We start from the raw sequence: 83881 nt of genomic DNA on the forward strand, positions 1-83881 counted from the left end.
AAAAGAGTCGGAAGGTGTTATTGAAGCCCGCGCACACGAATAATGACCGCGCTTTTAAAAAAGCTTGAGCTAGCGACAAACGAGCAAGATTTAACTACTTTGTTGTGATTCGGTATGACCCGCGCCAGCACACGTTGTCTTCAATGATAAGCTAGTGCATGGATGCACAGTTTTTGTAGCCTAAACCCCCTCTAAATACTGGAAGAAAGTGCAATCTAGAGCTAGAGTCACTTTGTGAGTTATAGCTTTGGGTTAGAGGTAAGGTATGAAACTTGAAGATCGCATGAACCGCTCAATCAAACAGCGCACAAGCGTGGTCATCTTGCGCTCAGACTTTGCTCACATGGCGAGCGACTCTCAAATAGGCCGAGTCTTGGCTCGCTTCGTAGCGGAAGGAAAGCTCATCCGTGTCAGTAAAGGTGCATTTGCCAAAACACGTATCAATAAGTTTACCGGCAAGCCTACCCCTGCCGGCACTCTGGAGACGATTGCAGCAGAGCTTTTTCGCAAACTCAATATCTCCGTAAAACCAAGCTCGCTTGTGACGGAGTACAACAGCGGAAAATCAACTCAAATTCCGATGGCAACAACTGTGAATACAGGACGTCGGCGTATTTCACGAAAGGTTACGGTAGGAAACAGCACGTTGACCTATGAAAAAAATTCCAGACGAGCTTAGGTCTGATATCGAAGATGCTGCTACAGCAGGACTCCTAGGCAACCTGCCCGCTGTCGTCGCTGAAAAAGATCAGCACATTACCGACGCACTTCGCTCTTTAGCTCAAATCCAAGTAGCGCATACTGCACGACAAAGGAATCGCCGTAAGGAAGATCAGGCCCCAGAATCGATCGACGTTGCTACGCGATTAGTTTTTGCTGGTGGAACCTGCCTATCAAAAGCTCATAGTCTAATCGAGCGCATGTCTGAGGATATTGACATCAAGGTCATATTGGATGATGTACCGGAAGGCTATGTCTTGCCCAATGGAATAGGAAGTCGGGGCCGTCTAAAGGATTTGCAGCAAGAGGTTGAGCGGCGCTTGACAGAAATGGGCTTTGAGTACGTAGTCCATGATGATGAGGATAACCCAGTCTCGCGTGACAGAAGACGCTACTACTGTCTGCTGGTTTCGTATAATGCACATTTTCAGGATGTGTCTGGCGTACTCCGCCCTCAACTCAAGCTTGAACTGATTCACCGCCCTCCGATATTAGCCGCAGAGATGCGCGAGATGGGATATATGCTTGACCAATTTATCCCTCGGCAAGCGGCCCTCCGTTTCTCCATGCCGTGCATCACGGTAGCGGAGACATTAGCTGAGAAAGTGCTGTCGCTATTGCGGCGCTGTGCCTGGAACTGGGATGGGTATCAACGCGGTGAGTTTGATACAGCATTAGTGCGTCACGTCTATGATGTCTGGCGTATTACTATTAGTCAGCCTGATGCCATCGATCCCGCCTGCCAGATCTTTGCGCAATTGGTCGATAAGGATGTAATGGAGTTCAAGGGACAGCATCCGGAATTTGACAAAGATCCCTATACGGTACTTCGGCGTAGCTTGGCCGCAGCAGCCACCCATGAGGAGCTGAAAGCGAATTTCGAGCAGCGCCTGAAGCCGTTACTTTATACAAACGATAAGCCGGATTTTCAAACTTGTTATTCCGCCTTCGCTGCTGTTGCAGAACGAATGCTGAATATAGGACAAGTCAATGGAAACTGAGGTAGAACAATCGGGATAGTAAGTAGACTCTAAATCTGATATAGCCATGCTATTAAAATATGCTCAGCTTACCTGCCAGAATTTGAAACAGACTTGCCTGAGTAACCCCGGTATGGCTATCGATACACTTCGCATAACAATAATTATGTTAAATCGATATCACTTCTGCCTGCCCTTCAGCTCTTTGTTTTATAGCTAAAAACATCGCCACCTTTCCTAATGCACTGTCTTCAACCGTACAGCCGTGCTTCAGCATGGCCCATGTACTCAAACATTGCTCTGGCCGCTCATTAACATTGAACCTTGTCTGAACTCGCATACAACTATGCCATGACCTACGGTTTGAGCTTTTATTTGATTTCTTCAGAAGAAGTGCACACAGGGTGAATACCTGATACGACCCCATAGTCGCATGTTTCGTCCACGCGTACGCGGTAGGCATCAACCAAGCATGCCTTATCCTTACATTTATTACGCTTACTCAGCCATATGCGTTGTTCATTTCTCAACTCAGCTTTAGAGCCTCCAAAATCAGATAAGAGCATGCTTTTATAATTCTCAGCAAGGGCATCATCGAGCCTGCTAAGCATGGGGTCAGTACAGATCATTTTTTCTACAGAGGTTGAGGCTTTAGTACAGTCAAACGAGACTGCATATGAAGTAGTTGTTATGAAGGCACATAAAAAGGACAGGAAACGAGAGTGCATGTTGCGCCTACTCCTAAGATGAAAACACTAGCTTATTCAGATCGATAAAGCGCCATGTACATGTGATGTACAATCTTTTGAGGAAATTCCCCTCCATTAAAGAAAACATGCTTCTGCTGAGATTTGGAGCCGAGCTCGAATGGCCTTTCAGGCTTTGTCTAACGGCCCCTAGATAGATTCAACCTCTGTAAGTTTTCTTGTAAAATAGCTAATGTGCGTTCATTTACGCAGGCTTATTCGGGCATACTCTAAATGATGGATACTAAGCAAAAGTGCAGCGGCCTCAGCATCACTGACCTGCCCCCCCCGCTTTAGTACCGTAGTAGGCCCTGGGTTTGATATTGGTTTTTCTTGCTTCAGCTGCTGCCGGCTGGCTCGCCAACTCGCAGCAAATTCTGCCGGGGTGAGATTGCCGATTGCACTGTGCGGACGGTGCTCGGCGTAATCCCTTCGCCAGGCCGCGATACGAATTCTGGCTTCGGCTAGCGAACAGAACCAGTGCTCATTGAGGCATTTATCCCGGAACTTGCCGTTGAATGACTCGATGAAGGCATTCTGCGTGGGGCTTGCCAGGCTGGATCAGCTTCAGCTTGATGTTGCGCTGGTAGGCCCACTGATTGAGCGCCTTGCCGGTGAATTCAGGACCCTGGTCGGTGCGGATCGCTTCTGGATAGCCGCGAAACCGCGCCATCTCATCCAATGCCCGGGTGACACGAACCCCGCTGATCCCGTGTTCCACCAGGATGCCAACCGCCTCCTTGGTGAAGTCATCAACCACTGTCAGGCATTTGATCCGCCGTCCTGTGCTGAGCGCATCGAAGACGAAATCCATTGACCAGACCTGATTCGGCGCATTCGGCAAACTCAGGCGCTCGCGCTCTAACGCGACACCGTGGCGGCGCCTGCGGCGCTTCACCATCAAGCAGGAGGCGCGATACAGGCGATAAATCCGCTTGTGGTTGACCTGCACGCCGGCACGCCGCAGCAGGATGTGTAGGCGGCGATAGCCAAAGCGCCGACGCTCTTGGGCCAGCTCCACCAGTTGGGCTTGCAGCCCGGTGTTTTGCTCGCTAGTACGAGGCTGGTAGCGCAGCACCGAGCGGGACAGCCCGATCAGCTGACAGGCGCGGCGCTCGGAGATGCCGGTTCGCGCCTGCATCTCTTGCACCGCCTCCCGCCGTGCTGTCGGGCTTACCCTTTTCCCCGGGCGACTACCTTGAGCGCCTCGATGTCGAGGTGTGCTTCGGCGAGCAGCTTCTTCAGCTGGCTGTTCTCCAGCTCTAAATCCTTCAGCCGTCTGGCGTCCGGCACGGTCATGCCGCCGAACTTGGCGCGCCAGGTGTAGAACGAGGCATCACTGAAGCCGTGCCGCCGGCACAGCTCCTTCACCGGCATACCGGCTTCTGCCTGCTTAAGAAAGTCGAGGATCTGCTCTTCGGTAAAACGCTTTTTCACTGCCGTCTCCTGCTCGGAAAACGGGCTCTACTAAGTTCGGCGTGGTATTGAAATCGGGGAGCAGGTCACGCTTTTTCCGCCCAAAAAAAGGTCTTTTCGGTTTCCCCTAAGCGGGCTTAGAAATCAGCTAAATCAAGAGCATCTTGTCTATCTCCCTTGTGCCAGCCGACTATCTTCTGCGCAATGTAATCTTCGTTGGGCTTTCCAAGCGTAGCTTCGTCATACAGTGGCATAAAATTTCATACAGGAAAAAAATGGATATTATCAATTGATGCTCAATTGCGAAATCGTGCCAGACAGAGTGTCCGCTATTGGCCTATTCCGTTGAAAAACTCGCCTCGTAACTGATCGGCGTCCGGCCCGGCGCCAAGTTGCTCCAGGCGAGTAGTGATTTTTCAGGCTATCGAGCAAGGTTTCTGAAGGCGAAAGCCCCTGTTCCGATCAGATCGCCAGGCCATTTACCCCTTTTTGCACTTTCGGCATCAGCCACAGGGCCATTCGCCTCAAATTCTGGGCAGTGGCAGCCAGCAAAAACTCGTCCTGCGCACCACTTAGGCCACGAAGTCGAAGCCTATCTAGGCGCAAGATGCGCTTGAGGTGGGCGAACAGCATTTCCACCTTCTTTCGTTCACAGCGAGAAACGAGGTATTCCGGTGTCTTGGCGATGCGTCGCGCTACGTCGCGGGCAGCTTCATGGATGCTCCGAGCGATCTTACGGAATACGGTATTGGAGCAGCACTTCGCTTTCAGCGGACAGGTGGCGCAGTCGGTTTGGCTGGAGCGGTAGATGATGGTGTTGGCCTTGGTCACCCGCGATCTTTTCTGGGTGAAGGTGCGCCATTCACTGCGTAGAGGTTTGCCGGCTAGGCAGCGGTATTCATTGGCCTCCGGATTCCAGTGGAAGTCCTTACTGGAGAGGCTGTCGTTCTTGCGCTCGGTCTCGTCCCAGATTGGGACAAGCGGATCGATGTTCTTTTCTTCGACCATCCAGGACAGCATCGGAGCCGTGCAATAGGCGGTATCAGCGATGAGGCGCTCTGGCGTGAGGTCAAACTGCGCTTCGACGCGCGCCACCATCGTTTTGGTCGAATCAACTTCGGCGGCACGGTGCGCCGGGGTCGCTTCTACATCCAGGATAACGCCGTGCTCAGTGTCGATCAGGTAGTTGGTGGAGTAGGCAAAGTAGGCCGGGCCACCTGGTGCTGCAGTCCAGCGAGCCAGCGAGCCAGCGGGTCGGTGAGGGAAATCTTCCTGGGGAGAGCTTCAGCCAACGCCTCTTCATCAAGCGCTTCGAGGTACTCGCGTACGGTGCGGCTGCTGAGTGCTGGATCGCGCCAATCGATTTCATCTCCCGCTACCCCACGTTGCCGGCTGGCATCCGCCTTGATGATGCTGGCGTCGACAGCGAAACCTTCGCCCTTGACTAGGCCCGCTGCCATGCAGCGCCGCAGGACCTCATTGAACAACCAGCGGAACAGATCGCTGTCACGGAAACTGCCATGGCGATTCTTCAAAAAGGTCGAGTGATCATAACTTCGTCTTCCAGGCCCAGCCGGCAGAACCAGCGATAGGCCAAATTCAGATGCACCTCTTCGTACAATCGCCGCTCGGAACGGATGCCATAGCAGTAACCGACGACCAACATGCGCACCACCAATTTCGGGTCAATCGAGGGCGCCCGATAGGACTATAGAAATCCGCCAGGTAGGCGCGCAGACCACTAAGATCCAAGCACTGATCGATGCTGCGCAGGAGGTGTTGGGGCGGGACGTGATCTTCCAAATTGAACGAGTAGAACAGGCGCTGCTGCCCACTCGTTAACAGTCCCATCATGCTATTCGCCCCCACGCTCGCTGACAGAGCAATTCTGACGACGGCATGGGGAAGTAGCTACTTTTTCAACAAAATCAGCCGAAACGGGCTGTCCGAAAAACCAGAGGCGAGCTTGCTCGCCTCACCTTCAGAAGCTGTCGCGCAGCGTTGTCATCAGATGCGCAGTTCGCCATAACTCACCGTGTTGGTATGAACGTCGTGATTCAACGCCATGAAGTCCAAGGTGGGCGTCTTCAAATCGTTTCTAAGTGGGGTCGGTTGAGAGCAACACCTCTCCTAAGCCTAGAAACGCAACTTTCACATTTGCGCCTCAGGCCTGTCCAGCTTCCTGTGGCGACCAAATCACCAGCTTTCAATGGCTGGTTCTGAGACGCTGCACGCCTCGCCAACCATCGTATCGAAGCCAAGGGATCCGTGAAGGGATGGCTTCCAATATCGGAGATCTGCAGTCTCTCATCTACCCACACCTAGACAGCCTGCTCCGACCAGTCTGCGGGAGGGTGGATCATTTCCCCTAAAACCAACGCACGGTTGAGTTGTTGGTCGGCCAGACGAAGCAATGGATAAGTTCGCTCACCATTTTGAAAACGCGTATCGCACAACTCAATCCCGACCTGCCATGCTTCGATCGCTTCATATGCTACCGCGCGATCGGCATCGCTATCGACATCCCGTCCAAGTTGCACGATCAGTTCACCCTCGATTCCGAACCGGTTTCAATAGCCATCAGGAACCTCCCAGCCTGATAGATGAATTGCGCGGCTCGAGACACGCGCGGCGCTGACCAACTCCCCTGGGCTTCCACCAAGCTTCCAGGCTGTCACCGAAGACTCATTGAACCAACCAAGCTCCGAGGCGACGATTTTCTGAACCCGATAAGCGTCGGTTTCGGCCATCAAACCGAGCCCATCATGCAGCAAATTTCGCCGCTCTCGCCAAGCATGAAGCAATGCCGCTGCTACCTCGGTCGTGCCATTCATAGCGGCAGTTCATTTTGACGACGACGGGATTGGGCCGGAACAGGCCTTTTGCATGGTAAAAACTTCCCATGCCCCGGCTTAGCCCTTGGTTTGCCGTCCCAGACGACCTCGCCTCGTGCCAGCGTTACTGCAGGCCATGCACTCAGCTGCATGCCTTCATAGGGGGTGTAATCAACGTTGTGATGCAACATTTCGTTGGTAACCCGTACCGGGTCGCCTTCATTCCAGATGACCAGGTCAGCATCCGCCCCGATTGCGATGCTGCCTTTGCGTGGGTACAAACCATACATCTTGGCGGCATTGGTAGATGTGAGTGCGACGAAACTCTGAGGGGTAATCCGGCCTCTGCGAACACCTTCAGACCAGAGAAGCGCCATTCGCGTTTCGACCCCAGGAATACCATTGGCTACTTGTTCAAACGTCGGGCTTTCACCGTGCGCTTTTTTGCCGTCGCGCCCCTCGTACCGAAACGGCGCATGGTCCGATGAAAACAGCTCGAATGAACCGTTTTCCAGGCCGTCCCAGATAACCTGCTGGTTGGCCGGATCGCGAGGCGGAGGACTGCAGATGCATTTCGCTCCCTCAAAGCTGTCATCGCATCCGAGCGAAGCGGCCGTCAGGAACAGATATTGAGGACAGGTCTCGGCGTAGACCTTGAGGCCTTTGCTCTGCGCCCAGCGAATTTGTTCGACCGCGTCACGACCGGAAACATGGACGATCAGAATTGGCACATCCACCAACTCGGCCAATGCAATCGCTCGGTGAGTGGCCTCGCGCTCAACCAGCATGGGCCGCGAGCTGGCGTGATAACGCGGTGCATCAAGGCCAGCAACCAGTAAGCGCTCAGTTAGCCAGGCAATGCAATCGCTGTTCTCGGCATGCAGCATCACCATGGCCCCTTCCCGACGCGCAACCGACAGCGTCTCCAGAACTTCTCGGTCACCCAGCTTCAGCGCATCGTAGGTCATGTAGATCTTGAACGAGGTGTAGCCTTCGGCAATCAGGGCAGGTAGCTCCCTGTGCAACACATCGGGCGTTGGGTCAGTCACGATGAGGTGGAATGCATAATCGATCACGGGCTTGTCGCCAGCGCGTCGATGGTAGTCGTCGACGGCGGCACGCAAGCTCTCGCCTTTCTGCTGGCAAGCAAAAGGGATGACAGTGGTAGTGCCACCGCAGGCAGCAGATATGGTGCCACTGTAGAAGTCGTCTGCCATGACAGAACCGTCGCCGGTCGGCTGATCGAGATGCACATGGCTATCGACGCCACCCGGCGTGACGTGCCGTCCCGCCGCGTCAATCTCTTTCATTCCAGGGGGCAAGTCAGTCGCCAGCGAAACAATACGTCCATCACGAATACCGATGTCGCAGGTAAAAATGTCAGCGGCCGTGACCACACGGGCATTACGGATAACGGTGTCCAGAATTTGCATATCAACCTCTTTCAAACAGGAGTCAACCACCATTATTCAGGGCGCCGAAAGCTGCGCCCGGGTGCTCGAAGCCGTTCGAACCTACGGGTGGTATCTAGAATTACGGGTACATAATGCATCGCTCGAAGTCATGCCTCGTCGACGCGCACTACGTAGTTAAAGCATTACGTCGCCGCCGTTGGGAGACAGTGTTTGCCCGGCATAAAATGCTCCAGCGCCCGAAGCCAGGAGCAAAGCGGTAGGTGCGATTTCACCTACCTGGCCGAAGCGCCCCACCGGTAACTGTGCTTTTTTCGCCTCAAGCCATTCAGCGCTGTGATTGCGCAACAACTCGGTATCGACCGGCCCCGGCGCGATCGCGTTGACCATTACATTATGTGACGCACCTTCATAGGCCAGTGCTCTGGTGAACCCCACTACCCCGGCTTTCGCCGCACAGTAATGCGCCAGCCCTGGCGCCCCCTTGTAAGCCAGTTGTGAAGCGACGTTGATGATACGACCATACTGTCGCTCAAGCATCGCGGCGAAAAAGGAGCGAGTGACCAGCATCGTCCCGCGAAGATTTATCCCGACGACACGATCCCAGTCGTGGTCGTCCGTCATGGCGAATGGGCGGTCACCTCCACCTACGCCGGCCGAATTGACGACAATGTCTACGTGCCTTAACTGTTCTTGCGCCCAACCAGCAAAGCGCTGTACCGCAGCCGGATCAGAGACATCACATTCGCTGGCATGCAGCTCTAGGCCTTGCGAACGCAGGCGCTGTTGGAAAGCCTCTGCATTCTGATGATCTCCAACATGACAAATGGCGACTTCTGCTCCGTGCTCCAAAAACAGTTGTGCGATCGCCGCACCGATGCCCCTGCTTGCGCCGGTGATAACTGCCTTGCGGCCCGAAAGATCAAACACGTTACTCATGACCAACTCCTAGTATTTCGGTGCGGGATGGACGCTATGCCAGTGGTTGGCAATATCGATGCGTCGAGTGATCCATACATCCGGAAAACTCGAAACGTAATCGAGGAACCGCTCCAATGCAGCTGCGCGGGCCGGATGTCCCACCAAGCGCAGATGCAGACCGACCGACATCATTTTGGGTTGGGTTTCCCCCTCCTTGTAGAGCATGTCGAAAGCATCTTTCAGAAAGCTGAACCACTGACTGCCGGTACTTACGCCTGCGGCAAACTGCCCGTCGTTATTGGTCAATGAATACGGGATGATCAGATGAGGCTTACCGCTTACTTGAGTCCAGAACGGTAACTCATCGCCGTAGTAATCCGAGTCGTAGGTGAATCCCCCTTCCTCGACCAACAGCCTACGAGTGTTAACGCTAGGGGAGTATCGGCAGTACCAACCCTGAGGCCGAACACCGGTTGTACGCTCAAGGGATTCGACCGCTTTACGGATGTGCTCCCGTTCTTGTTCCTCGCTAAGCTGGTAGTGTTTGATCCACCGCCAGCCGTGGGAGCACACATCGAACCCAGATTCGCGAATAGCCCCACAGGCATCTGGATTACGCTCAAGAGCGAGTGCGCAGCCATAAATGGTCGCCGGCAGTGAGCGCTCCTGGAACAGGCGCATCACCCGCCAGAAACCCACTCGACTGCCATATTCGAACAGCCCTTCGGCAGCCAGATCCCTACCTTGTACACCGGTGTCGAGCCCACTGCTTTCGGTGAACCACGTTTCCGTGCTTTTCTCGCCATCCTGAATTGACGGCTCCGAACCTTCCTCATAGTTCATGACGAAATTCAGCGCGAGCCGGGCGCCTCCTGGCCATTTGGGATCGGGAGGATTACGGCCATAGCCGACGAAATCTCTTTCAAGGTCACTCATGTTTTCTGCACCTTGGAAATATGAGGAAGGTGAGCCGACTCCAGCCAGCGCGCGTACGCTTTAATGCCGTCATCAAGGGATAGCCTTGGCTCGTAACCAAGATCACGACGCGCCGCTTCGATACTGAATTTCTGCTGGAGCTCATCGACAGGATCGGGACCCGGTTGAAGCGCGATATCAGCATCCGGAAAGATCTTGCGTACCACCTGCGCGACCTCTTCGAGCGTTACGCGGGTATCGCCAGTGACGTTGTAGGTCGTTCGCGGCAGCACAGGAGCATCCAGCGCGCACAGAAGCCCCTGAACCGCGTCTTCAACGTGAACGAACTGTCTGGGGAAGTCCGATCCAAAAGGCATTCGGGTGGCGCGCTTGGCGAGGGCGTCCTCAAGCATCGTCCGAATCACACAGTCCGTGGTTCTACCAGGGCCGTAGACCCAAGACAGGCGAACACTCGCAGCGGACAATCCGTACTGCTCTGCGTAAGCCGTTATGATGTACTCGGATGAGACCTTGCTCGCGCCGTATAGGCTCGCTGGCTTCAGCATAACGTCTTCGCAAACAGGGCCTGACCCGACCGCCCCGTAAGCACTCGTCGAGGAGCAATATACAAATCGACGAACACCGTGAACGCGCGCCACCTCAAGTACGTTGGCGGTACCGACAATGTTCACTTGCACCATCGAATACGGCACATCACGCGCTACCATTGGCCCGGAAAACGCACCGCAGTGGACGATGGAATCGATGCCGCCTACAGCGATCGCATGCAGACGATGGACGTCTCCAAGGTCGCAGGCTGTGATCTGGATTCCTTCCTGAGTAATCGAGGAGAGGCGATCCAGTGCCAACACCGGTCGGCCTTGCTTAGCCAATCGCCGTACCACCTGTCGACCTACCAGCCCTGCCGCTCCGGTGACAAGTACCGGTTTGGTTATGTAACGATCGAAATTCATGCGCGCAGCTCCGCCTGAGGAACCCGAGTTTCGACCTCTTCTCGAACCTCGATAGGGAGTTCGGCCTCAAGCAGCTTGCGGGTATAGGCCTCCTTCGGGTTGGCAAAAATTTCCTCCGTCGGGCCTTGCTCGATGATCTTACCGTTACGCATGACGGCAACGTAATGCGCTAAAGACCGGACCGAATTTAAATCATGAGTAATGAACAGCGCTGACAGCCCCATGCGTTTTTGCAAATCCCGTACAAGATCGATAATTTGTGCACGAACCCGTATATCGAGCGCGGTCGTCGGCTCATCGAAAATCACGAAATCAGGACTGACCGCCAAGGCTCTGGCCACACCTACGCGCTTCTGCTCACCGGCCGTCAGCTCGTGGGGGTAAACGTCTGCCTTAGCCCTGGAAAGGCTAACCAGATCGAGCAACTCCATGACCCGCGCTTCTTTTGCGGTGCGGGTCAACGGTTCGCCCAACTTGAGGGGCTCGGCCACGAGATCGCGCACCCGCCATCTGGGGTTCAGCGCAACATAAGGCTCCTGGAACACCATCTGCATCCGGCGGCGTACGCTTCTGAACTGCTTGTCAGAGAGCGTCAGCGTTTCTTGGCCATCGAACCGGATCGAACCCGAGTCCGATTGAAGTAATCGAACAAGGCATTGGCCGGTGGTGGTTTTTCCCGACCCGCTTTCTCCAACGAGGGCCAGTGTCTCGCCTTTGCGGATCGTCAACGAGACATGGTCGACCGCACGAACCGGCTCGGCGGAGCCCTCGACATGGAACACTTTCACCAGGTCGGTCACTTCCAGCAGCGGTCTAGCCTCGGTGCCGTGTTGTGCTGGCTCAGAATCCATTGGCAACGGGCGCACTCTGGCAGCATCCAGCAAATCCTGGCTGTATGGATGCTTAGGACCATCGTTGAGAAAAGAGCGGATGGTGGCAAGTTCGATCAAACGTCCGGATTTCATGATGCCGACCCGGTCGCAGTAGCTGGCCACCATTCCTAGGTCATGGGTAATCAGAACTACCGCCAGTCCTAGCTCGCGCCCTTTCTCTACTAGCAAATCCAGAACTTGCAGCTGGATTGTCGCGTCAAGGCCCAAGGTTGCATCGTCGGCGAGCAGGATTTTCGGTTGAGCGATCAATGCCATGGCGATTACGACGCGTTGCGCCATGCCACCGGAAAGCTCGTGCGGATAGGCGTGCGCCCTTTTCTCGGGATTCACGATTCCGACTTGTTTAAAAAGGCGAATTGACTCCTGCCATGCATCCTTTTTGTTGATCCCTCGATGAGCACGAAGAATCCTGGCAATTTGCTCACCTACCTTCACAACCGGATCCAGCAAAGCTTTCGCATTGGTTCCGATCAGCGCAACTTCGCCCCCTCGATAACCGCGTTTTTGCTGCGGTGTCATCGTGGAAATAGGCTGCCCGTTGACCAATATTTGGCCTTCAACAACCCGCCCGTCACTTGGGAGCATGTCGATAATGGCTCGCGCGAGAAGCGACTTTCCTGCCCCCGTCTCGCCTACGATTCCGAGAATCTCACCCTTTTGCAGAGAGAAACTTACGTCTCGTAGTGCAGGCGGCATTGATCCGTCAGAAAATCCAACAGAGACGTTGCGTACCTCGAGCAAGGGTTCGTGGATTTTTTTCATGAAGTGCTCCTTGTCTGCGGGTCGAACATTTGCTTCGCCGCGTCTCCGAGAAGCGCAAACGTCAGTACTGAAAAAACAATCGCGAGCCCTGGAAACAGCGCTACCCACCAGATACCGAGGATCATTTGCTGCGCGCCGTTGCTTACCATCAGGCCCCACTCAGGGGTAGGCATGCGCACGCCGGCACCCACGAAGGACAGGCCCGCCGTCAGCAGAATGGCCATGCCGATACTGATGGATATCTGCACTATTGCAGGCGTCAGCGCATTTGGCAGAATGTGCTGGAACATGATCGAGCTGTTGGTAGCACCGCTGCATCTGGCGGCTGCGATGAACGGGCGATCACGCAGCGACAAGACCTCCGCACGGATCAGCCGGGCAAAGACAGGAGTAAAAAGAACCGCCAGCACAATGGCGACGTTCCAGATTTCCTGCCCCATGACAGACACCAGCACCATGCCCAGCACAAACACGGGGAAGGACTGGATAAAGTCAAAAAACCGCATGGCCAAGGAACTACCCCAGCCTTTGTAGTAGCCAATGGCGAGCCCGATTGGAACCCCGATGACAAAGGCGATGGCCACAGCGGTGACGCTGATCAGCAGGTTGATTCGGGTCGCGAAAATGACACGGGAGTAGATATCCATACCCGACACGTCGGTGCCGAAAAAATGCATTAGTGATGGCGCTTGCAGGGCATTGATCGGATCGGCATTTTCCGGTGAGTACGGGGCGATCCATGGCGCAAAGATGATCGCCACAAACTGAATTGCCAGTAGCACCAGACCTATGATCAAGGTTGCTTTGCCAGCCACTCTGCGCTTTGCAGACACCTGTTTCATACTTCGATCCTCGGGTCAGCGATGCCGTAGAGCACATCCACGACGGTGTAAACGATGAGAATGAAAGCAGCGGCTACCAGCACAAATCCCTGCAATGCGGGATAGTCGCTGTTCATTACTGCGGACACCGCGTACTGTCCGAGGCCGCCCCAGGCGAAGATCGTTTCAACCAGCACCGCCGCGCCCAACAGAAACCCGAAGAGAAAACCGACCATAGTGATGATCGGTGGCAAGCTATTGCGCAACGTGATTCGAACCAACTGCCATTCGGAAAGACCGCTCGCCCGTGCATGGCGAATGAACTCACTGCGATAGTTATCGGCGAAAACGATCTGGGTCATTTTCATCAGCGCACCAGCGTTGACGATGGTCAGCGTGAGGACCGGCAACCACAGGCGGCCTACAGCCGAGGCGAACGCGGCTGTATCGCCCGCGAGTAACGTGTCTACAGTTAGAAACCCAGTCACAGCAGGTGGCGCAGTGATGATCGGATCAAGCCTGCCGAACGGTGCGGGAGCAATGCCCGCGACATTGAATAGAAAGTAGATGAGCAGCAGACCGACCCAGAAGTCAGGGACGGCGCCCGCCGCCAGGCCATATACCTTGCTGAACTGGTTGATCATTCCTTCGGGCTTGGTTACTGCAACAACCGCCAGCACCACGCTCACGATGATCGTCAGGATCATCGTGTAGGTAATCAGCTCAAGCGTTGCTGGAACACGGTCGAGCAAATCAACGGCCACGGGGTTGGATGTGAACATTGACGTTCCCAGATCACCGTGAACGACAGTTGAAAGGTAGCTCGTGAACTGCGACCAGATACTGCTGTTGAGCCCCAGTCGCTCGCGCAGGCTTAGGATTTGCTCGGGCGTCGCCATATTGCCAAGCATCAGCAGCGCCGGATCGCCAGGCAGTAAACGAATCAGCAGAAACGTGGCAAGCAGAACGCCAAACATCTGCGGAACAAGAATAGTCAACCTGGCCAGAACGATACGTAGTGGGCGAGGTAGCGACCGCAATGAATTGCTAAGTCTCATACTGTTTTCCTTGCAAGTAGCCTTGCGCAACTAGAGGGGCGAAGCATCCCCCCTCTACTGGCTCTACTTATTTCTTGTAGAAGTCGTACCAACTGTTGCTGTTGGGCGTATACCAGCTGAAACCAGCGACATTGGCGCGAGTAGCAAGCTGGTAGCCTGGGTTCATCAGGAAAACCCAGGGGGCCTCGTCCACAACGATTTGCTGGACGCGCTTCATGCCCGCATCCCTCGCAGCCTCATCCGTGCTCGACAACGCTTCGTTAATTAGCTTGTCGACTTCGGCATTCTTGAATTTTGGGTAGTTGATAAGTGAGGCGCTGTTGAGCCAGAGATTCGCTACGTAAGCTGCATCAGGGACAATCGCCATGTCGCGGAAGAAATACATGGGGATCGTGCCCTTGGAGTACTTCTCCACCAGAGTCGACGCTGGCAACTTCACGAGCTCGACATCTACGTCTGCGCGGGCGAACGCGGTTTTGAGGATGACGGCAATCTCTTCCTCGATCTGATCACCGGTACGGTAGCCAAGCTGGGTTTTGAAGCCAGATTCCTGGCCCGCCTCTTTCAATAGTGTCTTGGCCTTCTCGACATCCTGGGTGTAGCTGAAATATTCATCGGTGTAGGACGGGTAGATTTCAGAAATAGGGCTCTTGGTTGCCCGCGCCTTCCCGTAATACACCGCCTTCAGGATGTCTTCACGGGGAACCAGGTAATTCAACGCCTGGCGAACCTTGGGGTTATCAAACGGAGGCGTCGTATTGTTCATTTCAACGCGATGAATGTAGTTGCCAAACACCTGCCAGATCTTCAGCTGAGGATTCTTCTCCAGCATCGCCAGCTCGCGAGGCGAAAGCCATTCAGCTACATCGACGGCCCCGGCTTGCAACGCTGCCAGGCGATTGGCCGACGTCGGCATCTCGCGGAATATGATTTTCGAAAGACGCGGCGCCCCCCGGTAATAATTCGGGTTGGCTTCGTAAACGACTTCCTGACCTGACTGAAATTTCGTCACCTGATAGGGAGCAAACGAGGCAGAGTGAGTCGCCAACCAACTGGATGCATAAGGGTCGTCACTGGTGACGTGCTTGCGGGCGGCAGTGGCGTCCAGAATACCCAAGTCATTATTGACCCAGATCCGCTCGATCAGAGGAGACGTCTTGGGCAAAGTGACCATGACGGTCATTTCATCCTGTTTCTTGAACGCATCTTCGAAGGATTCGATACCGAGAATCTGACTCATGTACCAGCGAAAGTTCGCGTTCTTGTTCCAACCCCGTTTGAACGACCACATCACATCGTCGGCGGACAGGGTGTTCCCCGCAGCGCTCTTGACGCCACTGCGTAAATGAAAGGTGATGGAGGTTTTGTCATCTGACACTGTCCAGCTTTGTGCCAGTGCTCCCACTAACTTGTCGAAATTTTCAACCGGCACACCGTCAACGTTCTTCATGTCGTAGGCCAGAAGGCGTTCGTAGATGTTGCGCTTGGCTTCGTGGGTGGCTTCGGTTGGCGGATATTCCTGATCGAGCGATTCAGGAGTCCGAGGCCCTGCCACAACCAAAATAGAGTTCGCATCCTGAGCGAATGCGATTGGAGCGACTGCCCCGCTGAGCAAAGTAACGACTGCCAACGCGTGCGCAGCCGGCTTCAGAAGGAACCGCATTACTTTCGTATTCATGGTATGGGTTTCTCGATTAGAGATGATTGAGTAAGCCCTTCTCAAATACGAAGACGTAACGCCAATGAACCTCTGGCCCACCTCCACCGCTCTAGAATGGCGCCCCAAGGCTTTGGTAGTGAGAAATCCAGTTACTGGCATTCAGCCTCCGATAATTGTCGCTAAATAATTAGAATTTGTGACAATCATAAGCAAGCCCTATGCCAGCCAATGTGACAGAACTGCTTTTTGGGCCTTAACGGAGTTGCCGGATGCTTTGTAGGCCTAAGAATCAGAGCACTAATGGCCCAAGTATCAGCCATCCGGAACTCATCAAGCATCAAGGGTAAATGGCCGATTTATGCTCGTAGTCGGTGCACACCCAAGAATTGTGGTCGCTCATGGTTCACTTTTGAACAATTCTCAGTAGTTATGTCACAATCATGCACTCTTTCGTAACAAACTATGCAGACGCCCATGCTCATCAATAACTCATCTTCACCCCGTCCTTGCAAAGCTCGCACTACTGGCCAAATTCTTGGTACAGCTGAGAAGCGCGACACCATTTATGAACGTATCCTGAATGCTGTGATGGAGCACCGGCTGATCCCTGGCACCAAACTTGTAGAGGAGAAGCTCGCCGGCGTGTTTGGGGTCAACCGCACCCGCATCCGCGAGGTGCTCGTCCGTCTCGCTCATGAAGGTGTTGTCACCACGATTCCCAATCGTGGCGCCTTCGTGGCCAGCCCGTCCGTAGAGGAAGCTCGGCATATCTTCAATGCGCGCCGGATTCTAGAGCCGGCCCTCATTCGCACGCTCGTAGCGCAAGCGGGTGAAAAACAGATCGCTCAACTCTATGACCATGTCGCCCTGGAGCGAACGGCGCGGGAAGAAGGTGATAAGCGAGCAGTCATTCGCTTATCTGGCGAGTTCCACCTACGGATTGCAGAGATGGTTGGCAGTCCGCCATTGTTGAAACTCATGCGGGAGCTGTCTTCGTTGACCTGTCTGATCATCCTGCTGTACGACTCACCTAATGTGCCGGCATGCCCAAATCACGAGCATCTTGAAATCGTGAAGGCCATTGAGTCAGGCGAAACTGAAGAAACGATCAGACTCGTGATAGAGCACCTGACTCACATCGAGAACACACTGGATCTCTCGGTGGGAGAAGAACAGGAAGTGGATCTGGACGAGATCTTCGGTCGAACGATGTGAGGCAGGGAAGGATATCCTGGTTCACTCCTGCCTAAGCAGTGACGTCCTTCCCGCTCGCAGCTGCGATAAGCGTAGCCGAGGTATATGTCTCGACAAGTCAAAAGGTAAAGTTATCAAGGGCCATGCACTCGCCCAAGGGCCTCATCGATATCTTAATTTTTGAGAGCGTCTTTCTAAGAGACGTTACGCTAACGCGGCCCTAGTCGATGCCGACAAGGCTGACTTACACGACATGCTCATCGACATACCAGGACAGTTCGAAGGTCGTTTTGTACATCCCGCCAGATGGTGTCAAGGCATCCGATCCAGTCCCGGATAAATGCACGGCCCCTAGTGATCGCCAGCGCTAATGGGGGCTGATTGGATAAAAGAAGGATCGGTTTCCCCGGATGTTGTCTGTTTCTGGCCGATCCGGTTGAGAAAATCCCGCCGCAATTTTTGCTCACGAAAGAACATGGTCGACGTTGAAGTCTGGTTCGCTCAGAAGACTGAGCTGTCTTGGTTTTTACGTAGCAACACCAAAATCGAGCAATTTTTGAGCTACCGAAAAGCAGCTCTCTCAGAAACCGACTTTTTCAACGGAATCGGCCGAAAGCAGTCTTCTACATCTACCCTTATGCCACTCTATTTGCATCTCTCTCCGTTCGCTTTTGCCGAGGCTTCTTTGGCGGCTAGTTTGGCAGCGAACGTCAACCAGCGCCGCTGAACAATTCCAGCGAAGGCAGAACGGTGAGCGACTCGTCCGGGCGGGTGTTGCAGTTGAGTCGATACTGAATGGTAGAGGTCAGGGCTGCATCAATGTGTTGGACCGTCAACTTGTCTGCCCGACCACACCATATACAGGTAACCTGCGGCGCAGTCATTACAAACCAGCAGTGGCCACAAAGCACACCCTGGCCTTGGTGCCGGTGAAATACTTCGGTGTAGCTGTCAGCAATCTGCCGTACACGAAGCTGTACAGCGGTTCTCCTTGCGGCTTGCTGCGCCGCCTGAGTATAGCGAGGGGGCTGGGCGGCGGTATGCCTAATCAGACTCGGTCCGTCGAGCGTTGGAGGAGACTGCTGACGCTGGCCCGCTTGGCCACATGTCGCTGCAGCATGCAGCGCGGCTCCCTTCTTAAACTCATCGATCTTTTCATCGATCCGCTGCTGCGCATGGATTTTCTCCCGCTGGATGACGCGGGAGAAAATCCAACTGCGGATAACAAGGTCATCTTGGACCCGTTTTGAGAAATTCTGAGTGTCTAGGATATCCGCAGTGTTCAAACCGGTTAGATCAATGAGCAGTGCAGAACACTCGTTTTGATGAAGGCGCCTCACCATCCTTTCAATTCGACGGCCGCGAATGTCAAATAGGACATTGAGCTCATGGCCTTTGCAGAACAGCGTGAGGTCGGCTTCGTCGTCACCGAACTCCATGACCTCATCGATCGTAACCATTCTAGAGGCTATGCTTACCTCTTCCTTGAATGGCACGCCATGGTAACGGGCGGTCACAGTCTCGCAATGCGTGGGTAGCTCAAAGCACCTGACGCCTTCTAGAGCTTGCCGGGCTGCGAGCAGCACCCCTTTTACATAACCACGCACGCAATCACTGTCGGCGGCGTGGCGAAAGTATGGCTCAACTTTAACGCCCTGGTTTGCTGCGATCAGAGGATGGCGGCACGCTAGGCAAATACAGCCACACAACAGCCCGTTCTCGACTTCGTGTGGTCGAAATGCCAAGCCGTCTTTCATACCAATGGGAATGCTCGTGCTGCTCATGGCCTTATCTCCAGTTCCTTCTGACCCTAGTACCGGTGGGGCTTGACGCTAAACTACTAAAGTAAGATTTTTCCAACCTCAGTAGCCTCCCCGGGGTTCTACCCCGTTTCCACGGACGGTTTGAAAAGGGCTGAAAACTTCAGGTCTTGCCGGGCGACTCTACGACGCATTCGTGGGTTATGAAAGCGTTCGATGTAGTCGAATAAATCCGCCCGCGCTTCATCACGAGTTCGATACGACTGATGGACAACGCGCTCCCGTTTGAGCTGACCGAAGAAGCCTTCACAGGCAGCGTTGTCACCGCAATGCCCGACGGCACTCATGCTGCAGATCAATGTGTTGCGATTCAGATCGCGGTAGTCAGCACTAGTGAACTGACTACCGCGATCTGAATGTAGGATCACGGACCAGTCACCCTGGCGCTGCCAGATTGGCATCTCCACCGCTCGAATCACCATCTGCCAATCCTGACGGTGATGCATCGACCAACCGATCACCAGCTTGCTGTACAGGTCGAGCACCTCGCATAGACAGAGCTTGCCTTCCAGCGTAGCTATCTCCGTGATGTCTGTGACCCACTTGCGCTCCGGTTCCTGCGCGGTGAAATTACGCTCCAGCAGGTTTTTCACGCCTGCTGGACGGCCGCCGGTGACTCTCCCAAAGCCACGCCTCTTCCGGCGTGGCCAGCCTTGAATTCGCTCAGCGGCCATCAGGCGAGCAACGCGGTTCAGGCTGACGGTTTCGCCCTCGTCGAGCAGATCCTCGTGCATCCGTGGCGCTCCGATCACACCACGACTGTCCTCGTGGATCTCCCGAATACGCCTCACCAGGCGCGCATTCTCCAGAGCGCGTGGGCTTGGCTCGCGATCCTGCCAGGCGTAATAGCCACTGGCAGAAACCTTCAGGCAACGGCACATCAGTCGTACCGGGTACTCGTTGCGGCAGCGCTGGATCACCGTGTACCGCTCGATGACTCCTTGGCAAAGTACGCTGCCGCGTCTCTTAAAAAATCACGCTCCTTGGTTACTCGGGCCAGCTCGCGCTTGAGGCGGGCAAGCTCCTCATCCCGCGGACTTCCCGCTCCAGGAAAGGCCTTCTCTGTACCCGGTTGCGCTTCCCGAAGCCAGCGGGTGAGCAGGTTAGGAGCCACACCAATCTCAAGGGCCACCTGTCGGCAACTTGCTCCTGAACGACGAACCAGCTCGATGGCTTCCCGCTTGAATTCGGGGCTGTATTTCTTAGAACACTCCTTCAGCTCGGTGTGAGCTTACTCGAAAGTGTCCGTGCTAACGGGGTAGAACCCGCCTGGATAACAGTGCGCCTATGGCCCTGTGTTAGCAGATCCACTTCGCGCCGGAAGTCACCAAGACCCGCGGCCTGATCAGGCGAGACAACCGCTATACGCCAGAAGCCCGCTGGCGCTGCGAGCGTCTTTTGCCGGTCGTGGATGCCCTCTTCCTTTAACCGCGCCAGTATCTGCTCGACCTTGGCGTGCATCTCACCCAGCGTGTAGTTCGGGTCAATGCCATAGACCTGGAGCTGGAAGCCATACTGGGGATGGAGCGTGGCGCAGACCTTGAGCATCACTTTCATACCGGGCTGCGGTTTTGAGCCGGTTACCTGCTCAAAGGCTCTTAGCTGCACATTCGAGACACTGCCAAACATCACAGCCGAACACTTGGCGATTTCCTTGCCATCAGCGCTCTCGATCAGAGTAAACCAGCACGTACCACCATTACGGACGTTGAACTCGCTTAGCTCAGCCACTACCCAGATATGCTCGGCAAAGGAGCGCTTGATAACTCCCTCGATCTGCTATTGGTTTCGCTATCCCCTGTTAAAACAAAGGGGCCGGGTCGTTGGGATATCCGACAGTCATTGACAATGCCTTTCAAAGTGAAACCTGTCAAACCACTCCCCGTTTAGCTCAAAGCTCTTCCTGGAACGCCCATATTGAACGAACCCATTACGCCGCAATACAGCCAGTGATGCTGCATTGTCAGATCGAGCATCCGCCTCGATACGCTTTAGATTAAGTCTGCCAAATGCAAGGTCAAGTACAAGCCTGACAGCTTCGGTTGCGTAACCTTTGCCCGTCTCATGCTGCGCAATCCGGTAGCCGAGAACGGCTGAATGATAATGCGCGCGCTGAACAGCTCTAAGATTCACTCGGCCGACAAGATGGCCTGAAGGACTCCTAAGTAGATATTGGTATCCCTTGTCGTCAAAGGCATCATCAATAGCTGCTTCGATGGCTTCTGCTACTCCCTGGAGAGAGTAGTAATCTGGGCCGCGTGCATTAATGTGCGATTCAAAATAAGCCCTGTTCTGAACCTCGAAGCGCAAGAGGTCTTCAGCGTCATTCCTGGCGACTGCAGCGATGGCAAGGCGATGCATAAAAATCCTATCGTTGGGCCTTTAAGCGAAGACTAGCATACTGATCTGCCTGGTCCTGGCCTCACTACGTTTTGTTCAAAAACGATTTGCTGGGCTGCCCTGTCTATTCCGTGTGGAGATTAGAGATGACGGGCCGTTATGACAGCTAGGCTTTACGCCAGTACTACCATGGTTTCAGGGGCAAGCCCATTTTCCCCTACATTAGATGAATCGCTGCCTCAGGCCCAGACTGTTTGACCGACCCGCCTCTCATAAGCACACTGTTATCGAGCCCCTCTTTAACCGGCTCAAGAAACATCGCCAGAGAATCACCCGTTTCGAGAGGCTCACTAGCAGCTTTGAAGACATGATTTCCTTGGATTGCTTATGGATTTACTTGAGAAATCCTTTTCAGACTGATCCTAAGCAAAAGTGGAGCAGCTTCATCACGTGCCAGTTTCCGACGTCAGGCTAAAAGCAATTACTGTTAAATTTGAGTAGGTGCTCAAACCTTGAAAGAGCTTGATTCCAGACATAAAGACAGCGTAGCTAATAAGACCTTCCAAGAAAAAACAGACTCTCTGGATATATCAATGATTGACTTGGGTGCGCATGAAGCTAAGGAATCGAATAAGCAGTACATCAACTATCTTGACATACCGATGATCAGCTATCGGTTACCTGAGCCTGAAGAACCGAGCAAAGAGCCGTCTTTGTGGGCAAGGCTAAAGCGCTTGCTGGGTTACCGGACCTAGTAACTCCTCTCTGGTATGTCGAGGATCAAAACGTTAATGAACGGTCTTCAACCCTGACCGTTGGCTGTACAGCCGCGCCTCAGCCTGGCCCATGCTTTCGCCTGTCCTTTGCATGTGCTCGGACAGTTCCTCAGCATCAAATCCCACCTGATCACGCATAGCATTGTTGACGTCTGCCATGACACGTTCTCATTACACGACTGTTTGGTCCCAGGGAGAAAGGGTTTATGGTATAGACCTCTATCGGAGGAGGAACCATGGCTCAGGTTCTACACAAACGCGCCACGACCACGCACGCCATCCGAGCGGAATTACAGCGATCGCAGGATTCGATCGCGACGCTGAGTAAGCGTTACAACTTAAACCCCAAGACCGTGATCAAGTGGCGTAAGCGCGACTCGGTTGAAGATCAGCCCATGGGACCTCGGGAGCCGCATTCGACCTCCCTGACCCTGGCTGAAGAGGCCGCTGCCGGCAGAAGACGTTGCTGCCTCTGGACGATTGCCTGCAGCCTTGCAGCGCTTCATACCCAGGCTTTCGCGCTCAGGCCTGCATCGGCTCTACCAGCGACACGGCATCAGCAACCTCCCGCGCTCAGCTGAGCCGGTACGTGAGAAGAAAGCCTTCAAACGCTATCCGCTGGGCTATCTGCATATCGATATCACCGAGGTGACTGCAGAGGGCCGGGCCTATCCTTTTGTAGCGATCGATCGCACGTCGAAGTTTGTCTATGCCGAGTTACATGAGCAGATGATGCGCAAAGATGCGGTCGACTTTTTGGAGGCCACGCTTAAGACGTTACCCTATAAGGTGCATAGGGTACTCACCGACAACGGCATCCAGTTTGCCAGGAAGGTCGGTACTGAACGCTACCGGGCCCATCCTTTCGATGTGATCTGTTATCGGCACGGCATTGAACATCGGCTAACCAAGCCCTTCCATCCCTGGACTAATGGCCAGGTTGAGCGCATGAACCGGACGATCAAGCAGGCCACCACCAAGACCTTTAACTATGCCTCGCTTAAGCCTCTGCAGGTTCATGTAAATGATTATCTGTAGGCCTATAACAGCGCTCGTCCGTTACGTGCCTTGAAAGGCCAAACACCGATTGGCTTTATCCTCCAGCAATGGCATAAACAGTCACAGCTCTTTCTAACCGGTATAGACTTCTTCTTTCTGGGACCTAACACTTAGAATATTAACTTCTCAACCCGTCTATTAATAGCTAGGAAGCTTAATAATTAGCAAAAATCCTGATTGTTTTTCAAGACTTACATGACATTCGAGTCAGAGGCTAACTAAGCTTGGTATTAATTCTTTGCTTTTAAAAAAGAGGATGAAATCAATCCTTGGGGTGATGGCTAAAGTCCATTATACAGTTAAAGATTTATAGCCTGCTAACAAGAAGTTAGCTATAAATTTGCCTAGGTGTTTCTTGGAGGTAATTCTTGGTTAGGCTGCATGTTCCCTTATGGAACGTATCCCTAGCTATCTCCTTGCGGCAGGAGCTTATAAAAACCTTCCGTGGTAATGCTTTACCACCTCGACATGCTCATAGATCAAGGTTGATAGAACATGCTGAATATGAAACCGCTCGCCGTAGCCATTTTGATAGCGGTCAGTTCACACGCCCTGGCTGAAATGAATTCTGCCCAGCTGCTGCAAAGTGGAAATGACAACATCGGTGCCATTGATCAACAGGGTAGCGGTAACTATGCTTACCTGCAGCAGGAGGCTCAAGACAATAGCCAAGCAACAATTACTCAAAGCGGTGTCTCCAACAGCGCCTCTGTCTATCAGATGCAGGGCTTTGAAAACACTACTCACGTGACTCAATTCGGTGATAGCAATACGTTAGATATTAGCATGACAGGCTCCGCAGACGGAGCTATAGCTTCTTCAATCGGTAATAATAATTCGATTCGTAGTGAGCAATATGGCGGCGTATCAAGCGCTATGTTAACTCAGGTAGGCGACAATAATGCTATCGACTCAAGCTTACAATCATCTACCAGCGCTCTGGTGAGCCAGACGGGTAATAACAATACAGCTTATGTGACCGCTTCCTCGTACAGATTGGGATCAAACCAGACTGAAGTTACACAGAACGGTGATGATAACCAGGCCACTACCAGGATAACGAGTCAGTTTGGAAATATTGCGCTTACCCAGGACGGCATAGGTAACCTGGCAAACATCTCCTCCAGCGGTCGATCTACTAGGGTTTCAGGTGTCTCTACTGGTCAAACCAATACTGTCGATATCAGCCAAGATATCGAAACGGGCAGCGTACGGTTTGAGCAGGCAGGGGATGGCAACATACTTGCCGTGAACCAGGAAGGCTACTCCGGTTATTATCAGGCAGACGTGACACAAGTGGGTATTGCTAACCAGGCAACGCTTGTTCAGAGCGCTGGCGAGCAGCTGGGTACCTCATCAGCAGCATTGAGCCAAACCGGTACTGGTAATATCGCGACTGTCATTCAACGCTAAGTTAGTGGGGAAGATGCCCGATCAGCTGAGGACGGAAATTCACAGTGAATCAGGGCATCTGCCATATGAGCCTCTTGCTGCGCGAACCATGGTTTACCTTGGCTTAACAGATATCGTTTCTACCAGAGCCATGGATGTTAGATCAGTTGATCCAAGTTTGTCGCCGACCATCAGCATAATGATAGTAAAGGCTAGGGTTGTAAGATCCTTATCCTTAGAGCTTTTCAAGATGCCAGAGTCTTTACTAGGTTGCTACTGATAAACGGTCGAAACCTTTCCAGTGATAAGCCACTCTTTTTTATGGGAGCAATGGACATTGCTTTTCTTGTGTTAGCTGCCGAAGGTCCCCCAGCCTGAGGCAGCTTCCTTTATCCAACCCAAGGCGTAGGCGAATACAACCATGGCGATAACAGGCTGTTGCCCTGAGTGTGGCAATTCTGAACTGGTACGCATGCCAACCCTTGGTATTCTTCACTGTGCCGACTGCAACCTTTCCTTCATGTGGTCAAGGTTTGACCACCCTAAAATCCAGGCAACTCTCTTTTCTGTTACCTAATAAGGTATCTATCTTTTGTTTTACAGTGTGGCTGAACAGTAAATTTATATTGTCTCAGAGTGGCCGCTGTAGCGAGGGCTTAAGTTTTGTTTCATATATACATTCCGGCTGAAGGCTTCCAGGCACGCTATAGTGCATAGAGTTCTTGTCTGTTAGATAACACTCAGACCGGAAGAGCCCTGCATCAATGCTTTGAACTGCTCTATCTTCATAGGCTTGCCTAAATAATATCCCTGCGCCTGATCGCATCCCAGTTGAGCAAGCGTTTGGAGCTGCTCTTGGGTTTCAACGCCCTCAGCGGTAATCACAAGCGCTAAGGCCTGCCCTAAACCAATAATGGCTTCAATGATGGGACGCCCCTCCTCCGATTCGCATAATGCCTTGATAAAACTACGATCTATCTTAAGACCATCAAAGGGATAACGGTGAAGATAGCTTAAGGAGGAATACCCCGTCCCAAAGTCATCCATAGATAGCCGAACACCGAGCTCCTTAAGTCCTTTCATCTGTGTCAAAGCTTCCTCAGCATTATCTAACATGACGCCTTCGGTAACCTCAAGCTCTAGCCGGTTGGGAGAGAGGCCAGTTTCATCTAATACAGTTCTAACCCGTGCGATTAGGTCACTCCGCTTGAATTCGACTGCCGATAAATTAACTGAAACAAAAACACTATCGTCCCAGTTAGCCGCCTCAAAACAGGCGCGGCGCATGACCCAGTCACTCAAAGGAACAATAAGTCCGGTTTGCTCCGCAATCGATATAAATTCTATAGGACTCATGTGGCCGCGTAAGGGATGCTGCCAGCGGACCAGGGCTTCAGCGCCCACCAGAGACATTCCATCAATGGCATAGCGGGGCTGAAATTCCAGGCGAAGCTCATCACGTTGCAAGGCCAGCTTGAGATCACTTTCAATCTGCCGGCGAACAAGCAGTCGTGCATTCATCTCCTGGGTATAAAATTGCCAGGTATTGCGTCCGGCCGCTTTAGCCTCATAGAGGGCAATATCAGCAAAGCGAAGAAGCTCGTCAGCAGAACTACCGTCACGGGGCGCAGAGGCAATCCCGATACTACAGCCAATAAAGACCTCATGCTCTGCGACTTGAATACCCTGTCCTATGATTTCAATCAGCCGCTCGCACAGTTTTTCAACCGAAGGCCTGCTGGCAGAGCCGCTGGTTATAACTACAAACTCGTCGCCTCCTGGACGGGCCACCAGATCGGAGCCTTGCATAAAGGTGCTTAGCCGAGCTGCAATCTCCATCAGGACGCGATCACCAAGGCTATCATTGACCGGCTTGAATCCGTCCAGATCCAGACAAAGGATCTGCACGGGATGTTCTTTCGACGGCTGGATATCCAGCCTGGCCTGGAGATACCGATACACCGCACGGCGGTTAGGCAATCCGGTAAGCGAATCCTCCATCGCTTCACGCTCTTGCCTTTTCATCATCGACGTGAGCGCTGCGTTAGCGCTATTGAGCTCTCTTGTACGCTCATCGATCCGTCTCTCAAGACTTTGATGTAGGAATATGAGCGACTCTTCAGCCTCCTTGCGTGCCTGAATGTTCTGCATCACGCAAATAAAGCCTTGCCCCTCATTTGAATCAATCTGCCTGGTAACCGTAACCTTTACCCAGACTGCCTTCCCCTGCTTGTGCCGGTAGCGCTTCTCCAATTGATAGTGATTGATCTCACCTGCCTTAAGCTGACTGAAAAGTTGCAGATTTAGCCGTAAATCTTCAGGATAAGTCATATCCCAGAGAGTAAGTTCCGTCAGCTCTTGATGGCTGTAACCCACAGTACTGCAAAAGGCGTCATTAACATCCACCCATAATCCCAGGGGAGAGATGAACGCAATGCCTGCACCGGCATGCTCAAAAATGGAGCGAAAACGAGCCTCGCTCGATTTCAATTTTAAGTCCGAATTAACGATTTGTTTATTTGAAAGCAGCGAGACTTCCCGAAGCTGAATCTCTCGCATAATGATGTCCGCAAGATCCTGAAGTATTTGCAGTTCAGCTTGCGTCAGATAACGAGGCCGGGTATCAATCGCGCACAGGGTGCCTAGCGCATATCCGTCTCGGGTACGCAGTGGCACACCTGCATAAAAACGAATGTCAGGTGATGCTGTAACAAGAGGGTTTAATCTGAATCGCTCATCATCCAGTGCATTAGTCACCACCATTATTTCGCTGTGCTCAATGGCATGGGCGCAGAAGGAGTACTCTCGAGGCGTTTCCTGAATCGCAAGGCCTACGCAGGACTTGAACCATTGCCGATGCGTGTCTACCAGCGAAACCAGCGCGATAGGCACATGCAGGGCCTTGGCCAATAGCCGAGTGATACGGTCAAAGACCTGCTCAGGGGCAGTATCCAGGAGATTAAGCGCACGCAATAGCGCTATGCGCTCCGACTCCCTATCAGATGAGCGGGTTTCGTTTCGGTATTTAGACATGGCAACTCAAGTAAGCAAGGCAATAGAAGGCCAGCCGCTGTGCGTCAAGCGTGTCACTGTGCGTAACTTAAAAAGACAACGTGATGGCTAATCCAAGAGAAATGATGTTGAGCTAAGCATCGGCCGGTCTTGAACTACTTTAGAGTCAAAATTCTCATGTCTCGCTGGACGCTATACTCATCATTTAAGTTCAAGCAGCAGACTGTACGAACAGACTTAGAGCCGCTAACAAAACCCCCTTGAATCTAAGTTTGGCTATGTCCACGATAGAGGCATGAGACATCGCAAAGAGATTACGGCTGCGCTGTGGAAGCGCATCAAGCCGCTATTACCAGAGCATAAACGCTCACCCAAAGGCGGTCGTCCTCGCCTGGAGGATGAGCTCGCCCTTAAGGAAGGTCTGAAGTAGCCCTGTATTTCCGGTCGACTTCAGCCCTCGCTGCTTTTGAAAGCGGGCCGTCGATCAAAATCGACCAGGTAACCCGCTCAGTTCTCCGTTTTTGGCCGCCGCGAGCACCTCGCAGCAGCCATTTTCCGCATTACAAGTGCACCTTTCCTGCGGTAGTCAGCAAATGTCGGCGCGCCATCCATAGGTTTGACAGCGCGAACAGCGTCACCAGCTGAGCGGTGTTCTTGGCCAGGCCACGGAAGCGCACCTTCACGTAACCGAACTGGCGCTTGATCACTCGAAACGGGTGCTCGACCTTCGCTCGCACTTGTGCCTTGGCCTTCTCGATCTTGCGCTTGGCTTTGTACAGGGCGCTGCGTTTATCGAGCTTCTTGTAGGTGCTGCGGCGTGCTGCGACCTGCCAGATCACTTCGCGGCCAGCATGTTCGGGGCGCTTTTCGACGCCGGTGTAGCCGGCATCGGCGCAGACGACGTTCTCGTCACCGTGCAGCAGTTTGTCGACCTGGGTGATATCCGCCACGTTGGCTGCCGTGCCTACCACGCTGTGTACCAGCCCCGACTCATCATCCACGCCGATGTGCGCCTTCATGCCAAAGTAATACTGGTTCCCTTTCTTGCTCTGGCGCATTTCCGGGTCGCGCTTGCCGTCCTGGTTCTTGGTCGAGCTGGGCGCGTGGATCAGTGTGGCATCGACGATAGTGCCCTGGCGCAGCGACAGGCCGCGATCCCCCAGGTAGCCATTGATTACGCCGAGGATGCCGGCTGCCAGCTCATGTTTCTCCAGCAAGCGACGGAACTTGAGGATGGTGGTTTCGTCGGGAATACGCTCCAGGCTCAGCCCGGCGAACTGACGCAGGATGGTCGTCTCGTAGAGCGCTTCTTCCATGGCCGGGTCGCTGTAGCCGAACCAGTTCTGCATCAGATGGATACGTAACATAGCCATCAGCGGATAGGCTGGACGATCACCTTCACCCTTTGGGTAGTGTGGCTCGATCAGGGCAATCAATCCCTTCCACGGCACCACCTGATCCATCTCGATCAGGAACAATTCCTTACGGGTCTGCTTGCGCTTGCCGGCGTACTCGGCGTCGGCGAAGGTCATCTGCTTCATGGAAAAACTCGGCTGGCGGGATCGGCGTATTTCACCAGATTCAGGAAGTCTTTTTCAGACCTTCCCTAGTGTGGTGAATCACAAGTACATTTAATTAGTTTCTACGAAAAGCTCGTGCTGCTCTACCTACCGAAGCCAGGATTTCACCAGCGCTCCTACTCCAGCGGAAGGGCCTCGGGTTCTGGTTGTAAGTAGCCAGGTAATGGTTAATAGACTGCTCAAGATCGCTTACGCTGGTATGTGATTGCCGCTTGATCCATCTCTGGCTAAGGGTCGAGAAGAAACGTTCTACCAGGTTTAGCCAGGAAGCCGAGGTTGGGGTGAAATGCACCTGATAACGAGGGTGTGCGGCTAGCCAGGCCTTTACCTGATCGGTTTTATGCACCGCATAGTTGTCCATGATCAAGTGAACCGGTAGGTCCGTACAGATCTCTTCATCAATAGCCTTCAAAAACTCCACAAACTCAGCGCTACGATGACGACGCTTGAGACGCCCGATCACTTCGCCTGTGGCAACATCCAGCGCAGCAAACAATGACGTTGTGCCAAAGCGCTGATAGTCATGTGTTCGAGTTGCCGGATGGCCTGGTGCCAAAGGCAGACCTGGCTGGGTTCGATCCAGGGCCTGGATCTGGCTTTTCTCATCAATACACAGCACCAGAGCCTTATCCGGTGGGTTCAGGTATAGCCCAACGATGTCATGAACTTTATCGACGAAGGCCGGATCGGTTGAGAGTTTGAACGTCTGCTCAAGGTGAGGCTTAAGGCCAAAGGCTCGCCAGATACGTTGCACACTGGCCATGGAAATATCGGTAGCCTTGCTCATGCGGCGCGAACTCCAGTGGCTGGCATCCTCAGGCTTGGTTTGCCGGACCCGATCAACAACCTCCTGAACCTTCTCGTCACTGATACTGCGGGGTCGCCCAGATCTGGGCTCATCATTAAGCCCCTCAAGTCCCCATTGTGAGAAGCGAAGACGCCACCGCGACACGGTCTGAGCAGTAATACCCAGGCGCCTGGCAATCGATGAGCCGGGTTCACCGCTAGCGCAAGAAAGGATGATTTCAGCGCGTAGTTTTGAATCCGCAGGACCTTTACGCTGAGCCCTTCGACGGCTGAGCTCGGCATGTTCTTGCCTGGTCAGGGTGATCTGTACAGCAGGACGGCCTGTTCTCATCGCATGCCTCCTTGAGTCAGTTTTGAATACTCACTCTGCAGACCATATTTGTGCTTGGTAGTTGTGATTCACCACACTAGAGTCTGTATAAATATGAGGTTAGGTTGGTGGCTGAAAACCCTGCCGATACCCATGTGCCATACCTGGATGTAGGGCCGGTTCACGCGATTGGCGAATGCTGGTTCCAAAGCCCGGAGGACTACCAACGATATATCGAGTCGGCAGTGCGCAAAGCCTGGTTCGAACATGGCAAAACGTTCATTGGCCAGCTCAAGCCCTTCGTCACTGAAACACTTGTTTGAAAGCTGCTCAAAGCGGTTATCGCCGATCAGGCCACCCCTCCATTCATTCTGGAGGGGCTTTCATCTACGAGTGAACCCCTGGTTATTGATTTAACGTAAATCACTGGCAGATTCCCCAATGAACATGGGGACCCGTGCGAGTCTCAATTCGCACGAGGTGCCGTCTATGTGTCGTTTCGACAGCATGTCCGACGACTGCGCGTGGGAACCATCGATCAGGTCGCCGATGGGGTAAAACATATCGAGCGGCTGATGCCTGCAAATCTCTCAGAAATCCTGGCAAGTTGCCGGGATGGTTCAGTGACGTGCCATGCAGCAACCCCAAGATGGCCCAACTGCAGGCAGTGAAACTCATTTCGCAGGGGTACACACCGGAACACTGCCTGGACATCAGTACCATCTGGTAGCGCAAAAGGTTGTAGCCCAGCAGCACACCCCATAGCTCTTGAGCGATCATCTCTGGCATCTTGCTTCTCAGGGTATATTCGCCGCCCAGCAGTCTCTGCTTGATCGCCCGATAGCCCAGCTCAATTTCCCAGCGTTGACTGTAAAGGTCGACGATCTCCCCACCCGGAAAGCGCAGCGGGTCGACCACCGAAGTCAGTACGCTTACCATTTTTCCCTTGATCATCTTGCGCAACAACCGCGCTCGCATTTCGAGCGGACGACAGGTGGTATGTGGTCGGTAAATACATAGCGGCCATACTGTAAGCGCGAGTAGGCGGGTCTTTGGGCTGACGCCCGGCGATATCGTCAGGGCGTCAGATCCATACAGCCGTTCGATCAGGCTGCCGGCTTCAGAATGACCTTTGTCCAACCCTCATCTCGCGCATCGAAATGCTTGTACGCATCGGGCCCTTCCGCCAATTTCAGGCTGTGAGAGATGATCTGCGAAGGCTTGGCGCGGTCGTGATGGATCAGCTCCGCAAGCCTGCGGTTATAGGCTTTGACGTTGGCTTGCCCGGTGCGTATCTGCTGGCCCTTGAACCAGAACGCGCCGAAATCGAAGGCCATTTTGCCTTCCTTCGCCAGTTCATTTTTCGCGCCCGGATCCTGAGGAACAAACACCCCGACGACGCCGATGCCACCCGTGGCCTTGGTGGAAGCTACCAGGTTGTTCATCGTCAGGTGATTGACCTCATGGCCGTGTTTGTCACAGCACTGGTACCCCACACACTCACAACCTCGATCAGTGCCTTTGCCGTGAGTCAGGTTGAGGATCTGATCAACCGCCTCTTTCTCCAGGGAGTTGATTGGCGTGGCCCCCATCTGCGCGGCCAATTTCAATCGATCCGGATGGTTGTCGACCACGAACACTTGCGAGGCGCCTTTGATCATCGCGGCATGAGCTGCCATCAGGCCCACTGGCCCTGCACCGTAAATGGCGATGCTTTCACCCGGCATCAGGCCAGCCAGTTCAGTGGCATGCCATCCGGTGGGGAATATGTCTGACAGCATGACGTAGTCGTTTTCTTTCTCTTGCGCATCCTCTGGCAGCACCAGGCAATTGAAGTCCGCATATGGCACACGCAGCAGTTCTGCTTGACCACCCTGGTATGAGCCCATATCGGCAAACCCGTAAGCAGCACCAACACTGCCGGGGTTGGCCGTGAGGCAGAAACCGGTCAAACCTTTTTCACAGTTTTCGCAGAAACCGCAGCCGATATTAAATGGCAAACAGACGCGATCACCTACCTTGATGCGATCTACGCCGGCGCCGACTTCGATGACTTCTCCGAGGTTCTCGTGACCGAAAACACGTCCCGTCTCCATCGAGGTGCGGCCCTCGTACATATGCAGGTCAGAGCCGCAGATATTGGTAGTGGTGATGCGCACTACGGCGTCGGTAGGTTTTTCGATCTTGGCGTCTGGGACATTTTGCACGCTGACGTCGCGTGGCCCGTTGTAAACGATGGCCTTCATTAGACTCTCCTGTTCAAGCGACGATGAGGGGGGTTCGTCTGCTTACGGGACATCTGTCTAGTTCTACGAACGTATGTTCCACAAATCGAGCTATGACCAGACGAGTGGTAATGCCGTCGCCCGCGCGTGGCGGCCCTTGAATTTGCAGCTCGTGACGAAATTAGACAGTTGAACGCCATAGAAGCAATATGGCTACGACACCCCTGTCAATCAGCGCCTCACGTCCCTCATGAGCTCCCTGATGCACTGGCCAATTACCGCTCGCGTTCCATCAACAGCTTTGAGGGAATATCGGACAGTTTCTGCAACTTCAGACCTTCCTTAGGTTTTCGAAATTGTTGCGACTGCAGACGGCGATTCATCCAGCCGCCCTAGGGTCTGCTTGTAATGGCTGCGACTGCTTGTAATGGCTGCGACTGCCTGAACAATCTCCATGAACAACTTAGGAATGGCATTCCAGCCACGGGGACAGCTTGCAGGGCTGCTATCGACCCAAAGCGGACGGTCTCGGCAGGCTGTTTACGGCCCAGGCTGTGTAAAAACGCAGCGAGTGATGGATAGCTGGATATTGGATCGTTTTTAGGGGCGCTCAGCGGCCTCGTGGGCCCTGGTGTGTCGATTCGAGGCATCCCGCTGACTTGGGGCAAGTGCGACCTCCACGAGGTAGTGCGGCGAGTTAAGTGGGCAGCCAACGGGATTTCAGGCCCTCATTGCCGCCATCAGCACACGATTGCCCAGCAGGTTCAGCACTCGTTTGAAGTTGTAGGCGAGCACGTGCAGGCTCATTTCCGTGCTCACCCGGTCGAGCGTTCGGGTGAGGAAATGAGTGGCGCCCATCCAGGCCTTCAACGTGCCGAACGGATGCTCCACCGTCTGACGGCGGATGCGCATCATCTCCGGTGCCTGATCCAGGCGAGTCTGCATCGCATCGAGCACCGACTCATGCTCCCAGCGACTCACACGGCGCTGTGCGCTCGGTGTGCACTGATCTTTCAACGCGCACCCTTGGCAGTGCGAACTCCAGTAACGGTGCAGCTTTAGCCCTTTCTCGACGCGTGAGAAGCGCCAGATCAGGCTTTGCCCAGCAGGGCATCGGTACTCGTTCCTTGCTTCGTCATAGATGAAGTCACCTTTGCCAAAGCGGCCAGCCGCTGTTGCTCCAGAAGTCAGCGTCTTGGGCACGAAAGCAGTGATGCCGGCTTCATGGCAAGCCAGAATTTCCTCGCTCTTGAAATAGCCTCGGTCGGCGACCACCGAGAGTGCTTCCACGCCCATCGCTTCCCGCGCCTGCATGGCCATGCTGCTCAGTTGATCACGGTCGACGCCGTCGTTGGTGACTTCGTGCGTCACGATCAGATGATGCTTCGTATCGACCGCAGCTTGGACATTGTAACCGACCATCCCGGTGCCGCGCGTCATCATCGAGCGAGCATCAGGATCGGTCAGTGAAATCTGCTTGTCTGGGGCGGTCTGAAGCTGGATCTCGATGGCCTGGAGTTCCTGCATCTTCACTTTTAACGCCGCGATCTTGCTGTGCAGTCGCTCGGCCTTGGCTTGTGCCACGGCAGGTTCCTGCCGATCGGCAGTGTCCAGGGCGGTGAGGTAGCGGCTGATGCTGGATTCGATTTCCTCCATCCGCCGTTGCAACTTGGCGCTGGTGAAGTTGCGATCACGATTGTTGACCGCCTTGAACTTGCTGCCGTCGATAGCCACCAGCGCTTCGGCGAACAGACCGAGCTGCTGGCACAGCACGACGAACTGCCGACAAACGCCGCGGATGGCCTTACCGTTGTCCTTACGGAAGTTGGCGATGGTCTTGAAGTCCGGCATCAGGCGCCCGGTCAACCACATCAGCTCAACGTTGCGCTGGGTCTCTCGCTCAAGGCGGCGACTGGACTGAATTCGATTGAGGTAGCCGTAGATGTAGATCTTCAGCAGGACGGCAGGATGATAAGCAGGCCTACCAGTTTCTGCAGGGACAACGCCCTCGAAACCGAGTTGACCAAGGTCGAGTTCATCGACGAACACATCAACCACGCGCACCGGGTTGGTGTCCGCCACGTAGTCATCCAGGCTCTCGGGAAGCAGCACGCTTTGGCTTCGATGCTCACCTTGGATAAAACGCTTCATCGGCATCCCCCGCTGATTTGACTCCATCAAATCACAGCAAGGTCGATGCCAGCGTTTTTACACAGCCTGGGCCAAAAGCGGTCATCAGGGCTGGCTTGAATCGGGGCCGAAGGATTACGCTCTCAGCCCCATAATTGCTGGTCAGACAGTTACCACGATCTTGCCGATCTGCTGATTGGTTTCAAGGAAACGATGGGCATCCTGGATGTCGCTAAGTGTGAATGTCTTTGCGATGATCGGGCGCAACGCACCGGACTTCAACCCTTGCAGAATAAAAGCCTTTGCTCTCTCTAGGGCTTCAGGGTCGGCCACAATCTCTGCGTAGAGATAGCCCTTCAAAGTCAGGCTTTTGCTCAGCACGGTAAACAGTGGGAATGGTGTCGGTTCAGAGCTAAGTGCGCCGTACTCCAGCAAAATTCCGCCCCGCGCCATGCTCTGCGTGAGAGGTTCAAAGGACGGCCCGCCTACAGGATCGAATACAACGCGAGCGCCTTGACCGGCAGTTATCGTCATAACACGCTCGACGATATCCTCTTCATCGCTGACGATGACATGCGCAGCGCCTGCATCAAGTAGGGCTTGCTTCTTCGCGTGAGTTCGAGTGATCGCAATCGATGTGGCGCCGACCATACGAGCCATTTGGAAGGCGGCCAAGCCAACACTGCTTGACGCGGCGGTAACGATGACAAAATCGCCCTGCCGTAGCTTCGCCTGTTCAATCAATGCCCCCCAGGCGGTGACGTACTGCATCCAAGACGCCGCAGCCTCTTCAAAGGACAAGTTCTCAGGGCTCTTTACCACCAGGTGGGCCGGTACATTGGCCAACTCGCCGTAGGTGCCCCAGCGAGTAATATCCAGAGGTGGGATCAGAGCGACCGAGTCACCAATCGTGATCTCGGTTACGTCGCTCCCAACTGCCGTTACGATGCCTGCGGCCTCGTAGCCTAAGCGGCTGGGGAACTCCGCTTCTTGTAGGTATGCGTGATTGCGGAACATCACTTCGGCTCGGTTCAAGCCAATGGCTTTAACACTAATTTGCACCTCGTTTGCTGCTGGTGCCGATACTTCCAGATCTTCCAGCTTCAGAACGCTGGCGTCACCGTATTCATGAATTCTGACAATGCGTGCCATCATAGATATCTCGTTTATCAATGGGCCCCGACGTACATCCGGAAGGTATCCGGGCACTCGAAAGGTGACGAAAATTTAGTCATTGGTTGGCGCTAGATAAAGGCCTACGATGGCGCATTACTAGAAACAGAGTGTTTATAATGGATCGCCTGACCCAGATGGCCACGTTCGTCAAAACAGTTGAGCTGGGTTCATTCAGCGCCGCTGCGGACGACCTGAATCTGTCCCCTCAATTGGTAGGGAAACAGGTGAAAATGCTCGAACAACATCTGGGTGTTTCCCTGCTGCACCGGACTACGCGCAGGCATAGCCTCACCGACTTCGGCAGGGCGTTCTACCCGCGAGCAAAACTGATCCTTGCAGACATGCAGTCTGCCGAGAACCTGGCGGCCCTCACTCGGGGCACACCAAGTGGCCGCCTTCGCATCAACGCGCCGGTCACGTTCGGAATTCGCACGCTTTCGCCACGCCTGCTGGAATACATGGTTCGGTATCCTCAAGTGTCTGTTGACCTAACGTTATCGAACGAACTGGTCGATATCGTTGATGATGGTTACGACGCGGTATTTCGCATCGGCGAGCTGGTGAGCAGTGGGTTGAAGGCAGTGCCACTGGAGCCCTATCAGATGGTTTTATGCGCTGCGCCGTCCTATCTTGCACGTCGCCCTCCCATCATCAATCCGTGGGATCTACAGCAGCAGGAGTGTCTGGGGTTTACCTATTCTGATGGCCGCTCACACTGGAGCTTCGACAGCCCGGAGGGGCGTATAGATGTTCCTATTACAAGCAAATTAACGATCAATCAAGGTGATCCACTGCTGGCAGCGGCTGTAGCTGGTCTAGGTGTGGTTCTACAGCCGATAGAGTTGGTTAGCGATGCACTGCGCGATGGGACACTGGTGCGTCTGTTGCCGCAGTACCCAGTGCCGAATACCGCAATGCACATCCTCTATGCCCCTGACCGAAGAATGACTCCAAAGCTGCGCAGCTTCTTGGAGTTTGCGCGTGAGGCTTTTGGGCAGCGAGGCCCTCTCTAACGCACGAAAATCAATGTCTGCGCTATCCGGTATTCGTAAAAGGACGACGATTACCGTGGCTCACCGGATATGACCAAGCACCCCTTGCTGAGGAAGTACCTGCTGTAGCACTTCGCGGCGGAAGTCGAAGAACTGAAAGATGCCATGTTCGTTGGCTTGGGGCCGCAGGTCCAGAGCGTGCTGGACCGCCTGATCCAGGAGCGGGTTCTGAATCCCGACCGGGTGATTGGCGGCATGCTGCACTCCTCCGGAAACTGCACCTACCGGATCAACTACCTCATCGGCGACAGAAGCGCGCTGGTCCCGCACGCCACCAGCCCTGTGCCTTACGACCAGGTCCGGCGAGCATTTCGGGAGCGGTTCGTCACCGCCTGATCGAACGTCGGATGAGTGGATGCGGGCGCGGGTTCAATTCCGCAAGCGGGAATAGAACTGGCGTCCTGTCTGATGCGCTCGGTTGGTGATCCGACCAGAGCAGAACTGGTAGGATTGCGGGCATCAAGGGCCGGATTCCGCACCTTTCCGCAGGAGTTTGCAGCGGTCGTAAGGCGCTGAGTTACATAGGTTTGGCGCAGGGTTCCACCCCACCGAGCCCCTGCAGGAGTTCGAATCGTTACGCACGCCCCCCAGAAACCCTCACTAGCCCGCACGGCACGATGCTAGGTCGTTGATTTTCAAGAAATCGCTCGATCGATCCGCGCTTGCGGACTGCGGACTTCCAATGGGCCGGAAATCTGGCTCGCCCAGTCGGCTCTCGGTACCGACACGTTGCAAACAGTCGGTACTTCTCGATAACTACCCGACGAATCGGAACATCTCAGCTAGCCCTGATGTTGCCCCTGCTTGCTGACGCAGCTTGGAAGTTCTGGCTGCAATATTGCCCCCCCAATCGCTGTGGAAGGTAGCTCCCTGGGCAAGTGCAATCGAGGGGGGGGGGATCGCTGCGTAGGGCCGTGTGACCCCCATCCTGCAGCATGACCTGATTGGGTCAAGGCCGGGTTGTCATGCAGGCAGTTTGGCTGCAAGCAGTTCGACCTTCTCGATATTGGGCGGAGAACTGAGCAAGGTCGCGGCGTTGGCCATCAAGGCCGCGGCGATCTGGCCGTTCAGATGTGCTTGGCGACCTGCCTCATCGGCAAAGGCATCGAACACACCGAACGTCGAAGGGCCAAACTTCAATGCGAACCAGGCAGTGGTGCCGGACTCGGCGTTGGCGAGCGGCAGTGCGCTGGCCAGGAAGTCGGCAAGCGCAGCCTCCTGGCCGGGTTTGGCTTCGAGGCGAACAAACAGGGCGAGCTTGGTCATACTGTAATCCTTTGGGTAAATGGGTTAGGTGAATGGATCAACGAGCCTGCAGTCTAGGTCGTCATGACAGCCATCTCTATAGACAATAATGACAACATTGATATCATTGTTGCCATGAAACTCCACATCCTTGTTTGTGATGGCGTGTTTGATCTGGGGCTTGCGGCGCTCACCGACACAGTGGGCTTGGCCAATGCGATGGCGGGCTCGCTGCCACAGGCTCCCGCGCACATAGAGCTCACGCTGGTGGGCGTGCGGCGTCGCATCCGAACTGCGCAAGGCTTGACGGTCCCCGTGGTCCCTGCGCGTAGTGTGCCGGAACCAGACGTCGTGCTCGTGCCCGCGTTTGGCGACAAGATGCCTGACACGCTCTCAGCTCGGCTCACACGCCCCGATGTGCCCGACGCGGTCGCGGCGCTACAGCAGTGGTCCACCGCTGGCGCGCACCTAGGTGCCGCTTGCTCCGGTAGCTTCTTGATTGCAGAGAGCGGCCTGCTTGATGGGCATCGTGCGACGACGTCATGGTGGCTGGGGCCGATGTTTCGGCAGCGCTATCCGAACGTCAAGCTGGAAGAGTCACGCATGATCGTGAACTCGACACGCTTCACCACCGCTGGTGCCGCTTTGGCCCACGTCGACCTGGCCTTGCGCATCATCCGGGAGCGCAGTCCGGCGCTGGCGGCCCTGGTGGCACGCTATCTGCTGGTCGAGGCACGCAGTTCGCAAGCCGAGTTCGTTATTCCCGACCACCTTGCGCATGCCGACCCGATGGTGGAGCGCTTCGAGTGCTGGGCCAGAAGTCAGCTCGCGAAGGGGTTCTCGCTGGCCGAGGCGGCCAGCGCCGCGGGCACAAGCGAGCGCACCTTGGCGCGGCGGCTGCAAAGCGTTTTGGGCAAGACACCGTTGTCGTATTTCCAGGACCTGCGCGTGGAGCATGCCGTCCATCTCTTGCGCACCGGAAACGCGAGCGTCGACCAAGTCGCCGCACAGGTCGGGTACTCGGATGGGGTGAGCCTGCGGGCCCTGTTGCGCCGCAAGCTGGGCCGGGGTGTCAGAGAGTTGCGACGCGGTGGATGACCAGAGGCGTTTGGTGTATACACGGCTGGAGACCGCCGAGAAACTGACGCAGGCCAAACGGCGCATTTGGACCTGACAAAACTACTGCCCGCCACGGCGCGCAAGCTCCAGTTTGACCCCGGACAAAGTTTTGCTGGCAATGTCGTGGTTGAGCAAATCAATACCTTGATTGAGCAACGCTGTGCACTGACGATTCGGCGGCTCACCGACCCCGCCGCCGACAATGACGCAGCCGCCGAGCCCACCGTTTGGGCTACCGTGCGGACACGGGTTTGATTCAGGGTTTGGGAATTGAACCTACATCCCATCGCAGACGAGTTTGATGCCCGTTTCCGGCGACCAGCATGGCTGAGAAACCTGCTTGCAGGTCTACAATCGGGCAGGCTTTACGATCGAGTTCGCAATGGTTCGCAGCAGCTCGTTGCACTTCTATTGCGTGGTTCTCCCATTGAGGAAGATTAGAATGTATCTGCCGAGCACGATTCCTTATCAGCAGCATCGAGGGTTCAGCCGAACCTTCACTCCGGGTCATTTGAGCCTGGGATTGTTCTTCCCTTTGGAGGCCTTCGGTGGGGACATTCCGAGCATGCTCAACCAGGTCGAATTGGCCAAACGAGCGGAGGCTCTGGGCTTCTGCGCACTCTGGTTTCGCGACGTGCCTCTTCGGGACCCTAGCTTCGGCGATGTTGGCCAACTGTTCGACCCTTGGGTTTACCTGGGCTACATGGCTGCTCATACGTCGGAGATAGCGCTTGGCACCGCATCCATTGCCCTCCCTATACACCATCCTCTGCACACGGCCAAGGCATCAGCCAGCGTTGATCAGTTGAGCGAAGGTCGCTTGATACTGGGGGTAGCTTCCGGCGATCGCCCAGTGGAGTTTTCGGCTTTTGGCGTCGATCCCGAAAGGCGCGGAGAAATCTTTCGGGAGCACTACGAGGTGATTCGCAGAGCCCACAGCACCAGCTTTGAGCCCATTCGCTGGAGCGGTGGAGAGATGCGGGGCGCAGACCTCATTCCGAAACCCACTACCCAAGTCATTCCAATGCTCGTGACTGGGAATAGTCGCCAGTCACTGGATTGGATCGCGCGCGAAAGCGTCGGATGGATCAACTATCCACGTATACCGAACATGCAGCGAATGATCGTGGAAGATTGGCGGCAGGAGGTCATGAAGCAATGTGGCCCCGTCTATAAGCCCTTCACTCAGTCGCTCTACATCGACCTCGATGAGAACCCGTCTACGCCGCCCACTCGCATTCATTTGGGGTTCAAACTTGGACGCTACCATCTCCGGTTTTTGCTCGAGTCGCTTGAGGAAATCGGAGTGGACCACGTTATCCTGAATCTCAAATACGGAAAACGCCCTGCTGAGGAAGTCATTGAGGAGCTGGGTACTCACATCGTTCCGCAATTCGGAGTACAGCCGCGTCCTGAAGCGAATTGATACGCCGGTTGGTTTGCTGCGTTACAACAGACGGGCCTCACGGCCGTGCTGTTACTGGAGTGCGCCGCTCTAATGATGCTCACTGAGCATCCCGCGCTTCTTGGTTTGGCGGATCAATGCGCTCGATGTTCCCCAGTACCAACGCTCGTCCGGCAAACAGGCCGCCCGATGTTTCCAAGGCAAAACGTTCGGCATCACGTTTGCGCACTTCGTCGATCACCGCGTCGGCTTCGCGCTCCGACGCCCCCAGAGTCACCACCGCCTGACGGCCGAGCAGCAGGGCCGACTCAGAGGTTTCCCGCACGATATAGTCGGCGTCGTGTTTGACCAGTTCCAGCGCATGTTCGCGGTCAAAAGCGCGCACCAGCAATTTCACTTGCGGGCAGTAGTGCCGCGTACTTTCGACAATGCGTGTCGCGGTTTTTTTATCGTCCACACAAACAATGATGGCGCGGGCGTAGCACAAGATCCTGAGCGTTCACCAGGAACTCTCCAGGGTAAGAGTGGCACCTGAAGTGTAGTTCAGGACACCGGCATCGTTTGAAAGGGTGACCAAAGATTCAGCAGCTTCTGCCGGTCCATACCGTAAAGGGCGTCCTAACAATCCTTTCATTTATACCGAGCGCGCAGGCATGGCTTGAATCTTGGTCAATGCACTCTGCCCACGATATCCAGCTTAAATACAAGTTTTGTTTTAAGGGGTCGCCAACCAATCCATCTGATATGGTAAATTTTCGATCACCTGAGCCTTTTTCGTCAACCAACAGTCTATAAAGTGCATGCTCGATGTTCTTTCAAACAACAAAATAGCAGCCAACCAGTTTTGGCTCTTGGGCACACTGACGCGCTCGAGAATTCAGACCCTCCCAGGATCAACAATAGAACCCCGCTTATCAGAAAGAAATGGGATAAATAACTATTCACTTGATTTGGAGATGGCCGCTGTGCGAAAGCTTGGCTTGGGCTTCCTGGTTACTGGCGTTTTGGGGCAACTATCAGCACTACTATGGACCTACACGTCCACGGGACCCATTTGTCAAAATAACGTCGACAATTCATACATCCAGCAAAAAGTGAAAAAGTTCGAACAACTACTCGATGACACTGCTAATAAAGTTGCGACAGAGCTCAGTACAAAACATTCCTACGGGCTCGCGCCTTTTGCGAAAAACGAATACCGCATACCCGATTCAACGGAGGCTGACGCCGTACGGTTTTCGATCGAAAAGCCAGACGAAGCATCAGTATTTACGCTGCCTTCATTGCCCATACAGGCACACAAATGGCCGATTATCCTTAGCGGTCTGATCACTTTTACCTCTGCCTGCTCTTGGCACTCTTCGCCAGCAAAAAAGCCGTTGATCCGCAATGGCACGTCTTTCACACCGTGCGAGGATCGCTAATCACGCTAGAACGCCCGTGTTTGGCCTGCGGCGGCTTCATTTCCCACGCTGCAAAAGCCGCTTCAGCAACGCCTTCATCCGGTCTGTGGGTGATCGAAATTGCGTTGAACACACCAAGCCGCCATCGCGCCAGAAAAGCCATTCAGCAGCTGGGGTTGCCGGTAGCGCGTAAAGAAAACAACTTTGTCGTCATCGGCCCGTATAAACAGAAGCAGGACGCGGCCCGAGTCGTGAAAGAGTTGAGTAAACTTCATGGCGTTAGAGGATGGATAATGGCGGGAAATTGACATAGCCCGATTTAGCTCTGGGCCAAACTCGAACAAACGGCTACTTGTTTGACACAAGAAAGCATTCATGACCACAAAATAACTTAGAGCCGAATTCGCCCTGAAGAAATGCCTGATCGCCTACTTATGGATCAAGTTTTAAATCAGCGAACTGAACTACGGCCTCGATGAGTAGACTTTACAACTTTCGTAGCCTATACAAGCCGCTAACTTTCAAGATGAAAGACTCACTTCATCGGCGGGCGCATTGCCCTATACCTCCGCTCTCCTCTCGGTTCAACTCTCCGCATAACTATCCACTACCCTTCGGTACTGGCTGGGAGAGGCGCCGATGTGTTGCTGGAAAAACCGCGTGAAATGACCTTGCTCGGAGAACCCGAGGTTCTCCGACAACAGGCCCAAGGTTCCACTGCGCTCATGCTCAAGCCAGGCAAAAGCCCGGCGCATGCGCGCATCGTTAAGCAACAGGGTCGGCGTCATGCCGGTATCCTTCTTGAACAGCGTAAAGAAGTGCGCCCGCGACAGCCCACAAGCCCGCGCGGCATTGTCGATCGGGTTCGGATCATCGAGGTGCTCAAGCAACCAGGCGGTGCCACGGCGCACGCGCGCGTCCCGGAACTCACCTGAGTTCGGCGCACCCAGTAGCGACAAATGCCGCCAGCTGGAAAAGTCCTCGATCAGTTCGATCAGGAAGTCGAAAAGCATGGATTCAATGCGCTCTTTCGGCACGATCCCGCAGCCATGCGCTTCGGCGACCAGTATGTCGGCCAAGGTGCGATTACGACTCGACAGCTCGATGCACGACTGGGCAAAAAAGTCCGGCCGACCGCTGAGCGCCAGCGACTGCTGGGCAGTGGCCAGCCAGGCGGACTCGATGTAGAGCGCCAGAATTACGGTGGCACCGACACCCGGCTGCGGATCGTAGAAATGCGGCTCCCAGGCGTTGACCAACACCGCCGTGCGATCGCTGAGCGGAACCCGCCGACCGTTGACGTTGAAGTAAGTGTCTTCACCGGACACCTTGACCAGCACATGGCATTCGGAATGGGTGTGGGTGACCAGCGAACGATCCATATTCAGCAAGGCGACCCGACCAAACCTGCCGTGGAAAACCCGTTGGGCAATCGACATCAGATTCCTCCGTTCGCTTGAAGCGATATTGTTATCGGCCATAATGAAGGATCACCGTAGCTTCTATCTGTTCTGGACCCCGGCGATCGCTCAATGGTTCAGCAACACTTGGCGGGCTACTATCGCGCGCGAATGACCGAGCGTCAACCTCGACTTTCGCAGCCCCCACGCTCATCGGAAAAACCGCCTTACAAGGCATGGCGTTCTTTCCCGTGATAAACGCGCAGGATATCGGCCACCACCGCCAGAGCGATTTCCGCCGGGGCCTTGCTGCCCAGATCGAGGCCGATGGGCATATGCAAACGGGCAATCTGTTCATCCGTCAGACCACCGATGCGCTTGAGCCGCTCGGCGCGCTTGGCCGAGGTTGCCTGAGAACCCATGGCACCGATGTAAAAGGCCGGGGTGTGGACCGCTTCCATCAGTGCCAGATCATCGATTCGCGGATCGTGAGTCAGCGCCACCACCGCGGTCGCTGCATGGCAACCTCCGGCGGCAATGAACATTGAGGGCAGCACACGTTGCATCTCCACACCTTCGAGATGTACATGCAGCATCTCTTCCCGGGGGTCGCAGGCGATGACTTCGCAGCCGATGGCGCGGGCAAAGCTGGCGCAGACTTCAGCGACAGGCGAGAGCCCCGCCAGAATCAGTCGTAACGCCGGGCCAACGCTGATGCGCACCCTTTCGTCGACGACTTGCACCCGCTCGCTGCCGTGTCCGGTGTCTGGGTCCAGGCGCAAGGCACCGCTGCTCAGCTCGACGTGACGCAGCAGACGGCGCTGGCCGAGTAACGCCGCTTGCAGACTCTCCAGGTGTACGATCCATTCGAGACTAGCAGCGCGGTGCTCGACCAGCACGATCAGGACGCCCCCACAGGGCAATCGTAGACGGTGGCGTTGCTCGACGCTGTCGCCATAACTGACGATCTGCGCCGGTTCGCGTAATTCACCGCGCGTCAGGCTTTCGAGAAACTCCTCTTCGACGCAGCCACCCGACAGCGAGCCAACGTGTTCGCCCGTGCCATTGGCCACCAGCATCGCACCCGGCGCACGCGGTGCGGAGCCATAGGTGGAGAGCACCGTGCACAGCCATTGGGCCCGCCCGGCGCGAGCCCATTGCAGTGCCTGGTCGATCACCTGAACATCGAGATGGCGCATGTTTTCTGTACCTCAAGCAAAGCGTGGTGCTGCATGCAGGGTTACGTTTACGGTAACCTTCGAGCAATCTTGTTCAATCGTTGATTCAACATGTCGCCACAACAATTTTTGCAACTTGGGCCGCTGCGCCTGGAATATCGCCAACTGCCTCCGGCTGACCTGTCGCGACCGACGCTGGTGCTGTTGCACGAAGGCCTCGGCAGCGCCGACCAATGGAAAGACTTCCCCCTGCGCCTGGCCCAGGCCAGCGGTTGCGGTGTGGTCACTTACAGCCGTCAGGGTTATGGGCAATCGAGTCCGGTAACCCTGCCGCGTCCGCTGAACTACCTGAGCAGCGACGGCCCTCGTGAACTGCGGCAATTGCTCGATGCCTTGCAACTGCCACAAGTGGTCTTGCTCGGTCACAGTGACGGCGCATCCATCGTCCTTGCCTATGCCGCCGCCAACGATCCACGCGTGTTGGGCAGCATTGCACTGGCGCCTCACGTGATTGTCGAGACCGAGAGCCTCGATGGCATTCGCCATACCACCGAGGTTTGGCATCAGGGTGAATTGCGCGAACGCCTGGCACGCCACCATGGGGCAAATGTCGATGGCGCTTTTCACGGTTGGAGCGACAGTTGGTTGCACCCGGACTTTTCCCTGGACGATCTCGAAGCGCAGCTGGCTTTGATCGAAAGGCCGCTGCTGGTCATTCAGGGTCGCGAAGACCACTACGCCACGCCCGAGCAACTGCGGGTCATCGAGCGAAAGGTGCCTGGGCCATGCCGCTGTGTATTGCTGGATAACTGCCGACACTTTCCCCAGACCGAAGCGACCGAGCGGACCCTGCAGCTGGTCTGCGAATTCCTCGAGCGCCTCCCCGCCTGAACCTACCGAACGTGATTCAACCATCGACCACCTCATCCAGCGTTGCTACGCGCTCCGGCTGTTCACGCCAGCGACGCACGATCCCCAGTTCGATATCGAACATGTCCAGCACCCTGCCAACGGTATGATCGACCATGTCTTCCAGGCTGGTCGGCTTGGTATAGAACGCTGGCACTGGCGGCGCGATCACTGCACCGAGCTCGGCCAGCTCGGTCATGCTGCGCAGGTGATTACGGTGCAGTGGCGTCTCGCGAACCATCAGCACCAGGCGCCGGCGTTCCTTGAGCACCACGTCGGCGGCGCGGGTCAGCAGTGTCGAGGTCACGCCGCTGGCAATCTCCGACAGGCTGCGTATTGAACACGGCGCGATGATCATGCCCATGGTCTTGAACGAGCCACTGGCGATCGCCGCGCCAATGTCCTGATTGACGTAGCTGACGTCCGCGAGGGTCTTGATCCGCGACCAGGACATGTCGGTTTCATGGGCCAAGGTGATCAGCGCCGATTTGCTGACCACCAGATGGGTTTCAATTGGCGTGTCTCGCAACAGCTCCAGCAGACGCATGCCATAGACGGCACCAGAGGCACCGGAAATGCCTACGATCAACCGCTCCGGCCGACTGTTACTATGCGCGCTCATGATCGCCTTCCTCTATTAGACCTTCTTTGTAGAAGTGGATGGAGTCCAGTGCACTGGTCATGGTTTTGCCGATCATCTCGATGAACAGCATGGCCGCAGGAGTCAAGGGTCGACGGGCGTCGTGCACACAGACCATGCGTCGGCTGATTCCTGGCGCGGCCAGCGGATAGGCGCATAACGCACCCTCGTGCAATCCGCGATGCAGGATGGTTGCCGGCAGCACGCTTATCCAGTCGCTGCGACGCAGGAAGTCCTCGATGACCGCCAGGTCGTCCACCTCCAGCTGCGGGGTGACTTCGATACCCTGGGCGCCAAGGTACTGGTCGATCACCCTGCGCAAGCCGTGACGACGCGAGGGCAGCACCAGTTTGAATCCCGCCAGACTGGCCAACGGCAAAGGCAACGCTACGTTGAGGCGATTGGCTGCACGGGTGGCGATCAGTAGCTCCTCATCGAAGATGTCACGGCCGACCAGGTGCTCATGCTGAAAGCTTTGGTTGATGACCGCGAAATCCAGCGCGCCGGTCAGGACCTTCGCAATAAGTTCCTGGCTGTAGCCCGAGGTGACACTCAGTTCGACCTGTGGGTGATGCTCGACGAAATGCGCCAGGGTGCTGGCCAACGCGTTGTTGGCGGCAGAGGCGATCAGCCCGGCGCTGATGCGTCCGCCAATCTGGCCGCTACGGTCGATCAGGGCCTGACGCGCCGCCAGCAGCTGGCCAAGAATCGGCATGAACAAGCGATAAGCCTGATCTGCGGCCTCGGTCGGCGCCATGCCCTTGGAGCTGCGCTCGAACAACGTCTGCCCGAGCTCTTCCTCAAGCCTGGCGATCTGCATCGACAACGCCGGTTGCACGATATTCAAGCGCTGTGCAGCCCGGGTGACGGAGCCCTCTTCATAGAGGCAGGTGAAATACTTCAGATGGCGCAGCTCCATAGTCACCCTCGCGTGCGCGCTCAACCGAGTGTGCCGACGTTCTGATAAATGTGTTTGAGCTCGCTGAAATCCAGCAGCGCATCGACGCCATGCAAGCGCCCCAGGCCGCTCTTGCGGTAGCCACCGGTTTCCGCCTCGGCGAACAATTTGTTGTGGTCGTTGAGCCACACCGTACCGTTGCGCAGTGCCCGAGCGACACGCCAGGCGCGAGCGCCCTGCCCGGTCCAGACACTCGCGGACAGACCGAACTCGGTATGGTTGGCGCGCGCTACTGCCTCGGCTTCATCTTCGAAGGACTCCAGCACCAGCAACGGGCCGAAAATTTCTTCCTGACAAAAGAACGCGCTGCTATCGCGATGGGCGATCAGCGACGGCGCGAGAAATGCACCATTGCCCAGTTCACCCTGCGGGCGACCACCGGCCAGCAGCACTTCGTCACAGCTGTCCAGCGCCTCGCCAATGCGCCGCTCAACGCTGTCCCGGGATTGCCAGTCGATCAGCGGTCCCATGTTCGTCGCTGGATCGAGGCCATTGCCCAGGCGGATCCGCCCCAGTGCGGCGCTCAGCGCGGTTTTCATTTCGGCGAAGCGGCTGGCATGCACCAGCACGCGCCGGGCGGCAGTGCATTGCTGGCCAGAGATAATGGTGGCCGCCGCGGCCAGTTTCGGCGCGATGGCGGCAATATCGGCATCTTCAAAGACCAGGCAGCAGGACTTCCCACCCAGTTCCAGAGAGAGCTTTTTCATGGTCGCCGCGCAGTCGCGCATGATGCGCTGGCCGGTAGCGGTCGAGCCCGTGAAGCTGAGCACATCCACCCGCGGCGAAGCCACCAGATGCGCTGCCCCGGCATGCCCGCTCTCGGTGAACAGATTGACCGCCCCTGCCGGCAGGCCCGGCAACGCGAACAGCGGTTCGAGCATCGCCGCGTTGAACAGCGCGGTTTGTGGCGCGGGTTTGATCACCACCGTGCAACCCGCCGCGATCGCCGGCGCCAGAGCACGAACAAGCAGCACCGCCGGGGCATTCCACGGAATGATCAGCCCCGCCACTCCGGCGGGTTCGCGCAGCATGCTGGAGAACTCACCGGGCGCCACTTCGAGCATGTGCCCCGGGTTGTGCCGGGCCAGGCCGGCGTAATAAAGAATCTCGGAAATCGCCCCGCCGATCTCTCCTCGGGACTGCGCCAATGCCTTGCCGTTCTCGCGAGTCAGCAACTGCGCGAGTTGTTCCTGACGCGCTGTCAGGCCGGCAGCCCACTCCAGCAATAGCTGCTGACGCAGGCGCGGATTCTGCGCCCACTGCGGGTCGTTGAAGGCTCGGGCGGCGGCGGCCACCGCCGCTTCAGCTTCGGCCTCGCCGCCGTCGGCAAAGCATCCGATCAGCTCACCGTTTGCCGGGTCGAGACTGTCGGTCCAACGATCCGTAGCGGTCCATTGTCCATCGATGAAGTGTTGGCTTTGCATGAGTCCTCCTTGAATCAATGGGTCACCGAACCGCCGTCGACCACAAGGGTCTGGCCGCTCATGAAATCACTGTCGGTGCTGGACAAAAACAGCAGGGCACCGATCAGATCCTGCGGCACCGCCTCGCGCTTGATGCAGCGGCTGGCAATGTTGTTGCGCACGATATCCCCGGCCCAGGCGGCATTGGCCTGGACGTTGGCGCTCATGGTCAGGCCGGGGGCCAGGCAGTTGCAGCGGATGCCGGCGTCGCCAACTTCGCGCGCTATGGAGCGAGTCAGGGCAATCACCGCGCCCTTCGACGCGACATACGCCGCCATCATCGGTGCGCCTTTGAAAACCGTTGCCGAGGCAATGTTGACGATCTTGCCGTAGCCCTGACGGCGCATCACCGGCATTACCGCCTTCGCGCACTCGAAGGAACCGCGCACGTTGACCGCCATGATCCGGTCCCATTCCGCCGAGCTGGTCTGCTCGAACGGTTTGAGTTCCAGAGTGGCGAACAACGCCGCGTTGTTGATCAGTACGTGCACACCGCTGAACTGCGCCACGGCTTCCTCGACCATGGCTTGAACTGCGGCACCGTCGGTCACGTCGCAAGCGATTGCCAGGGCCGTACCGCCCTTGTTGCGGATCGCGGCGGCGGTTTCGTCAGGCGCGTTCAAATCGCAAAGCACCACCGTCGCACCTTCGGCCGCCAGGGCCTGGGCATAAGTGGCACCGATGCCTTGCGCGGCACCGGTAATGATCGCGACTTTTCCATTCAATCTGCTCATTGCGTTTTCCTTTACTTGAGGTTGCCTTGGGTTTCCGGAATCACCACGCTGCCGATCAGGTAGATCACCGACAGGCCGGCGGCGAAAATCGCCAGCACCATCGGGATCTGCGCGGGACTGCTGCTGAACAGGGACACAAAGGTCGGCATGGTTCCACCGAGGGCGAAACCGATGTTCCAGGACAACCCGGTGCCGCTGGCACGCAGCTCGGTGCTGAAGCGTTCGTTGAGGAAGATCAGGATCGGCGCGATGATCGCCCCGGCCATGAAGGCGATGCCCACGCAATACAGCGCAGTGCGGGTCAGCGAACCCGGCTCGGCGACACCGAGGAACATCATCGGCAAGCTCACCAGGTTAATCACACCCAGTAGCATGAAGGTCTTCTTGCGACCGATCAGGTCACTCAGGTAACCGAAGGCCAGTGCTCCGACAATGGTTGCCACCGACCCGTACATGAGCAGCTGCGAAGTTTGCGTATGGGGAACTTTGGCGACCACGTTGAGCAAGGTCGGCAGATAACCGCAGGCCAGGTAATACGTTGCTCCGCCGCCGAACGTAATCAGCAGATTGACCAGCATCACGCCGCGGTACTCGCGACCAAACAGACGCTTGAGCGGCGACACGACCACTACCGCCGGCCCCTTGGTCTTGCGCGCTTGTTGCAGTTGCTGCCAGACCGGGGTTTCTTCCAGATAGCGGAACATCACCAGCCCGAAAAACGTGCTGAGCAGCCCGCAGAAGAACATGAAGCGCCAGCCCCAGACGTCAAATTCATCCCCGGGGAAAATTTCCGACAACACCAGGTAAGTGAACGACGCCAACAGCGCGCCCATGCCGGCACCGGCACCACCGATCAATCCGGACATCAGGCCGCGATAGCGCGGCGAGATGGATTCGGTGCCGATGGTGTGAGTGGAGGCCACGATGCCGCCAACGAAAACGCCCTGAATGATCCGCAAGATCAAAAACATTATCGGGGCCAACACCCCGATCTGGTGAATGGTCGGCAAGGCGCCAAATAGTGCCGTGGAAATACCGACGCCGACCATCGACACCATCAACGCACGCTTGCGGCCGTGTTTGTCGGCATACGCGCCAAAGATCGCCGAACCCAGCGGACGCACCAGTAGGGCCACGGCGAATGACGCGTATACCGCGGCCAGCGACAGTGTCGGGGTGTCGGAGGGGAAAAACATGCGGCCGATGATCGGCGTCACGTAGAGCAGAATGAACAGGTCAAACAAATCCAGCGCCCAGCCGAATGTCGAGGCAAATGCCGCGAGCAAAGCCTTGCCCGGTGGAATTTGCGGTGTATCGGTAGCGGCGTTGGTTGGCGGTGCAGTTGTTGTTGTTGTTGTCGTGGTCATGGTTGCCTCACACAAGATGTGTCTTGAGCTGGTTGGAACTATCGGGAACAGGCCGCTGGACAGCAGCAGCCACCGGTTCAATCGTGCATCTGGAGCACGCGTTGCCAGTCCTGCGGGGCCGCGTGCGCCCACTTGTCGAGTTCGACTTCCTGTTGTCCAGGCACCTGGATTCGTTTGAAGCGCATGGTCGGTGCCGACAGCGGCACCGTGGCGTCATAGCCCATCTTCGAGCCGACACCGTCACGGGTGGAGGGGTCGAGTTTCGAGCCTTGGGACTCGTGGATCAGCACCAGGTCGCGGTCGGCCTGGAAACGGGTGGCAATCGCCCACTCGACTTCGGTGGGGTCATGAATGTCCACATCCAGATCCACCACGGTGACGTGCTTGATGTCGTAGTGACCGCCCAGCGCGCCGAGGATGACGTTCTTGCCCTCACCCTCGGTGCGTTTGTCGATCTGCACATAAAGGTGATAACGACACACCCCGCCCTTGCTCAGGTGCACGTCACGCACGCACGGAAAGCTGCGGCGCAAGTACGCGAGCATGGTCGCTTCGCGCGGGATACCACCGAGCAGCAAGTGCTCCAGGCCGCCGCCGACGATGGTGTGAAAAATCGGATTGTGACGATGGGTCACGGCGTCGACTTCGATCACATGGCGCTCGGCGCGCTCGCCGTAGTACTGCGGAAACTCGCCAAACGGCCCTTCCATTTCCCGCGCCTTGGCCAGCAACCGGCCTTCGATGACGATCTCGGCATCGGCAGGCACGCGAATCTGGTTGGTGACACAGCGCGTCACCGCCAGCGGCCGGCCATGCAGCGCACCGGCAATTTCCAGTTCGTCGTGATCGATCGGCACGATGGCCTGGGACGCCAGCAAGGTCAGCGGATCAGCGCCAATGACCACCGCCACGTCCAGATCCTCTCCCAGCGCCTCGACTTCCTGAAAGAAGGCCAGCGCATGGCGTGGCAGCAGCAGTGCGCCCAGGCGATTTGGGCTGCTCACCTGCAAGCGGTGAATCGAAACGTTCTGCACCTCGGTGCGCGGGTTGCGGGTAATCAACAGGCCGGCAGTGATGTAAGGGCCGCTGTCGTGCTCGTTGTGGGTGGGAATTGGCAGCAGTCGATTCAGGTCGATCTCGCGATGCTCCACTTGCTGACAAACTGCATCGCTGACTTCGCGCCACGGCAACGGATTGAGGCTGGCCGCCTCGAAACGCGCCAACACTTCAGCGGACTCCACGCCCATGGCCTCGGCCATCCACTGCCGGTCGGACAACAGACCGGACACCACCGCGATCGAATGGCCGCCCGGCTGGGGGAACAGTGAAGCGCTCTTGCCGTCCAGACGATTGGCAATCGCTGCAACGCCGAAACGCAGGTCCACGCCGGGACGTATCATTGTCAAACGCTGCCGGCGCTGCAAATGGTCGAGCCAGCCACGCAGGCTGGCGCCTGCTGGCAGGTCCCCGGCCCTGTCGGCTTCGGGGGTGGAAAGAGTCACAGGCTGCATGGCCTTACCTCGTCATTATTGTTTTGGTGGCATGCCCGGTCACCCCGATGGCATGCCCGTTTGAATCGTCGGGATTCAGTTTCCGGTAGTGCTCGCACTGACGGGCCTGGTGCTGTCGGCCTGTTCGGGTTTGCCACCGCGCAGAAAATGGCTCAGGGTCATGATCACGAGCGGCGTGGCCAGTGCGATGTAGGCGTTGTCGATGCCATAGGGATTGCCCATCAGGAACCAGCCGATGGTGATGATCAGTGACGCGATGATGCTGATGAGCGCACCCTGCCGCGTGCCGAATGTCGGCGCGTAAAACACCATCAGCACCAGCACCGCGAGTGAAGCGCGCAAGGCCTTGGCGAGGAAGGTCACCACCAGAACGTCGGAGGCGTACAGCGCCAGTGTGATGGGCAGCAGGCCGGCGACGATGGTCGCGGTCCGGGCAAAGTTGAGATTCTTGCGATCATCCCCTCGGGGGTTGAAGAACGGCTGATAGAAGTCCTTGAGCAACAATGTGGCGATGCCCATGGTGAGCGCGGCCATGGTGCCGAACAGCGCCCCGGCCAGTCCTGCGACGACGATCCCGGCCATCCATTCGTGCATGTGCCCGAGGATTTGCGGAAAGGCCTGCAACGAGGGAATCTGCGGAAACAACACTGCGCTGCACATCCCCACCATCGCAGCGATCAGGCCGTAGGGAATCAACATCAATGCACAGTAGAAACTCGCATGTTGGGCCTTGCGCCCGTCACTGACGGTATTCACTGCCTGCACTACGTACTGGGTGGCGAACGTCGCGCCGATACCGGCCACCAGCCAGGCGAAAATCTTCGGCCAACCGACGTTGTCGACTTCGAACATCGGCGCTGGCAGTCGCGCCACCAACTCGCCCATGCCGCCAATCTTGCTCAAGGCAAAACCCAGGGCGAGGATAATCCCGGCGTACATCATTATCGCGTGCAAGACGTTGGTATAGATCACCGAACGCATGCCGCCGATGCCGACGTACAGCACCGAAACAATACCGACGATGATGATCGCCGAAGTCCGCTCGATGCCCAGCAAGGTCGCGAGCACGGCCCCGCCGCTGGCATAGATCGAGACCGCAACGATCGACAGCGCGCAGATCATGATCACTGACGTGGCGAAGCGTACCGGCTCGCCGTAAGTGCGGGCCAGCGCCCCGGAAATGGTGTTCTCGCCGAGGTCCTTGTACTTCTTCGCCAACAGCATGGAGAAGATCACGAACCCGACGCCCAGGGCGGCGATGTTCCAGGCAGCGGAAATGCCATAGGTGTAACCCGCCTGGGCCGTACCAATGCTCGCGGTAGTGCCGATGAACTCGGACATCATCAGAAAACCGATCAGCATCGCCGGAAAGTCCTTGCCTCCTGTTGTGAAGTTTTTCGCGCTTTGTGTAGAGCGTCGAACCCAGAAACTGATCAACGCCAAGACCACCATGTAGGCGGCCACGATGGTTAGTACCAGCCAGCTAGAAGCCACTAAGAGGAACTCCGATTTTTATATTTATTGGACGGATTTCGGTGCAGCCGATCTCACCCTAAGAGCCCCGCAACAGGTTTTCCATTAACGAATATTGATGCGTCCTATCAGTCTCAGTGAAGGGGCGGCAGGCCCTGCTCCGTAAGGGCGCACGCCGTTGCCGACATGCTCCCGGGCCTGCTCGCCGGTACGCATTTACTCGCCGGTGAACACGGCCACACGCTTGCTGTGAAACGCTTCGACGCCTTCCTTGAAGTCCTTGGAACTGCGCAGACGGCTGTAGCAGTGACCTTCCATTTCGATCGCGACGGTCAGCGGCGCGTCTTCGTTGTCATTGATCAGTTTTTTCGCCGTGCGCTGAGCCAGCGGCGAGAAGCGCCGCAGTTCATCGACCAGCGCATCGACGGTGCTTTCCAGTTCGGCATCCGGCACGACCTCGGTCGCGATACCCCAGGCATAGGCCTGGTCGCCCGTGATGCGTTTGGCGCGCATCACCATGTGCTTGGTGCGGGTGATACCAATGATTTTCTGCAGGCGTGCAGAGCCACCCGAGCCCGGAATCTGGCCCAGGTTCTGCTCAGGCAAGGCGTAGCGGGTGGTTTGCGAAGCAATGCGGAAATCGCAGGCCAGGGACAGTTCGAAACCGACGCCGAAGGTGTAGCCGCGGTTGGCAACGATCACCGGTTTTTCGCAACGTGCCGGTGCCGCGACGTTCCAGGCCAGCTTCGAAACGTGCTCCGGCGACGCTTCGAGGAAGCCCTTGATGTCGCCGCCGCTGGAGAAGTGTTCACCCACCGAGCGCAGCACGATGACGCGCACACCCTTGTGTGCATCGAGGGCTTCGAAGACCAGGCGCAGTTGATCGCGCTGGCCCATGGAAATGACGTTCAACGGCGCCCGGTCGAGGATGATGTCGGCGCGCTCGCGGGACACGTCGACTTCAACCTGGAAGCCATCGAACCGAGTGTCGAGAAATTGCTGGATCGCTTGTTGTTGCATGGGAATGTCCTCTGGATGATTAGCTGATGGCCTTCAAGACCTGTTCCTGGAATTGGGCCAGCAGCACGCGCCGCAGCACCTTGCCAACTGGAGATTTGGGAATCTGATCGATGAACTGGTAACGCCGTGGCCGCTTGAATTTGGCCAGGCCCGAAGCGATGCAATGGGCATCGAGGTCGCATTCCGACACCTCGGCGCGCGGCTTGATAAACGCAGCAATGATCTTGCCCCACTGCTCGTCCGGCAGACCGACCACCACCACTTCTTCCACCGCCGGGTGCAGCGACAGCATGTTTTCGATTTCCGCCGGGCTGACGTTTTCGCCGCCGGTGATGATCAAGTCATCGACGCGCCCCGTGACGAACAGATCGCCTTCCAGATCGAAGTAGCCGATGTCACCGGTGAAATACCATCCGTCACGCAACGCCTTGGCGTTCGCTTCGGGGCGATTCAGGTAGCCTTCGAACGCCTCGTCGCTCGCCAGGTCGGCGATGATCTGGCCCTCCTCCAACGGGTTGACCTGCACGTCCGCCGTTTCAGCATCGATCGGCACCACGCGTACTCGCTGGTTCATTGCACTGCGCCCTGAGGAGCCGGGTTTGCGACTGGCCTGCTGGTCGATGGTGAAGGTGTAGATTTCCGAGCTGCCGTAATGGTTGACGAACAATTGCGGCTGGAACGCCTGCTCGACGCGACGCATCAAGCCGTCGCTCATCGGCGCGCCGGCAAAGCCGATTTTCTCGACACTGGCGACTCGCTCGCGGGCAAAGGCCGGGTGTTCGATGAGCATGTGGTAGAGCGTCGGCACCAGGTACAGGTTGCTGACCTTTTCCCGCTCGATGGCCTGCAGCGTGGCCTCCACATCGAACTTCGGCACACAGACGAAATGCCCGTCGATCAGCGCCATCGACAACAACGAACGCACGCCCATGGTGTGGTAAAGCGGCATGACACCCAGCGTGCACTCGCTCTGGCGGTAGAGGTTTTGCGCGACGTGGGCCACCGCCGCGGCGCGTTCACTACGGTGCCGACGGGGCACGCCCTTGGGCTTGCTGGTGGTCCCGGAGGTGTACAGCAGCAGTGAAAAGTCTTCGGCATCGGCCTGCAAAATGATGTCGGAGGGGATCTGCGAACACAGCTCCTCGAAACTCAGGTCGGTGTCGGCGGCACGGATACCGGCGGCGATCCGTGGCAGCCTGGTGGCGGCGCTGCAACCGGCCACCGCGGCCACGGTCGCATCGTCGTAAGCCAGTGCGCGGATTTGCGCATCTTCGATGCAGTAGCCCAGTTCATCGGCAGTCGAACGCCAGTTCAATGGAGTCATGACGACGCCCGCAAACTGACAGGCCCAATGCAGGGTCGCCATCTGCCAGCGGTTCTGCATCGCTACCAGCAGTCGGTCACCGCGTTGCAGTCCGAGGCGTTGCAAGCCCCGCGCTGCGCTCTGGATATCGACGAACCAGTCTTCATAGGTTTTCTTCAACGCACCGTCACTGACCGCCACGGCGTGCGGTCGGCGTTCAACGGCAGCGAGAAAACTGCGTCCGAGATCGAACATTATTGTTATACCCCTTTGTTCGTTTGGCGCTGGGCAGCGACTTCGAGCACGGCCTGGACGATGCCGGTGTAGCCCGTGCAGCGACATAGATGCCCCGAAAGCATGTCGCGTACCTGGGTCTCGTCCGGGTTGGGTACCCGTTCGAGGAAATCCACGCAGGACATGAGAATGCCCGCAGTGCAAAAGCCGCACTGCAAGGCGTGATGACGGCGAAAGGCTTGTTGCAGGTCGCTCAGTGTGTCGTCGTCGGCCAGGGACTCGACGGTCTCGATACGCCGCTCGTGCCCCTGTACCGCGAGCATCAGGCAGGAACGCATGGCGACCCCGTCCACCAGCACCGTGCAGGCGCCGCAGACGCCGTGTTCGCAACCGACATGGACACCGGTGGCTCCGAGGTCGTGGCGCAGGAAGTCGCAGAGTTGGGTCCGCGGTTCGGCCAGCGCTTCGCGGGAGCGGCCATTGAGTTCCAGGCGAATCGGAAAGGTTTGGTCGGCAGTTACACGCATGTTCAGACTCCTTCGATCAGCTGATGACCCAGCTCGCGAACCAGTTGGCGGCGATAGGCGGCGCTGGCGTGCACGTCGTCTTGTGCATCGAGCGACCAGGCGGTTTGATTGAGCGCGTCAGGCAGCGCCGCACCCCGTGGCAGGCTGCGACGTTGCGGACGGTCGGCGACCCCGCCGATGCCGAGTTCGACCTGGTCCGTGCCGATGGCCGCGGCCAGGGAGACAATTGCAAAGTCGCCGTGGCGCATGGCGATTTCACGGAAGCGATAGGTGATGCCTTCGCGCTTGAGCGGAAAACGCACCTCGACGACGAGTTCATCCGCACGCTTGTCGGTGGTGAGAATGCCTTGGAAGAAGTCGGCGGCCTTGACGATGCGCTTGCCTTTTTTGGACTCGAGAACGATCTCGCCGCCCAGTGTCACCAGGCACAGCGGCAACTCGGCGCTCGGGTCGGCGTGAGCCACCGAACCGCAGACCGTACCGCGATTACGCGTCTGGAAGTGGCCGATCCAGGGCATCGCCAGTGCCAATAAAGGCACCTCGTCCATCAGGGTCGAACGCGCCAGCAACTGCGCCTGTCGCACCCCGGCACCTACCGCCAGGCAATCCTTGCGCAGCTCGATATAGGCCAGCTCGGCCACATGATTGATATCGATCAGCAACTTGGGTTGAGCCAGGCGCATGTTCAGCACCGCCATCAGCGATTGGCCACCGGCGATGATGCGAGCTTCCTGGCCGTACTCGGCGAGCAGCTCAACCACCTGACGCCGGGTGTCAGCCCGAACGTAATCGAAAGCAGCCGGTTTCATTGCGCACCTCCCTTGCCAAACAACGCGCCAAGAGAGGCCCGCAGTCGCGCCCACCAGCCGGTGGAGATGGCTTGGCCGCTGACCCGTTGCGAAAGGCGAGTAAATATTTGTCCGATGATCACTTTCGAGGCCCCTTGCAACATTCGGCCGCCGACTGCGGCGACTTTGCCGCTGACCGCCACCTGGTATTGGTACTCCAGACGTGTGTGGCCATTTTCCAGTTCAACGAAACGCACCTGGGCCTGGCCTTGGGCCGATCCCATGGAGCTGCTGCCGGATCCCGACAGACGCAACGAATGCGGCGGGTCCAGATCACTCAGGGCAACCTTGGCCTCGAAGCGCGCGCGGATCATGCCGACGCCAACGGTGACGTCTGCGCGGTAACGGTTTTCGCCGTCGAGCACGAGGTCGTGGCAACCGGGAATGATCGCCGCCAGCGTCTGCGGGTCAAGCAAGGTATCGAACACCTGTTGCGGCGAGGCAGGAATCACCACCGAGTCGTTGGCCCGCAGTGCCGGTCCACCGGCGGCTGCGTCGAGGTTGTCATCGGCTTCCATACCGGCGGGCCGTGGCGGTTCGTCGATGCCAATGAGCGTGCGTACTTTCGATGGCGTCAGTGGCAGACGGATGTCCGAGCGACCGAGAGCGTCGGCCACCGCGTTGGCGATGCACACCGGCGTGCTCATATTGTTGCCCTCGCCCACCCCCTTGGCGCCCAATGGGGTAAATGGCGATGGCGTGTCCATGTGCAGGATCACCGGTTCGATCACTTCCGGTGCGGTCGGCACCAGATAATCGGCGAAGGTCCCGGAGAGGAAGCTGCCGTCCTCGCCATAGGCGAACTCTTCCATCAGCGCCGCGCCGAGGCCCTGGGTGAAGCCACCACGAATCTGTCCATCGACCAGTGCCGGGTTGAGCAGGCGGCCGGCGTCATGGCAGGTGACGTAGCGATCGATGTGGATCTCGCCGGTCATGCGGTCGATTTCCAGACCACAGATGTCGAAGATAAAGCCGTAGCACAGTGAGCTATTGACCTGATCCTGGTCGTCCGGCGCCACCAGTTGCGGCGGACTCCAGAAGGCGGTTTCGCGCAGGCCGCCGCTTTCACCTCCCGGCAGCAGGCCCGGCGACCAGTGGGTCGCACCGGCAATCCGATGGAATGGCGCCACCGCCCCGCCATTGACCACAAAAATCTTGCCGCCGGCGAAACGAATATCTTCGGGACTGGCCTGCAACTGCTCGGCGGCAATTGCGGCGAGGCGATCGCGGATCTTCAGCGCGGCCTTGTAGACGGCACCGGCCACAGCGCCGGCGAAGCGGCTGGAATAGTTGCCCGAGGCAATCGACCAGGCGTCTTTCTGAGTGTCCAGTTCGACGTTGACCACGATGGATTCCAGCGCAACCCCCAGCACTTCGGCGACGACCTGCGCCACGGTGGTTTGATGGCCTTGCCCTTGCGGTGTCGAGGACACGTGCACGCTGACGTCACCCAACGGGCCGACGTTGATGGTAGCGGTGGCGACAGCGCCGTTTTTCGGACCGGCCTTGCGCCGTTCTTCGGGTGTCATCGCGGTGGTGATGTAGCCCATGTTGGAAATCGATGGCTCGATGACTGCGGCATAACCGATGCCATAGATTCGGCCTTCGGCACGCGCCTGATTACGGCGTCTGAGCAAATCGTCGAGACCGCCATCAGCCGCCGCCAAGGCAATGCCCGCCTGGTAATTGCCGGAATCGAGCAACGCACCGGCGGCCGCTTGATAAGGAAAGGCATCGGTCGGCACTAGGTTGCGGCGGATCACGTCCAACGGATCGAGCTTCAACTGCACGGCGATATGTTGCAGCAACCGCTCCAGGGCAAAATACACCTGCGGGCCACCGAAACCACGGTTCAGGCCGGAAGGGGTCTTGTTGGTCAGCACCACCCGGTTGCGCACTTGTACATTGCGGATCGCGTAGGCGCCCGTTAGGTTGCCGTGCATGCGGTAGAACGTCGCCGGCTCCGGCGCTCTCAGGTAGGCGCCACAATCTTCGATCTGGTCATAACGCAAAGCGGTGATTCGGCCATCGGCTTCTACCGCCGCTTCAATTTCGGTCACCCGATTGGTCGCCGAAGAAGCCCCCTGAAGATGTTCCAGGCGGTCCTCGACCCACTTCACCGGTGCCCCGACCTTGCGTGACGCTAGGCCCATCATCACCACGTAAGGGAACACACCTTGCTTGATGCCAAAGCTGCCACCGGAATCTTTCGGTGTGCGCAAACGCAAGCGGTTGCCGGGCACATTCAGTGCCCGGGCCATGACCGTGTGTAACGCATAGGGGCCCTGGAAATTTGCCAGCACGTCATAAATGCCAGTGGCGCGCTCGTACTGAGCCAGCACCACATAGCATTCGATGGGTGTGCAGGAACTGCGCGGAAACTTCACTTTGAGCGAGACCTTGTGCGGCGCCTGCTCGAACGCCTGCTCCGGTTCGCCATAACGAAAGTGCCGTTCGTTGACCACGTTGCTACCGACTGCTTCGTGCAGGATCGGCGCCTGGTCGGCAGTGGCCAGTTCAGGATCGATGATCGGGGGCAGCGGCTCGTATTCAACGCGCACACCTTCGATGGCGTCTTCGGCCAGATAGCGACTCTCAGCGATCACCACGGCCACCGGCTCTCCGACGTAACGCACCTTGTCGACGGCAACGCACCAGTGCTCCATCGGCTGACGCACACCCACCGGAAACGGCAGCGCCCAGCGTTTGACGTCTTCGCCGACCAGCACGCCGTGCACGCCTTTCATCAGCAACGCTGCGGAAAAATCCACCGACGTTATCCGGGCATGAGCGTGGGGTGATCGGATGATCGCCGCGTGTAGCGTTCCAGGAGGGATCGCAGCGTCATCGGCATAGCAGCCAAGGCCGCGCAACAATGCGGCGTCCTCGATACGGGTCTGACGGGCACCGATGTGGCCGGTCTGGCTTTCGGTAGCAGGTTGGAAACTAGTCATTTTTTTCGCGGCTCTTGTTGTTATGCAGCGCGATAGCGTTAGAGCCGAGTGTGTGAGAAAGGCGCAGGGAGCGCCTTGCCTGGAGAAAGGGAGTTCTGCGCTGGGGTCTGAAAATTTGCCTTAGCGTCTGATTTTCAGGTCTGGGGCCCGACAGAGTTGCCGGTCAGGGATGGGACGCGGGATGGCTCCGGAAAAGCCTCGATTTCTGCATAGGGCATCGGTTTGGCAAAATAATACCCCTGAAAAACATCGCAGCGACTGCCCTTCAGAAATTCCATCTGAGATGTCGTTTCCACGCCTTCGACGGCCACCGTCAGGCGCAGGTGATGGGCCATGGAAATAATGCCTTCGGTGATCGCTGCATCGTGAGGGTCGGTGGCGATTTCCCGGATGAACGAGCGGTCGATCTTGATCTTGTCGATGGGTAAACGCTTGAGGCTCTCAAATCCCGTCATTGCTTGAGTAGGCGGAATCACTCAGGTCAAATGCCATTCAGGTGGGGCATTCTGAAAAATATCGAGTTGCATGATCGAAGCCCAAGCTATCAATCAGTAATCGATAGTGATTCGCCTGGCGGCCTTCCATCAAGTGCGGGCATTGGATCAGTTTGGACTTCGGCAAGAAGAACCGTCCACGCCTCACTGGCGAGTTTTTGACAAGATACTGCTTCATCCCACCGGAAGCCTGACAACTCATCGGCGACTACCAACATCATGAGGTGATTTGTAGTCGCGTCGAGGTCGAGCAAACGTTTGTGCGCATTGAAACGAAAATCTTCGTTGAATTTCATTTGGGCATTTCCGCTATAGGTATTGCCCGATTCTCGGGCAGTGGTTCCTGTTTTCAATATGGCACCTATTGACGTGTCCAAACGTACGTAAGCCTACGCAATACGAATCTTGTGCTGTTAACTTCTTGAGCGTTTGCTTATGGTCGAGAGCTACCAGCTGAGACCAGCAGGTTTACCCGGACTTCACCGCTGATGACCCTGCGAACTTCGGCTGCAAACGATCGGCGGCCTGTATGAGGTCGAATGGCGAGTGCGGGACATATGCGCGCAGGATCGCTGGCGAATATTGCAGGGCAGCTAGCCAATTGGATAATGCCACGAGGTTACAGAGATCTGATCTACGAGGTGATCAACAGCAAAACTCCGCTAGATTTAGTAAATTTTCCAGCACAACACCTTGATGACTGACTCGAAATTCGCGTCACGGCGGGAGTTCTACGGTCAAGTGCATATCAGCACGAAGCGCCGCTCCAATCCGGGCTGTCATTAGTCCACCGCCACGTCTATTAGTACGGTCAATACAGAATCCAGCGTGCCATCGGGCCGATAGCAAAGTTGCGCATGGGCGGACTTTAGCGGGCAACTGGGCTGCTGTTCCGCCAACCATTCATTCAGCGCCTCGACCAGAACACGGGCTTCGACTATTGAATTTTCCGAACTGTCAAAAATTAACACCGCCATTTTTTATGTCCTCGGTTCGCCGGGTTAATGTTTTCGTGCCGCTGGAGCGGGTCGAAATGGATGCGGACCGAATTTGATGGCTATGTCGAACGCACTGTGCGGGTCTCCAGCACCTGCCTGATCAGCGTGGCGCGAAATCGCTACTCGGTGCCGTGTGAGCGGGTCGGCCAGTGGATCAGCATTCGTCTGTATCCCACGCGGGTGGTTGTCATCCCCGATGACACGATGACTGCCAGCCACGAGCGCCACTTTGATCGAGACCAGGTCAGTTATGACTGACAGCATTACATCCCGCTCCTCGAACGCAAACCCGGAGCACTGCGCAATGGCGCGCCGTTTACGCAGCTTACTGGCACTTTAAGTTCATTTTGCCTTTCAAGCGCAGGCTATCTGCCCCTCGTCCGTCAGGCTCAGTTTGCGCGTCGTGCGATTGAGCAATCGTGCGCCCATCCGGTCTTATAGGCAAACAACGCTTTTACCCACCGCCGAACGGGTCAGGCCCAGTGCAGTCGCCTCAGCGATAAAGCTTCCCGCCTTCACAGCAAAGACAAACGCGCTGATATCACCGAATCGGTTGGCTTGCGTGTGAGTTTGGCTCCAGGCTAGACATTCGAAGTATTTCAATAGCGCTAAAGCTTAGTCGCTCACGCCCGTGCCTTTGTGCAAGGGCGCAAACGGCAAAGGGTACCTATCAGAAGTCTTGCGCAGTGGGACGCAGAACGATTTCGTTGATGTCGACATCGGCAGGTTGCTCGATCGCGTATGCGATGGCCCGTGCAACCGAATCAGCCGGGATGGCCATCTTGTAAAACTCGCCAACGACCTCGGCGCTCGGCTGGTGCCCGCTGCCGAACTTGAGCTCGGAATCCACCGCGCCCGGTTCGATGGTCGTAGTGCGAATATTCCCGCCGACTTCATGACGCAGGCCATCGGAAATGGCGCGCACCGCGAACTTGGTGCCGCTGTACACCGAGCCACCGGGGCTGAATACCTTGATGCCGGCAACCGACGAGATGTTGATGAAGTGACCGCTGGCCTGTTGTTCGAAAAGCGGCAACGCGGCCGCGATGCCATACAACACGCCCTTGATGTTGATGTCGATCATGCGATCCCACTCTTCGACGCGCAGCTGCGAAATCGGTGAGATCGCCATCAGCCCTGCATTGTTGATCATCACATCGATGCGACCGAATGCCTCGACAGCCTTGACGACCAGCGCAGACAAGTCCTCTTTGCGTGTGACATCGATCGGATGGGCAATCGCCTTGCCGCCTGCTACGACGATCTCCCGGACAATTGCATCCAGACGATCCTGGCGACGGGCGCCAAGTACCACATGGGCGCCGAGCGCAGCCAAATGACGCGCCGTTGCTTCGCCCAGACCGCTACTCGCACCGGTGATGACGACCACTTTACCCTGGATATTTTTACTCATGTTCAGCGCTCCTGTTGAGACCTGCTTGGGTTGATGGGTGCAGTCTGCGCTGGTTTTATTTGTCAGAAAATGGAAGAGTTCGGATTTGAGAATTCCATTTTCTGGAACGGGAGTTGACGGCAATGCTCAATCGCATGGAACTGATTCGGATCTTTTCTGTGGCAGCGCAATCGACCACGTTTCGCGATGCCGCCACCCGCCTCGGCACCTCTCCGCAGACCGTGACACGAGCCATCAAAGAACTGGAGCGCACACTTGGGGAGCTGTTGTTCCACCGAAGCACGCGGCAGATTCATGTCACCGCGTTTGGTGCCAAACTCGCTTTGCAAGCCCGGGAAACCCTGGAGCTGGTGGATCAGTTGTTTATCGCCCACAGTACACAGGAGGCAAAAGGCATCGTCGGCATTACGGCGCCGCACGCCATTGGCAAGCTGTATCTGATCGAGTTTCTGAAACCGCTGATGCGGGAGAATCCGGGCCTGAGCATCGACCTGAGTCTGGATGACCAGCTCACCGACGCGGTGGCCAACAAGATCGACATCGGCATTCGTGTCGGCGCCGTGCAGGATCGGCGTTATATCGCCAGAACGGTGGCCCATGTCGCCCTGAAAATCGTTGCGGCGCCGCCACTCCTCGACACCGTACAGCGCCCTGGCAACATCGAGGATCTGAAACGTCTGCCCCTGTCGATGCTGATTGATCGCAACAACGGCCGCCCTTGGCCGTGGGTGCTTGCCGAGGGGCAAGCGTTCCTGCCTGCCTCCCCAGCATTTACCTGCGACGACCCAGAAACCGAGCGAGAGATTGTCCTGGCCGGCATCGCCTTTGGGCAAATGCCCGATTATCTGGCAGAACCCTACCTGTCTGAAGGGCGACTGGTCGAGGTCATGCAACACGATGCCCCGCCGCCTTCGGAACTGATCATGTATCGTCCGCAATCAGGGCCCGTGGCGTCGCGAGTGAGGCTGGTGTACGACCACCTGGTCAACTGTTTCTCCGACCCGCGTATTTTTGCGCAGAGCAAGCGCTGAAACAGTTCTGAACAAGGGCTTGTTTGGGGGGAGTACTACGCTGTCCCTTCGGGATTGCATCACTGGATGACCCGCAGAAACATTATTCGCGCTGGGACAGGATTGTTTCCAGCAGGCCCGGAAAACGATTACTCAAGTCTTCCCTACGCAACGAGTTCATGTGGGTCGTGCCGATGGTCTGGGTTTGAACCAGGCCGGCATCTCGCAGCACCCGAAAATGGTGGGACATGGTGGACTTCGCACGGCCACCGTCCAGCTCGCCACAGCTGGCCTCTCCCAGCTCGGCGAGGAGCCGGACAATCTCCAGGCGTACAGGGTCGCTCAAGGCGTAAAACAGACGCTCAAGAACGAATTCGCTGAGAGGAAGATGTTTGAAGGGGCGCATGAGCGAATCATACACGGGTTTGCTCTATGCCAATAGTTCGAATATTACCGAACAAGAGAAATACTAGCCTTCGGAGAAAAACCTAATGTCTGCGCTGTTCCAACCTTTCACGCTCAAGGATGTCTCCCTTCGCAACCGGATCGCGATTCCCCCCATGTGCATGTACTCGGCTAATGATGGCCTGATCAACGATTGGCACACCGTGCACTATGCCACCCTCGCGCGTGGCGGAGCAGGACTAGTGGTCGTCGAGGCAACCGCCGTGGCACCCGAAGGACGGATCACGCCTGGTTGTGCGGGTATCTGGAATGATGAGCTCGCTCTTGCGTTCGTGCCGGTGGTGCAATCGATCAAGGCTGCCGGCGCAGTGCCAGGTATCCAAATTGCCCACGCGGGACGCAAGGCCAGTGCGAACCGTCCCTGGGAAGGTGACGATCATATCGGCGGAGATGATTCGCGTGGCTGGCAGACCATCGCCCCATCGGCTGTAGCCTTTGGCGCTCATCTCGCCAAGCAGCCGAAAGCCATGACGCTGGAAGATATCGCCCGAGTGCGCGAGGATTTTGTCTCAGCCGCTCGCCGTGCACGTGAAGCTGGCTTTGAGTGGTTAGAGTTACATTTCGCCCATGGCTATCTGGCCCAGACATTCCTCTCTGAACACTCCAACCTTCGTGACGACGCCTATGGCTGAAACTTCGATAACCGTAGCCGCTTTCTGCTAGAAACACTGGCGGCGGTTCGCGAAGTATGGCCAGAGCACTTGCCGCTGACCGCTCGTCTGGGTGTCATCGAATACGACGGTCGGGATGAACAGACCTTGTCAGAGGCTATCGAACTGACGCGTCGTTTCAAGGACGGTGGATTGGACTTGCTCAGCGTCAGTATCGGGTTCACCATCCCTGAATCCAACATTCCTTGGGCCCCCGGTTTCATGGGCGAAGTTACCCAGCGGGTACGGCGCGAGGCGGGTATTGCGGTGGCCTCGGCATGGGGGTTCGGCACACCGAGCGTCGCCGAAGAGGCGGTGAGGAGTGGTCAACTGGACCTGGCGATGATTGGCCGGGCGCACCTGGGCAATCCTAACTGGTCCTATTCAGCCGCCCAGGCGCTGGGTGTAGAGCGTGCTGCCTGGACCCTGCCCGCTCCCTATGCCCATTGGCTTGAACGCTACAGGTGATCCCGCCGGAGCGAGGGCGCTCGCATGGTCTTAGGGCTATCAACTTGGTCGAATGCCCAAGCGGGCAAGATTGTTGTCGCGCTCTCACCCGGATTCAGGTTTTTGGCCGCATGGCCGGCATGGACATCTTCGATACTCCGTGCCAGCCAATGCGCTTCTCGATCAGGCTCTTTCAGAACCTGGACTCGGGTTTCATCGCAATGAATGATGCGGCTATTCAACAGGCTGTCGCGCATCAGATTCAGCAGGGGTTGGAAGTGCTCGCCGCACTGGATGACCCAGCGTGCCAGGGTTTGACGTGAGATATCAATGCCGTGACGTCCCAGCACTTTTTCGAAGCGATGAAGTGGCAGGCCGTCGACGTATTTGGTGGTCAGCAACATCGCCAGCACGCTGGGACTGGCCATGCTTTTTTCGATCATCTGAGCGGGCTTATCTGCTGTCAACGGTGCTGATTCGCAGTCGCGGCAGCCATAAACCTTGCGGATATGCTTGATGACCCGGATCTGCATCGGGACGATTTCAAGCTGCTCGCTGACTTCTTCGCCAATGGCGTGCTTGCGGCAGCCGCACGCACACGTCAGCTCGTGCTCAGGCAGTTCATGAATGACTTCGACACGCGGTAGATCACTGGGCAGCGGCTTGCGTTTACCACGGCGCTTGCTCGGTGCAACTATTTCCTCATCCGAAGCCTCATCCGCCGGCTCTGCCAGGCTTTCTGCTTCGTCAAAGAGAGGGAGTTGGGGCGTAGCCGAATCCTTGGTCTGCTCGGTCTTGCGGCCAAATAACCGCTGGCGGAGCAGTGCCACCTCTTCCTCCAGATGAACGATCTTGCCCTTATCAGACGCGCGCTCATTGATCATTTGCTCAAGCAGCTGCTTGAGCAAAACCGGATCGTCAGGAAGAGTCTCGGGCATGGAAATCATGCCGCGGATTATACCGAATCAGGCGACGTAGCGAGGCGTCAGAACTTGATGGGGGCGGTTGCGCCAGAGGTCGAAGCCGTCGAGTAGCCAATTGAGTTCCTGAACGGTCAGGATAATGGCCTCGTCAGTGGGGTCAGGCGATGTTTTGAAACGCTCCGAGTCGAGACGCTTGAGCCAAAGACAGAAGCCGTTTCGCTCCCAGTACAGAATCTTCACGCGGTTGCGCGTTTTGTTGAGAAACACGAAGAGCACGGGGTCGAACACCGCCACTTTGATGTCCAGTTCGACCAGCGCGGCCAGACCGTCAATGGACTTTCGGAAGTCGACTGGCTTGGGGTAAAGGTAGACTTTTTCGACTTTGGCGTCGGGACGCATCATGGCGTGCGGGCTCCAGAAATAAATCGGGAGCACAGCATCGGGGATCAGCTAACCGCTTTGAATGTGTGGTTCATGGAGCGCTTACGAAGCTTTAGCCGTTCTGTTCAGACCTGTTCCGTAGAAGGCGTGAGTGCTAACCCCGCTATCCATGCCACCAGTCCTAAGGCCAGTGCCAGGCCCGAGATCCAATACGAGCCAAGACCGACTTCAGCAAGCTGGCTGGCAAACAACGGACTGATGATGCCAATGGAAATGCCCGCTACGCCTACTTTGCGTAGGTCGCGAGAGAGTGCGATACGCTTGCTTAATGATAGACCCATAAGTCGTTATCCTTTGCGCTAGGGTTTGACGCAGATGCTGGGTTTATCTTTGACCAGCCGCTTGATGCTATCTCTGCGCTTTTTGAGTTCACTAAGCCTCCATCGCTCCTGCATCCCCTCGGTAAGGCAATACCAGGGATGTCTTGCGTCTTCCATCAATGCCTGATCAGAACACTGGATGTCGACTGCTCTTAGGTATTGAGTTGTACCCTGAGAAACAACAACACGCCATGGTAGAGCGTTGTACAAGGTATCTATAGGCAAAGGGAATGGGTTGTCACTGATTGCACCATTAATAACGGGGCCTGACCATTCCATTATCAATTTTGCACCATAGTGCTCGTATTGCTGGCTTGCTAGCAGTTCGCCAACAATGCCTGCGTTCAAGCCTGAATCGGATAAATGAGGTGCATGGTCTGCCGGCTTGAACTGCTGGGAGGCAATAATACTTCGCGCCCTTTCAATCGAGGTCACATGAAATAGCATTATCGTGGGGTATGACATGCGTAGGGTCATTTTCGTACTTTAAACACCTGTTGTTTAGCACAAAACCCCCGCGCGCGAGCTATTTCAAAACTCGTATAAAAGGATGTGCAGGATGAACCAGAATCTACAGCGGATAAGGTAGTAGTATTGAGTCTGGTCACTTTGTACATTCTATACATTCATAATACCAGCCGTACATCTTATACATCGAAAAACCCCCTCCCCAACCAGCCACCCCTAAAGAAGGAAAGACCAAGGAAAAGAAAAGGAAAAAGGAAGGAAAAAGGCTCATGTGGGATGTGTCAGAAGGAGGCTAATGGGAGATAGGCTCATACGGGCTGGTATTACAATGTACAGAATGTATTTTCTCAAAGGACATCGGAACGATCGATGTACAGACTGTACATCGTAGTCTGGTTCTTCGCTCGTTCCCTCCAGCCTACCCGCTACCCCTACAAAACGTGTTCAGGGTCGCCTAGATATTGGCAATATTGAAGTCTATAGAGGATGCACTCCCCTGCTGCCATTGCATATAAAACCAATGGAGATAAGCCGCCTATCAAGATAAGGCAAAGGAAAGGCTTCCTTTTCCCCCTTTCAACCCCACTACCACTGCTACACCGGTCAAGCTCTGCTCGTGATTTATCTTCATTAGGAAGCAACAATTTGTATTTGCTGGCAAAGAGCTGCTCATTCCCATTGAGGATGGGACAACTCACAGCCGACGCGATTTTTTGTAAGCAGAAAATAAGTCCAGCTCAATTCGGTACGCACTGCGTTCCAAATTGAAAATTCCTGATAAGAAACTTGCAGCTTATGCTCGTCAAAGTCCTTGGCAAATACGCGTGGAGCGACTTGGCCAGGATCGAATTCAATAATGTGCAGGCCAATTTCCCAACAGGTTTGTAACGGACCTAATTCCTTATTCTTCACCTCTGATCTGGCTTGGCGAATCAAAGACATCCTCTGGCAGGGTGCTAATGAATAGCCTTACATGGCGAAGCGGCGAAGGACTGTTCATGACGTCAAACATGTACTGCCGGTAACGTCTGGGCAGTTGTTTGGAGAAGCGTTTGGCTGCCTCAGCTACCGCCCGGTCTGTACCATGTATTTCCGCTATGAGTGCCAGTGACAGGACTGCATCAATAAATCGCAAAGTGTCTTCCGTCCTCCAGGATAGATGTCCAGATTATCGTAGGTAGAATAACAAATGAGGCATCAAGCGTTTAATTCAGATCTATCAATCGTTGTCAAGACAAATAAGTAGGGTCAATCCGGCTACTCCCTACCCGCGCGGGTAGCAACCACGGCCCTAGCTCGCCTATAACCTGCGTTAAAGTCTTCTGGCACATAACTTCAGTTGCCGACGTGGGAGATCCTCGTGCTTTAGGGTCGCTCATTGTAGGCCTTGTTTCTGACAGCTGATCTGTATCTCCATGCCAGGAGGCACCATGACATCGAAATCCGAAGGCCACGTTTCTTTTCTTGCAAAGAGCCGAGAGCAACACCTGGGCACTACACAGGCGCCCTCCCCTCTTCCGGAGATAAAGAAAGACTCCATTTCGCTTAACCAGGTCATTGATTTGGATCCGGATCTCATCGATGAATGGGAACTGGTGGATCGACCAATAGAAGAGTTTGGAGACCTGTCCGAACTCATGAATAGCATCGCCCATCATGGGCAATCCATCCCAATTCTGGTTCGTCAGGCCTCTGCAGGACGCTTCGAACTTATCTACGGGCGCAGACGCTTGAAAATATGTAAAGACCTTGGAATACAGGTTAAGGCCTTTGTACGCGACCTGAATGATCAGGATGCGTATCAGCAGATGGTGATCGAGAACGAACACCGCCAGGATATCTCCAGTTGGGCCAAAGCCCTCAGTTACAAAAAGGTATTGGATAGAGGCATCTTTCCCAGCCAGGCCTCGCTGGCTATTCATCTGGGGATTGATCGTTCGGCACTCACCAATATTCTTGTCTATACCCGAATTCCTGAGCCTGTCTCCCAGGCCATTGGTACGTTTACAAAGGTTGGCATCCATACAGCTCGTGCTCTATTGAGCCTGTCAGAAGACAAGAACAATTATGAGCCCCTCATTGCGCTTGCCCCAAAAATCGCCTCAGGTGAGATGGGTGCGAAGAAACTGGTGAGAGCCGTTGCCAAAGCCCGTAATCCGTATACTCGAAACACCGGATCGGCTGTTTTTAATGAGACAGGAAGCAAAATATTTTCGCTCAGGCGAACAACCAAGGGAGCCGTGCAGATCTTGTTTCCAAGCGATGTGGTCTCCAGATTTTCCGAAGATGAACTAAAACAGCGGTTAGCCTCGGCGCTGACGTAACGTGCCACTCAAATGGATCGCCGGTGTTTTATAGCTAAAACATCGGCGCTTTACGGGGAGGCGTTAGATCGTGTTAGCACAGTGCGCACTGCTTTAAGCTTTTCTTTACAGAACCCTTTGTAGGTTAAAGAGCGGTTAAAGATGGTTAAAGAACGGTTAAGGCCTGTGATTAAATGCTTTAACTAACTGATTTTAAACAATATTTTTGGAGGATGCTGTACCTCAATTTGAGGTATCTATTCCTCAAAATGAGGTATATCCGCCTCAAAATGAGGTATTTGTTCCTCAAAATGAGGTACATGGCGGGCCTGTTTTAGCTCCTTTTTTCCTAAATCCTTGATTTTCAAGGCTTACAGAGCGGAAAAATGCTGCCAAATGCTACTTTTGAGCAGACCTAAAAATGAGGTATCTCGATCTGAAAATGAGGTATCTGATCTCAATATGAGGTATAAAACTCTAATAAGTGATTGATATATAAGTATTTATTGGTTTCTGGCCATAGTAGATTATCGCGTCTTGCTAGCCCCTCCTCTTGCACCTAAAAATGAGGTACGCCTGAAAATCAAATCGACTTAGGTCTCCCCTCCCCTTTCAGGCTGTCATCGAGCTGTGATTTCAAATCTGTTCTTACCTTGCCCTTTTCCATCCGTTTTCTTTCCTACCTCATTTTTAGGTCTGTGCTAGAAGGCGGTGCACTACAAACGTGCATACCTCATTTTCAGGTCGAAGACCTCTTTTTAAGGATTTTCGCTGCTTTTAATACAACCACGCATAAGCGCGAAGCCAATACCTCATTTTTAGGCGGAGAACTTTTGTTTTAACCATTGGCAGAGAAATACCTCATTTTCAGGTGCAGCAGATAGAGCTGTTGTGTCTCCCCACAAGGCCTTTCTAATAGCTGCTCTAAACGGCTCATCCATACCTCATTTTTAGGTAGGAGACCCCGCCCCTTGGTGATATCTATCCCAGGGTTGGCTAGCGGTATCGGTGATAAAGCGACAAAACCTAAAAATGAGGTAGAGGCTCTTTTTGGCTATACCTCATTTTCAGCTGCTGATACACAGGCAAAAAAAGCGGCTTCAACGCCGCCTGATCTACAACGAGGGAAGTAGCTAAACCGTAGCAGCGCCCTTTGCCTTGACCACAGTGACCATTCCCTTGGCGTCAATCTTCATCTCCTTGAGAAAGCCAACTTCTATCAGTTCCTCAAGGGCATCCTTGACCATCTGCTTGGCCTTGGACTTTTGCGCTGCGCTGCTCCCAGATACCTCAAGCAGCATCTCAAAGTGCAGCGGATACGGGTCCCTGTGGGAGTTGTAAAAGCCGTGCAGCCACTTTGCCAATGGCCCCAGGTTCAACCGTTGCTGCCATTCCAGCCGGGTACTATAGGCACCGTCTATACCAAACAGCACGCCCATCTCCGGTTCGATTTCGACGGACCAGACATCTGAAACCTCGTTGTCAGGAGTCTGATAGATAAAGCTTCTAACCAGCGACATCCCTTTACCTGATTTGAGCCGGGTGGATTCAATCCTGACGGTGGTAGCGGAGAGTCGATCCAGGATTTCGATCAGGCGCTGCGTATAGTACTTACCGTATCCCCAGCCAAGCGCCTTCTTGATTTCAGAAAAGGTAAACTCGATCGGTTTGCCCAGCTCCTTTCCTCTGCTCATGTGCAGGATCTGAAGCCATACGTCCAGATCATCCTGACGCAGCTCCTCACCCTTATAGAACACAGCCGTCTGTCCATAGGAGAGAATCTGGTTGGAGATATAGACTCTGGGGTGCTTTTTATTGCGCGCAGTAAACAGCGCGGTGCGTAGGATTTCATTTGGAGCACTGCGTAGGGGCTCTGCCCAAAGCGGTAGCTGCAACGATTTCTGTGCCTCGACCGCCTCAGCTCTGGCCTTGATATTGGCCAGACCCCTGCCTCGCTTTTTGCCCTCCTCAGTCATCTACGCCTCCAGTGCTAGCTGCTCGAGGAATGCCTTAAGCTTTTCTTCCTTTTCGGGACTGTACGTCTGGCTGTCCAAGCGTACCTGCAGGTACTTGTCCTTGCGCTCGAATACCGCAACAGGCTTGTGACCTACAATGATCTCTTCCTTTTCTGCGGGGGACTTTTGAGGTTTCTGAGCCAGTTTTTTGGTCAGAAACGCTGAGAGGTTGGGTACTTTCTTTTCATCACTGATCATGTCCCGCACCCCCACGATCAGCGCCTTTTCAATTTCAGCCTTGGACACACCTTCGTCGGACAGTGTACCGATGGTTTTGGCAACAGTGGCAGCCGAAAGCGCAGAGACTAGTCTGGGTTTGGTCTTGAGGAGATCAATAACAGGCTTGGGAAGCTTTTCAAACGCCTTGATCCGATAGAAATGGGCACGGCTCATTTCAAGCAGTGATGCGACCTGCTTGGCGGTAGAAAAGGCGCCTTCAAAGCGATCAAGCGAGAGATAGATTTCCAGGTCGCTGAGGTTCTTACGATGGATATTTTCTGCCAGTGCCTGGACAGCAGATTCGGCGTCAGAGATCTGTACTATTTCTGCATCGATGGTCTTAAGGCCCAGCTTCTTGTGTGCGAGAAGCCGGCACTCACCTGCCACCAGCTCGTACCCGGTGGGCACGGGACGAACCTTGATGACTTCAATCAGACCATTTTCTTCAATGGATCGAGCCAGCTCTTCAATATAGGTCTCATCGAATTCCAGGCGAGGCTGATAGGGGCTAGAGGTGATCTGGTCAACCTCAATAGACCTGATTGTACGGCCCGACAAGGGATTGCCTACAAGCTGCTTTTGCTGATGCTCCTGGAAATTGGCTGAGAAAGCATTTTGGACCATGAAAGCATTCAAGCGCCCCGGCTTGGCATTACCGGCCTTGGCCTCGGTCGGCTTCTGTTCCTTTTGCTTGTTTTGTGCGGGCATCATGCATACTCCTTGGTTACAACACTATCAATATGCTCAGCCAGTTCCTTGTACTGCTTTGCAATGTGGTTGTTCTTGTCGATGAGGCGCAGCGGTACCTTGACGGCAGCTGACTGGTTGATCTTTGAGGATGTCCCGATCTTGATCGGGATGACCTTGCCAAACATCTTGGCTGCATCTTCTTCGTTCTGGCGACACAGGCTTAACCTGTCGTCATGCCAGATAAGCAGGGCGCCCAAGAATTCGAGCGTGGGATTAATCAGCTTGATCTGCCCTACCCGCTTGTTAAGGTCACTTAGCCCATAGGCTCCATAAGGCGCACCTGATTCCAGCGGGACTAGATAATGAGTCGATGCAGCCAACGCATTCATGGTGAGAATCTGTAGCGAAGGAGGGCAGTCGATAATGATGTAGTCGACGTGCTCCAGCAGCGGCTCAAGCCGGGCCCGCAACACCTCATTCGGACGTGGATGACTATTCTTAAGCGTGTCCCCAATAGTCTCTAATCCCATTGACCCATAGATCAGCGCTACGCCTTCAACGCGAGTATCGGTATGAATGAAAGCCTGAAGTGGGAGCTCAAGATTTAGCAGCATCTCAGCGGCCGTATAGCGTATCTCGGCAGGGTGGTTCATTCCGATATGCAGGCTTGAGTTGGCCTGTGGATCCATGTCGATAACCAGAACGGTCTTACCCATCTGGGCTAGATTATCGGCCAGGTTTATACAGGTCGTTGTTTTGCCACACCCGCCCTTGTGATTGGCTACAGCAATTACGGTCGCTTTTGATGAATCCATCGTCTTCCATCCCCCCTTCGCTTCAGAATGAAGCTGAAAATAGGTGTCTCATGATGAGACATTTATGCCTTTCTCATAGGCCTAAGCGGCTTAAGTATACTTATGATCAGCTAAAAAATTTAGGCGATGTGGTATTTTTTAGAGCAGATCGCTTAAAGAGATCGAGTTGAGTCTCCTTCTAGACCTTGGTTTGGAGGTGTCTCATCATGAGACACTTGTATGGTTCCTCACCCCCTTACGCCTAATCTCACATTTGGCATAACCACCGCAGCTCTGTTCCTTCCATCCTGGGCTCAGGTCTATATGAAGTCTAAGTCTCTCATCATGAGACACATGAACGACTGTAGAAAATCTCACATATGTAGTAGCTAGGCTGCGCTCTCAATTATGCTCAAGGGGAATGACATCGTTGGTGTCTCATGATGAGACACTCTGTGTAAAGGCCGTTAAAACTACAAGGCTTACGATGTGATGCTTAATTCTTCGATTGGTATCAATACTAGAATACTTTGAGAAATTTCTGAGGCAGCCTTGTGAGATTTTAGAAGTCTCGCTGCTGAGTTGAAGAAATGAAGGGCATATCTATGATAGTAACGGGCTATCATGAGTCCCATTCTTATAGGTCGGGTGGTATCCTCGGTGCTCTAAAAAGACAGGTATCCCGCTGATAGGCGCTTCTGCCCGAGCGCAGAAATAATCCTGGCTGCGTTTATATCGCGGTCGTAACCGATACTGTACTTGCTGCAAACCTATTCTCTTATAGACGCTCTTTGACACCTGTCGGGATGCCGCAAGCTGAGCAGGTACAAGCGGTGTATGCCTCGGCTACTTCCTTGAAAACAATACCTGCGGGAGCGGACTTGCATTCCAGCATTGTCCAGCCAGCATCCAGCACTGACTTGGCATCTTGGTTTTGGCGAGTTTCGAAGGGCTTGAGTCGCCCACGATGATGGTGCCGTAGCTGTTTACCAACTTGCGGCTGAACTGGTGCAGCGCATTATTGCGCCGGGTGGCGATCCTGGCGTGAATAGTATTGATACGTTTCCTGTTTTGGCTGTGTTGGGCGAGGCAAGCTTTGGCCCTAGATCACACTAGAACTGCCGATTCTCAAGGTTGCTGCCATCGCTGAATTTTCGCAATCTGTTTCAGACCAAGGTCGACGCCTACCTAACCCTTTCCAAGACCTGGCTTGCTATCGGCATCAACCACTACATTGAAGTACCAGCGTTCGCGGGCGTCCTAAAGGAGCGAGGCAGAGCGGAATTTGTATCCTGCCAGACCGTGGCTGTCCCACTCCTTGAAACAGCGGCCCTTGTGTTTGACCTGCTCACTCTCTCCGCTTTACGCTCCGGAAATGGGGCTTCGAGTAGGCACATTAAGCACTTGCGCTCTGAGCCAATCGCCACCGCCTGTCAACATGATACCCTATGGAGCCTCGGCTATTTTGCAGGCACTGGGGAGGCGCCGGTTTTCAGCAGTAAAGGCAATGATGTGAGCAGCAGACGAGACCACTGTAGGAAGGCTAGGCGTCATCTTGAAAGCGAGGCCAAACGCCATTTGTGAGAAAGATGCTGGTGGCTAGCACTTGATCTAAAAAGTGTCTCATGATGAGACACTTTAATTCATCGAAGGAGATTTGCCGTATCGCTTAAAGATAAAGGCTGTGGCGATTAATCAACTGCTTCTGGTCATGAAAGATCATGAAGGGAAACAAAGCTCCAAAGATACGTTCTTGATCAGCTGCAGACACCCAACTGGCGTCACCATCAAGTGTTTCCAGCATAGCGCGCATCACATTATCGATGAGGTGAGTATCGGTACAGGGTTTGACTTCAACCATTAGCGCTTCGACAGCCTGTGCCAACTCTAGATGATTAGGATAGTTTGCGCTGAGATTTAATTTTGCGCAGATATAGCTGGGATGTCCACGCTGTGCTGGCAAGAGGATCAGTAGTGTCCTATACAAGGCAGATAATTGGCCCGCATCGAAATAGGCTCGATCGCTAACCCAGCCACTGTTAAAAAACGCCTGCAAGATACTCACCGTTGCGACAAGACCGATCTCTCTATAGCGGTGATTGTCGAGCAAGGCCGTATGCTGCACCGTTTTAAATGCTTCGGGCCCGCTGTAATAGGAAACAGTTTCCTTAAAGTTCAGATAGGTTTTGATTGGGCTAAAACAGGCTCTTCGCCATTTCAGGCTTCGCTTCGCATGCCAATGCCCTGCAGCGGGAAGCAGAGACTGTGTCAACCATTGATAGCACTCCTGGCAGGACCAGGTAACATTGTCAGAAGAGGAAAGGTAGCTGGACGCGTTCCAAAGTATCGCTATCTCATGGTCATCACACAGCTCTTCAACAGACTCTCCAAATAACATGGCCCTGTACCCTGAGGGAGAGTAGGGCATTAGCCGGTTAAAGGCCCTGTGAAATATATGCCATGTGGTGTTGCCGTTGTCTGTGTCATGAGCATTAGCGAAGCTTATGAGTACATCCCATACGTCCTTCTCAACAACGCATAGTACAAACTGGGTGCTATGTCTTTGCACCACGGGGAAATTGTTTGCTTTCAACCCAGCTTCAAGGTTGCGAAGAGCATTGAGATAGGTATCAGAAAGTCGATCAGCTATCCCCTACTATCTCTTGAAGCACCTGATCTGAAACATGAAACTGACAATTGTTGAGATCAACAATGTGCTTGAACTGACCCAGCCCGTAGGTCCCTCGGTAAAAGGGCCTCGTCTTGGTAGAGACCGGCTCGCCATTGTTACCCAAGAAATGAGTAAGAAGCCATCTTTGATCAAGAACTACGGTCACGCCTCCGGTACTAGGGAGCTTAATGGAGACTGCAGCTGAGCCTGGATACTGATCGGGTGCTGGGAGAAACGACGACAGATCTATAAAGGGTTGCTTGATAGACCAGTGCTTTTCATCAGAATAGTGTGTCTCAAGTTCGCTCGATTTTAGGTTAGCGTGAACTAGATAATCATTTGCCAGATTTGCAATTTCAGGCCGTGGATCTGTGATGGCTTTTAGAAGTTTCTCTGTGAAGCCCACCTTTGCCATCCAGGCGTTACCGAATTGCTGCCTATCTGCTCCAGGGAAAAACTTCAACAGCACGTCAGGTGCATCCTGAAGTCTTTCTGTAAGGTGTTCGGCCGTCCAGATATCACCCTCGATGCCTTTTCCATGAAGTTTTCGATTAGCCTCTAGCCAGTAATCAGAAAGCGATTGAAGACCGTCTTGCGCCAGTATTAGGGTATATTTACGGGCACGATTCGCCCACTCGCCTGCTAAAAAAGTGTCAACCGCAGACAGAAGCTCTTTACCTGAAAAACTACGTCTGCATTTACATTCAAAAACATGAAGCTGATCCGGACGGCTACGTTCAAAGGCAAAGAGATCGATACCCTGTTGAGATTTAGCTCCCATCTGCCCTAGTCGCTGACAGCCAACCAGATCGTGATCTCTTCTCAAAAGCCACCAGCAGAACTGCTCAAACTGCTCGAAGGACATGTCTTTAAAGCCCAGCGTATGTGCGCCGGTAGGCAGAGTGGTGTTTTATCTGCTAACAGGAGCCTCTTCAGTTAGGTGCTCCTCCCAGGCTTGAGGGAATATATGGGTTTCTATGCTCATTTGGAAAACCGGTCAGAGACAGTTGGAAAGGGCCACAACATCTTAGGCTGAGGGTTTTATAGGTTCGCTACTGCTTCTCGAGGTTATCTCCTCGTAAAGCGGATAGTAGTGCTATACGACAACACCTCGGTTGCGTACCTGTAGTTGCAGGTATGTAAGTAGTAGGCATATGCTCAAGCGCATCCTTTGCCTTGATTATCTCGTTTAATCTGAAGTGTGCAGAATGCTTTTGTAGAGGAGCCATTTATGGTCACTATAGCTCAATCCAAGATGACTATGCCCACCGAGGGCGAGGTAAGGGCGGCCGTGCAGGGTCATCATGCCTTGGCGCCCTACTTGGCAATCCAGTTCGAGACGCAACACATTCAGATCTTTGATGATCAGAAACAGGCGCATCAGGTCGAGCTGCCTACTTCGGCGCTGCGCCTGCTGGTAGACATTCTGGCAGAACTCGCTGATGGAAACGCCGTGAAGGTGGTACCTGTTCATGCGGAAATGACAACTCAAGAGGCTGCGGATCTACTTAATGTGTCCCGCCCTCATTTAGTCAAGCTGCTTGAAGAGGGCGTCTTAGCCTATCATCGGACCGGCAAGCACCGTAGGGTGAGGTTTACCGACTTGATGCACTACAAGGAAACACGTGAGCGTGCCAGTGAGCAGGCGATGGCCGAACTTGCCCAGCAGTCCCAAGAGCCAGGCATGGCTTACGAATGAGGCATTCCCCCTTTACAGCTGTTTACGACGCATGTGTTTTGTACCCTGCGCTACTTTGAGATTTACTTATGTGGCTAGGTTTGTCTGGCCAGTTTCGGGCCCGAAGGAGCCATGCGACTCATAAACGCCAGTTAGACAGAGATCGACAAGGTGACAGCCAACCTGGCCGCCGCTGGCTATGGACCATAGGATATGCAGCTGGCCAGCGAGCGTCTGCAGCGCTTCGCCCATTTACTGACACAGGTTTGACCAGAAGTAGCCGCTGCTAAAGGTAAAATTTTGGTGTGTCTCATCATGAGACGCCCTAACGCTTAATAGCGATGAAAACGTCATTAGGCCTTATTTAGAGGTCGAAGCATCTAGCTGGACTTTAACAGTACGTTATGCCACCAGATTGACCATAGCGGGGGATTTCTCTAATTGAGCGCTGCCTTCGTTGGCAGTCCGAGGCCCTAAATAGTCCTTAAAAAGTCCTTGTATTCTGTAATCAGAATGGCATAATCAGTTTAACAACTAACCCTCATGATCGGTGTGGCTTGACCATCTGATTTGAGGGGGAAAAAGCCGGCTTTAGCCGGTTTTTTCGTTTATGGAGTATGAACATGCCGGGATTGCTTCCTCCCTCAGGGCCTCTACGTACTCGGGTTTATGTTGATGGCTATAATTTTTATTATGGCTGCCTGAAGGGTACGGCTTATAAGTGGCTTGACCTGCTTGCCCTTTTCGAAAAGCAAATCTTGCCGTCTGCTTTGCTCAAGATTGACTGCTCCCCGCCCTGAAGGACGGGGATTCCCAATTCACTGCGAACAGGACACAGGTACTTGACCTCTGCCGCTTACATTCGCTCCAAGGGCTAACACGGCCAGCCCGGCCGCTTTGATATTAAGTGCGGCATTCACGTCGCGGTCATGTTCTGCCTTGCATTGAGGGCAAATCCACGAGCGGACGCTAAGCGGCATCAGGTCCATTACAAACCCACAGCCAGAACAACGCTTTGAGCTTGGAAACCAGCGGTCTATGGCGACCACTCGCCTGCCTGCCCAGGCGCTCTTGTATTGCAGCTGGCGGACCAGTTCACCCCAACCCGCGTCGGCGATGGCTTTGCTCAGTCTGGGATTTCTGATCATGTTTTTTACAGCAAGAGTTTCGACACAGACCACTTGGTTTTCGTTAATCAGTCTGCGTGACAGCTTGTGCAAGCCGTCGAGTCGGCAATCAGCGATCCTGGCGTGAATCCTCGCAACCTTCTGGCGGGCCCTGGCTCGATTGGCAGAGCCGAGCTTTTTACGGCTCAGACGGCGCTGCGCCAACGCCAGCCGGGAGGCGTATTTGGCTGTATGGCGAGCATTGGCAACCGGCTCGCCTTCGGAGGGTACAAACAGGTCTTTCAAGCCCATGTCGATGCCGATCATTTTCGGCGTGACCGGCAAGGCTTGAGGTTCGAATTCACACAGGCACGAGACGAAATAGCGCCCAGCTGCATCCCTTGAAACCGTCACGGTAGAAGGGGCTGACGGCAGAGCACGACTCCATCTGATCGCCAATGGCTCGGTGCTCTTGGCCAAGTATAATTTGCCATCCTGATACTTGAATGCTGATGCCGTAAACTCTGCCGATTGATGGTTTCGCTTTTTCTTGAAGGTGGGGTACCTGGCCCGTCCTTCAAAAAAGTTCTTGAACGCAGTCTGCTGGTGGCGCAGGGATTGTTGAAGAGGGACGCAGGAAACCTCATTCAGGAACGCCAGTTCCGGCTGCTTCTTGAGTGCGGTCAGGTAGGCACTAGCAGCGGCATAGCCGATTTTCTGCTGTTCCTTATGGAACGCATCGGTACGCCAGCGCAGCAGGGTGTTATAGACCAAACGCACGCAGCCAAACGTCTTTGCAAGCAGCTCTGCTTGTTCAAGCGTTGGGTAGAACCGGTATCTGTAGGCGCGTTTAGTCATGCCTTACAACATACAAAACCTAGTGTGAGATAGAAATTGGCCCTTAGCAGGAAGCGATAAAAGGGCACGCTTTGCGCGCCGCGCTATCCCTCTCCGCACTAGAAGTACGGGGTATCTCGCGCAAGACTGATGATCGCAGAGAGACCTTCCCGCCAGCATAATCCCTGACCACCCTCTATAATGCCGGTCCGTCTCGTTTGCCCTGCATACTGTAATGAAAAAAGTCCTGCTCTTCCTTGCTTTGCTCTTACCCTTTGCCGTTCAGGCCGAACCACCCGCTACTTTTACCGAGGCTAAGGTTGTGGCCAAGCAAAAGGTCTATTTCGACCAGGGCAGCAGCGCTCAAGGTGAGCTGTATTGCGGCTGTCACTGGACCTGGACCGGCAAGTCGGGTGGACGCATTGACCTGGCGTCCTGTGGCTATCAAACACGCTCCCAGCAGAACCGGGCCGAGCGCATCGAGTGGGAGCATATCGTCCCCGCCTGGATCTTTGGTCACCAGCGCCAGTGCTGGCAGAACGGCGGGCGCAAGAACTGTGTTGCGGACGATCCGGTCTTTCGCGCCATGGAAGCGGATATCTTCAACCTCTACCCCTCGGTGGGCGAGGTCAATGGCGATCGCAGCAACTACCAGTACGGCATGGTGAGCGGTGTGGCACCGCAGTATGGGCAGTGCAAGACGAAAGTCGACTTTGCCGGTCGCTCAGCTGAGCCCCGCGATGAGGTCAAGGGCCTGACGGCTCGGGTAACGTTCTACATGTACGATCGGTATGATCTTTCCATGTCGCGCCAGCAACAGCAGCTCCTCATGGCCTGGGACAGGCAGTATCCCGTTACCGCCTGGGAAAAGGAGCGGGATAACCGTATTGCCGCAGTGATGGGCCACCACAACCCGTTCGTAACCGGTGAGCGCCAATGGACCCTGGGGTACAAGCCGATAGGGGAGGGTATCGTCAGCCCGATTCCGGCACGAAATCAGAAGGCTGCCCAGCCGGCTACTACTGGCAACTCTGTATCGTCTGAGACCATTATTGGTAACAAGAATAGCCACATCTATCATTTGCCTCAGGGATGCCCAAGCTATACCAAGGTCTCGGCCAAGAATCAGGTACCGTTCAGCTCCGAAGCTGAGGCGCAGGCGGCTGGATATCGAAAGGCAGGTAACTGCAAGTGACAAGACATCGATCCATACGAGTAAAGCAGGCCCTTCTGGCCCTGATCGCTATAGCGGGCATCGTCTTTCAGGCACAAGCGCAGGAGCGATGCAAGGAGCCCTGTGTTACGCCTGGTCCCGAGGAGTCAGTTGATGCGAAACTCAATAGAACCTATCGCGACATCATGCACAAGATTGACTCGGGTGGCTTTGATGGCGGACTCGTACCCAGAAAAGAGCTAAGCCAGAGTTTAAGGCAAAGCCAACGAGCTTAGTTGAAGTTTAGAGACGACAATTGCGAGGCCTACTACACGTTGATGAGTGGAGGCCTGTCTCGCAATGAGGATCGGGAAATATGTCTAGGCGAGATGACGTCCGAGAGGACTCGGAAGGTCTCCTAGCGCTTACTATACAAAAAGCCCCGCTGGGCGGGGCTTCTCAGACAGCACGATAATCAGCTGTTTACGGCATCCTTTAGACCTTTGCCGGGCTTGAAGGTGGGATTCTTGCTGGCCGCGATATCGATTTCCTGTCCGGTCTGGGGGTTGCGACCCTTGCGCGCTGCACGTTCGCTGACCTGAAACGTGCCAAACCCCACCAGTGCCACCGTCTCGCCTTTAGCCAGCTCACCGCTGATTACTTCAACCAGTGAATTCAGGGCTGTTTCTGCTACGGCCTTGTTTAGGTCTGCTTTTTCGGAGACGGCCTGGATCAGTTCGGATTTGTTCATGTGTCTACCGTAGAGATAAGAAACGGACCCCCATGATAGCCTGATCGCAAATAATGTACTAACCCGCTCTGGCCTAGGGCTTATAGATAGCCTCGCTCGGCCAGCGACACGCAGCCCTCGGTCGCCACCACAACGTGATCAAGTGTCCGGATACCGACCAGATCCAGCGCACGGCTAAGTTCTTGGGTAAGGTCGTAGTCGCGTTCGCTGGGCTCGGGATCACCTGAGGGACGGTTATGCACGAGGATCACGGCTGCGGCGTTGTGCACAAGCGCTGCTTTGACAACCTCCCTGGGCGGCACCGCAACATGGTCAATCGTCCCGGTAAACAGCTTGCGGTAGGCGATTGAACGATGCTGGCTATCCAGGAAAACTGTGGCAAACACTTCGTGCTCATAGTCAGCCAACAGGGTTTGCAGATAAGGGAAAACCTCTCGGGTCCCGGTGAAGGGCAACCCCCGACAGAAGCGCCGACGCGCCAGAGCTCTGGCCATCTGCAGGATATCCTGCTCGGTAACAGGCCCGTCAATAACATACGTCCCGTGCGTCTCACCGGCTTTGAACTTTTGATGAGTACTCATAGGTGTGAAGCGCCTCGATCAGTCGCAGGTTATAAATCCAGCGTCTCATCGAAATCGGGTGATGCAAGAGACCAGCCGTCGGGCAATGGCCGCCATATGCGATTCTATCGGATGTTAATGCCAGACAGTTATCAAGGCATGGCGCGAGTTAGACAGGGATGACGTGGAGAGTAAAAAAGCTGTAATTTCAATATACCGTAAGCTCAATCATCGTCACTCCAAGCGACCGAAGCTGAGCATCCAGTATCACTTCTCGGTTAGCATCATTTAACTCCTCAACGCCTGTTTCTCGGTCGGGTCCAGCCAAGCGTGCGGCCAGTATTTCCTTGGCTTCTCGAGAGGTTAAACCGCCAATATTGAGCTCAAGGCAGAACTCACACTCGTTCAGGTTGTATTTAATGGTTTGCGGCATATCCAGCGCTGGGGTTTAAAAGCGACATAGTATTTTTCCAGCTCTAGACGTATCAACTATTAGGCTGATGGTGGTCCTACATTGCTTTGGTACGCACGGTTCAGGAGATGGATTATTGCCAGCTAGCCAAGTTTCCCCTGAGTGCCACCTTTCATATAGGACTTTGAACCAGGACAAGGTCTGCTTTGGAAATCCCATGCCATTTGTAGGTTTCTCTGAACTAAAGCGGCAAACCCTGACTCCAGACCTTTAGTGGCAATGATGCCAGCCAGCGCACTTGGACAGTCTGATGACATCAGATCCGTTGCGCTTAAAGACTGACTAGCTTGGATGCCAGATACCAGGCGTGGTGCAAAGCACACCAC

The 83881-nt window shown here is 55.3% G+C and carries 77 protein-coding genes and 9 pseudogenes; 23 read left to right on the forward strand and 63 right to left on the reverse strand.

Annotated features, from left to right (window positions below):
* Nucleotides 1–265 precede the first annotated feature (265 nt).
* Both GM154_RS17505 and GM154_RS17510 read left to right on the forward strand, forming a co-directional pair.
* Nucleotides 266–679 (forward strand): DUF6088 family protein, encoded by a 414-nt coding sequence (locus tag GM154_RS17505; RefSeq protein WP_010799450.1) that lies wholly within the window; start codon nt 266–268, stop codon nt 677–679.
* Nucleotides 654–1721 carry a nucleotidyl transferase AbiEii/AbiGii toxin family protein gene (locus GM154_RS17510; protein WP_010799451.1) on the forward strand — a complete coding sequence of 356 codons (1068 nt, stop codon included), beginning with the start codon at nt 654–656 and terminating at the stop codon, nt 1719–1721. The genes GM154_RS17505 and GM154_RS17510 overlap by 26 nt, the downstream gene beginning before the upstream one ends.
* 350 nt (nt 1722–2071) lie before the next feature.
* On the opposite strand, the gene GM154_RS17515 is transcribed toward GM154_RS17510, so the two are convergent.
* From GM154_RS17515 to GM154_RS17570, 13 genes and pseudogenes are all read right to left on the reverse strand, one after another.
* On the reverse strand, nt 2072–2428 hold the full coding sequence (locus GM154_RS17515) for a lysozyme inhibitor LprI family protein (RefSeq protein WP_010799452.1): 357 nt from the start codon (nt 2426–2428) through the stop codon (nt 2072–2074).
* A 360-nt stretch (nt 2429–2788) separates the two neighbouring features.
* Nucleotides 2789–3883, reverse strand: a pseudogene (locus tag GM154_RS17520) (IS3 family transposase); the annotation flags it as partial.
* A gap of 441 nt (nt 3884–4324) precedes the next feature.
* Nucleotides 4325–5716 (reverse strand): annotated as a pseudogene (locus GM154_RS17525) (transposase).
* 467 nt (nt 5717–6183) lie between these two features.
* The gene (locus tag GM154_RS25670) at nt 6184–6402 is read right to left on the reverse strand and encodes a hypothetical protein (RefSeq protein ID WP_010799457.1); all 219 of its coding nucleotides are present in this window, start codon (nt 6400–6402) and stop codon (nt 6184–6186) included.
* A 30-nt stretch (nt 6403–6432) separates the two neighbouring features.
* Nucleotides 6433–6696, reverse strand: coding sequence for a hypothetical protein (locus GM154_RS25675; protein WP_010799458.1), 264 nt, complete (start codon nt 6694–6696; stop codon nt 6433–6435).
* On the reverse strand, nt 6693–8129 hold the full coding sequence (hydA, locus tag GM154_RS17535) for a dihydropyrimidinase (protein WP_219652934.1): 1437 nt from the start codon (nt 8127–8129) through the stop codon (nt 6693–6695). The genes GM154_RS25675 and hydA overlap by 4 nt, the downstream gene beginning before the upstream one ends.
* Nucleotides 8130–8285: 156 nt before the next feature.
* Nucleotides 8286–9047, reverse strand: a complete 762-nt coding sequence (locus tag GM154_RS17540) for an SDR family NAD(P)-dependent oxidoreductase (RefSeq protein WP_219652935.1) — start codon at nt 9045–9047, stop codon at nt 8286–8288.
* Nucleotides 9048–9056: 9 nt separating this feature from the next.
* On the reverse strand, nt 9057–9965 hold the full coding sequence (locus tag GM154_RS17545) for an allantoinase PuuE (RefSeq protein WP_219652936.1): 909 nt from the start codon (nt 9963–9965) through the stop codon (nt 9057–9059).
* Nucleotides 9962–10918, reverse strand: a complete 957-nt coding sequence (locus tag GM154_RS17550; protein ID WP_010799462.1) for an NAD(P)-dependent oxidoreductase — start codon at nt 10916–10918, stop codon at nt 9962–9964. The genes GM154_RS17545 and GM154_RS17550 overlap by 4 nt, the downstream gene beginning before the upstream one ends.
* The gene (locus tag GM154_RS17555) at nt 10915–12573 is read right to left on the reverse strand and encodes an ABC transporter ATP-binding protein (RefSeq protein WP_010799463.1); all 1659 of its coding nucleotides are present in this window, start codon (nt 12571–12573) and stop codon (nt 10915–10917) included. The genes GM154_RS17550 and GM154_RS17555 overlap by 4 nt, the downstream gene beginning before the upstream one ends.
* A complete protein-coding gene (locus GM154_RS17560; protein WP_010799464.1) occupies nt 12570–13415 on the reverse strand; it encodes an ABC transporter permease in 846 nt (281 codons plus the stop codon). Before GM154_RS17560 ends, GM154_RS17555 begins: the two co-directional genes overlap by 4 nt.
* On the reverse strand, nt 13412–14452 hold the full coding sequence (locus tag GM154_RS17565) for an ABC transporter permease (RefSeq protein ID WP_219652937.1): 1041 nt from the start codon (nt 14450–14452) through the stop codon (nt 13412–13414). Before GM154_RS17565 ends, GM154_RS17560 begins: the two co-directional genes overlap by 4 nt.
* Nucleotides 14453–14519: 67 nt before the next feature.
* A complete protein-coding gene (locus GM154_RS17570; RefSeq protein ID WP_256205783.1) occupies nt 14520–16130 on the reverse strand; it encodes an ABC transporter substrate-binding protein in 1611 nt (536 codons plus the stop codon).
* Nucleotides 16131–16586: 456 nt separating this feature from the next.
* On the opposite strand from GM154_RS17570, the gene GM154_RS17575 reads away from it, so the two are divergent.
* Nucleotides 16587–17327, forward strand: coding sequence for a GntR family transcriptional regulator (locus tag GM154_RS17575; RefSeq protein WP_256205784.1), 741 nt, complete (start codon nt 16587–16589; stop codon nt 17325–17327).
* 454 nt (nt 17328–17781) lie between these two features.
* Entirely contained in the window at nt 17782–18033 is a 252-nt protein-coding gene (locus tag GM154_RS17580) for a hypothetical protein (RefSeq protein WP_010799468.1), read from the forward strand.
* On the opposite strand, the gene GM154_RS17585 is transcribed toward GM154_RS17580, so the two are convergent.
* The 4 genes from GM154_RS17585 to GM154_RS17600 form a co-directional block, all read right to left on the reverse strand.
* Nucleotides 18017–19090: a hypothetical protein gene (locus GM154_RS17585; RefSeq protein ID WP_219652938.1), complete on the reverse strand. Its 1074-nt coding sequence runs from the start codon at nt 19088–19090 to the stop codon at nt 18017–18019. The two genes, GM154_RS17580 and GM154_RS17585, sit on opposite strands and share 17 nt — an antisense overlap.
* Before the next feature lie 98 nt (nt 19091–19188).
* Nucleotides 19189–20345, reverse strand: a protein-coding gene (locus GM154_RS17590; protein WP_154982418.1) for an IS3 family transposase whose coding sequence is annotated in 2 segments (ribosomal slippage) — nt 19189–20093 and nt 20093–20345 — 1158 coding nt in all. Because the reading frame shifts where the segments join, the coding sequence is not laid out codon by codon here.
* On the reverse strand, nt 20342–20902 hold the full coding sequence (locus GM154_RS17595) for an exodeoxyribonuclease VII large subunit (RefSeq protein ID WP_308460624.1): 561 nt from the start codon (nt 20900–20902) through the stop codon (nt 20342–20344). Before GM154_RS17595 ends, GM154_RS17590 begins: the two co-directional genes overlap by 4 nt.
* A 63-nt stretch (nt 20903–20965) precedes the next feature.
* A complete protein-coding gene (locus GM154_RS17600) occupies nt 20966–21487 on the reverse strand; it encodes a GNAT family N-acetyltransferase (protein WP_219652939.1) in 522 nt (173 codons plus the stop codon).
* Nucleotides 21488–21978: 491 nt separating this feature from the next.
* Here GM154_RS17600 and GM154_RS17605 point away from each other — a divergent pair, with 491 nt between their 5' ends.
* Complete coding sequence (locus GM154_RS17605; RefSeq protein WP_219652940.1) at nt 21979–22221, forward strand: hypothetical protein; 243 nt, start codon at nt 21979–21981, stop codon at nt 22219–22221.
* 33 nt (nt 22222–22254) lie between these two features.
* On the opposite strand, the gene GM154_RS17610 is transcribed toward GM154_RS17605, so the two are convergent.
* Nucleotides 22255–22401 (reverse strand): hypothetical protein, encoded by a 147-nt coding sequence (locus GM154_RS17610; RefSeq protein ID WP_010799472.1) that lies wholly within the window; start codon nt 22399–22401, stop codon nt 22255–22257.
* Between the two features lie 77 nt (nt 22402–22478).
* Between GM154_RS17610 and GM154_RS17615 the strand changes: the two are divergent.
* Both GM154_RS17615 and GM154_RS17620 read left to right on the forward strand, forming a co-directional pair.
* Nucleotides 22479–23415 (forward strand): annotated as a pseudogene (locus tag GM154_RS17615) (IS481 family transposase).
* Between the two features lie 381 nt (nt 23416–23796).
* Nucleotides 23797–24714, forward strand: a complete 918-nt coding sequence (locus GM154_RS17620; RefSeq protein WP_010799475.1) for a hypothetical protein — start codon at nt 23797–23799, stop codon at nt 24712–24714.
* Nucleotides 24715–25422: 708 nt separating this feature from the next.
* Here the strand turns inward: GM154_RS17620 and GM154_RS17625 are convergent.
* Nucleotides 25423–27726, reverse strand: a complete 2304-nt coding sequence (locus GM154_RS17625) for a bifunctional diguanylate cyclase/phosphodiesterase (RefSeq protein WP_125890171.1) — start codon at nt 27724–27726, stop codon at nt 25423–25425.
* A gap of 274 nt (nt 27727–28000) precedes the next feature.
* Between GM154_RS17625 and GM154_RS17630 the strand changes: the two genes are divergently transcribed.
* Complete coding sequence (locus tag GM154_RS17630; RefSeq protein WP_219652941.1) at nt 28001–28135, forward strand: transposase; 135 nt, start codon at nt 28001–28003, stop codon at nt 28133–28135.
* Nucleotides 28136–28265: 130 nt separating this feature from the next.
* Here GM154_RS17630 and GM154_RS17635 read toward each other — a convergent pair whose 3' ends face one another.
* Together GM154_RS17635 and GM154_RS17640 are read right to left on the reverse strand one after the other, a co-directional pair.
* Nucleotides 28266–29246, reverse strand: coding sequence for an IS5-like element ISPpu18 family transposase (locus GM154_RS17635; protein WP_219652942.1), 981 nt, complete (start codon nt 29244–29246; stop codon nt 28266–28268).
* A 94-nt stretch (nt 29247–29340) separates the two neighbouring features.
* On the reverse strand, nt 29341–30423 hold the full coding sequence (locus GM154_RS17640) for an IS630 family transposase (RefSeq protein ID WP_219652943.1): 1083 nt from the start codon (nt 30421–30423) through the stop codon (nt 29341–29343).
* A gap of 83 nt (nt 30424–30506) precedes the next feature.
* Between GM154_RS17640 and GM154_RS17645 the strand changes: the two genes are divergently transcribed.
* Nucleotides 30507–30725 carry a hypothetical protein gene (locus tag GM154_RS17645; RefSeq protein ID WP_084213921.1) on the forward strand — a complete coding sequence of 73 codons (219 nt, stop codon included), beginning with the start codon at nt 30507–30509 and terminating at the stop codon, nt 30723–30725.
* 100 nt (nt 30726–30825) lie between these two features.
* Here the strand turns inward: GM154_RS17645 and GM154_RS17650 are convergent, their stop codons facing one another.
* The 4 genes from GM154_RS17650 to GM154_RS17665 all read right to left on the reverse strand — a co-directional run bounded on the left by GM154_RS17650 (nt 30826) and on the right by GM154_RS17665 (nt 35909).
* Nucleotides 30826–31542 (reverse strand): transposase, encoded by a 717-nt coding sequence (locus tag GM154_RS17650; RefSeq protein ID WP_219652944.1) that lies wholly within the window; start codon nt 31540–31542, stop codon nt 30826–30828.
* Nucleotides 31509–32648 carry a glutathione-independent formaldehyde dehydrogenase gene (locus tag GM154_RS17655; protein WP_010799141.1) on the reverse strand — a complete coding sequence of 380 codons (1140 nt, stop codon included), beginning with the start codon at nt 32646–32648 and terminating at the stop codon, nt 31509–31511. Before GM154_RS17655 ends, GM154_RS17650 begins: the two co-directional genes overlap by 34 nt.
* Nucleotides 32649–33347: 699 nt before the next feature.
* Nucleotides 33348–34778, reverse strand: coding sequence for an IS1182 family transposase (locus GM154_RS17660; protein ID WP_219652945.1), 1431 nt, complete (start codon nt 34776–34778; stop codon nt 33348–33350).
* 141 nt (nt 34779–34919) lie between these two features.
* A complete protein-coding gene (locus GM154_RS17665; RefSeq protein ID WP_219652962.1) occupies nt 34920–35909 on the reverse strand; it encodes a zinc-dependent alcohol dehydrogenase family protein in 990 nt (329 codons plus the stop codon).
* A 140-nt stretch (nt 35910–36049) separates the two neighbouring features.
* Between GM154_RS17665 and GM154_RS17670 the strand changes: the two genes are divergently transcribed.
* Nucleotides 36050–36946, forward strand: a complete 897-nt coding sequence (locus tag GM154_RS17670; RefSeq protein ID WP_219652946.1) for a LysR family transcriptional regulator — start codon at nt 36050–36052, stop codon at nt 36944–36946.
* A gap of 60 nt (nt 36947–37006) precedes the next feature.
* Here GM154_RS17670 and GM154_RS17675 read toward each other — a convergent pair whose 3' ends face one another.
* Nucleotides 37007–37255 carry a hypothetical protein gene (locus GM154_RS17675; RefSeq protein ID WP_010799145.1) on the reverse strand — a complete coding sequence of 83 codons (249 nt, stop codon included), beginning with the start codon at nt 37253–37255 and terminating at the stop codon, nt 37007–37009.
* Nucleotides 37256–37948: 693 nt separating this feature from the next.
* On the reverse strand, nt 37949–38251 hold the full coding sequence (locus tag GM154_RS17680) for a putative quinol monooxygenase (protein ID WP_007182542.1): 303 nt from the start codon (nt 38249–38251) through the stop codon (nt 37949–37951).
* A 768-nt stretch (nt 38252–39019) separates the two neighbouring features.
* Here GM154_RS17680 and GM154_RS26030 point away from each other — a divergent pair.
* The 3 genes from GM154_RS26030 (at nt 39020) to GM154_RS17695 (ending at nt 40775) form a co-directional block, all read left to right on the forward strand.
* On the forward strand, nt 39020–39328 hold the full coding sequence (locus GM154_RS26030) for a helix-turn-helix domain-containing protein (RefSeq protein WP_371106407.1): 309 nt from the start codon (nt 39020–39022) through the stop codon (nt 39326–39328).
* A 66-nt stretch (nt 39329–39394) separates the two neighbouring features.
* Nucleotides 39395–39604 (forward strand): hypothetical protein, encoded by a 210-nt coding sequence (locus tag GM154_RS17690; RefSeq protein ID WP_219652947.1) that lies wholly within the window; start codon nt 39395–39397, stop codon nt 39602–39604.
* 187 nt (nt 39605–39791) lie between these two features.
* A complete protein-coding gene (locus GM154_RS17695; RefSeq protein ID WP_219652948.1) occupies nt 39792–40775 on the forward strand; it encodes an LLM class oxidoreductase in 984 nt (327 codons plus the stop codon).
* A 79-nt stretch (nt 40776–40854) separates the two neighbouring features.
* On the opposite strand, the pseudogene GM154_RS17700 reads toward GM154_RS17695, so the two are convergent.
* Nucleotides 40855–41232, reverse strand: a pseudogene (locus GM154_RS17700) (potassium transporter); the annotation flags it as partial.
* A gap of 873 nt (nt 41233–42105) precedes the next feature.
* Between GM154_RS17700 and GM154_RS25680 the strand changes: the two are divergent.
* Entirely contained in the window at nt 42106–42465 is a 360-nt protein-coding gene (locus GM154_RS25680; RefSeq protein ID WP_230382341.1) for an SPOR domain-containing protein, read from the forward strand.
* 276 nt (nt 42466–42741) lie between these two features.
* Here GM154_RS25680 and GM154_RS17710 read toward each other — a convergent pair whose 3' ends face one another.
* Together GM154_RS17710 and GM154_RS17715 are read right to left on the reverse strand one after the other, a co-directional pair.
* Nucleotides 42742–43596: an AraC family transcriptional regulator gene (locus GM154_RS17710; protein WP_010799150.1), complete on the reverse strand. Its 855-nt coding sequence runs from the start codon at nt 43594–43596 to the stop codon at nt 42742–42744.
* A gap of 188 nt (nt 43597–43784) precedes the next feature.
* Nucleotides 43785–44756 (reverse strand): XdhC family protein, encoded by a 972-nt coding sequence (locus GM154_RS17715; RefSeq protein ID WP_010799151.1) that lies wholly within the window; start codon nt 44754–44756, stop codon nt 43785–43787.
* A gap of 90 nt (nt 44757–44846) precedes the next feature.
* On the opposite strand from GM154_RS17715, the gene GM154_RS17720 reads away from it, so the two are divergent.
* Nucleotides 44847–45626, forward strand: coding sequence for an alpha/beta fold hydrolase (locus GM154_RS17720; protein WP_219652949.1), 780 nt, complete (start codon nt 44847–44849; stop codon nt 45624–45626).
* A 16-nt stretch (nt 45627–45642) separates the two neighbouring features.
* Here GM154_RS17720 and GM154_RS17725 read toward each other — a convergent pair whose 3' ends face one another.
* The 15 genes from GM154_RS17725 to GM154_RS17795 form a co-directional block, all read right to left on the reverse strand.
* A complete protein-coding gene (locus tag GM154_RS17725) occupies nt 45643–46266 on the reverse strand; it encodes a UbiX family flavin prenyltransferase (RefSeq protein ID WP_010799153.1) in 624 nt (207 codons plus the stop codon).
* Nucleotides 46253–47203 carry a LysR family transcriptional regulator gene (locus GM154_RS17730; protein WP_219652950.1) on the reverse strand — a complete coding sequence of 317 codons (951 nt, stop codon included), beginning with the start codon at nt 47201–47203 and terminating at the stop codon, nt 46253–46255. The genes GM154_RS17725 and GM154_RS17730 overlap by 14 nt, the downstream gene beginning before the upstream one ends.
* A 20-nt stretch (nt 47204–47223) precedes the next feature.
* Nucleotides 47224–48666: an aldehyde dehydrogenase family protein gene (locus tag GM154_RS17735; RefSeq protein WP_010799155.1), complete on the reverse strand. Its 1443-nt coding sequence runs from the start codon at nt 48664–48666 to the stop codon at nt 47224–47226.
* A 14-nt stretch (nt 48667–48680) separates the two neighbouring features.
* The gene (locus GM154_RS17740) at nt 48681–49439 is read right to left on the reverse strand and encodes an SDR family NAD(P)-dependent oxidoreductase (RefSeq protein WP_010799156.1); all 759 of its coding nucleotides are present in this window, start codon (nt 49437–49439) and stop codon (nt 48681–48683) included.
* 11 nt (nt 49440–49450) lie between these two features.
* Entirely contained in the window at nt 49451–50806 is a 1356-nt protein-coding gene (locus tag GM154_RS17745; RefSeq protein ID WP_258019891.1) for an MFS transporter, read from the reverse strand.
* A 77-nt stretch (nt 50807–50883) separates the two neighbouring features.
* On the reverse strand, nt 50884–52317 hold the full coding sequence (locus tag GM154_RS17750; RefSeq protein ID WP_219652951.1) for a UbiD family decarboxylase: 1434 nt from the start codon (nt 52315–52317) through the stop codon (nt 50884–50886).
* A gap of 75 nt (nt 52318–52392) precedes the next feature.
* Complete coding sequence (locus GM154_RS17755; RefSeq protein ID WP_219652952.1) at nt 52393–53811, reverse strand: sodium:solute symporter family protein; 1419 nt, start codon at nt 53809–53811, stop codon at nt 52393–52395.
* Between the two features lie 195 nt (nt 53812–54006).
* The gene (locus GM154_RS17760) at nt 54007–54810 is read right to left on the reverse strand and encodes an enoyl-CoA hydratase/isomerase family protein (RefSeq protein ID WP_196122360.1); all 804 of its coding nucleotides are present in this window, start codon (nt 54808–54810) and stop codon (nt 54007–54009) included.
* Nucleotides 54811–54829: 19 nt separating this feature from the next.
* Nucleotides 54830–56368 carry an AMP-binding protein gene (locus GM154_RS17765; RefSeq protein WP_010799161.1) on the reverse strand — a complete coding sequence of 513 codons (1539 nt, stop codon included), beginning with the start codon at nt 56366–56368 and terminating at the stop codon, nt 54830–54832.
* Nucleotides 56369–56373: 5 nt separating this feature from the next.
* On the reverse strand, nt 56374–56874 hold the full coding sequence (locus tag GM154_RS17770) for a (2Fe-2S)-binding protein (protein WP_008060977.1): 501 nt from the start codon (nt 56872–56874) through the stop codon (nt 56374–56376).
* A 2-nt stretch (nt 56875–56876) separates the two neighbouring features.
* Complete coding sequence (locus GM154_RS17775) at nt 56877–57683, reverse strand: xanthine dehydrogenase family protein subunit M (RefSeq protein ID WP_010799162.1); 807 nt, start codon at nt 57681–57683, stop codon at nt 56877–56879.
* A complete protein-coding gene (locus tag GM154_RS17780; RefSeq protein ID WP_010799163.1) occupies nt 57680–60676 on the reverse strand; it encodes a molybdopterin cofactor-binding domain-containing protein in 2997 nt (998 codons plus the stop codon). The genes GM154_RS17775 and GM154_RS17780 overlap by 4 nt, the downstream gene beginning before the upstream one ends.
* Nucleotides 60677–60810: 134 nt before the next feature.
* Entirely contained in the window at nt 60811–61152 is a 342-nt protein-coding gene (locus GM154_RS17785) for an EAL domain-containing protein (protein WP_256205769.1), read from the reverse strand.
* Between the two features lie 68 nt (nt 61153–61220).
* A complete protein-coding gene (locus GM154_RS17790) occupies nt 61221–61466 on the reverse strand; it encodes a hypothetical protein (protein WP_010799165.1) in 246 nt (81 codons plus the stop codon).
* Nucleotides 61467–61952: 486 nt separating this feature from the next.
* Nucleotides 61953–62147, reverse strand: a complete 195-nt coding sequence (locus GM154_RS17795; protein ID WP_010799166.1) for a hypothetical protein — start codon at nt 62145–62147, stop codon at nt 61953–61955.
* A gap of 60 nt (nt 62148–62207) precedes the next feature.
* Between GM154_RS17795 and GM154_RS17800 the strand changes: the two are divergent.
* Nucleotides 62208–62495 (forward strand): annotated as a pseudogene (locus tag GM154_RS17800) (IS21 family transposase); the annotation flags it as partial.
* Nucleotides 62496–62531: 36 nt separating this feature from the next.
* Here GM154_RS17800 and GM154_RS25685 read toward each other — a convergent pair.
* A pseudogene (locus tag GM154_RS25685) lies at nt 62532–62771 on the reverse strand (LysR family transcriptional regulator); the annotation flags it as partial.
* Between the two features lie 67 nt (nt 62772–62838).
* On the reverse strand, nt 62839–63582 hold the full coding sequence (locus GM154_RS17805) for an SDR family oxidoreductase (RefSeq protein WP_010799168.1): 744 nt from the start codon (nt 63580–63582) through the stop codon (nt 62839–62841).
* Between the two features lie 122 nt (nt 63583–63704).
* Here GM154_RS17805 and GM154_RS17810 point away from each other — a divergent pair, with 122 nt between their 5' ends.
* Nucleotides 63705–64613, forward strand: a complete 909-nt coding sequence (locus GM154_RS17810) for a LysR family transcriptional regulator (RefSeq protein ID WP_010799169.1) — start codon at nt 63705–63707, stop codon at nt 64611–64613.
* 82 nt (nt 64614–64695) lie between these two features.
* On the opposite strand, the gene GM154_RS17815 is transcribed toward GM154_RS17810, so the two are convergent.
* Nucleotides 64696–64998 (reverse strand): helix-turn-helix transcriptional regulator, encoded by a 303-nt coding sequence (locus tag GM154_RS17815; RefSeq protein WP_010799170.1) that lies wholly within the window; start codon nt 64996–64998, stop codon nt 64696–64698.
* Between the two features lie 85 nt (nt 64999–65083).
* On the opposite strand from GM154_RS17815, the pseudogene GM154_RS17820 reads away from it, so the two are divergent.
* Nucleotides 65084–66175, forward strand: a pseudogene (locus tag GM154_RS17820) (NADH:flavin oxidoreductase/NADH oxidase).
* On the opposite strand, the gene GM154_RS17825 reads toward GM154_RS17820, so the two are convergent.
* The 5 genes from GM154_RS17825 to GM154_RS17845 all read right to left on the reverse strand — a co-directional run bounded on the left by GM154_RS17825 (nt 66166) and on the right by GM154_RS17845 (nt 69242).
* Nucleotides 66166–67101, reverse strand: coding sequence for an IS66 family transposase (locus GM154_RS17825; RefSeq protein ID WP_258019894.1), 936 nt, complete (start codon nt 67099–67101; stop codon nt 66166–66168). The pseudogene GM154_RS17820 and the gene GM154_RS17825 sit on opposite strands and share 10 nt — an antisense overlap.
* A gap of 18 nt (nt 67102–67119) precedes the next feature.
* Entirely contained in the window at nt 67120–67479 is a 360-nt protein-coding gene (gene tnpB / locus GM154_RS17830) for an IS66 family insertion sequence element accessory protein TnpB (RefSeq protein WP_225441864.1), read from the reverse strand.
* 104 nt (nt 67480–67583) lie between these two features.
* Nucleotides 67584–67799 (reverse strand): hypothetical protein, encoded by a 216-nt coding sequence (locus GM154_RS17835; protein ID WP_010799175.1) that lies wholly within the window; start codon nt 67797–67799, stop codon nt 67584–67586.
* A gap of 18 nt (nt 67800–67817) precedes the next feature.
* Nucleotides 67818–68303 carry a hypothetical protein gene (locus GM154_RS17840; protein ID WP_037031233.1) on the reverse strand — a complete coding sequence of 162 codons (486 nt, stop codon included), beginning with the start codon at nt 68301–68303 and terminating at the stop codon, nt 67818–67820.
* Nucleotides 68304–68975: 672 nt separating this feature from the next.
* The gene (locus GM154_RS17845; RefSeq protein ID WP_010799177.1) at nt 68976–69242 is read right to left on the reverse strand and encodes a hypothetical protein; all 267 of its coding nucleotides are present in this window, start codon (nt 69240–69242) and stop codon (nt 68976–68978) included.
* 479 nt (nt 69243–69721) lie between these two features.
* Here GM154_RS17845 and GM154_RS17850 point away from each other — a divergent pair, with 479 nt between their 5' ends.
* The gene (locus tag GM154_RS17850; protein WP_219652953.1) at nt 69722–70630 is read left to right on the forward strand and encodes a ParB/RepB/Spo0J family partition protein; all 909 of its coding nucleotides are present in this window, start codon (nt 69722–69724) and stop codon (nt 70628–70630) included.
* A gap of 1112 nt (nt 70631–71742) precedes the next feature.
* On the opposite strand, the gene trfA is transcribed toward GM154_RS17850, so the two are convergent.
* The 5 genes from trfA to GM154_RS17875 form a co-directional block, all read right to left on the reverse strand.
* Entirely contained in the window at nt 71743–72585 is an 843-nt protein-coding gene (trfA, locus tag GM154_RS17855) for a plasmid replication initiator TrfA (RefSeq protein WP_010799179.1), read from the reverse strand.
* On the reverse strand, nt 72586–73554 hold the full coding sequence (locus tag GM154_RS17860; RefSeq protein WP_196122352.1) for a ParB/RepB/Spo0J family partition protein: 969 nt from the start codon (nt 73552–73554) through the stop codon (nt 72586–72588).
* Complete coding sequence (locus tag GM154_RS17865) at nt 73551–74348, reverse strand: ParA family protein (protein ID WP_010799181.1); 798 nt, start codon at nt 74346–74348, stop codon at nt 73551–73553. The genes GM154_RS17860 and GM154_RS17865 overlap by 4 nt, the downstream gene beginning before the upstream one ends.
* 1648 nt (nt 74349–75996) lie before the next feature.
* The gene (locus tag GM154_RS17870; RefSeq protein ID WP_196122350.1) at nt 75997–76725 is read right to left on the reverse strand and encodes a hypothetical protein; all 729 of its coding nucleotides are present in this window, start codon (nt 76723–76725) and stop codon (nt 75997–75999) included.
* Nucleotides 76726–76969: 244 nt separating this feature from the next.
* Complete coding sequence (locus GM154_RS17875) at nt 76970–77863, reverse strand: hypothetical protein (RefSeq protein WP_219652954.1); 894 nt, start codon at nt 77861–77863, stop codon at nt 76970–76972.
* A 366-nt stretch (nt 77864–78229) separates the two neighbouring features.
* Here GM154_RS17875 and GM154_RS17880 point away from each other — a divergent pair, with 366 nt between their 5' ends.
* The 3 genes and pseudogenes from GM154_RS17880 to GM154_RS17885 form a co-directional block, all read left to right on the forward strand.
* A complete protein-coding gene (locus GM154_RS17880) occupies nt 78230–78697 on the forward strand; it encodes an excisionase family DNA-binding protein (RefSeq protein ID WP_219652955.1) in 468 nt (155 codons plus the stop codon).
* Nucleotides 78694–78822 (forward strand): annotated as a pseudogene (locus GM154_RS26035) (PIN domain-containing protein); the annotation flags it as partial. The gene GM154_RS17880 and the pseudogene GM154_RS26035, both read left to right, overlap by 4 nt.
* Before the next feature lie 477 nt (nt 78823–79299).
* Nucleotides 79300–79452, forward strand: a pseudogene (locus GM154_RS17885) (6-hydroxy-3-succinoylpyridine hydroxylase); the annotation flags it as partial.
* A 42-nt stretch (nt 79453–79494) separates the two neighbouring features.
* Here GM154_RS17885 and GM154_RS17890 read toward each other — a convergent pair.
* Nucleotides 79495–80640: an RNA-guided endonuclease TnpB family protein gene (locus tag GM154_RS17890; RefSeq protein WP_219652956.1), complete on the reverse strand. Its 1146-nt coding sequence runs from the start codon at nt 80638–80640 to the stop codon at nt 79495–79497.
* Between the two features lie 214 nt (nt 80641–80854).
* On the opposite strand from GM154_RS17890, the gene GM154_RS17895 reads away from it, so the two are divergent.
* The gene (locus GM154_RS17895; protein ID WP_219652957.1) at nt 80855–81814 is read left to right on the forward strand and encodes an endonuclease; all 960 of its coding nucleotides are present in this window, start codon (nt 80855–80857) and stop codon (nt 81812–81814) included.
* A gap of 433 nt (nt 81815–82247) precedes the next feature.
* On the opposite strand, the gene GM154_RS17900 is transcribed toward GM154_RS17895, so the two are convergent.
* From GM154_RS17900 to GM154_RS17915, 4 genes are all read right to left on the reverse strand, one after another.
* Complete coding sequence (locus tag GM154_RS17900) at nt 82248–82523, reverse strand: HU family DNA-binding protein (RefSeq protein WP_219652958.1); 276 nt, start codon at nt 82521–82523, stop codon at nt 82248–82250.
* Between the two features lie 80 nt (nt 82524–82603).
* A complete protein-coding gene (locus tag GM154_RS17905; RefSeq protein WP_219652959.1) occupies nt 82604–83104 on the reverse strand; it encodes a RadC family protein in 501 nt (166 codons plus the stop codon).
* A 187-nt stretch (nt 83105–83291) separates the two neighbouring features.
* Entirely contained in the window at nt 83292–83516 is a 225-nt protein-coding gene (locus tag GM154_RS17910) for a hypothetical protein (RefSeq protein ID WP_219652960.1), read from the reverse strand.
* A 122-nt stretch (nt 83517–83638) separates the two neighbouring features.
* On the reverse strand, nt 83639–83881 hold a 243-nt coding region (locus GM154_RS17915; protein WP_219652961.1), incomplete at its 5' end, for a hypothetical protein.

This window comes from Pseudomonas sp. MAG002Y (assembly GCF_019400845.1).
Classification (GTDB): domain Bacteria; phylum Pseudomonadota; class Gammaproteobacteria; order Pseudomonadales; family Pseudomonadaceae; genus Chryseomonas; species Chryseomonas luteola.

Excerpts from the sequence above, each read along its gene's own strand:
- GM154_RS17875 (WP_219652954.1), bottom strand. The coding sequence starts at position 77,863 with ATGTCCTTCGAGCAGTTTGAGCAGTTCTGCTGGTGGCTTTTGAGAAGA.
- GM154_RS17750 (WP_219652951.1), bottom strand. The coding sequence starts at position 52,317 with ATGCAGCCTGTGACTCTTTCCACCCCCGAAGCCGACAGGGCCGGGGAC.
- GM154_RS17710 (WP_010799150.1), bottom strand. The coding sequence starts at position 43,596 with ATGTCGATTGCCCAACGGGTTTTCCACGGCAGGTTTGGTCGGGTCGCC.
- hydA (WP_219652934.1), bottom strand. The coding sequence starts at position 8,129 with ATGCAAATTCTGGACACCGTTATCCGTAATGCCCGTGTGGTCACGGCC.
- GM154_RS17625 (WP_125890171.1), bottom strand. The coding sequence starts at position 27,726 with ATGTCTAAATACCGAAACGAAACCCGCTCATCTGATAGGGAGTCGGAG.
- GM154_RS17505 (WP_010799450.1), top strand. The coding sequence starts at position 266 with ATGAAACTTGAAGATCGCATGAACCGCTCAATCAAACAGCGCACAAGC.
- GM154_RS17865 (WP_010799181.1), bottom strand. The coding sequence starts at position 74,348 with ATGGATTCATCAAAAGCGACCGTAATTGCTGTAGCCAATCACAAGGGC.
- GM154_RS17805 (WP_010799168.1), bottom strand. The coding sequence starts at position 63,582 with ATGAGTAAAAATATCCAGGGTAAAGTGGTCGTCATCACCGGTGCGAGT.
- GM154_RS17565 (WP_219652937.1), bottom strand. The coding sequence starts at position 14,452 with ATGAGACTTAGCAATTCATTGCGGTCGCTACCTCGCCCACTACGTATC.
- GM154_RS17905 (WP_219652959.1), bottom strand. The coding sequence starts at position 83,104 with ATGAGTACTCATCAAAAGTTCAAAGCCGGTGAGACGCACGGGACGTAT.
- GM154_RS17720 (WP_219652949.1), top strand. The coding sequence starts at position 44,847 with ATGTCGCCACAACAATTTTTGCAACTTGGGCCGCTGCGCCTGGAATAT.
- GM154_RS17560 (WP_010799464.1), bottom strand. The coding sequence starts at position 13,415 with ATGAAACAGGTGTCTGCAAAGCGCAGAGTGGCTGGCAAAGCAACCTTG.
- GM154_RS17575 (WP_256205784.1), top strand. The coding sequence starts at position 16,587 with ATGCTCATCAATAACTCATCTTCACCCCGTCCTTGCAAAGCTCGCACT.
- GM154_RS17780 (WP_010799163.1), bottom strand. The coding sequence starts at position 60,676 with ATGACTAGTTTCCAACCTGCTACCGAAAGCCAGACCGGCCACATCGGT.
- GM154_RS17745 (WP_258019891.1), bottom strand. The coding sequence starts at position 50,806 with ATGACCACGACAACAACAACAACAACTGCACCGCCAACCAACGCCGCT.
- GM154_RS17545 (WP_219652936.1), bottom strand. The coding sequence starts at position 9,965 with ATGAGTGACCTTGAAAGAGATTTCGTCGGCTATGGCCGTAATCCTCCC.
- GM154_RS17790 (WP_010799165.1), bottom strand. The coding sequence starts at position 61,466 with ATGAAATTCAACGAAGATTTTCGTTTCAATGCGCACAAACGTTTGCTC.
- trfA (WP_010799179.1), bottom strand. The coding sequence starts at position 72,585 with ATGACTGAGGAGGGCAAAAAGCGAGGCAGGGGTCTGGCCAATATCAAG.
- GM154_RS17715 (WP_010799151.1), bottom strand. The coding sequence starts at position 44,756 with ATGCGCCATCTCGATGTTCAGGTGATCGACCAGGCACTGCAATGGGCT.
- GM154_RS17620 (WP_010799475.1), top strand. The coding sequence starts at position 23,797 with ATGCTGAATATGAAACCGCTCGCCGTAGCCATTTTGATAGCGGTCAGT.
- GM154_RS17850 (WP_219652953.1), top strand. The coding sequence starts at position 69,722 with ATGCCAGGAGGCACCATGACATCGAAATCCGAAGGCCACGTTTCTTTT.
- GM154_RS17640 (WP_219652943.1), bottom strand. The coding sequence starts at position 30,423 with ATGAGAACAGGCCGTCCTGCTGTACAGATCACCCTGACCAGGCAAGAA.
- GM154_RS17910 (WP_219652960.1), bottom strand. The coding sequence starts at position 83,516 with ATGCCGCAAACCATTAAATACAACCTGAACGAGTGTGAGTTCTGCCTT.
- GM154_RS17570 (WP_256205783.1), bottom strand. The coding sequence starts at position 16,130 with ATGAATACGAAAGTAATGCGGTTCCTTCTGAAGCCGGCTGCGCACGCG.
- GM154_RS17810 (WP_010799169.1), top strand. The coding sequence starts at position 63,705 with ATGCTCAATCGCATGGAACTGATTCGGATCTTTTCTGTGGCAGCGCAA.
- GM154_RS17655 (WP_010799141.1), bottom strand. The coding sequence starts at position 32,648 with ATGAAGGCCATCGTTTACAACGGGCCACGCGACGTCAGCGTGCAAAAT.
- tnpB (WP_225441864.1), bottom strand. The coding sequence starts at position 67,479 with ATGATGCGTCCCGACGCCAAAGTCGAAAAAGTCTACCTTTACCCCAAG.
- GM154_RS17630 (WP_219652941.1), top strand. The coding sequence starts at position 28,001 with ATGAGACATCGCAAAGAGATTACGGCTGCGCTGTGGAAGCGCATCAAG.
- GM154_RS17775 (WP_010799162.1), bottom strand. The coding sequence starts at position 57,683 with ATGAAACCGGCTGCTTTCGATTACGTTCGGGCTGACACCCGGCGTCAG.
- GM154_RS17670 (WP_219652946.1), top strand. The coding sequence starts at position 36,050 with ATGGATCGCCTGACCCAGATGGCCACGTTCGTCAAAACAGTTGAGCTG.
- GM154_RS17580 (WP_010799468.1), top strand. The coding sequence starts at position 17,782 with ATGGTCGACGTTGAAGTCTGGTTCGCTCAGAAGACTGAGCTGTCTTGG.
- GM154_RS26030 (WP_371106407.1), top strand. The coding sequence starts at position 39,020 with ATGGTGGAGCGCTTCGAGTGCTGGGCCAGAAGTCAGCTCGCGAAGGGG.
- GM154_RS17660 (WP_219652945.1), bottom strand. The coding sequence starts at position 34,778 with ATGAAGCGTTTTATCCAAGGTGAGCATCGAAGCCAAAGCGTGCTGCTT.
- GM154_RS17900 (WP_219652958.1), bottom strand. The coding sequence starts at position 82,523 with ATGAACAAATCCGAACTGATCCAGGCCGTCTCCGAAAAAGCAGACCTA.
- GM154_RS17585 (WP_219652938.1), bottom strand. The coding sequence starts at position 19,090 with ATGAGCAGCACGAGCATTCCCATTGGTATGAAAGACGGCTTGGCATTT.
- GM154_RS17665 (WP_219652962.1), bottom strand. The coding sequence starts at position 35,909 with ATGGCACGCATTGTCAGAATTCATGAATACGGTGACGCCAGCGTTCTG.
- GM154_RS17770 (WP_008060977.1), bottom strand. The coding sequence starts at position 56,874 with ATGCGTGTAACTGCCGACCAAACCTTTCCGATTCGCCTGGAACTCAAT.
- GM154_RS17835 (WP_010799175.1), bottom strand. The coding sequence starts at position 67,799 with ATGGGTCTATCATTAAGCAAGCGTATCGCACTCTCTCGCGACCTACGC.
- GM154_RS17730 (WP_219652950.1), bottom strand. The coding sequence starts at position 47,203 with ATGGAGCTGCGCCATCTGAAGTATTTCACCTGCCTCTATGAAGAGGGC.
- GM154_RS17880 (WP_219652955.1), top strand. The coding sequence starts at position 78,230 with ATGGTCACTATAGCTCAATCCAAGATGACTATGCCCACCGAGGGCGAG.
- GM154_RS17765 (WP_010799161.1), bottom strand. The coding sequence starts at position 56,368 with ATGTTCGATCTCGGACGCAGTTTTCTCGCTGCCGTTGAACGCCGACCG.
- GM154_RS17860 (WP_196122352.1), bottom strand. The coding sequence starts at position 73,554 with ATGATGCCCGCACAAAACAAGCAAAAGGAACAGAAGCCGACCGAGGCC.
- GM154_RS17870 (WP_196122350.1), bottom strand. The coding sequence starts at position 76,725 with ATGTTATTTGGAGAGTCTGTTGAAGAGCTGTGTGATGACCATGAGATA.
- GM154_RS17510 (WP_010799451.1), top strand. The coding sequence starts at position 654 with ATGAAAAAAATTCCAGACGAGCTTAGGTCTGATATCGAAGATGCTGCT.
- GM154_RS17895 (WP_219652957.1), top strand. The coding sequence starts at position 80,855 with ATGAAAAAAGTCCTGCTCTTCCTTGCTTTGCTCTTACCCTTTGCCGTT.
- GM154_RS17680 (WP_007182542.1), bottom strand. The coding sequence starts at position 38,251 with ATGACCAAGCTCGCCCTGTTTGTTCGCCTCGAAGCCAAACCCGGCCAG.
- GM154_RS17890 (WP_219652956.1), bottom strand. The coding sequence starts at position 80,640 with ATGACTAAACGCGCCTACAGATACCGGTTCTACCCAACGCTTGAACAA.
- GM154_RS17515 (WP_010799452.1), bottom strand. The coding sequence starts at position 2,428 with ATGCACTCTCGTTTCCTGTCCTTTTTATGTGCCTTCATAACAACTACT.
- GM154_RS25675 (WP_010799458.1), bottom strand. The coding sequence starts at position 6,696 with ATGAATGGCACGACCGAGGTAGCAGCGGCATTGCTTCATGCTTGGCGA.
- GM154_RS17610 (WP_010799472.1), bottom strand. The coding sequence starts at position 22,401 with ATGGCAGACGTCAACAATGCTATGCGTGATCAGGTGGGATTTGATGCT.
- GM154_RS17540 (WP_219652935.1), bottom strand. The coding sequence starts at position 9,047 with ATGAGTAACGTGTTTGATCTTTCGGGCCGCAAGGCAGTTATCACCGGC.
- GM154_RS17740 (WP_010799156.1), bottom strand. The coding sequence starts at position 49,439 with ATGAGCAGATTGAATGGAAAAGTCGCGATCATTACCGGTGCCGCGCAA.
- GM154_RS17725 (WP_010799153.1), bottom strand. The coding sequence starts at position 46,266 with ATGAGCGCGCATAGTAACAGTCGGCCGGAGCGGTTGATCGTAGGCATT.
- GM154_RS17550 (WP_010799462.1), bottom strand. The coding sequence starts at position 10,918 with ATGAATTTCGATCGTTACATAACCAAACCGGTACTTGTCACCGGAGCG.
- GM154_RS17840 (WP_037031233.1), bottom strand. The coding sequence starts at position 68,303 with ATGTCATACCCCACGATAATGCTATTTCATGTGACCTCGATTGAAAGG.
- GM154_RS17795 (WP_010799166.1), bottom strand. The coding sequence starts at position 62,147 with ATGGCGGTGTTAATTTTTGACAGTTCGGAAAATTCAATAGTCGAAGCC.
- GM154_RS17735 (WP_010799155.1), bottom strand. The coding sequence starts at position 48,666 with ATGCAAAGCCAACACTTCATCGATGGACAATGGACCGCTACGGATCGT.
- GM154_RS17635 (WP_219652942.1), bottom strand. The coding sequence starts at position 29,246 with ATGAAGCAGATGACCTTCGCCGACGCCGAGTACGCCGGCAAGCGCAAG.
- GM154_RS17760 (WP_196122360.1), bottom strand. The coding sequence starts at position 54,810 with ATGCAACAACAAGCGATCCAGCAATTTCTCGACACTCGGTTCGATGGC.
- GM154_RS17555 (WP_010799463.1), bottom strand. The coding sequence starts at position 12,573 with ATGAAAAAAATCCACGAACCCTTGCTCGAGGTACGCAACGTCTCTGTT.
- GM154_RS17815 (WP_010799170.1), bottom strand. The coding sequence starts at position 64,998 with ATGCGCCCCTTCAAACATCTTCCTCTCAGCGAATTCGTTCTTGAGCGT.
- GM154_RS17600 (WP_219652939.1), bottom strand. The coding sequence starts at position 21,487 with ATGCATCGCCTTGCCATCGCTGCAGTCGCCAGGAATGACGCTGAAGAC.
- GM154_RS17695 (WP_219652948.1), top strand. The coding sequence starts at position 39,792 with ATGTATCTGCCGAGCACGATTCCTTATCAGCAGCATCGAGGGTTCAGC.
- GM154_RS17825 (WP_258019894.1), bottom strand. The coding sequence starts at position 67,101 with ATGATTTCCATGCCCGAGACTCTTCCTGACGATCCGGTTTTGCTCAAG.